This is a genomic window from Romboutsia sp. Marseille-P6047, assembly GCF_900604535.1.
Taxonomy (GTDB): domain Bacteria; phylum Bacillota; class Clostridia; order Peptostreptococcales; family Peptostreptococcaceae; genus Romboutsia_E.
Genome location: NZ_UWOT01000003.1, coordinates 173,015 through 288,357, shown reverse-complemented (window position 1 = coordinate 288,357; position 115,343 = coordinate 173,015). Strand labels below are relative to the sequence as shown.

The 115,343-nt window shown below is 28.0% G+C and carries 100 protein-coding genes, 1 other RNA gene, 2 pseudogenes and 3 riboswitches (2 of these 106 running past the window's edge); of the genes and pseudogenes, 4 read left to right on the top strand and 99 right to left on the bottom strand.

Annotated features, from left to right (window positions below):
• From EIH23_RS04985 to EIH23_RS04930, 11 genes and pseudogenes are all read right to left on the bottom strand, one after another.
• A protein-coding gene (locus tag EIH23_RS04985) for an ABC transporter permease (RefSeq protein WP_122639118.1) crosses the window boundary here: on the bottom strand, positions 1 to 75 show its 5' end (the start). It extends 690 nt beyond the left edge of the window; only the first 75 of its 765 coding nucleotides appear in the window; its start codon is at positions 73 to 75; its stop codon lies beyond the left edge, outside the window.
• Positions 68 to 694: a hypothetical protein gene (locus EIH23_RS04980; RefSeq protein ID WP_122639117.1), complete on the bottom strand. Its 627-nt coding sequence runs from the start codon at positions 692 to 694 to the stop codon at positions 68 to 70. The genes EIH23_RS04985 and EIH23_RS04980 overlap by 8 nt, the downstream gene beginning before the upstream one ends.
• Before the next feature lie 264 nt (positions 695 to 958).
• A complete protein-coding gene (locus EIH23_RS04975; protein WP_122639116.1) occupies positions 959 to 2,002 on the bottom strand; it encodes a PTS sugar transporter subunit IIC in 1,044 nt (347 codons plus the stop codon).
• 113 nt (positions 2,003 to 2,115) lie between these two features.
• Positions 2,116 to 2,229: a winged helix-turn-helix transcriptional regulator gene (locus tag EIH23_RS17080; protein ID WP_334294985.1), complete on the bottom strand. Its 114-nt coding sequence runs from the start codon at positions 2,227 to 2,229 to the stop codon at positions 2,116 to 2,118.
• Between the two features lie 47 nt (positions 2,230 to 2,276).
• A complete protein-coding gene (locus EIH23_RS04965; RefSeq protein ID WP_122639115.1) occupies positions 2,277 to 2,576 on the bottom strand; it encodes a hypothetical protein in 300 nt (99 codons plus the stop codon).
• A gap of 267 nt (positions 2,577 to 2,843) precedes the next feature.
• Positions 2,844 to 5,084, bottom strand: coding sequence for a BspA family leucine-rich repeat surface protein (locus EIH23_RS04960; RefSeq protein WP_122639114.1), 2,241 nt, complete (start codon positions 5,082 to 5,084; stop codon positions 2,844 to 2,846).
• 432 nt (positions 5,085 to 5,516) lie between these two features.
• Positions 5,517 to 6,374 (bottom strand): annotated as a pseudogene (locus tag EIH23_RS04950) (sensor histidine kinase).
• 245 nt (positions 6,375 to 6,619) lie between these two features.
• On the bottom strand, positions 6,620 to 6,862 hold the full coding sequence (locus tag EIH23_RS04945; protein ID WP_122639111.1) for a hypothetical protein: 243 nt from the start codon (positions 6,860 to 6,862) through the stop codon (positions 6,620 to 6,622).
• Between the two features lie 202 nt (positions 6,863 to 7,064).
• Positions 7,065 to 7,475: a hypothetical protein gene (locus EIH23_RS04940; RefSeq protein WP_122639110.1), complete on the bottom strand. Its 411-nt coding sequence runs from the start codon at positions 7,473 to 7,475 to the stop codon at positions 7,065 to 7,067.
• A 260-nt stretch (positions 7,476 to 7,735) separates the two neighbouring features.
• Positions 7,736 to 8,650 (bottom strand): gamma-glutamylcyclotransferase family protein, encoded by a 915-nt coding sequence (locus tag EIH23_RS04935; RefSeq protein ID WP_164488990.1) that lies wholly within the window; start codon positions 8,648 to 8,650, stop codon positions 7,736 to 7,738.
• Between the two features lie 195 nt (positions 8,651 to 8,845).
• A complete protein-coding gene (locus tag EIH23_RS04930; RefSeq protein WP_122639108.1) occupies positions 8,846 to 9,670 on the bottom strand; it encodes a MerR family transcriptional regulator in 825 nt (274 codons plus the stop codon).
• Between the two features lie 123 nt (positions 9,671 to 9,793).
• On the opposite strand from EIH23_RS04930, the gene EIH23_RS04925 reads away from it, so the two are divergent.
• Complete coding sequence (locus EIH23_RS04925; protein WP_122639107.1) at positions 9,794 to 10,423, top strand: GNAT family N-acetyltransferase; 630 nt, start codon at positions 9,794 to 9,796, stop codon at positions 10,421 to 10,423.
• A 55-nt stretch (positions 10,424 to 10,478) separates the two neighbouring features.
• Here the strand turns inward: EIH23_RS04925 and EIH23_RS04920 are convergent, their stop codons facing one another.
• The 25 genes from EIH23_RS04920 to EIH23_RS04805 all read right to left on the bottom strand — a co-directional run bounded on the left by EIH23_RS04920 (position 10,479) and on the right by EIH23_RS04805 (position 49,070).
• On the bottom strand, positions 10,479 to 10,757 hold the full coding sequence (locus EIH23_RS04920) for a DUF4300 family protein (RefSeq protein ID WP_279265823.1): 279 nt from the start codon (positions 10,755 to 10,757) through the stop codon (positions 10,479 to 10,481).
• Between the two features lie 68 nt (positions 10,758 to 10,825).
• Positions 10,826 to 11,005 (bottom strand): hypothetical protein, encoded by a 180-nt coding sequence (locus EIH23_RS04915; protein WP_122639105.1) that lies wholly within the window; start codon positions 11,003 to 11,005, stop codon positions 10,826 to 10,828.
• A gap of 231 nt (positions 11,006 to 11,236) precedes the next feature.
• Positions 11,237 to 11,482, bottom strand: coding sequence for a hypothetical protein (locus EIH23_RS04910; RefSeq protein WP_122639104.1), 246 nt, complete (start codon positions 11,480 to 11,482; stop codon positions 11,237 to 11,239).
• Between the two features lie 21 nt (positions 11,483 to 11,503).
• On the bottom strand, positions 11,504 to 12,772 hold the full coding sequence (locus EIH23_RS04905) for an NPCBM/NEW2 domain-containing protein (protein WP_243113328.1): 1,269 nt from the start codon (positions 12,770 to 12,772) through the stop codon (positions 11,504 to 11,506).
• Between the two features lie 59 nt (positions 12,773 to 12,831).
• Complete coding sequence (locus EIH23_RS04900; RefSeq protein WP_122639102.1) at positions 12,832 to 17,715, bottom strand: discoidin domain-containing protein; 4,884 nt, start codon at positions 17,713 to 17,715, stop codon at positions 12,832 to 12,834.
• Positions 17,716 to 17,845: 130 nt separating this feature from the next.
• A riboswitch (cyclic di-GMP riboswitch) is annotated at positions 17,846 to 17,930 on the bottom strand.
• A gap of 93 nt (positions 17,931 to 18,023) precedes the next feature.
• Positions 18,024 to 22,448 (bottom strand): NPCBM/NEW2 domain-containing protein, encoded by a 4,425-nt coding sequence (locus tag EIH23_RS04895; RefSeq protein ID WP_122639101.1) that lies wholly within the window; start codon positions 22,446 to 22,448, stop codon positions 18,024 to 18,026.
• 129 nt (positions 22,449 to 22,577) lie between these two features.
• Positions 22,578 to 22,663: riboswitch (cyclic di-GMP riboswitch) on the bottom strand.
• Positions 22,664 to 23,022: 359 nt separating this feature from the next.
• Positions 23,023 to 23,691 (bottom strand): VapE domain-containing protein, encoded by a 669-nt coding sequence (locus tag EIH23_RS04890; RefSeq protein WP_279265822.1) that lies wholly within the window; start codon positions 23,689 to 23,691, stop codon positions 23,023 to 23,025.
• 47 nt (positions 23,692 to 23,738) lie between these two features.
• The gene (locus EIH23_RS16230; protein WP_164488989.1) at positions 23,739 to 23,894 is read right to left on the bottom strand and encodes a hypothetical protein; all 156 of its coding nucleotides are present in this window, start codon (positions 23,892 to 23,894) and stop codon (positions 23,739 to 23,741) included.
• 358 nt (positions 23,895 to 24,252) lie between these two features.
• On the bottom strand, positions 24,253 to 24,474 hold the full coding sequence (locus tag EIH23_RS04885; protein WP_122639099.1) for a hypothetical protein: 222 nt from the start codon (positions 24,472 to 24,474) through the stop codon (positions 24,253 to 24,255).
• A gap of 20 nt (positions 24,475 to 24,494) precedes the next feature.
• Positions 24,495 to 24,695: a helix-turn-helix domain-containing protein gene (locus EIH23_RS04880; RefSeq protein ID WP_122639098.1), complete on the bottom strand. Its 201-nt coding sequence runs from the start codon at positions 24,693 to 24,695 to the stop codon at positions 24,495 to 24,497.
• 191 nt (positions 24,696 to 24,886) lie between these two features.
• Positions 24,887 to 25,900 carry a LacI family DNA-binding transcriptional regulator gene (locus EIH23_RS04875; protein WP_122639097.1) on the bottom strand — a complete coding sequence of 338 codons (1,014 nt, stop codon included), beginning with the start codon at positions 25,898 to 25,900 and terminating at the stop codon, positions 24,887 to 24,889.
• Positions 25,901 to 25,988: 88 nt separating this feature from the next.
• The gene (locus tag EIH23_RS04870) at positions 25,989 to 27,962 is read right to left on the bottom strand and encodes an alginate lyase family protein (protein ID WP_122639096.1); all 1,974 of its coding nucleotides are present in this window, start codon (positions 27,960 to 27,962) and stop codon (positions 25,989 to 25,991) included.
• 67 nt (positions 27,963 to 28,029) lie between these two features.
• Complete coding sequence (locus EIH23_RS04865) at positions 28,030 to 29,043, bottom strand: sugar kinase (protein WP_122639095.1); 1,014 nt, start codon at positions 29,041 to 29,043, stop codon at positions 28,030 to 28,032.
• Between the two features lie 21 nt (positions 29,044 to 29,064).
• Complete coding sequence (locus tag EIH23_RS04860; RefSeq protein ID WP_122639094.1) at positions 29,065 to 29,712, bottom strand: bifunctional 2-keto-4-hydroxyglutarate aldolase/2-keto-3-deoxy-6-phosphogluconate aldolase; 648 nt, start codon at positions 29,710 to 29,712, stop codon at positions 29,065 to 29,067.
• Positions 29,697 to 30,470 carry a 2-dehydro-3-deoxy-D-gluconate 5-dehydrogenase KduD gene (gene kduD / locus EIH23_RS04855; RefSeq protein WP_122639093.1) on the bottom strand — a complete coding sequence of 258 codons (774 nt, stop codon included), beginning with the start codon at positions 30,468 to 30,470 and terminating at the stop codon, positions 29,697 to 29,699. The genes EIH23_RS04860 and kduD overlap by 16 nt, the downstream gene beginning before the upstream one ends.
• A 22-nt stretch (positions 30,471 to 30,492) precedes the next feature.
• Positions 30,493 to 30,915, bottom strand: coding sequence for a PTS sugar transporter subunit IIA (locus EIH23_RS04850; protein ID WP_122639092.1), 423 nt, complete (start codon positions 30,913 to 30,915; stop codon positions 30,493 to 30,495).
• 92 nt (positions 30,916 to 31,007) lie between these two features.
• A complete protein-coding gene (locus tag EIH23_RS04845; protein ID WP_243113326.1) occupies positions 31,008 to 31,844 on the bottom strand; it encodes a PTS system mannose/fructose/sorbose family transporter subunit IID in 837 nt (278 codons plus the stop codon).
• Positions 31,834 to 32,622: a PTS mannose/fructose/sorbose/N-acetylgalactosamine transporter subunit IIC gene (locus EIH23_RS04840; RefSeq protein WP_122639091.1), complete on the bottom strand. Its 789-nt coding sequence runs from the start codon at positions 32,620 to 32,622 to the stop codon at positions 31,834 to 31,836. The genes EIH23_RS04845 and EIH23_RS04840 overlap by 11 nt, the downstream gene beginning before the upstream one ends.
• A gap of 26 nt (positions 32,623 to 32,648) precedes the next feature.
• Entirely contained in the window at positions 32,649 to 33,140 is a 492-nt protein-coding gene (locus EIH23_RS04835) for a PTS sugar transporter subunit IIB (protein WP_122639090.1), read from the bottom strand.
• A gap of 23 nt (positions 33,141 to 33,163) precedes the next feature.
• On the bottom strand, positions 33,164 to 34,387 hold the full coding sequence (locus tag EIH23_RS04830; protein WP_122639089.1) for a glycoside hydrolase family 88 protein: 1,224 nt from the start codon (positions 34,385 to 34,387) through the stop codon (positions 33,164 to 33,166).
• A gap of 18 nt (positions 34,388 to 34,405) precedes the next feature.
• Complete coding sequence (kduI, locus tag EIH23_RS04825) at positions 34,406 to 35,236, bottom strand: 5-dehydro-4-deoxy-D-glucuronate isomerase (protein ID WP_122639088.1); 831 nt, start codon at positions 35,234 to 35,236, stop codon at positions 34,406 to 34,408.
• 272 nt (positions 35,237 to 35,508) lie between these two features.
• Positions 35,509 to 39,327, bottom strand: coding sequence for a polysaccharide lyase family 8 super-sandwich domain-containing protein (locus tag EIH23_RS04820; protein WP_122639087.1), 3,819 nt, complete (start codon positions 39,325 to 39,327; stop codon positions 35,509 to 35,511).
• Between the two features lie 404 nt (positions 39,328 to 39,731).
• Positions 39,732 to 41,006 carry a conjugated bile salt MFS transporter gene (locus EIH23_RS04815; protein WP_122639086.1) on the bottom strand — a complete coding sequence of 425 codons (1,275 nt, stop codon included), beginning with the start codon at positions 41,004 to 41,006 and terminating at the stop codon, positions 39,732 to 39,734.
• Between the two features lie 144 nt (positions 41,007 to 41,150).
• On the bottom strand, positions 41,151 to 42,320 hold the full coding sequence (locus tag EIH23_RS04810) for a PucR family transcriptional regulator (RefSeq protein ID WP_122639085.1): 1,170 nt from the start codon (positions 42,318 to 42,320) through the stop codon (positions 41,151 to 41,153).
• Between the two features lie 351 nt (positions 42,321 to 42,671).
• The gene (locus EIH23_RS04805) at positions 42,672 to 49,070 is read right to left on the bottom strand and encodes an NPCBM/NEW2 domain-containing protein (protein ID WP_122639084.1); all 6,399 of its coding nucleotides are present in this window, start codon (positions 49,068 to 49,070) and stop codon (positions 42,672 to 42,674) included.
• 180 nt (positions 49,071 to 49,250) lie between these two features.
• Positions 49,251 to 49,335, bottom strand: a riboswitch (cyclic di-GMP riboswitch).
• Between the two features lie 135 nt (positions 49,336 to 49,470).
• Between EIH23_RS04805 and EIH23_RS04800 the strand changes: the two genes are divergently transcribed.
• The gene (locus tag EIH23_RS04800) at positions 49,471 to 49,869 is read left to right on the top strand and encodes a DUF2871 domain-containing protein (RefSeq protein ID WP_122639083.1); all 399 of its coding nucleotides are present in this window, start codon (positions 49,471 to 49,473) and stop codon (positions 49,867 to 49,869) included.
• A 527-nt stretch (positions 49,870 to 50,396) separates the two neighbouring features.
• Here the strand turns inward: EIH23_RS04800 and EIH23_RS04795 are convergent.
• From EIH23_RS04795 to EIH23_RS04525, 57 genes and pseudogenes are all read right to left on the bottom strand, one after another.
• Positions 50,397 to 51,101 carry a hypothetical protein gene (locus EIH23_RS04795; RefSeq protein ID WP_122639082.1) on the bottom strand — a complete coding sequence of 235 codons (705 nt, stop codon included), beginning with the start codon at positions 51,099 to 51,101 and terminating at the stop codon, positions 50,397 to 50,399.
• 126 nt (positions 51,102 to 51,227) lie between these two features.
• Positions 51,228 to 52,415 (bottom strand): [FeFe] hydrogenase H-cluster maturation GTPase HydF, encoded by a 1,188-nt coding sequence (hydF, locus tag EIH23_RS04790; protein ID WP_122639081.1) that lies wholly within the window; start codon positions 52,413 to 52,415, stop codon positions 51,228 to 51,230.
• Between the two features lie 18 nt (positions 52,416 to 52,433).
• Positions 52,434 to 53,810 (bottom strand): [FeFe] hydrogenase H-cluster radical SAM maturase HydG, encoded by a 1,377-nt coding sequence (gene hydG / locus EIH23_RS04785; protein ID WP_122639080.1) that lies wholly within the window; start codon positions 53,808 to 53,810, stop codon positions 52,434 to 52,436.
• A 51-nt stretch (positions 53,811 to 53,861) separates the two neighbouring features.
• Positions 53,862 to 54,908 carry a [FeFe] hydrogenase H-cluster radical SAM maturase HydE gene (hydE, locus tag EIH23_RS04780; protein ID WP_330566177.1) on the bottom strand — a complete coding sequence of 349 codons (1,047 nt, stop codon included), beginning with the start codon at positions 54,906 to 54,908 and terminating at the stop codon, positions 53,862 to 53,864.
• A 188-nt stretch (positions 54,909 to 55,096) separates the two neighbouring features.
• Positions 55,097 to 56,506 (bottom strand): [FeFe] hydrogenase, group A, encoded by a 1,410-nt coding sequence (locus EIH23_RS04775; RefSeq protein WP_122639079.1) that lies wholly within the window; start codon positions 56,504 to 56,506, stop codon positions 55,097 to 55,099.
• A 239-nt stretch (positions 56,507 to 56,745) separates the two neighbouring features.
• Positions 56,746 to 57,906, bottom strand: a complete 1,161-nt coding sequence (locus EIH23_RS04770; RefSeq protein ID WP_122639078.1) for an iron-containing alcohol dehydrogenase — start codon at positions 57,904 to 57,906, stop codon at positions 56,746 to 56,748.
• A gap of 41 nt (positions 57,907 to 57,947) precedes the next feature.
• Complete coding sequence (locus EIH23_RS04765; protein ID WP_122639077.1) at positions 57,948 to 58,373, bottom strand: GlcG/HbpS family heme-binding protein; 426 nt, start codon at positions 58,371 to 58,373, stop codon at positions 57,948 to 57,950.
• A gap of 3 nt (positions 58,374 to 58,376) precedes the next feature.
• Positions 58,377 to 58,739, bottom strand: coding sequence for a glycerol dehydratase reactivase beta/small subunit family protein (locus EIH23_RS04760; protein ID WP_122639076.1), 363 nt, complete (start codon positions 58,737 to 58,739; stop codon positions 58,377 to 58,379).
• Between the two features lie 10 nt (positions 58,740 to 58,749).
• Positions 58,750 to 60,567 (bottom strand): diol dehydratase reactivase subunit alpha, encoded by a 1,818-nt coding sequence (locus EIH23_RS04755; RefSeq protein ID WP_122639075.1) that lies wholly within the window; start codon positions 60,565 to 60,567, stop codon positions 58,750 to 58,752.
• An 18-nt stretch (positions 60,568 to 60,585) separates the two neighbouring features.
• A complete protein-coding gene (locus tag EIH23_RS04750; RefSeq protein WP_122639074.1) occupies positions 60,586 to 61,008 on the bottom strand; it encodes a diol dehydratase small subunit in 423 nt (140 codons plus the stop codon).
• A 20-nt stretch (positions 61,009 to 61,028) separates the two neighbouring features.
• On the bottom strand, positions 61,029 to 61,592 hold the full coding sequence (locus EIH23_RS04745) for a propanediol/glycerol family dehydratase medium subunit (protein WP_122639073.1): 564 nt from the start codon (positions 61,590 to 61,592) through the stop codon (positions 61,029 to 61,031).
• Positions 61,593 to 61,606: 14 nt separating this feature from the next.
• Positions 61,607 to 63,277, bottom strand: coding sequence for a propanediol/glycerol family dehydratase large subunit (locus EIH23_RS04740; RefSeq protein ID WP_164488988.1), 1,671 nt, complete (start codon positions 63,275 to 63,277; stop codon positions 61,607 to 61,609).
• Between the two features lie 170 nt (positions 63,278 to 63,447).
• Positions 63,448 to 64,443 (bottom strand): PocR ligand-binding domain-containing protein, encoded by a 996-nt coding sequence (locus EIH23_RS04735; RefSeq protein WP_122639072.1) that lies wholly within the window; start codon positions 64,441 to 64,443, stop codon positions 63,448 to 63,450.
• Between the two features lie 286 nt (positions 64,444 to 64,729).
• Positions 64,730 to 65,368 carry a fructose-6-phosphate aldolase gene (gene fsa / locus EIH23_RS04730; protein ID WP_122639071.1) on the bottom strand — a complete coding sequence of 213 codons (639 nt, stop codon included), beginning with the start codon at positions 65,366 to 65,368 and terminating at the stop codon, positions 64,730 to 64,732.
• 13 nt (positions 65,369 to 65,381) lie between these two features.
• Positions 65,382 to 66,320, bottom strand: a complete 939-nt coding sequence (locus EIH23_RS04725; RefSeq protein ID WP_122639070.1) for a transketolase family protein — start codon at positions 66,318 to 66,320, stop codon at positions 65,382 to 65,384.
• Between the two features lies 1 nt (position 66,321).
• The gene (locus EIH23_RS04720) at positions 66,322 to 67,149 is read right to left on the bottom strand and encodes a transketolase (RefSeq protein WP_122639069.1); all 828 of its coding nucleotides are present in this window, start codon (positions 67,147 to 67,149) and stop codon (positions 66,322 to 66,324) included.
• Positions 67,150 to 67,220: 71 nt separating this feature from the next.
• On the bottom strand, positions 67,221 to 68,501 hold the full coding sequence (locus EIH23_RS04715; RefSeq protein ID WP_122639068.1) for a NupC/NupG family nucleoside CNT transporter: 1,281 nt from the start codon (positions 68,499 to 68,501) through the stop codon (positions 67,221 to 67,223).
• Positions 68,502 to 68,553: 52 nt separating this feature from the next.
• Positions 68,554 to 69,375, bottom strand: coding sequence for a purine-nucleoside phosphorylase (locus EIH23_RS04710; RefSeq protein ID WP_122639067.1), 822 nt, complete (start codon positions 69,373 to 69,375; stop codon positions 68,554 to 68,556).
• 21 nt (positions 69,376 to 69,396) lie between these two features.
• Positions 69,397 to 70,596: a phosphopentomutase gene (locus tag EIH23_RS04705; RefSeq protein WP_122639066.1), complete on the bottom strand. Its 1,200-nt coding sequence runs from the start codon at positions 70,594 to 70,596 to the stop codon at positions 69,397 to 69,399.
• 1 nt (position 70,597) lies between these two features.
• Positions 70,598 to 71,263, bottom strand: coding sequence for a deoxyribose-phosphate aldolase (gene deoC / locus EIH23_RS04700; protein WP_122639065.1), 666 nt, complete (start codon positions 71,261 to 71,263; stop codon positions 70,598 to 70,600).
• Between the two features lie 82 nt (positions 71,264 to 71,345).
• Positions 71,346 to 72,650 (bottom strand): pyrimidine-nucleoside phosphorylase, encoded by a 1,305-nt coding sequence (locus EIH23_RS04695; protein WP_122639064.1) that lies wholly within the window; start codon positions 72,648 to 72,650, stop codon positions 71,346 to 71,348.
• A gap of 13 nt (positions 72,651 to 72,663) precedes the next feature.
• Complete coding sequence (locus EIH23_RS04690) at positions 72,664 to 73,749, bottom strand: BMP family lipoprotein (protein WP_164488987.1); 1,086 nt, start codon at positions 73,747 to 73,749, stop codon at positions 72,664 to 72,666.
• Between the two features lie 193 nt (positions 73,750 to 73,942).
• On the bottom strand, positions 73,943 to 74,698 hold the full coding sequence (locus tag EIH23_RS04685; protein WP_122639062.1) for a response regulator transcription factor: 756 nt from the start codon (positions 74,696 to 74,698) through the stop codon (positions 73,943 to 73,945).
• A gap of 12 nt (positions 74,699 to 74,710) precedes the next feature.
• Positions 74,711 to 76,447, bottom strand: a complete 1,737-nt coding sequence (locus tag EIH23_RS04680; RefSeq protein WP_122639061.1) for a sensor histidine kinase — start codon at positions 76,445 to 76,447, stop codon at positions 74,711 to 74,713.
• Positions 76,448 to 76,932: 485 nt separating this feature from the next.
• Entirely contained in the window at positions 76,933 to 77,088 is a 156-nt protein-coding gene (locus EIH23_RS16225) for a hypothetical protein (protein WP_164488986.1), read from the bottom strand.
• A gap of 156 nt (positions 77,089 to 77,244) precedes the next feature.
• Positions 77,245 to 77,907 carry an ABC transporter ATP-binding protein gene (locus EIH23_RS04675; RefSeq protein WP_122639060.1) on the bottom strand — a complete coding sequence of 221 codons (663 nt, stop codon included), beginning with the start codon at positions 77,905 to 77,907 and terminating at the stop codon, positions 77,245 to 77,247.
• A gap of 41 nt (positions 77,908 to 77,948) precedes the next feature.
• Entirely contained in the window at positions 77,949 to 80,498 is a 2,550-nt protein-coding gene (locus EIH23_RS04670) for an ABC transporter permease (protein ID WP_122639059.1), read from the bottom strand.
• A 230-nt stretch (positions 80,499 to 80,728) separates the two neighbouring features.
• Positions 80,729 to 81,324: pseudogene (locus tag EIH23_RS16515) on the bottom strand (ATP-binding protein).
• A gap of 98 nt (positions 81,325 to 81,422) precedes the next feature.
• The gene (locus tag EIH23_RS16510; RefSeq protein WP_243113324.1) at positions 81,423 to 81,746 is read right to left on the bottom strand and encodes a hypothetical protein; all 324 of its coding nucleotides are present in this window, start codon (positions 81,744 to 81,746) and stop codon (positions 81,423 to 81,425) included.
• Between the two features lie 354 nt (positions 81,747 to 82,100).
• On the bottom strand, positions 82,101 to 82,346 hold the full coding sequence (locus EIH23_RS16705) for a LytR/AlgR family response regulator transcription factor (RefSeq protein WP_279265820.1): 246 nt from the start codon (positions 82,344 to 82,346) through the stop codon (positions 82,101 to 82,103).
• Between the two features lie 71 nt (positions 82,347 to 82,417).
• Positions 82,418 to 82,813, bottom strand: a complete 396-nt coding sequence (locus EIH23_RS16700; RefSeq protein ID WP_122639057.1) for a response regulator — start codon at positions 82,811 to 82,813, stop codon at positions 82,418 to 82,420.
• 210 nt (positions 82,814 to 83,023) lie between these two features.
• A complete protein-coding gene (locus EIH23_RS04650) occupies positions 83,024 to 83,992 on the bottom strand; it encodes a carbohydrate kinase family protein (protein WP_122639056.1) in 969 nt (322 codons plus the stop codon).
• A gap of 10 nt (positions 83,993 to 84,002) precedes the next feature.
• Complete coding sequence (pfkB, locus tag EIH23_RS04645; protein WP_122639055.1) at positions 84,003 to 84,935, bottom strand: 1-phosphofructokinase; 933 nt, start codon at positions 84,933 to 84,935, stop codon at positions 84,003 to 84,005.
• A 53-nt stretch (positions 84,936 to 84,988) separates the two neighbouring features.
• Positions 84,989 to 86,422 (bottom strand): glycoside hydrolase family 32 protein, encoded by a 1,434-nt coding sequence (locus EIH23_RS04640; protein ID WP_122639054.1) that lies wholly within the window; start codon positions 86,420 to 86,422, stop codon positions 84,989 to 84,991.
• A gap of 62 nt (positions 86,423 to 86,484) precedes the next feature.
• A complete protein-coding gene (locus EIH23_RS04635) occupies positions 86,485 to 87,924 on the bottom strand; it encodes a PTS transporter subunit EIIC (RefSeq protein ID WP_122639053.1) in 1,440 nt (479 codons plus the stop codon).
• Between the two features lie 141 nt (positions 87,925 to 88,065).
• Complete coding sequence (locus EIH23_RS04630; protein WP_243113325.1) at positions 88,066 to 89,049, bottom strand: LacI family DNA-binding transcriptional regulator; 984 nt, start codon at positions 89,047 to 89,049, stop codon at positions 88,066 to 88,068.
• A 397-nt stretch (positions 89,050 to 89,446) separates the two neighbouring features.
• Positions 89,447 to 90,748 (bottom strand): ABC transporter substrate-binding protein, encoded by a 1,302-nt coding sequence (locus tag EIH23_RS04620; protein WP_122639051.1) that lies wholly within the window; start codon positions 90,746 to 90,748, stop codon positions 89,447 to 89,449.
• Positions 90,749 to 90,774: 26 nt separating this feature from the next.
• Complete coding sequence (locus tag EIH23_RS04615) at positions 90,775 to 91,659, bottom strand: carbohydrate ABC transporter permease (RefSeq protein ID WP_243113323.1); 885 nt, start codon at positions 91,657 to 91,659, stop codon at positions 90,775 to 90,777.
• Between the two features lie 20 nt (positions 91,660 to 91,679).
• Positions 91,680 to 92,546 carry a carbohydrate ABC transporter permease gene (locus tag EIH23_RS04610; protein ID WP_122639050.1) on the bottom strand — a complete coding sequence of 289 codons (867 nt, stop codon included), beginning with the start codon at positions 92,544 to 92,546 and terminating at the stop codon, positions 91,680 to 91,682.
• A complete protein-coding gene (locus EIH23_RS04605) occupies positions 92,530 to 93,597 on the bottom strand; it encodes an ABC transporter ATP-binding protein (RefSeq protein WP_122639049.1) in 1,068 nt (355 codons plus the stop codon). The genes EIH23_RS04610 and EIH23_RS04605 overlap by 17 nt, the downstream gene beginning before the upstream one ends.
• Positions 93,598 to 93,854: 257 nt before the next feature.
• Positions 93,855 to 94,673 carry a histidinol-phosphatase HisJ family protein gene (locus EIH23_RS04600; protein ID WP_122639048.1) on the bottom strand — a complete coding sequence of 273 codons (819 nt, stop codon included), beginning with the start codon at positions 94,671 to 94,673 and terminating at the stop codon, positions 93,855 to 93,857.
• Between the two features lie 8 nt (positions 94,674 to 94,681).
• A complete protein-coding gene (locus EIH23_RS04595) occupies positions 94,682 to 95,407 on the bottom strand; it encodes a glycerophosphodiester phosphodiesterase (RefSeq protein ID WP_122639047.1) in 726 nt (241 codons plus the stop codon).
• A gap of 1,251 nt (positions 95,408 to 96,658) precedes the next feature.
• Complete coding sequence (locus tag EIH23_RS04590; RefSeq protein WP_122639046.1) at positions 96,659 to 96,994, bottom strand: hypothetical protein; 336 nt, start codon at positions 96,992 to 96,994, stop codon at positions 96,659 to 96,661.
• The gene (locus EIH23_RS04585; protein ID WP_122639045.1) at positions 96,987 to 98,471 is read right to left on the bottom strand and encodes a hypothetical protein; all 1,485 of its coding nucleotides are present in this window, start codon (positions 98,469 to 98,471) and stop codon (positions 96,987 to 96,989) included. Before EIH23_RS04585 ends, EIH23_RS04590 begins: the two co-directional genes overlap by 8 nt.
• The gene (locus EIH23_RS04580; protein WP_122639044.1) at positions 98,465 to 98,992 is read right to left on the bottom strand and encodes an ImmA/IrrE family metallo-endopeptidase; all 528 of its coding nucleotides are present in this window, start codon (positions 98,990 to 98,992) and stop codon (positions 98,465 to 98,467) included. Before EIH23_RS04580 ends, EIH23_RS04585 begins: the two co-directional genes overlap by 7 nt.
• A 173-nt stretch (positions 98,993 to 99,165) precedes the next feature.
• Positions 99,166 to 99,813 carry a hypothetical protein gene (locus tag EIH23_RS04575; RefSeq protein WP_122639043.1) on the bottom strand — a complete coding sequence of 216 codons (648 nt, stop codon included), beginning with the start codon at positions 99,811 to 99,813 and terminating at the stop codon, positions 99,166 to 99,168.
• 819 nt (positions 99,814 to 100,632) lie between these two features.
• Complete coding sequence (locus EIH23_RS04570; RefSeq protein ID WP_122639042.1) at positions 100,633 to 101,637, bottom strand: sigma factor; 1,005 nt, start codon at positions 101,635 to 101,637, stop codon at positions 100,633 to 100,635.
• 122 nt (positions 101,638 to 101,759) lie between these two features.
• Positions 101,760 to 102,425 (bottom strand): Bax inhibitor-1/YccA family protein, encoded by a 666-nt coding sequence (locus EIH23_RS04565; protein ID WP_122639041.1) that lies wholly within the window; start codon positions 102,423 to 102,425, stop codon positions 101,760 to 101,762.
• A 129-nt stretch (positions 102,426 to 102,554) separates the two neighbouring features.
• Positions 102,555 to 103,196 carry a DUF3885 domain-containing protein gene (locus EIH23_RS04560; RefSeq protein ID WP_122639040.1) on the bottom strand — a complete coding sequence of 214 codons (642 nt, stop codon included), beginning with the start codon at positions 103,194 to 103,196 and terminating at the stop codon, positions 102,555 to 102,557.
• 248 nt (positions 103,197 to 103,444) lie between these two features.
• Positions 103,445 to 104,041, bottom strand: coding sequence for a hypothetical protein (locus EIH23_RS04555; RefSeq protein WP_122639039.1), 597 nt, complete (start codon positions 104,039 to 104,041; stop codon positions 103,445 to 103,447).
• 105 nt (positions 104,042 to 104,146) lie between these two features.
• Entirely contained in the window at positions 104,147 to 104,410 is a 264-nt protein-coding gene (locus EIH23_RS04550) for a hypothetical protein (protein ID WP_122639038.1), read from the bottom strand.
• Positions 104,411 to 104,424: 14 nt separating this feature from the next.
• Positions 104,425 to 104,592 (bottom strand): hypothetical protein, encoded by a 168-nt coding sequence (locus tag EIH23_RS16220; RefSeq protein ID WP_164488985.1) that lies wholly within the window; start codon positions 104,590 to 104,592, stop codon positions 104,425 to 104,427.
• 302 nt (positions 104,593 to 104,894) lie between these two features.
• Positions 104,895 to 105,167 (bottom strand): hypothetical protein, encoded by a 273-nt coding sequence (locus EIH23_RS04545; RefSeq protein WP_122639037.1) that lies wholly within the window; start codon positions 105,165 to 105,167, stop codon positions 104,895 to 104,897.
• Positions 105,168 to 105,217: 50 nt separating this feature from the next.
• A complete protein-coding gene (locus tag EIH23_RS04540; RefSeq protein ID WP_122639036.1) occupies positions 105,218 to 106,555 on the bottom strand; it encodes a replicative DNA helicase in 1,338 nt (445 codons plus the stop codon).
• 1 nt (position 106,556) lies between these two features.
• Positions 106,557 to 107,291, bottom strand: coding sequence for a conserved phage C-terminal domain-containing protein (locus EIH23_RS04535; RefSeq protein ID WP_243113322.1), 735 nt, complete (start codon positions 107,289 to 107,291; stop codon positions 106,557 to 106,559).
• 13 nt (positions 107,292 to 107,304) lie between these two features.
• On the bottom strand, positions 107,305 to 107,616 hold the full coding sequence (locus tag EIH23_RS04530; protein ID WP_122639035.1) for a helix-turn-helix domain-containing protein: 312 nt from the start codon (positions 107,614 to 107,616) through the stop codon (positions 107,305 to 107,307).
• Between the two features lie 13 nt (positions 107,617 to 107,629).
• Positions 107,630 to 107,827, bottom strand: a complete 198-nt coding sequence (locus EIH23_RS04525) for a helix-turn-helix domain-containing protein (RefSeq protein WP_122639034.1) — start codon at positions 107,825 to 107,827, stop codon at positions 107,630 to 107,632.
• Between the two features lie 173 nt (positions 107,828 to 108,000).
• Between EIH23_RS04525 and EIH23_RS04520 the strand changes: the two genes are divergently transcribed.
• Both EIH23_RS04520 and EIH23_RS04515 read left to right on the top strand, forming a co-directional pair.
• A complete protein-coding gene (locus EIH23_RS04520; RefSeq protein ID WP_122639033.1) occupies positions 108,001 to 108,876 on the top strand; it encodes a helix-turn-helix domain-containing protein in 876 nt (291 codons plus the stop codon).
• A 497-nt stretch (positions 108,877 to 109,373) separates the two neighbouring features.
• Entirely contained in the window at positions 109,374 to 110,558 is a 1,185-nt protein-coding gene (locus tag EIH23_RS04515; RefSeq protein ID WP_122639032.1) for a tyrosine-type recombinase/integrase, read from the top strand.
• 54 nt (positions 110,559 to 110,612) lie between these two features.
• Here EIH23_RS04515 and EIH23_RS04510 read toward each other — a convergent pair whose 3' ends face one another.
• The 6 genes from EIH23_RS04510 to rnr all read right to left on the bottom strand — a co-directional run.
• Positions 110,613 to 111,080, bottom strand: a complete 468-nt coding sequence (locus EIH23_RS04510; RefSeq protein ID WP_122639031.1) for a hypothetical protein — start codon at positions 111,078 to 111,080, stop codon at positions 110,613 to 110,615.
• Positions 111,081 to 111,099: 19 nt separating this feature from the next.
• A complete protein-coding gene (locus tag EIH23_RS04505) occupies positions 111,100 to 111,384 on the bottom strand; it encodes a hypothetical protein (protein WP_122639030.1) in 285 nt (94 codons plus the stop codon).
• Between the two features lie 2 nt (positions 111,385 to 111,386).
• The gene (locus EIH23_RS04500) at positions 111,387 to 112,532 is read right to left on the bottom strand and encodes a hypothetical protein (RefSeq protein WP_122639029.1); all 1,146 of its coding nucleotides are present in this window, start codon (positions 112,530 to 112,532) and stop codon (positions 111,387 to 111,389) included.
• 145 nt (positions 112,533 to 112,677) lie between these two features.
• Positions 112,678 to 113,030: a transfer-messenger RNA gene (gene ssrA / locus EIH23_RS04495) on the bottom strand.
• A 139-nt stretch (positions 113,031 to 113,169) separates the two neighbouring features.
• Positions 113,170 to 113,625 (bottom strand): SsrA-binding protein SmpB, encoded by a 456-nt coding sequence (gene smpB, locus EIH23_RS04490; protein ID WP_122639028.1) that lies wholly within the window; start codon positions 113,623 to 113,625, stop codon positions 113,170 to 113,172.
• A gap of 349 nt (positions 113,626 to 113,974) precedes the next feature.
• On the bottom strand, positions 113,975 to 115,343 hold the 3' portion of the coding sequence (rnr, locus tag EIH23_RS04485; protein WP_122639027.1) for a ribonuclease R. 773 nt of this gene lie beyond the right edge of the window; 1,369 of the gene's 2,142 nt are visible here — the last part of the coding sequence; the start codon falls outside the window, past its right edge; it ends in the stop codon at positions 113,975 to 113,977.

The following is a 115,343-nucleotide window of genomic DNA, read 5'->3' as shown; positions in this document are numbered from 1 at the left end:
CTTAGTAACTATAGCCCATATTGCAATTAGGATTATGGCAGAAATTGATGTTTTTTTAATTTTACTGCTATTCATTTATTAACACTCCATCTCCATTATTGCATCCATTTGTACAATAAAGCATTTCAACTAAGTCATCTTCCTTATGTAACTTATTTTTAAAGTAATCTTTTATATTTTCTTTTCCTGAAATACTTCCTACTTTTACTTCTAAGGACTTAAAGTAACCTGGAGGAATAGGACTTTTATCAAGTAGTTTTACTTTAATCATTTCATGTAAATTTAAATTCTTTATAAATTCTTTCCAACTTACGAATACTGTATCTTCTAAATTCTTTTTGTTTCCATATAAAGCTAAACTTTCACATGGCGTAGTAATTACTTTCTTCTTTCCTTTTAAGTCGCTTCTATTTGCGATTTCTATACCACAATGTATTAGAATTGGATCAATTTGAGGAATAAAAACATCACTCTCATTTATATATTCATCAATAGTATCTATAGCCAAAGGACATCTTTTATCTAGAAGTGTCTTTTCTGTTGATTTAAGAGCTTCATTATACTTTTCTTTTACAATCTTATGCCAATCATTTTCAACTTCTATCCTTAAGTAACCATTGTTAAGTAATAACTCATCTAGCTCTTCTTTTATATACATATTGTCTACAACTGGGTTTATAAAAATATATTTCATAGCTGCCTCCCTTCTCTCATCGTCTATATTTCTATTTATAGATACTGATTATAAGATTATCAATAGCTTATATACTATTGATAATCTTATAATTTGAATTTCAAAATATATTATATAGCATTTGATATAGATAATCAATATCATTTTTATATATAAATATGCCCTATATCGCTCTTATTATAATTTATACATAAAAGCAGATATAGAGCATATTTCCTATATAATTAAATAGTCTAAATATACGTTTTCATATAAAATATTATTCTAAGCTACATTTTCTTCTACAGCTTTATTTCCTCTTATTTCTGCAGCTGTAACTATTTTATAGTTCTTAAATATTTTATATCCTATGAATCCTGCTATTGCTGATAATACAGCACATACTACAGCAGCTATTACAACCTTTACTGGTGGATTGTAAGCAAATGATACCGCAAGACCTGCTATTGCAGTAGCTGTTCCTGGTGAATTATTTACTAATCCCATTAATGCAACTACAACTCCACATGCAGCTCCACCTATAAAGTTAGTAACATATATTGGTATTGGGTTTGCAGATATTATATCTGCTTGTGTTAAAGGTTCTATAGCAACTGCTATATTGTCTTCTCTTGAACCAAACTTCATTTTTGAGAAGAATACATAGTTCATGAAAGTAGATCCAAATACTGATAATGCACCTATTGCCATTGGCACACCACTTAATCCTATCATAGCTGTTAAAGCCATAGAAGAAAGAGGAGCTGTAGCAACAACTGTTATTAATCCACCTAATACAATTCCCATTATTATTGGTGATGAACTAGATGCAGATGTTAAAACTGAACCTATAGTTCCTAATGTACCATCAACTAAAGGACTTGTTACATCCCCTATTAAGTATGCTAATGGTGCTGCAACAACTATTATAACTATTAAGTCTAAACCTGCTGGTACCTTTTCTTCTAAGTACTTAACTACAAATGCTACTAAATAACCAGCTATAAATCCTGGAAGTATTTTGAAGTTTAAGCATGTTAAACCTATTAATACAGCATACACTGGTGAAACTCCCATTGATATCGGTACTAATATTCCCGCAGCAACTCCACCTAAAGAACCGTTGGCTGCACCTGTATTATAAAATAAATCTAAGTTTAATATGTCTCCAAAGAATGAGTAGTTAATAGCCTCAACTAGGAAACTTGCACAGGCAGCGTTTGCAAGACCACCCATTGCCTTCATACCTTTTGGTGCTTTATAACTAAATAAAGTAAATAAAGCTAATACTAGTAACAGTAATCCTGTTCCCGTTAAAATGTCTTTCATAAAAAATCCTCCTAAATAGTAAGTAATATTAATACTCCTCTATAATAACGACAAAAAAAGACATATAAGGTCCACTTTTTAAAATTTGTTTAATAAATTTTATATTTTTTATTTTAACTTTTTTTATCATTTATTATGATATTATTCCTAATTAATAAGTCTAATTGCTGAGTTAACATCTTTTTTGTACATCCATTTATAGCTCTTTGTAATTCTCCGAATCTAATTTTATTATTTTTAATTTCCCATATTATTATAGCTACCCATTTTTTACCTAATATATTTTATCTTTATTAAGATAGCAATGATAATATTTTTCGTCAGCTTCTATAACTAACAATTCATCATTTATAATTATTTCATTTATATTTCCATCTTCTACTTCACATACTGTATATTGATTTTCATTTCCAAAACTTAAATAAGCCTTATCTTCTTTTGGCTCATATCTAAATCTTACCTTAGAATCGCTTAGTTTTAATTCAGTATCTTCTAATTTATGTTTTATTATTATATCCGTATACTCATTCTTAGTAAGCACTTCTTTTATTTTATAAGTTAATTTATTATTCATATTATGTATACCTACCTTATTTTTAATTATGTATTTACTATAACAAGATTAAGTTAAAGCCTCAATTAGGTACTTTTTTGTAACTAGTTTATGAGTTATTAAATTTATATTATATGTAAATATTAATTTAATAACCTATTTGTGCCTAATATGAATTATTTATAAAGTAGAAAACTCATATCTAATTATAGATATGAGTTTTTATTTTGATAATACATCTAAATTTATAAAATTCTATTCATGATTTAAAATTTATATACAACTTTATTAATTTTTCTTCCTATTGTTTATAAATATACCTAATATAGATGTTAATCCTAATCCAATTCCCCCTAAGACACCTGCATCTCCTGTTTGTGGATTATCATTACTTACAGAATTTGATCCATTTAAACTGTTTCCACTCTCTGGTTTCTCAGTTGCATTATTATCATTATTACTTTCTTGGTATTTATCGTCAACTGGTACATCATCTGGTAATGTAACTGGTGTATCTGTAGTATCAACTGGTACATCATCTGGTAATGTAACTGGTATAGCTTCCCATTTAGCATAATAAGTTGTATTTAATTTATCTAAAATAGAAGCTTTATCTCTTGTTATTGTTTGTTCAACTTCCCAAGATACAAATTTGTACCCATATCTTGTAGGATTTTTTACTATTAGTAAACTATTTTCTATTTCTTTGTCTATATCAGCTTCATTGATACTTCCTAATACATTTGTATTAAAAAGTGAACAAGTTTTTTCACCATTTTCAAATACTCCACCATTCGCATTTAATGTTGGACCTACTGGTAAACAAGCATCTGCTGTATAATCGTATTCTCTTAATCTCCTATCTTTAGTAATAACTAATAACTCTTTTTCAAAATCAGATAAATTATGTTCAATAATATCATTACTATTACTAGCAACACTAATATGCTTTGCAAACATATGATTTGTTTTAACATTATTATTTAAATTAAAACTAGATAAATCTAAAATAGTAATATTATCTAAACTCGCAAACATAGCTGTCATGTCTGTTACTTTGGATGTGTCAAATTCATTTAAATATAAATTATTTACTCCACTATTACAAAACATAAATGACATATCTGTTACTGATAGTGTTTTAAATGTACTACCAAGTACTATCTCTTTTAAATATTCTGTATTACGGAACATTCCCTTCATATTTTTTACATTTGAAATATCAAAACTGCTTAAATCTACTTTCTTTAATAAACTGTCGCTAAACATATATGACATATTTTCGACATTTGAAGTATCAAAACTACTTAAATCTATATTTTCTAAAGAAGCGCAATCTTTGAACATATTATTCATAAGACTTACTGATTTTGTTGTAAACTCACCACCAAACTTTATATCTGTTAATTCACTACATCCTATAAATAAACCTGTCATATTAGTTACTTTTGATGTGTCTACTCCACTTAAATCTACACTTTTTAATGAAGTACAGTCCTTGAACATATTATACATATTAGTTACATTTGGTATCTGTAGTCCATTTAATTTTACACTTTCTAAATTATTTAATCCACTAAACATACTCGATATGCTTGTTACTTTAGATGAAATTTTTAATCCACTTAAATCTACACTTTTTAAAGTATTACATCCGCTGAATGTATTTGATATATTTCCTACACTTGAAAGATCTGCTCCACTTAAATCTACACTTTCTAAATTATTACATTCACTGAATGTGTTTGATATATTTTCTACACTTGAAAGATCTGCTCCGCTTAAGTCTATACTTTCTAAATTATTACATCCACTAAATATATTTGACATATTATTTACATTGGAAGTATCTAAGACTCCTAAGTTCACACTTTTTAATGAAGTACATCCACTAAACATCATTTCCATACTGGTTACATTATTTGTCTCTAGCCCACTTAGGTCTATACTTGTAAGCGCTATACAATCTTTAAATATACCTTTTAATGAAACAGGTGTTTGTACCTTCTCACCATTATCTGATTCTTCAAATGTTATACTAGTTATTATAGATTTTTTATTTGGATCTGAAAAACATTTTTCACCTCTTAACTTAACCTTTTTACCTCCAACTTCGGCTGGTATGACAATATCTTTATTTGTACCAATATATTGTTCTAAGAATACAATACTTGGGTCACTAGAATATATTTTGATTTCCCAATCTTTTTCTAATTCTTCCAAAGTTATTGATTTACTCATTTCTTTAGTAAATATTTGCTCTTGAATATCTTCATTTTCAACAGATATTTCCTCAGTGCCTAATTTATCTTTGCTAATCACTTCTTCTTTATCACTTATTTCCTCATTATCTTCTACTTCAATGACTTCTTCTATATATTCTTTAACTACTTCTTCATTGATATCTGAGTCTAATTCAATTGCGTAAGCTAAAGTAGATACATTAGATGTAACTAGAGTAATTGTTAATGCAGTAGCAGTTCCAACATTTTTTAATTGATGTGTTTTCTTACCATTTACGTTTCTCATATAAGTTTTCCTACAAAAATAATAAACTTCTATATTTTACATTTTTACTTTATACCAGCTATAATTTGTGTTTTATTTTCTATTGTTAAAATAGCTTAGTATTAAAATATTTTATTTTGTAAATCCTATCATATTCTTACTTTTTTTCCTTATATTGCATGTTAATGGTAATATTTTTGTTGTAATTAGTAAAATTTTGTATTAATTATAATTATTTGAATTAATTAAATTGTATTTTAATTTATTATAAATTTTATAATTCTATAATTTTTCAAATTTAAATTATAATCCTACTTTATACTTATCTTTTTAAATAAAATAAGGTAGGTTTAGCATTTTCTGCTATACCTACCTTAACTATGTATATATTTCTATTGATTTAATTACATATTCACTATAATAAATTTTACAACTATCTCTAAAATTATAACTTTAGTTTCTAAAATTTAATATATTAAATATATATATCAGAAAGGATTTATTAACTATTTCATGTGAATTATATTCTTTATATTCTCTATTATCTATATTAATAGGTAAATCCACTATAAATTTAGTACCTTCATTTAATTTAGTACCTTCATTTAATTTAGACTCTACACTTACCTTTCCATCATGTAAGTCTACAAATGATTTAACTATAGATAAACCTATTCCACTTCCTTCATTTTATCTAGTCATAGTATTATCCAGTCGAACAAATTTATCAAATATTTTCTGTGAATTACAATTTTCAATACCTATACCATTATCTTCTACTACAATCCTTAATATATCATTCATCTTTATCAAATTAACGCTTATAATACCTTCATTCTTTGAAAATTTAATTGCATTAGATAATAAATTAAGTAATACTCTTTCTATCTTATTACAATCAATATTCATCATAATTTCTTCATCTGTAGTATCAAATATAACTTCTAAATTTCTCGCTTTTATATATGGAAGTATTAATGTTACAACACTTTCTGAAAGTTCAACTATATTTACTTTATCTAGATTTAAAGTTATGTTTCCAGATTTACATTTATCTATATCGATTATGTTATTTACCAATCTTAATAGTCTATTACAATTATCATCTATAAGCTTTGCACTATCCTCTTTTAATATAAAGTTATCTTTATATTTATTAGATTTTGTAAGTTGCATTACAGATGTTATAACTGTAATTGGTGTTCTTAGCTCATGAGTTATATTGGATATAAAATATGATTTTAATCTATTAACCTCTTTAGATTCATTTATAACACTTAAGAGCTCTTTTTCATATTTTATTTTATACATAATGTAAAATATCAAAGTAATAATTATACTAATTAATCCAGTTGTGAATACCAAAATAGGGATACGTACGTCTTTATTTTTAAGTATATATTCATCGGATCATTTATAATTATTGAACCTTTAGGTAGTCCTTCTTTTTTATTTTAAACTCTTTCATTGTCTTATAATCAAATATATACTCATTTGCATTATCATTATATATATATATAATTCATTTGCATTTTTGCCTTCTAATATTGCTTTTGTTATTTCTCCAGCTTTTTACCTTGTTTATAATGATTAATGACTTTTCCCCCTATACTACCACTACCGATATTATATCCTAGAGTGCTATATATGGGTACATTGCTAGTATATCCTTTAATTAGTTTAGTTACTTCTTTATGTCCTATCAAATAATCATTTTCAAAATTATTTGGATAAATAGTTATAATTCCATCTTCACTATTTAAAGTAGATAATATTTCTTTAAATTCATCAATACTCATATCATTAGTTTCAATTGTATTAATACTTAATTCTATGTTTCTATAATATTCCTCATCTTCTAGAATAGTTGCCCTGTCTAAAACACTTAAATCCTCTGTTATAATATATATTTTTCACATCTTTATGAAGTTTAGTAATTAGTTCTATATTTGCACCTAAAGATTCAGATTCTCTTACACCAGATACTAAGTCATATTTAAGTTATTCTTCTATAAGCTTTATATTCTCTATTACTAAAAATACTATAGGTATACCTTTAAATATATCATCTCTGTATCTAACCGCAAATTCCAATGCTTCATCGTCTCCTACAATAATAGATTGAAATTTTTCATAATTGCTTATATTATACTTTAGTAAGTTATAAAAATCTCTTTCATTATTTTCATTTCCTACTATCTTAGAATCCATGTATTCAATCTTAAGATTTATATCTTTCCCTATGCTATCAGTAATTCCATTTACTTGGTCATTAAAACTAATAAAATTTGGATTATATGAACTAATAAATAATATATCATCTTTTTCTAATAAATAAGCTTTCTCTACATTAATAAATATTAAAAATAAGATAGTTATAAAAGTATAAATTCGATTTATATATGTATGCATATCTGTCTCCTTAATTCCCTATCAGTATGTACCCCAATTTATAGTTTTATCAATTTTTTTGATATATTATAGTATCTTATAAGTAAGATTTACATTTTCGTATGACATCTTTCAGCATTTATCGATTTTTGAAAAGTTTTATATCTATTTCCTTATACATAAATTACTTGATTTTATCTGATATCTATCCAACAAAATATTAGTATAATTTAATATATAAAAAGCTGTTATAAATATCATATCTGTAACAGCTTTTATTTTTATTTATTTTCTATATATTGTTTCCAGTCACCATCTTTAACCGGAACTAATTTATCATCTTTATTATAATCTGCTAATGGATTATATTCATAGTAATACGCTTTTATAACAGTTCCTTCTGCAATCTTTACATTTACAACTTTTCTGTTATATTCATTTTCACTTTCCTTACCTTCTTCATAAGCTTCTAACTCATCAAGTTCATCTAATACAGATTCAAAATCTTCAAATGTCATTAATTCTCCAACAACTTCTCCATCACCTGGAACTACTGCTGGATATCCTTTATTTTCTATATAGAATAAATCTCCACTTATTGTTCCTTTTATACTTTCTTTAACTTTACCATCTAAATAAGTTTTATAGTTGAACATATCACTTCTTAAACTTCCATATACAAATACTCTTTCAACTTTTATATTTTCCATATATGATTTCCAGTCACCATCTTCAACTTCTATTAATTTGTCATCTTTATTATAATCTGCTGATGGATTATACTCGTAATAATATGCTTTTTCTATGCTTCCATCTTCAAGTGTTACATCTATAACTTTTCTATTATATTCATTTTCATTTTCTTCACCTTCTACATATGCTTCTAGTTCATCTAACTCCTTTAATGTAGATTCAAAATCTTCAAATGACATTAACTCTCCTATTACTTCTCTATCACCTGGAACTACTGCTGGATATCCTTTATTATCTAAATGGAATAATTCCCCTTTAACTGTAGCTTTTTTGTTTTCTTTAACTTTGCCGTCTAAATAAACATCATAATTAAACATGTCACTTCTTAAGCTGCCATAAACAAATACCTTATCAATATTTTCAGTTTCATCTTTAGAAGTACTACATCCAGTTAAAGTTAGTATAAGTGCTGATAATAAAGTTCCTAATAAAATCTTTTTCATTATCATTCCTCCAAATTTATTTTTATCTGTATAAGTTCAGCTACCTTAAATATTTAGGATCTATATATATATTTTTGTTTTTCTAAATATTAAGTTAAATATAGCTTTACTATAATATATTTCATAAAATAACAAATTATACCTGATATGTCAATATTACTACCTGATATATAAGAAATGTATTTCTATCTCTTACTATAATCCCTCGTAATTTACTTCATAGTTGCCTAAAAAAATCTGAATTTGACTATTATAATTTTTAGTATTAAAAATATCATTATATAGATCAAACTCTATAATATCATCAATTCTTATATTATTTTCCTTTATATAATCTGATATTTTTTTTATACATTGTTCCTTATTTTCTGTATCATAAACCATTGTTAAGTATCTTCCTTTTGGCAATATTTTTATGCTTTCATCATTTTTTATGTCTTTATATTCTTCAATTATATTGAATACATATTTAGACTCTGGACTTATATTATCATTTATTTTATATATAATCCCTCTTTGCACAGATACATTTATATTTTTTTCTAAAATTAACTTATCTAAATCAGAATAATAAAGTAATTCATTCAAACTACCTACCTCCTTACAGGGTAGAACTATTATATAACGTGTTTCAAAATATTTAATTGCTATTTCATTTTTATATACTATTTCTTTAGATAGTTTTATACTTGTCTTTAGAGTATCTATATTTTCAATTACTTTGTTCATCTTATTTATATTTTCTTTAGCTTCATGTTTTTTTATTTCTAAAAATTCAAGTAATTCATCTGTATCACATCGTTGAAAAATTTCTTGAAGTTCTTTTATACTTATTCCCAATAATCTGCATCCTTTTATAATATCTATATATACAAATTGATCTATAGAATAATGTCTATATCCCGAATATTCATCAATGTACTTTGGAATTAAAATTCCCATTTTATGATAATATCTTAAAGCTTTTATTGTTATGCCTTTAATTTTAGAAACTTCTCCAATAGAAAATATTTTTTTCATTTTTATTATTTCCTCTTAAATTTTAAATTTTATTGACTCTACCCTAAGGGTAGATATTATTATCATCATTATACAATAATTGTTGTATAAATATAAATTAAATGAAAGGATCTTTTTACTGATATGAACAAAGTAATATACAGAGATTTATTAGAATCTGATTACGAGACTATCAAAGAATTAATTGGAGAAGCTTTTGGATTTTATGATTTTATTAAAGATGAAGCGTTATTAAATATTGTATTAAGTGGGTATCTTCAAGAATGTATTTTAGATACTTCTTTTTGTAAGGTCGCTCAAAAAAATGGTAAAGTAATTGGTTTTATTTTAGGTAGTGCTCTGAATGATAAGACCCGTGTAATTAATTCTGTTAATAATTTTAATTTTGACATTAGTTCTATTAAATCAATAATGAATAACAAAACAAATCATACTTTAATTAAAGAATTCTTAAAAATTCAAAATACATATAAGGAAGTTCTAAAAGACAAAGAATGTCAATTTCAAGGTTGTATTCAACTATTTATAGTATCAAAAGAATCTAGGGGACTTGGTATTGGTAAAGCTTTAGTTAAGTATTTGTCTGATTATATGAAAAGTATGAATGTAAAATCTTTCTACCTATTTACAGATAGTAGATGTAATTATGGATTTTATGACAGCCAAAACTTCAGTAGAATAAATGAAAAGGAAGTATCATTAGATTATCTGAATACTAAATTAAATGTATTTTTGTATGGATATGAATTTTAATAAAATCATTATATAAAAAATAACTACTAAGCTTATTGCTTAGTAGCTATTTAATCTAATTAATTAAATTATTATTCTCCATTATTATTGGCTTTGATGAACCATTTCCAGATGTATCATTATCAAGTCTATCCATTAAATATCCTTTTAATTCTAATCTATTTTTAAATTTAGAAACTTGGAATGGTAAAGTTGGTGCATATTTTTCAATAAATAATAATTCATTTTTTATTTGTAGTAAGATACCTGCATGCCCTACAAATACTTCACTATCTTCTGGTGAATGTAAAAATACATTTATCATTGATATATTTTCATTATCTAGAAATGATATTTTTCTTTTTTCCTATTCTTTATTTATAGCTTCTGAAAGCTTATTTACATCTTGCGTATTTTCTACTTTTATACCTGCATATAATTTAATAAATTTATCTCTATCTTTTTGGCTAAATTCACTAATGGGATTATTTTATCAATAGCTTTACTTAATAAAATTACTTCTTCAGTATTTCCATTTTCTGGATATAAATCTCCTAGTATCCTCTTCATAATCATTAAATCGCTGTCTTTTATTTTAATCATTACTATCTCTCCTTAATAAAATATTTATTTTTATAAATATTTTTGATCGTACTCCTCTTATCTTAATGATAATATATCTTTTTTATAAAATTATAAATACTTCGTAAACGACATACTTTTATAGGTAAATGACACAAAAACAAAAAAATTGTATCCAGATTAAATTTGAATACAATTTTTGTTTTCATATTTCATATATATATAGCATTTACTTGATATTGCAAAGGTTAATCATTTATTACTAAACATAAATAATACTTGTGATAAATAGTTATCATTAATATCTTCATATCCTAAATACACACTATATATAACAGAATCAAAGTCTGTAGTATCAAAAGATATTACGCCATTTTCATCTACACACTGTGATAAATCTAATGTAATATCTTCTAATGTTTGATTGTTTCTTATCGTCAAACTTATTGGTGATAACTTTTCACCTTTTCTATTTAAAACATCATAGTCTATTGTCACTCTATTATCCTTTTTATCTATTTATCCTAATGTTATTATTTGAGGATTAGCTCTTAAATCTGTTAATTTTTTAAGATCTTTAAGCGGTGATAAATCACTTATTTCATTATATTCTATATTTAATGATTCTAAATTTTTCGCATACTGTAGTCCATTTAAGCTTTCAGCTCCTTGAACATTTAAACTAGTAATTTTTTGCATATCACCAACTGTTATATTATCACTAGATAAATTAAGTACTTTCTTTATACTTGATTTAAGATATTTATCTTCTATACTTACTACTTCACTTAAATCTACGCTTGATTCAGCGTTCGCAAAATGCAGTTTAGCATCTGCCCAAGATGCATGGTCTGACCCTTGTCCATTACCTCCATCTGTCACTACTAGCTTTAACTCTTTAGCATCATTTATATCTACTTCAACATACTTTTGTGGTTCTCTTGAATTCATGACTCCACTATCGAATTTCTTCTCACCATCAACATAAACTTCAAAACTTACACAACCAACAGTTCCAAACATAGCCCTATCCACACCTACATATGATGTAAAGTATGCATAGTCTTTATCACTTAAATCATATATTATCGTTGAAGTTGAATGAGCACCTATACCTCTCTCATAAACTACTTCTTGATTATTTTCATCTGTAAGCTTTATTGTATTTCCACTTATAGATTTATCTTTATTAGGAGATTTATAGCTATTTTGAGTAGAATTCCACTCATAATCAGTTAAGTATTTATTATCATCCATATTAACTACTGCTATAGTTCTAGTCTTACTTACTTTATTACCATCACTATCAGTAACAGTGTATATTATAGGGTATTTACCTGGTTTATTAAAGTTTACTTTACCTCTTACCTCAATATTAGAAGTTATGTCTCCATCTTCTGTGTCAATTGCGCTATAACTTTCATTTAAGTCTACTACTTCTCCTAATTTAGTAGATATTGATTTTGGTATAGTTAACTGTGGTTTAGAGTTTGTAGTGTAAACTTTAGTATCTGCCCATGAAGTAAAGTCTCCAAGACCTCCATCTCCAGCATCATCTGCTACTAACTTAAGTTCTTTCACCCCAGTTATATCTAAACTTACAAATTCAGCTTTAGAATCTTTTCTTATTACATCAGAAGTATAAATTTCTTCACCATCTGCAAATATCCTAAATATTATACTTGTTCTATTATCATTATAGTTTTTATCTGTTCCTAAATAAGTTGTAAAGTAACTGTAATTCCCATCTAGATTATAAACTATTTCTGCATTTGTAGCAGCACCTATACCTTTATCAAATTCATTTATAGTACCATCTATATTAAGCTTTATTTTATTAGTTGAAGCTACGCACTATCTTTGTTTACACTTCTCCATCCAGATGTTGCTACTTCCCAATCCATATCAGATAAATATTTATTCTCACTATAAACTACAACTTTTCTCTCTTTTGATGTAGAGTTTCCGTCACTATCAGTAACAGTATAAGTTAAAGCGTATTCTCCAGCTTTACTTGTAGTAAATTCATTAGTATTAATCTTAACATTTGAAATTATATTTCCATCTTCTTGGTCATTAGCAACTACATTACTCATCAAATCAAATTCACTATTTAATTTAACAAAAGTATTTTCTTCAACATTTAAAGTCGGGAATTTTGCTATTATTATTTCTTTTGCTTTATTTAAATCATCTTCAAATAAGCTAAATGCTGGATGATTTTTAATATCTTCTCTTAAAACTTCTAATTTTTCTAAAGTATTGTATTCTTCATTTACTTCAGTTTTATTAGCATCTATAAATAAATCATTATTTATTTTATCAGATAAAACATCTTCTTTATAAAATGCTACTTCACCTATTGAAGCCCAATTTTGGTGAGCATTTATAAATTTAAACTTAACTCTTCTCACATCAAATTTAGATAATTTGAACTCTATAACATCATTTACACTTCCATCATATGCCCCTTTACCTGCTAGTATAAAGTCATCTCCCTCTGATTTGCTTGAAACATATATTTCAAAATTACGTGCAAATCCTTTACCACCTCTTCTAGAAGCATAGGTCATCTTGTCTATATCTACATTTTCACCTAAATCAAATATAACTTCATTTTCAAATGAGCTACTGTTCGGACTATTAGTTTCCCAGTGAGTATTAATATTTTCATCTATTGCGTAACCTATTACACTTGAGCCATAGTTACCTGCATTATTTTTTGCAGATACTATAGGTAATTTAAACTCTTTGTTGTATTCAGATAGATTATCAAAAGAACCATATTTAGTTTTATTAACTGTAAAGTTTTCATATATAGTTATAAATGCTTTTCTTTCAGTTACGTTATTATCACTATCTGTAACTCTATATAAAACTTCAAATCTACCCGTTTTTCCGTCTTCATAAGTGTTAGAAACTACCTCTATTTTAGAAGTTAAGTCTCCATCTTCTGTATCTTCTGCAGTTATAGCTTCCATTATATCTACATTTTCACCTAAAAGATAAGTCTTATCCTTAACATCTATATTCGGTTTTGTATTATTTGTAGTTAATTTAGGATTAGCTATTACAGCGTGATCAGATGTATTTCTATTTCCACCATCATGAACTTCTATAACTAATTCTTCTACACCTTTAACTGGGACATTTATACTTACCATATTATTAGCATGCTTTAAAACATTTGTAGTTGCTAGAGTTTTTCCATCTCCAATAACTTTAAACGTTATACTTGATTTATCTTGAGCAGATATGTTCATATCAACTCCAAGTAAAGCTTCAAAATTATCATAATCTTTACCTGATAAATCATAAGTTATCTTACCATTTGCATGTATTCCAAAACCTTTTTCAAATGTTTTAATATCTCCATTTATTCTACCTTTTATATCTTTATTTCTTCTTGGGCTACCATATTGAGTTTCAACAGCTTTCCATTCACTATCTGATAAGTAATCGTATTTACTTACTACTTCAACCTTTAGTACTTTTTCTGTAGTTATTCCTTCATCAGTTATTATGTACTTAACTTCATAAATACCTTGTTGATTAGTATCTACATTATGCTCAACCTTAACTTTAGATGTTATATTTTCTCCATTATGATTAAGTGCTTTAACATAATCCATTGGTTCAAATTCTTCTCTAAGTCCTATAGTGAATTCATCTTGTTGTATGCTTATGCTTGGTGTAAATGAGTTTACTTCAACCTTATCTCCAGTTGTTAAATTAAGTGCATAAGGAATTATTTCATACTTAATATTCTCTTCATGAGTTGCATTAGTATCTATGTAACTATTACTTGAGGTAAACCCTATTACTTCTCCATTTCTTAGGATTTCATAACCAAGTAAATCGTCTTTCATGTTTTCATTTATATTCATACTTAGTTTTATACCAGAATCTAATTTAGATAATGAAACTTCTAAATCAGTGTCACTAATTACAAATCCATTACCTGTATATTTCATTGCATTAGTGTTTAGATACCATATTTTCTCATTTGATTTAGGGAATCTTTTTAAATTATTTTTACATTCTTCTGATAAAGTAAATCCATACTTTTCAAAGTAGTGTGTTAAATTCATACCTATAACCTCTGATGAATAAGTTGCAAGTATATCTTTCTTTTCTTGATAATCCTTTGGATTAGGTCTTCTTTCTCTATACATAGCTTCTAATTCTTGCCAATAAGTATCTTTCTTTATTTGTAACTGCCAAAACATTCCTAGTTTTTGATCAAGATTAAAGTCTTCAAATCCTTTTGTAGATTCTTTCGGTGCTAGCATACTATATATATTGTTATAAGGAACTCTATCTCCCTTACCATTATTTATTGATGCATAGTTTGCCCACATATTATTAGTTACTTCTCCCCAAGTTCTAGGCTTTATATCCATTTGATGGCCAAACTCATGAATAGTTCCCCATATAATACTATTCATACTACTTTTATCTGGCCTTAGTATTATTTCTTGTATATGTCTTTGAATACCTACATGATCCCCTGCTGCATAAGCTGCTCCATAAGGTTGCATTAATCTTATTGTTCCTCTAATATTAGTAGAATCATTTGTAAGGTCACTTTCGTCATCTTTTAATCCTGCAAATGCAATGGCTTCTTCTAATTGACTATCCCAAGTAGCAATACTTTCTTCAATATCAATTCCTTCATTTACATATACTTGGTACGCTGCTTTTGCAGTTCCTGTAAGCATCAATCTTTTTGTATTAAACTCAAATATATCTACAGTTGTATCTGGATTTTCATCTAATTTTTTCTTATATTCTTTTAACTCTTTTAAAAATTCTTCTTGGTTATCACCAGTATTAAATAGTGGGAATTTTTCTCCTCCATCTATACGAACTACTGGTGCCTTTCCTTGTTGTTCTTCTGTATATTTATTTACTAAGTATACAGCTCCACCTTTAGCACTTTTTTGAGACCAACTATCACTATAAATTTCTGGTACTACTATTGTGTTCATACCTTTCTTTAATTGATAGTTTCTTCTCCAATTGCCATAGTGACCTTCCTGTTGTGAAAATACTATTGATGGTAGTGGTTTGCCATCTTCTGCTTCAACAAATATATTAAATACTTCTCCTGGTTTTGCTACTATCCCAGTTGATTGAAAGTCATTTCCAAAACTTGACATAAGTAAGTTATTTGTAGCTTTTAAGTGTGTATCACCATTTTGCATTACTGTAAAAGTACTATCTGAATAATCTTTATCACCTTGTAGAATTTCCTTAGCTAAGTCTATAGCATATATTAGTTGATCTTTTAAAGGATGATTATTAACTTCTTTTTCTAAATCATTTATTACATCTATATTGTTATATTCATCTTTTAACTTAACCATTGTACCATCTGTAAATATATTATTTATAATACTTGGTAATGAGTCTTCTTTATATAACCAAAATACAGAGCAGGCTGCTTGATTTAAATTTCCTTTTTTAAATACAAACTTTATTCTTTTAAATTCAGTTGGTTCAAAAGTTATTTCTTTTATATCATGGCTTGCTGCTTGCTCTCCTGTAGCTACTAATTTAAAGGTATCACCTTTAGTAGTGTTTGATGCATATATCTCAAATTCTTCTGCATAACCTTTTTGCCACGATGGAGTTCCACCATATATTAACCTATCTAAAACTGTAGCTTCTTTTAACTGTACTACTATTTCATTTTTAAAATCATCACTATTATTTTTTCTAGATGCCCAGTATGTTTTAGTATCATTATCAAAAGCTTTCATTAAAGCTTCACTGCTAGACCCATCATTACTGCTTATTTTTTCTATTTCTGAATTATCTACTTTAAATGCTTTGTTATAGATTTCCTCATATTTTCCATTAACTTTTTCAAATTTTTGAATTTGAGCATTTTGACTTTCTATATTATTTTCTTCTTTAAGTAATATCTTTGCATTTTCTATATCTTCTTTAAATTCATTATAAAGAACATGATTTTTTATTTCATTTTCTAAAGCTTCTATTTTTTCAATAGTATTAAACTCATCACTTACAACACTCATAGTGCTATCTGCAAATAATCTATTTATCTTATCAGCTAACTCATCTTCTTTATATAGCATAAATTCTGAAGCTGATGCCCAATTTTGATTAGCTTTTTTAAACTTAAACTTTATTCTTTTAAACTCTGCTTTATCAAACTTTATTTCAACTATATCTGAAGTAGATCCTGAATACTTTCCATGACTTACTACAGTAAAATCATCACCATCATCTGTAAGTGAAGAATATATTTCAAATTCTTGAGCAAATCCTTTTCCCTTAGCTGAATCTTGTCTTGCTCCATATACTATTCTGTTTAAACTTGTAATTTCATCTAGTGTAATTATTACCTCATTTTCAAAACTTGAACTATTAACCTTATTAGTCTCCCAGTGGGTACTGAAGTCTTCATCTATAGCTTTAGTTATTACTGATGATGGGTAATTTCCTCCGTTATTAGTTATTGAAATTATTTTTGAGTTATCTAATTTAAAAGATTTATTATATTCTTCTAAATAACTGCTATTAAGTAAATTAAATTTACTTACTTTAGCTTGATTTGATTGTATATCTTGATTATTTTTATCTGATATATTTGGGACTACGTTATTGTCCCTCAATTCATGTGCTAAAACACCTATAGTGCTTGCTGAAAAGTTTGTAATGATTGCTGCCATAGTTAACGCTGCTATTTTTCTTTTGTGCATATTTATCCTCCTGAATAATTCTCCCTCAGAAGTACATTATTTAGGCATAAAAAAAGTTACTCATAAAGAGTAACTTGAAATAGACCTAATAATTTCATACTAAGCTTAAAACAAAAAGTATAATGTACTCTTTGGCAACTGGCTGACATAGTTAAAAAACCTTAGTCCCTATAGCTTTGTGTCACTAAGTTTCCTTAGGTTTACCTATTAAATTTATTCAGTATTTTACCATTATTTTTTATATTATGTCAATTACTGTTATATTATTTACACTAAAATTATAAATAATTCAATTCATTTTATAACAACTATCTTTCCCTAGTATCAAGAACAAATGTAATCTGTGTTATATAATTATCGACTTTATCTTCGTATGTCATATAAACAGTATGTATCCCCGAATAAAAATCTGTTGTGTCAAATGATATTTTTCCATTTTCATCTACGCATTCTTCTACGTTTAAAGTTGTTAAGTCCCATGTTCTATTATCTTTTATGATTATAGACGTTAGAGTTAATTTTTCACCATTTCTGTTTAAAACGTCGTAGTCTACAGTGACTTTTTTATCTTTTGCCAAAACCCAATCCTCTGTTATTATTTGAGGGTGTGCCTTTAGGTTTGTCAAATTTTTAAGGTCTTTTAATGGTGATAAATCTTTTATTTTGTTATTTTCTATGTTTAGTGATTCTAGATTCACAGCGTATTGTAAACCTTCTAAACTTTGAACATTTTTAACTGTTAGTGAAACAAGCTCCCTCATATCACCTAATCTTACTTCACCTTGTAGACCAAGTTCTTGTTGTATACTTAATTTAAGATTTTTATCTTTTATTTGTATTATTTGACTTAAGTCTATTTCTACCGCAGAATTGATTGCTTTTCTTATCTCCTCTACTGCTGTATCTATTTTAGTTTGATTGTTAGAACTTAAAGTTTTTTCACCATTTTCTATAGCATTTTTTATATTTTTTGCAGATTCTTCAGTGTAATTCCCTAAATCCAAGGCCCTAGCTTCTTCTAAAACTTCTTCTAATTTGCTTAAATCAAATTCAGAAAAATTTCTAAATTTAGCATCTGCCCAGTCGGCATGATCCCAAGTGTCTCCGCTATCAGCTACATCTACTACTAGTTTGATTTCGCTAGAATTTCTAACATCAACAATTAAGTGCTGTTTTGGTGTATTTGATTTCATAATAGGTGTTTCTGCCTTTAAAACCCCATCTACGTACACCTTAAATATAACACTTGATGCTTGTTGACCTGCTACAAATTGATCAAGTCCAACCCAAGCATCGAATATATCGTAACCTGTTGAATCGTAAACTATTTCTGAGTAAGCGTGAGTTCCTATACCCTTTTTAAAAACTTCAACGTATCCATCTTCATTTAAAAGTTTTATAGGTTCTTGTCTTACTGATTTATCTTTTCCTATGTAACCTGAACCTATTGTTGCAGATTTCCAATTTAAATCAGATAAATAAGTTTCTTTATCTGTAACTACTACTGTTCTTGTAAATTGGGCTTTGTTTCCATCACTATCTTTTACAGAACAAGTTACGTTAAATATACCTGTATTTCCTTTAATATAATCTGATTCTACTTCTATTTTAGAAGTTAAATCACCATCTTCACCATCTGTAACACTTATTCCTTTAATTAAATCAATTTCTTCATTTATATTAAATGCTACACTCTCGTCACCTTTGAATTTTGGCTTACCATTGCTTGTTGTTAGTTTAGGATTAACTATTATACAGTGATCACTCGTATTTCCATTACCACCATCATGTACTTCTATTACTAATTCCTTCACTCCAGAAACTGGAATATTTATATAAGCTAAGTTATCATAGTAACTCATAATATTTGTTGTTGCTACAGTTTTTCCATCTGCTACAACTTTAAAAGTTACACTTGAATTATTATTTTCTCCTATAGCTGTGTCTACACCAATTAATGCTTCAAAGTTGTCATATTCCTTATCAGATAAATCATAAGTTATCTTTCCATTTGCATGTATTCCGATACCATTTTTAAATGTTGTTACCTCACCATGTACCATTCCTTGTATGTTACTGTTTCTTCTTGGAGTTCCCCACTCAGTATTTACAGATGTCCACTTAAAATCTGATAAGTAATCATAGTCACTTACTACTTCTACTTTTAAACTTTTCTCCACAGTTACTTCTTCATTGGTTAATGTGTATTTAACTTGATAAGCTCCGTTTTTATCAGTATTTACATTGCTTTCAACTTTTAATTTTGATGTTATGTCCTCACCTAAATAGGTAAAACCTTTAACATAATCTTTTGGGTTAAATTTCTCTCCTCTTTTTAAAGTTACTTTCTCTTGTTGAATACTTATGCTTGGCTTTAATGAATTTATTTGAACTTTGTTTCCTATTGTTAAATCTTTTGCATAAGGAACTACTTCATATTCGCTATTGTCATCTGTTGAATCTTTATCTATGTAAGTACTTCTTGTAGTAAATGCGATTACCTTTCCATTTCTTAGTATTTCATAACCAAGTAAATCATCTTTCGTATTTTCATTTATACTCATGCTTAGTTTTGTTCCAGAAGTTAATTTTAATAATGATACATCTAAACCTGTATCAATACCATCAAATCCACTTCCTTCATAATCCATAACAGTACTATTTAAGTACCATATTTTATCCTTTGACTCTGGTAGTTGTTTTAAACTTTCCTTACACTTATCAGATAACGTAAATCCATATTTTTCAAAGTAGTAAGTTAGGTTAATACCTAGAACTTCTGAAGAATAAGTTGCAAGTATGTCCTTCTTTTCTTGTTCATTTCTTGGTCTAGGTTTTCTTTCTCTATATAAAGTTTCTAACTCTGCCCAATAAGTATCTTTCTTTAATTGTAATTGCCAAAACATACCTAATTTTTGGAAATAGTCAAAATCATCAAATCCTTTTAATGAGTCTTCTGGGGCTAGGTATTTATATAAATCACTGTAAGAAACCCTATCTCCCATTCCATTTTTTATATGAGCACTATTTGCCCACATGTTATTTGTAACCTCAGGCCATTCCCTAGCACTAATATCCATTTGGTGACCAGCTTCATGTACTGTAGCCCATAAAACAGAATTTAAACTGTCTCTATCAGTTCTTAACATCGATTGTTCATAACCTCTCTGTATACCAATATGGTCAACATAAGCATATGCTAAACCATAAGGTTGCATCAATCTTATGGTTGTTCTAACATTTGTAGAGTCGTTAGTTGGATCTGTTTCATCATCTTTTAACCCAGAAAATTCAAATGCATCTTGAATTTGACTATTTAGATTATCCACACTTTCACCAATATCTACACCTTCTTCTACATATACCTTATATGCAGCTGATGCAGTTCCTGTGTATAGCAATCTGGTACTGTTAAATTCAAATACATCTACTGTATTTTCAGGATCTTTTTCTAATTTTTCATTATATTCTTTTAATTCTTTTATGAATGCTTCTTTGTCATCTCCTAAGTTATATAATGGGAAAGTTTCGCCACCTTCAATACGAACCACTGGAGCTTTTGCTTGTTGTTCTTTTGTGTACTTATTCACTAAGTATACTGCTCCACCTTTTACAGTTTTATTACTCCATGAATCACTATAAATTTCTGGTACTGTTATAACATTTTTACCTTGCTTTAATTGATACTGTCTTATCCAGTTTGAGTAGAAACCTTCATGTTGAGTAAATGCAATTGATGGTAATGGTGATCCTTCTTCTGATTCAACATATATTGTAAACTCTTCTCCTGGTTTTGCTATTATACCAGTTGATTGTAAGTCTGTACCGAAAGTAGACATTTGTAAATTATTTTTTGCTTTTGCATGTGTATTACCATATTGTGTAAGTGTAAAAATTCTATCTGAATAGTCTTTATCACCTTGTAAAACTTCTTTTGCTAAATCTATATCATGTATTAATTCATCTTTTAGAGGATGATTATTAACCTCTTTTTCTAAATTATTTATTACATCTATATTGTTATATTCATCTTTTAATTCAGACATTGTACCATCTGTAAACATGTTACTTATAACATCTGATAATGAGTCTTCTCTATAAAACATAAATTCCGAAGCAGATGCCCAGTCTTGGTTAGCTTTTTTGAATTTAAATTTTATTCTTTTAAATTTCTCCTCATTAAATTTTATTTCAACTATATCTGAAGTAGATCCTGAATACTTTCCATGACTTACTAAAGTGAAATCATCACCATCATCTGTAAGTGAAGAATATATTTCAAACTCTTGAGCAAAACCTTTCCCCTTAGCTGAATCCTGTCTTGCTCCATATACTATTCTATTTAAACTTGTAACTTCATCTAGTGTAAGTATTACCTCATTTTCAAAACTTGAACTATTAAAATTACCGGTCTCCCAGTGGGTACTAAAATCTCCATCTATAGCTTTAGATATTACTGATGATTCATAGTTTCCACCATTATTAGTTATTGAATTTATCTTAGAGTTGTCTAATTTAAAAAATTTATTATATTCTTCTAAATAACTACTATTAAGTAAGTTAAACTTACTTACTTTAGCTTGATTTGATTGTATATCTTGATTATTTTGATCTGATATATTTGGGACTAACTTATTATCCCCCAATTCATGTGCTAAAACACCTACAGTTCTTACTGAAAAGTTTGAAATGATTGCTGCCATAGTTAATGCTGCTATTTTTCTTTTGTGCATATTTCTCCTCCTGAATAATTTTCCCTCAGAAGTACATTACGTTAGAATAAAAAAGTTACTCAGAAAGAGTAACTTAAAATAGACCTAATAATTTCATACTAAGCTTAAAACAAAAAGTATAATGTACTCTTTGGCAACTGGCTGACATAGTTAAGAAAACCTTAGTCCCTATAGCTTTGTGTCCCTAAGTTTCCTTAGGTTTACCTATTAAATTCATTCAGTATTTTACCATTATTTTCTATACAATGTCAATTACTGTCGTATTATTTATGCTAAGATTATAAATGTATATATCCTAATTATTTTATCGTAAGCAATTTATTGAATTTTTGACATAAGACAGTTATACACTAGATTTTTTTAACTTAGTATTCTTTAATATTTTATACCTTTAATTTTTTTAATTTACAGTAGTGAGCTTGATGTACTTAACTACTAAATATCTTGATTTCACTAGCTTCTACAATAGAACACTTACTAAGTTTAAACTGTCCTTTTTAATTTTAAGGTCTTAATGTTCATAAAGTTTCTAACTCTATCCAATTTATAGAACACTAAAACATAAAATAGTACATTAAAAATTAATAGGTACCTTATACGGTGGTGTTACATATCCTCTTTTAGTTCCCCTTTTTGTATATTTTGCACCTTTACTTAACAAACAAGTTTTTATTCCTTTTGTAGAATTTACATTTAATATACTTGCTATTTCCATACTAGGTTTAAACTTCCAATGAGATTTATCAATCTCCCAATTAAATTCCCTATCTATAGAAATTTCAACCGAGTTATATATTTTAAATTCTTCGTTACTATTGTTGAGTAACTCTAGTTCCTCTGATTCTAAATAATGTTTAACTTTATTTTCTTCCTTAACATGCATTACCTCTCCCCATAGACTTTCTATATCTAAATTATCAATTATGTTAAAATCTATTTCTTTAACAGGAATTATCAAGTACCTTCTATTTCCTGTTTCATCCTTTAGAAAATCATCATTATTAACAGTTGCATAAAAAGAAGTTTTCCTTGGATAGATTACAGTTTTAATAGCATAAGGTCTTCTAAATTCATCATTTTGCTCTGTAGTAAATGCTTTAAGTTTTGATAAATCGCGTTTCAATGTTGCATCTAGCTCACCTAATTCAGATACCCAATATTTGATACATTGATAAACCTTATCTTTATCACTATGGTATAATTCCAGACCTGTTTTTGCATATATTGGTATAAGCTTTTTTATTAATCTGGTTTTCCAAGGCCTTGTCTGCCTTGCAGTATAAGTATTCCTTATATATTTAAATTTCCTTCATTAAAAGGTATCATAGCTGTATTTAACAACCATTTGGTGATAAGTATTTTCTTTAACTTAGGATTAAAATCTTCTGGTGTTATAATAGGATCACATAATTTTTGTATATATTTATAATTACCATCAAACTCCATATAACACTCTCTTAGATAATCTATTACAGGATTTTTAGGACTTGCTTCTCCTATACGATTTACAAATTTATCAATAGTAGCAAATGGTAGCTTAAATCCATATTTAATACATATCGAATGGATATCTACTAGTTGATTATCTAAATTAGTTAGTCTAGTCCTTCTATTTCTACATCTTTTGTAATGTCATTATAGGATGCTGTTATATTATTTGCTTTTAAAATTTCATTCACATTTTCCCTTATTTTTAGTGGTACGTTTTTTTCATCTATATATGGGTAGTTGATAAAGTAACTTTTATTTTCTTCTTCATCACTTTTACAAGTTAGTTCAAAATCTTTCTCTATGTCACATTCTTTTATGGCTTTGCTTGATTATTATAAAACTGAACTGCATTATTTTTATTTACTTTATGATTAGATTTTTTATTTAGATTTGGTAAATTTATTGGTATTCCTAATATTTCATATGCTTTTTTTAGAACTTGTCTAAATGGAATGCTTTCTACTTTTTGTATAAAGTTTATTATTGTTTCTAAGTTTTTTAGGTTGTTTATACTTTCAATATATTCGTTATACATGTTTCCCCCTGTGGTTATTTTTATAGTATAATTTCTGATATTTCTAGTTCTAATGCCTTAGCTATTTTATAGATAGTTTCTTGTCTTGGTGTTCCTTGGCTATTTATTATTCTTGATAATGTCGATGTTGAGATTTTTGATATTGATGCTAGTTTTGTTAATGAATATCCTTTTTGTAGCATTTTTGTTTGTATTAGTTTGGTGTTGATTTTATAATTCATTTTATTTCCTCCTGTTTTGTTTGATTTTGTTTTATGAGTATATAGTATCAAAGATTTTTTGCATATACTTATAATCTATGTTAGGAATTTATGTAATAAAAAATGCCTATCATGCTGAAGTAGCATTATAGGCATCTTAATAAGTTAATCTAATATTTTTCTATATTTATCTTGAATAAAAATACTGGGATTTAAGGTAAATCTGTTGACTCTTTCCAACTTATGCTACAGTCAAATATTACAGAATCTAAAACACTTTCTCTATTTTCTATCATATCTATAAGTAATTTTGTAGCATGTTTCCCTTCTTGATAAGTTGGCTGATCAATGGTTGTTACTGAAGGTGATGCATAAATTGTCCAATTCCAGTTATCAAATCCAATTATACCAACTTGATTTGGTACATCCCATCCTATATGTTTTGCAGCTCTAAATACTTTTTGTAGTACTTTACCATGTGCAGCAAATATTGCTACTTTTTTACTTATATTTATATACTTCATTAACTCTTTACTTAAATCTGTATAAGATAATTGACTTTCCACCTTAACTATATGGCTATTAACACCTATTGACTCTATAGCATCCACAAACCCGTTTTTTCTCTCTATTCTAGTAATAGCTGTATCTAAATCTTCAGATATAAATATAAACTCTTCATATCCTTTATTGTAAAGTTGATTTATAGCTTTAAAAGTAATATCATAATTATTAGTTTTTACGCACTTACCTTTAAAATTAGGACTGACACGATCTACACAAACTATTTTTTTCCCCATTCTCTCAATATATGTAACAAGTTTATCAAATTCAGCTGTAGGCTGTACTATAAATCCATCAACCCCCATATCTAGCATTCTTGCAACATATTTTTTTTCATTTATATATTCAAAATTACTATTTCCAACTATAATTTGATAACCTTCTTTTCGTGCTATATCATCTATTCCTTTTACTATATTATTACTAAATGGATTTGTTATATCTGCAATAATAACCCCTATTAAACGTGACTTTTTTGATTTTAGGCTCTGTGCCATTATGTTAGGACTATAATTGGTTTCTTCAATTACTTGCTCAATCCTTTTTCTGGTATCATCAGACATTTTCTCAAATCGCCCATTTAAATAGAAGGATACAGTTGTTTTTGATGTATTAGCTTTTAATGCTATATCTTTTATTGTTAATTTTTTCCGTTCACTCATCTATGTCTCCTCCTTTTAATTAGCTTCTTCTTACTATTATATCATATTTTATATATTGAGTAGAATAAAGGATAGGTATATAGTTTAATCAGTATTTTATTATTTCTTTTTTTATACCTTCATTATTCTTAGTTATAAGGACTACCTTACCATAAATATGGTATCCATCTACAATCAATAATTTCTTACCTTTAAATATTTCATTATGGCATATTGCAATTATATAAGTATTTTCTTTATTTATTATTTTTATAGCTTCAGCTTCATTATCCTCCAATATTCTACCGTTACAATTTTTAATAGGTATTTTTTCAATACTTATATTACTTTCTTTCTTTGAACTATTAATAACCGTAAGAATTGATGTGAATCCATCTCCTTTTAATGTAGTAATCAATTTATCCTGTAGCTCCATTTGATTATAGTGATATGATACTATTTTTTTCTCAATATATTTATCCAGTTTATTTATATGATGTAATGTTAATGCTCCATTATTTCCTTTACATATAGTTTTTTCATTTTTTAACTCTACATTTTTAGCAAACTGGAAAATTTGATTATATTTATGAGTACCTTCTCCATAAAATCTATCTACTAAAACCCATATGTCAGGTTTTATATATATTACTGATCTATTAGTAAAAATACCTTTACTTATATATCCTAAATGAGATCCTTCTAGGTAATCATATGAATCTTTACTTATAAATGGGTGCTTTATAGGTGTCGCTACTGAACTATATCCCCAAGATCCATTTATTTTTGTAAACTCATCATCATCAACAATAGTAGTGTTATGAGCTTTACAACTTTTTAAATATTCTCTTTCTTCATTTCCTTCTATGTAAGTATATCTACCTGGATCTATTAAGTAATCTTCTCCATTAGCAAATAAACTTATATGAAGTAAGTCTGCATGACCATGCCCACTACCTAAAGTTCCACAGTGAAAGTACATATAGTTATCATTTTCTGACCAACCAGATCTCATATAATAATTCCCACTATCTTCAAATCCATAAGATACATGTTCTGGACATTTAACATTTATATCTTTATATTTTTTTATAGAATCATATCCCAAACTCCAAATACTTTCAAAATCTATTTCTTCATATGCCCCAAATTTTAATATCCCATCTTCAAATAAATAAGCAGCTTTGCTTAACATATCTCTTAAGTCTGTATCATCACTATCACTTTGACATATTTGCCTGTGATTAGGCTTTTTCATATATAAATTTGCATATGCTAGCTTTTTAGTTTTTTCTAAAATAATATTTGGTATTTCTATATTGTTTCTTTTACATAGATTTATCGTATCTAAATAACAGTGAAGAACTTCATTTAAATACATAGGAGATTGTTCCCAATGCATTCCATCTTCCATAACTTGTAAATCTATTTGTTCTTCTAATCTTCTTAATGATTCCTGTACATATTTTTCACTAAGTTCTTTATCATTTAAAAATAATCCTATGACTAATAATCCATGACTTTCTAGAACTCCCCAGTTACTTAATTTCCTAGCATCACAATAATTATTATATAAATATTCTCCATGTTCCTTTAAAGATTCTACAAAAATTCTTGTTGTTTCTTCATTTATATACTCACTATTGGAAAAATATGAATATGCTTTAACCCAGTTTTCACCTCTTATGCCAGCTTCTATAGTTCTCCATGTGGTTTTTTCTGCTTCTCCTACTTGCCTAACATTTTTTATCCAATGTGTAAGCTGCCTTATAAAGGTTTTAGTGTATTTTTCATCTTTAGTTAATACATAAGCTTGGCCTAGTGTTATCCAATATCTATGTCTATTTAGCATGAATACCCATTCTTCATCATTATTTGGTGTTTTATCCCAAATAATATCTTTAGTGAAAGTGTATGGTACAAAGGTTCTTTCCATATCCCACTTCCATTCAAATTTAAATGTATTATTACTAACGTCATTAGCTATTCTTATGGTTTCTACAACTTCCTCTGAAAAGTTTTCTATACAATAATTACAAATATCTTCTACCTCTCTAGCATCTAAGTATAAGTTTATGTTCATATTGTCACTCCCATTAATTTTTTTACTTACATAAAAGAGTTGCTTACATGTTAAGCAACTCTTTTATCTATCGATTTACACTCCCTAGGTTTTTATTTTCTATTAAATCCAGTACATCTTTTTCAGTAGACATACTCACATCCCCAATTTGTGTTTGTTTTAGGACTGCTGTTGCAGTTGCAAATTCAATTATTTTTTCAGGAGTCTCATTTTTTATAAACCCTTTTATAACTCCTGCTGCAAAAGCATCTCCTCCACCAATTCTTGAGACCATACTAAATTCATAATTAGATGCCTTGTATATTTTCTTACCATCAAATAGTACTCCAGATAAAATATGATAATTATATGCGTTACCACTTCGTAAAGTAGTTACTACATTTTTAACATTTAATTCTTCAGTCATATATTTAAATTGTTCTATTAAACTATCATTATTTACTGTATCTGTTGCTGCATCAAATACCTTAAAATTACTAGTATCTTTATTTAACCATCCAAAGCATATATAACTATCTTTAACTATTGGTTTTATAGTTTTTACAAAATCTTCATAACTACGCCAAAGGCTACTTCTATAATTTAAATCTACGCTAATTTTTATATTTCTTTTTTTAGCTTCATCTATAATTTTAGTTAATGTATTATTCAGTTCTTTGCTAAGAGCAAGACTTATTCCTGATATATGAATAAGTTCCACTTCATCTAGTAATTCACCTATATTTATATCTTCATATCTTAATTCATTTATTGAAGAATGCTTTCTATCATATATAACTTTAGCTTTCCTTGCAGATATACCTTCTTCATAGTAATAAAGTCCTAGTCTATCACCTTTTGATATTATATATTTGCAATCAACATCATTACCTCTTAAAAACGTCTTCACTAATTTTCCTAAATCATTGTCTGGTAAACACGTCATCATAATTGTATCTAAACCTAGATTGCTAAGCCCAACTGCTACGTTTGCTTCTGCACCTCCAAAACAAAAATCAAAACTGCTTGCATTGCAAATTTTTAAATTTGATGTAGGTGTTAGCCTTAACAATATTTCCCCAATTGCCAAAACTTTTTTCATATATACCTCTTTTGTTCATTATTATCTACTTTTTATATCTTTTACTTTTTCTATATATTTTCTAGTTTCAACCTCTATAGCTTTAGAGTTTTCTAATTTCGTCAATGCACTTCCTATACTAACTACATTGCATCCATTTTCAAACCATTTGTCCATATTATCAAAACTTACCCCTCCAGATACCATTACTCTAATACCTCTTATAGGGGCTTTTATATCTTTGATTATTGAATACTTAAATGCTGAACCTGGAAATAGCTTTATCATATCAGCTCCATATTCTCTAGCTTCTACTATTTCTTTTATGGTAAAGCATCCTGGTATATAAGGAACTCCATATCTATTACAAAGTATTGCTGTTTCTCTATTAAAACTTGGACTTACAATAAACTTTGCTCCAGATAAAATTGCTATTCTTGCAGTTTGGGCATCAAGTACAGTCCCTGCACCTATAATTACATTATCCATTTTTTCTTTACTTAATATTGAAATAACATTATCTGCACCATCTATTGTAAATGTTACTTCTATTATATTGCATCCTCCATTTATAGCTGCTTTAGCAACTTCAATACCTTCTTCTTCTGTATCGCTTCTTAATACTAATACAAATGCTTCTTTTTCCATATTTAATAAAGTATTTATTTTATCCATTATCTTACTAACCATCCACCATCAACAGCTAATATATGTCCATTTATATAATCAGATGCTTTACTTGCAAGGAATACAACTGTTCCCATTAAATCGTCTACTTTACCCCATCTTTCACATGGTATTCTTGAAACTATTTCTTTATTTCTATTTTCATCTGCTCTAATTGGTGCTGTGTTTGCAGTTTCTATGTATCCAGGAGCTATAGCATTTATTTGAACATTGTGTACTGCTAATTCATTTGCAAAAGCTTTAGTTAATCCTGCAACTCCATGTTTACTAGCAGTATATGGTGGTACAAACTTTCCACCTTGGAAAGATAGCATTGAAGCTATATTTATTATTTTACCGCTCTTTTGCTCAACCATTAATTTTGCTACTTTTTGTGATAAATGGTAAACTGCATTTAAGTTTATATCCATAACAGCTTGCCAATCTGATTCCTTATATTCTAATAAGGGAGCTCTTCTTATTGTCCCGGCATTATTAACTAATATATCTATTTTCGAATATTCCTTTAAACATGTTGATATTACTTCTTCTCTACATTCTGACTTAGTTAAATCACCTTTTACAAAAACTATTTTTCTTCCTATTCCTTCAACTATTTCCTTCACTTCTTTTATATTATCATCAAATGTTGTTACTAATAAATCTGCACCTGCTTTTGCTAGAGCTTCTGCATAAGCCATTCCTAAACCAGTGTTTCCTCCAGTAACTATTGCCACTTTACCATCTAAATTAAAAAAATCTAAAGAAAATTTATTTTCCATTTTCTATCCCCTCCTCTTATTTTTATATCTCTTGTGTTACTAAATCTTTTCTAGATATTATTGAAGTCATCTCTTGAATATTGTTTACAGCTGTATTTATTATATTTTCAAGTTTATCTTCTGAATTTAATACTAACGTATTCATAACTACTTCAAGAATACATCCTACTGAAACTCCACCTATTACAAATTGGTTTTCTGACTCTTCATTTAACAATATTTCTCTTGATGCAATTTGAAATGGTGCTCCACCAGTCATATCTGCAAAAATAATTAAATCTTTATTGTTTGCTACATACTCTTGAACCATCATTGTGTACTCATTATGTGTTAATTCTTCATTTAAATTTATTGCCTCTATATTATTGCTTACACCAGTTAATAACTTTATTGATGATTTCATCCCTGTTGCGTATTCCCCATGTCCAACTATTAATATTTTCATATTCTCCACCTCATACTGTACTAAGTATAAAGACAATGATTTAAAAGTACTTAAATCATTGTCTTTATCTATTTATCTTTTAATTTATTAAACTATACAAGTATTCCTAATACTGACCCTAGTATACCTAATACTAATGTTAATCCTATTAACTTATATGTAGTCCATTTTTTCTTTTTTATTAAATAGAAAACAAAGATTGTAAAAAGACCTGGTAATAATGCTGGTGCTATCTTATCAAGCATTTCTTGTACAGATACTATCTTTTCTCCACCATCAGGCATAGATGCTACATATTGAATTCCTACATTTAACTTAACAAATGATACTGCTAATCCTGATATAACTGTAACACCTATCATACTAGCTATAGATGATATCTGAGCCATTTTTTCACTTAATGTATCTATTATGCTTGTTCCTAATTTATATCCATATAAACCTGTAGCTAATTTTATAGCTAATAATATTATGTTCATCCCTAAGAAGAATAATAGTGGTCCAGCTACTAGCCCATCTTGTGCTAAACTTGCTCCTATTGTTGCTAAAAGCGGTGCTAAACAAAATTGTGCTAATGAATCTCCAATCCCTGCTAATGGTCCCATCAATGCTAATTTAATAGATCTAGCATCTTCTGGCTTATTACCATTATCCAGCATTACTAAATGCATACTTGTTATAAATGGTAAGAAATGCATATTTGAATTAAAAAACTCAACATTTGAACTTAAAGCTTCTTGGAATCCTTCTTCATCATCTTTATATATCTTTTTTAATGCAGGGTATAATATATTTGCATATCCTAATCCTTGATAATTTCCATAGTTAAATCCATTTTGAAGGAAATATGCTCTTAATGAAGTTTTTATATAATCCTTCTTAGTTAAAGCTGTTTTAGAATCTGTTCTAGACATTGTATTAGATACCATCTTCAAACACTACCTCCCCATCATTATCGTTTGAATCATTATTGTTACCTTTTATGAAATATACCAATAAAGCTAATGCTGTTCCTACAAATGCAACCCCCATTACTGGTAATTGTAAATATCCTATACATATATATCCGATTAAAACAAATGGTAATAATTCTATCTTTGCCATAACAGATAGTATCATTGCAAATCCTATTGCTGGTAACATTACACCTGCAACACTAAATCCATTTATAAGCCATTGTGGTATATATGATATAGCAGTTTCTAATCCACTAGTACTCATAGCACCAACAAATCCTATAATAAATCCAACTAATACAAATACCCAAAATGTAGCATTAGCACCTATTTTAAATTTAGTGTAATTTCTTTCTTTTATACCATTAATTGCATATTGGCTAAGGCCTGCTGTGGCTGTATATGTAGCTGTAATCAAAAATTGAAATGCAACTGCAAATGGGAATGATAATGCTAATGCTGAGGCAGGATCTACTCCTTGACCTTTCATTGTAATTGCCATTAATGTCCCTATGATACCAGGGCCCATTGGATTAGGAGGAACAGTTCCTCCTGCACCAACACCGAATCCCATAAATGCTAATTCACCTATAGCTCCCATAGTTAAAGCAGTTGGTATATCACCAAGTATAATACCTACTCCTAGAGATAGAACTAAACAGCGTGCTGAATATATTCCTAATAACATCCCTGCTAAGCAGAATCCCGTCCATAGTCCGATAAGAATACCTTGAGTTAAAGTAATTTCCATTTATTTCACCCCTATTTAATTTTAAATTATAGATATTTAGTTATATCAACTTCAAGTGCGCCATGATTTCCTGAAGGAGTAGCTTTAGTATTAAATTTCATATTATGTTTTTTATATAATTCTCTTAAAGCAGCTTTATCATCTTCACCTAAGAATATAGAGCGTGTAACTGGTTCTTTACCTGGTGCATTATGTATATTTCCTATATTTATTTCATTTACTGGAACTCCACCATCTATAAGTTTTAATGCATCTTCTGGTGTCTTTACTACTAAGAATATTTTTTGTTTAGGTGATGCTTTATGTATTAATTCACAAGTTTTTTCTATTGAGAAAAATCTCATAGCTATTGATTTTGGCACAACTGTCTTCATTAATGTTTGTTGTATTGGATCATTACTTGCTTCATCATTAGCTACTATTACAGTATTAACTCCTAAAGCATTTAACCACATTTGCCCTTGACCATGTATTAATCTCTCATCAATTCTCATCATTTCAATATTTACATTACTCATTTTTACACTCCCCTTAATCTAATTTACCAATATAGTTCCCAATCTTTATAAAATCTTATTAACGCTTCTAGGTAGAAATAATCTCCCCATATATTTCCTTCATCTACACCTTTTCCTGAATGCCAAGAGTAAACACCGTGATATAAAATCGGTTTACCTCGTGCAACTTCTTCACTTGTATAATTTTTAATTAAAGATCTAAGTATATTATGCATTGCGTACTTGTATACCTCTTTATCTTCATCTACCTCTGGTAAATACTTATTCATCTCATGCATTCCGCAAACTGCTATAGCTGCTGCAGATGAGTCTTTTGAATGACCATCTCCATCCTTAAATATTAAATCCCAATAACATACATTATCTTCAGGCAATCTATTTAAGAAGTAATTAGTCATTCCCTTATAAAGATTAAAACAACTTTCATTCTTAGTATACTTATAATTTAAAGGTATTCCATATACTCCCCATGCTTGACCTCTAGCCCATGATGAATCATCATTATACCCTTGTCTAGTCACACCTTTTAGTGGCATTCCATTTTCATTATTCATATAGAAAGTGTGATATGCTGATGCATCGTCTCTTATTACATTGTTACAAGATGTTACAAAGTGAGTGTTAGCGATTTTCCTATATTTATTATCTCCTGTAGTTTCACTAGCCCAATATAAAAGTGGTATATTAAGCAAACAGTCAATTATAAATCTATAGTTGTCTTTATGACCTAATTCTCCCCAAGCTTGAATAAATCCACCAACCTCTTGATATCTAGATATCAATTTATCGGCTGCTTTTATTGCTGCTACTTTCGCATCCAATGAACCTGTTACCTTATATCCACTTATACAAGATAATGAATAAAGAAATCCTAAATCATGATGATCTATTTCAATGTTTTTTTCTACTCTGTTCTTAAATGATGCTACATTTTTCTCAGCTAATTCTTTATATTTATTATCATTTGTATATTCATAAGCTAGCCATAAAAGCCCTGTCCAGAAACCATCTGTCCACTCTATATTTTCTATTATCTCATATTTATTTTCTTTAGTAGCTGATGATGGAAATTTTTCTTTAAAATATTCCATATTAGCATCTATTTGACTTATTGCAGCTTCTATTGCCTTTTTAACTTCAGATTTAGTCAGAAGTTTACTCTCTAAAAATTCTAAAGACTTATTGATGTTCTCAACTTCAATTTTCTTTATTTCTTTTGATTTACATAAACTTGCCTCAACTATCATATTTTCCCCCTATTTTATTTATCTTAATGTATCCATAGATATATGGTCCATATCATCAAAAGTTTGATTTTCCCCACACATTCCCCATATAAATGTATAGTTGCTTGTTCCTACTCCTGAATGTATTGACCAGCTTGGAGAAATTATAGCTTGTTCATTTTTAACTATTAAGTGTCTTGTCTCTGTAGGTTCTCCCATTAAGTGGATTACTCTTGTATCCTCTTCCATATCGAAGTAAAAATAAACTTCCATTCTTCTTTCATGAGTATGACATGGCATCGTATTCCATGCACTTCCTGGTTCTAATATAGTAAGTCCCATTAATAATTGACAACTTTCGCAAACATTTGGATGTACATATTGATATATTGTTCTTTTATTTAATGTTGAATTATCCCCTAGTTTAACTGGATTTGCTTTTTCTATTTCTATTTTAACTGTTTTATATTCTTTATGTGCAGGTACTGAATTTATATAAAACTTCGCTGGATTTTCTTTATTTGATGATTTAAATATAATATCCTTGTTTCCTTTTCCTATATATAAACCATCTTTATTATTTAGTTTAAATTCTTCCCCATCTATTAAAACTATACCTTCTCCTCCAACATTTATAACGCCCATTTCTCTTCTTTCTAAGAAGTAGTCAACACCCATAGACTTGCCTGCTTCTAATTTTAAACTTTCACTAACTGGTTTTATTCCTCCAAATATTATTCTATCTACATGGCTATAAGTAAGCTCCATTTTATCATCAATAAAAATTTCTTCTACCATGTAATGTTCTCTTAATTGGTTTGTATCATATTTTTTTGAATCATTTGGATGATTTGCATATCGATTATTCATAATTTCCCCCTTATTATACATTTCTAATTTATAAAACCGTTTTACTAAACCGTTTTACCTATTTGTTTAATTTAATTGTAAAACGTTATCCTAATATTGTCAATAATTTTTTAACAATTTTTATAATATATTTTAATATCAATTAAAATCTAGAGTAACTTCAATGTTCTACCTGTTATTATTTAAGTAAAAAAATACCCTATAGTCCAAATATTTTAACAAAAATCTACTCTATAAGATATTTTTTAGTATTAATATGACTTTAATATTTATTATAATTCTACATCTTCGCTTATATCAGATTTATTCCCATACTTATCTACAGCTCGTACATTAAATATATGCTTTTGATTTGATATTTTTAACTTTATTTTTTCATTCTTTACTTTGTCAACTAATTCCCCATCTAAGTAAACTTCATAATATTTTGCATCTTTTTTATCATTAGGATTATCCCAAGCTAAACTCACACTTTTTGAAGATTTCTTTGTAATACGTACATTTTCAGGCGCATTTAATGAATTAGTTTCTTTTATGCTAAATTCTGCATTTATTGTAGATCCATTTGCACCATTAACATTAACTTCTAATATAAGCTTATCTGATAAATCTATTACTTCTATCCTATCATCTTTGCTTATTAAATCTCCTACTTTTTTATGCAGTTCAATTCTTATTTTTCCTTCATTTTTCATAGTAGGATCTGATACTCCAATCTTAATCACACCGCTATCTTCTCTTACTATAACTGATGACTGTTTATCTGAGTATATAAAATCTACACTTTGATTATCATCCCAGAAATTAGCTGCTGTAATATTTAATTCTTTCTCTTTTACTGCATGGACACTTTCAGTATTAGATAATATCTCTATATTTGGCTTTTCATTATATTCTTTTACTTCATCTAATGATTTATTTGGTAATAAAACATAAGAATACTTTTCATTATTTGGATTTACACCATGATTAATCCACATAGTTAAATAATTATTTTTGACTATTTTATCAGATTCAGTCCCATTTATATCTTTCCAATTTCCAGTTCGATTTTCTCTTAATATATTTATGTTAGCTTTGTTAGGGAAGTAATATCCTATATCAGTGTTTTCTTTTTCTCCTTTTATATGTGCCCAACTTGCACCTTCTTTTTTCTCTAAATTCCCTAGTTCTTTTATTGATATATCTCCATCTACTGTAAATGTTTCTGTTCCTTCATTTGATAATACTCTGTTCTCAATTATAGTTTCAATAGTTCTATCTTTTGTACTATCTATATCTGAGCCTAATGCAACAATCTCATCATCAAACATAAACCAAGATTTTTTAGCTGTTAAATCCATTTTATAAGCTTCATTTTTTTCTTTTTCAGTATTCTTATCTAAATACATACCAGATACTCCATACTTACCTTCAATAACACTTCCACCTACCCAACTCTGGTTACTACTTACTTTGCTACCATTTGCTCCATCATAAAGTTTAAGCGTATCTACAGTTGTACCCGGTAATCGATTTGAATTTACTGTAGCCCAAAATCCCCTAGAATACTGTGTTGTATCACCATTATATAAATAAGTCATACCATCCGATGTATGATATCCCTTTAGATTTTCTTGATTCATGGCTTCATACATATATGTTCTGTCTGAATATGCACTTATTCCAAAGGAATACTCTGAATTTCTATGTACAACTCTATCCATCATTGCAAAATTATAATGTCCTTGTAATGGCCCGCTAGATTCTACGCTATCATCATTTAAAATATCTATAAGCATTGCTCTATATTCTAAATCCTTAGTATTATTTACTATATTTGTATCTTTATTAGACTCAACCCAATATTTTACTACACCCTTTAATCTACTTGACTCCTTACTTGTTGCGGATGGTATAAAATACTTCACTATACTTTTTACAACTTTATCTCCATTTTGTATATCCTGCCAATTTGATCTAGAGATTGATCTACCATTAACCATATCCATTATTACCCCTTTATACATTAACGGTTCAAAAGAGTCTTTTATTACATCATAAAGCATATTAACATTTTCCTGTGGAATAGACCACTCAGTTTTATCTAATAAGTAATTTAACTTACCTACCCCTTCTAAGAAAATCGCTCCATAAGTTCCTGTGTATGGTATAGCATCATGTTGTATTAATGACCCATCTTTATATATACCATTTGTTTTAGAATTAGTTACATATTTAAGTTCTGGTAATAAATCATTACTAGATTCTTTTACCTTATTATCATTCTTAATTAGTAATCCTGTATATAATACTACTTGACACATATCTACTCTATTTGCTCCTGAGCTTATTGTAGGTGTGGGACTATTCATATCCCTTGCATTAGGAGCATAATAAGATATCTTTTCAGCATAATTTTTAAATTGTTCTTCTGTAAGATAATCTTTTAATATTATTAATGTATCTGTAAGTTTTTGTGGTGCACCGATTTGCCAATCCCACCAATTTCCAAATGGAACTTTATCTCCGCTTGCATTATATTTATTTTCTATTAACCAATCTAAGCCATACACTATATCTTTTAGTAAATCACTATTTCCTTTTAATTCGGATCCTTCTAGTAAATATGCTTTTGACATTTCTCTCAATCTTTCAAAACTTTTTGTAATATGATTTGAGTTTGTAGATGCATTTGAAGTATTTCCACTTAAATCATCCCATATATATTTTTTAGACGTATCTTTATACATTTTATTCCAATATGCTTTAGCAGCATCAACTATATCATTAATAACATCTTGGTCTACTTTATTATTTTCTGGAGATATTAAATCATTTGGTATATGTGAATCATATATTTTATTTAAAACTACATCATATTTATCTTCTTCATTTTCTTTTACATTTAATTCAAATGATCCTAATTCTCCTCCTGATGAATTTATAGCTTTAACCGTTGTAGTACCTATACCTATGCCCCTAACTATACCATTTTCTATAGTAGCTATATTCTCATTTTCTACTACCAATGAATATTCTTCATTTGAATATTGTGGATATGTTTTTGCTTTAACTACATAATGTTTATTATTTTCTATTTCTATTTTATCACTTTCAAACTCTATTTTTTCTATTTCAATAGTTCCTTTAACTTCTATTTTACATTCTGCTTTAAATTGTGGATATTTTTCTATTGTAGCTGTTATTTTTGCACTTCCTGCTTTATTAGCCTTTATCAGTCCATTTTCATCTACCTTTGCAACACTTTGATCGCTACTTGTCCACACAACATTTTGTTTATTTGCTTGTAGTGGCTCTATAGTATAATCTAATTTTTTACTATTTCCTGGAGTTATTTCTATACTACTTTCATTTAAACTTATACTAGTAGGCTCTTTTTCTAGTTCTTCTAAGGTAAAATCATCTAAATATACATTTCCAGATACAACATTTTTTAATCCTTCATCAATTTGAACTACAATTCTTAATCTTTCTGCCTTTTCATTAGCTGTAATAGTTCCACTTAAGTTAGTCCACTCATTTGCATCACTTATTGTGTCTATATTATTACGTTCTAGTACGTTATTTTTACTATCTAATTGTTCTACTTTTATTAAAATAGGTGCCATATTACTTTCAGATACTAAGTTTTCTGTTTTTATCCATGTACTTAATTTATAATCTCTCCCACTTTCTATCTTAGGAGATGAACCAGTTACAGTTTTAAAAAAACCAATCGAATTATTTAGTACCAATTTAACTGCATTTTTACCATCTTTAACATCATTTACAATTTCACCCTTTGGTGCATTACCATTGCCATATGATGAAACCTCCCAATATTTAGGTTTAACCTTATCTTTCCATAGTGATATATCATTTCCTGTTCCTATTTTATCCTCAAAACTTCCATTAAAATCTATTAAATTGTTATTTAGTATTGATGCATAGTCTTTACTTATAACTGAAGTATTCTCTAGACTTACTACTTTATTTGCTATTAATTGATTTGCATGCGATATGACTGGTGATAATACTGTAAAGCTATTTGCTACTAATATAGTAGCTAAACTTTTATATAATCCCCTATCTGACCTTTTTTTATTCATTCGTATGTCCCCCTCTTTTTCAAAATACTTTCATTGAATATAGAATTTTTATAATTTTACAGCTTAATAATTAATTTTATAAACACTGATATATAATATAAAATACCATTTAAGTAGGTTTTATTTTAACTATTAAACCGTTTTACTTATCATTCATCTAAATTGTAAAACGTTATCCTAATATTGTCAATAATTTTTATATTCCTAAAACTTCCTTAAATTCATCTATATACTGTATATATAAGGCTTATATGTATACTGATTCATAAACTATATAAAATTTACAATAGCTATACTATTTAATTTAATAGAATGATATATTAAAAATACTAAATAATATATAAAAAAACTGCCTCAAATAAAATATGAGACAGTTTTTTATATACTATTTAATATTTATATAATTACATATTAGCTTCTATTTGTGCATTTTGATCTTTTACTTTCTTTATTGAAGTAAGTAATAAAGCATATCCAACAAATATACATGCAAGCATTAATATCCATGCAGTATTAAATCCAAAATTATCAACTACCATACCAAATAATGTAGATCCAAATGCAAATCCAAGTGCAAATAATAAACTTATAGTTCCTAGAATTACACTAGACTCTTTTTTACCAAATACATCTGTGGCCATAAATGCTGGAGCAGACATGTATGAATAAACATTAAGTCCATATGCTATTGAAAAGAAAAATGCTAACCCATGTATTTTGGCTGAAACTAATAATGCAATTACAGCAACAGATTCAAGTATCATAGATATGGTCATTGTTTTTAATGTACCTATTTTATCAAATAAAGCTCCACCTACAACATTTCCTATTAAACAGAATAAAGCAAATACTGAACCTAAAGTACCAACCAGTGTTGCACTTAATCCTAATTCTCCTGTAAAATATGTTGCATATTGTGTACTTAATGCTGATATAGAAATTGCTATTATTGCATATCCAACAGAGAATAACCAGAAATATTTATTTTGTCTAGCTGCTTTAGCTCCAAGACCTTCAAACCCTTTAGTTTCATTTTCTTCTATAACATTATTATCTACAACTTCTACCTCACCTACTTTAGGTAATCTTATAAATAAAAGTACTATTGGTAAACTACATGCTAATGCTACTATACCAAAGAAGATATAACTATAAGTTGCCCCTTTTGATGATAACATTTGAGAAGTTATTTGTTGTAAAAATACATTACCTATAGATCCACCAGAAAATGCTATCCCTAAAGCTTTACCTCTACCTTCTTTAGGGAACCAATTATTTATTACATATGGAACCCCAAGACCTGAGAATAATACACATCCAACTTGTTGTATAGCTGAGAATGCATAAAATTGAGCTAGATTATTAGAAAAACCAAATCCTATAAATCCAACTGCTGATAATGTCGATCCTACTAAAAATAGAATTTTTATATTTACTTTTCCAAATAGTTTCCCTAAAAATGGAGAAAATGCTGCTGAAGCTATAGCTCCAAAAGTAAATATAAGTGAAAACCCAGCTAAAGAGAATCCAAATTGCTTAATTACATAAGGTATAAATAATGGTTGAATATTTTGTGCTATACCAAATGGAATAGCTTGCATAAACATACATATGAATACCATGAAAAATTTCTTTTTATTACTTATATTTTTATTATTTATAAGTGCTTGACTGCTCATGAAGAACCTCCTTGTATATTTTTTTAACATCATTTATAATGCCACTATTTAAGATTGTCTTCAATGTTACTTTACACAGTAAAGTTTATGCACTTAAACAATTGTAATTTTTTTTCAATTTAATATAAGTTTAATATTTTATAACTATAATAAGTATCGTATCATTAAAGATAAATATATTTTACTTTTATCACCTATATCATCTAAATTTAAATCTAAAATTTCTTCTATTTTATTTATTTTATAATTTACAGTATTTCTATGTAAATATAAGCTTTTAGCTGTTTCATTTATCTTACAATTATTTTCAAAATAACTTATTAACAATTCTACATAGTCAGTATTATTGACTTTATCATATACTTCTAAATCTCCTATCGTTTCATCATGAAATTCTTTTATTATGTCTTTATTATCCATACCTAATAAAAGTCTATAAATTGCAACTTCACTATATCGTATATGTACATTATTATTTCTAATTAACCTATTTATTTTAGCTACATTCTTAGCTTCTTCATATCCTCTATATAAATTTTTTAAATTATTCGTATGCTTTCCTATTCCAACATAAAACTTTAACATTTTATAATCTTTATCCATCAATACATACAGTTTTTTTAATATCTTATCTACTTCTAAATCAGTCTTATTGTAAAATACTATAATTACAGATTTCCCAACATTAACAGTAAAATAGTTATTTTTTATATAGCTTAATTTATCTTCTATATATGACTTTACTCTTTCTGCATGATTGGGAATATTCTTTATAGTATCATCATTAGCTTCTAACTCTATTATTGATACAATATAATCCCAGTCACATTTAAATCCAACTTTTTCTAAAGTTTGTATATATAACTCCTCATGAGTTGGTAGAAATATAGCATCTTTAATTGCATTTGAAATTTCTGCATAAGTCCTTTCTGATTCTAGTATTGTTATAGTCAAATCCCTCATAACGTCAGGAATTCTTATATTCCAAGGCATAACAAATAAAGGATAGTTATTTTCATTACAATAATCAATAACTTCTTTACTTATTTCCTTAATATATTTACCTGTATTTACAACTATTCCACTAGCATTTTGATTTTTTGTTATTTTTATTATATTTAATAATGTTGTATCATTATTTATACTTACTCCTGTCGTAAATACAATCTCTTCTCCCTGAAGAAAACTTGCTATTTCCTCACTTTCGACTATATGTGTCCATCTTACCTTATTATTTAGGCCCCTTTCCCCTGCTATTAACTTCACGTCATGTTTTTTAATATCTTTATATAAATATTCTATTGAAATTGACATAACCTAGCTCCTTTATGATAGTTCAAATTGTGTATTAGTAATCACAAATCATTATACAGCTTTTTTTTTAAATGTGTATGTCTTTATCTAAAATTCAAGTATATCCAAGGAATATATTATTTTTGTAATTAAGTATTTTTAACTACCTCTTTGTATGATACAGTTTATTTACGCTTATTATATGCATTTGATGAATTAAATTATCATCAGTTGTACTAGTAATTAAAATAAAAATACTACCTACTTAAAATTAGCCTTATTATTTTAACTACATATTTATAAAATAAGTATACGTAAATATAAAAAGAGAGGATGCCTCATTTCTTAAAGCACTCTCTCTTATATAAAAATTTATTTAATTGTAGCTATATTCATTAATATACCACTTATTTCATCATCTTCATATGAAACATGAACTCCATATATTCCTCTTTCTAAACTAGAAACATCTAAGCTAATTTCTGCAGCATTATTGACAGCTTCTTCTTTTAACACATTACCATTACGGTCTACTAATACAACTTTTGTAGCTACATTCTTTCCTGCTCTGTTGTAAGCTTCTGTATTAACTGTAACACTTCCATCAACTACACTTAATTCACCAACTGACACAAATTGATTTTTAAAATTAGCTTTTTCTAAATTCTTTAACTTTGCTAATGGTCTAAGATCTTTAATCTCATTATACTCTGATTCTATACTTACTAAATTATTAGCATATTGTAAACCTTCTAAGTTAGTAACACCACTTAAACTTAATTCCGTCAAGCTTCTCATATCACCAACAGTAAATCCTTCAGACTTACCTAAAGCATTAGATAAAGATTTAGCTAAATACTTATCTGGTATATTTACAACCTCATCTAAGTTTATTTCTGTTAATTCTTTAATAGATTCTTTTAGTTCTGATGATACATTATCTACATCCTCTTGACTTGCACTATTATCTTCTAAAACTCGCTCTGCTTTAACTAAAACTATTTGCATTGCATTAAAAGATTCTTCTAAATAATTATCTTCATTTAAATTTTTAGCATCATTTACTAAATTAGTTAATTCAGTTTTATCTACTCTTGATGTATTTACAAAGTGTAATTTAGCGTCACCAAAAGTTGCATGGTCTGAACCATTTCCATTACCGCCATCTTTAACTACTAACTTTAATTCTTTAGCATCTGCTAAATTTACTTCTATATATTTTTGCTTATCTTTAGCTCTAATTATGCCACTATCATAAGCTAACTTACCATCAACATATATTTCAAACTGTACTTGACCTACGGAATTATACATTGCTCTATCTACACCTATATAAGTACTAAATATGTCTGCATTTTTATCAGTTAAGTCATATATAACTGTACTTGTTGAATGCATTCCTAGACCTTTCTCATACTCAACTGCTTCGTTATTTTCACCTGTAAGTGTTAACTTTCTACCACTTATAGCTACATCTTTTTTAGCTTGTGTATAGTTATTAGATTGACTTTTCCAATTATAATCACTTAGATAAGTGAAATCATCCATATTAACTACTTTTATATTTCTAGTAGCTACTGTAATATTTCCATCTGAATCTTCTACTGTATATGTTATAGGATATATACCTACTCTATTCGTGTTAACTTTATCTTGTCCACTTATCTTAACGTTTTTAGTTAAGTTTCCGTCTTCTTTATCCGTGGCTTCAATATTGCCTATTACATTCTCTAAAGTATCTCCTACTTTTATTGATTGAGATTCATCTATATTTATCACTGGTTTAGAGTTATTTCCTATTAACTTAGGTTCAACTATTATGCCATGATCATTAGCATCACTATCGCCTGCTATACTCACTTCTATTCTAAGTTCCTTAACATCTGCTATATTTAATTTAATATGCTCTAAATCATCAGTATATCTCTTTATGTCCGTTTTTGCTAAAACTTTTCCATCACCTATTATCTTAAAGTCTAAAGTTGTTCTACTGTCTGCTTTACTAGAGTCTGTGCCCAGTTTAATATCTAAAGTATCATAATTATGTTCACCTAAGTTATATACTACATAACCATTTGCATGAAGTCCTATACCTTTTTGGAATTTTTTAGATATTCCATTTACTCTACCATATATATCCTTATTGAATTTAGGAGATCCCCAACCAACCTTAACATCTTCGTGTTTTAAATCAGTTAAGTAAGTAAAATCACTTACTACTGTTACTGTAGTAGTGTCAGTTAAAGTAGCACCATCTTGAGTTATTTTATAAGTTACTTCATATTCACCTTTTCTAGACGTATCCACATTATGCTCTACCGTTATATTATTAAGTTTGTTACCTTCGTAATCAAAGGCTTCTACATAATCTAGAGCATTAAAATCTTTATTAAGTTCTATAACTATATCCTTTTGAACATCTAACTTAGGTTGATGTGATTTAACAGTTACACCTTCTGCAACATTTAAGTCATTACTAAAAGCAACAACTTCATAATTATGATTAGTTCCTATATTAGCTTCTTTATCTACATAAGTTTCTGTATTAGTAAATCCTATTAATTTTCCATCTCTATATATTTCATACCCTAAAAGACTTTTATTATTTTCTTTATCTAGCTCCATAGTTAAAGTTATATTTTCTTTATTTATTTTTGTATGTAATTTTAAGTCAAAGTCTTCATTAAATGTTTCACCATCTTTTAAGTATTTGTTATCATTCATATACCATATTTTTCCATCTGGCTTTGGATATTGCTTCATATGTTCTTCTGTTTCTTTAGTTACACTAAAACCATGTCTAGCGAAATGTTCAGTTAAATCCATTTGCATTACATTAGATGCAGCAACTGCCCAAGCTTGATGTTTATTATCCCAGTTGCCTCCACCTAATGAAGGATTCTCTCTAAACTCCTGTTGTAATCTAGGCCAGAATGTTTCATCATATAACTGTAATTGCCATAATGGAGCTATATGCTGTAAATTAGTATAATCATTTTCTGGATACCAAATATTCTCTGAATAATCTGCCTTGGTTACTTTAGGGAATATGTTATTTTTGTATTGATTTTGTTGTGTAAATCTACTTACCTTCCCTTCTAATACTTCAAAGTGTAACGGTAGCATATTGTTAGTAACTTCTACTACACTCATTTTTGCAGTATCCATGTTATGTCCTAATTCGTGCATTAATCCCCAACCAGTGTTATATCCTAAAACTGCTCCTTGTTCATTTTGGTTGTAACCTGTTATACCATTTCCTGCATTCATAAATCCACCGTTATCTAACCACTTTAACATAGATACATATCTATAATTATAGTCAGAGTTTACTTCATTAGAACCATCAAATCCCCAGAATTTCATTGATTCCGCTAATATTTCATCTACTTTATTTGCAGTATAACTAGGAAGTAAATTATTCTTTTTATACCAATCTAGGGCATATGTAGCTCTAGTATTTACTAAGTTCTTTTTACTAAATACTTCAAATACATCTGGCAATGTAGGATCTTCTTTTAACTTATCAGTATATTTTTCTAGTTCTTTCATTATAACTTCATCATCATCTTGTCCTAATACAAAAGCAGGATATTCGAAAGCACCTTCTATTTTTATCTTAGGATTCCTTATTTGTTGATCTTTTGTATAAGGATTAACAGTGTATAATACACCGGCTTTGGCTACATTTGGTCTTAACTCATTAGAATCAAGTTCCGGTATTGTTATAACATTCTTACCAGGAGATAAGTTTAAATTAACATTACCATTATGTTGAGAATCCATTTGCTTAAACACTAATCTTGGAGTAGGTGTTCCTGGTTCTGAATCTACATAAACAGTTATTTGTTGACCTGATTTAACAGCTAAACCTGTTGGTTGCCAGTCTTGGAAATTCCACATTTGTCTTTTTTGAGATTCTTTTATAGAGTCCCCTCTAGATTCTAATTCGTACACATATTCTTTAGCTTGTTCAGGATTTTTAACTATCTCTTTAGCTCTTTTTATATATTCCATCAATTCTTCTTTTAATGAATGTGTACTAACTTCTCTCTCTAAACTTTCTATTTCTTCTATTGTGTCATAGTCATCAACTAATTCATTCATTAAATCATTTATAAACATGTTATAAACTTTATCTGCTATGGAATCTTCTTTTAAGAAAATTAATTCATTTAAAGTAGCCCAGTTTTGATCTCCTTTAGTTACTTTTATTCTTAATCTTTGGAATTTAGTAGGCTCAAATTTTGCTTCAACTAAACCAGTAGTTTTATCTGATTTTGCAGTAGATACTAATTTAAAGTTATCTCCTTTAGTTGTAGTAGAAGCATAAATTTCAAATTCCTCTAAAAAACCTTTTCTGTCAGATTTTCTCGCACCATAAACTAATTTATCTATAGTTATTGGATTTATAAACTCTACAGTAACTTCATTTTTCCAATCTTCTTTATTAGACGTATTAGTTTCCCAATATGTATCTAAATCACCATCTATTGCATTATCTATTTTCATAGTAGACCATTGTCCACCGTTGTTAGATATTTTCTTTATGTTTTCTCTCTTTATAGCGTACTGTTCCATATACTCTTTGTTGTTATAATGGTTGAACTTTTTAGTTTTACTTACAGTTGCTTCAATTTCACCTTGTTCAACTAAGGCTTTAGCATTTTCTATATCTTCTCTAAAGTCTTCGTAGAATGGATGTACTTTAACTTCATCTTCTAATCTATTTAAAGCTTCTATATTAGCAAATTCTTCACTTACTTTGCTCATAGTTTCATCTATAAATAAGTTATCCATTTTATCTATAATTGGATCTTGTTTGTATAAACCGAACTCATAAGCTAGTGCAAAATTTTCATAAGCTTTAGTATATAAAAATTTAACTCTTCTAGCTTCTGTTGGATTAAACTTTATAGAAACTGAATCATTTGTTCTACTTGATCTACCACTTGTAACCTTCTCGAAAGTTTCACCTTCTAAAGTTTTAGATACATATATGTCAAATTCTTCTGCAAATCCTCTAGCTCTAGGTGAAGTGTAAATTATCTTATCTATAGTTTCTAGTTGGTCTAATGTCATTGTAACTTCATTAATGTGGTTTTCATTATTTGTTTTACTTGAATGCCAAGAAGTTTCAATATTACCATCTATTGCTCTTGCTATTACTTCATTAGAATAGTGACCTCCGTTAGTAGTTATATTTACTATACGACTATTATCTATTTTATAAGCTTTGTCATACTCTGCTAACTCTGGTGAACCAAAGGCTTTAAATTTTGATACTCTTGCATCTACATATGTAACCTTCTTATTTTCAAGTATTAATCTAGCATCATTTATACCTTCTTTATATAAATTATATAAAGGATGTTGTTCTAATTCCTTAGCAAAATTTCCTAGTTTATCTATAGAATTAAACTCACTACTAATTTCATTTTTCTTGTCATTTGTAAATAATGTAGAGTACTTTTCACTTAATTCATCTTTCTTGTATAATCTAATTTCTGAAGCAAAGGCTCTACCAGTGTTACATTGATTAAATACTAATTTAACCCTTTTAGCTTTAGTAGGAGCAAACTTAAATTCAACCATATCACTTGTTACCTTAGCTTCTCCAGTTGCTATTGTCTGGAATGTTTCTCCTTTAGATGTTTCTGAAACTTGTATTTCAAATTTTGTAGGGAACCCCTTATTATTTGAACTTCTTGCTTTATAAGCTAATCTATCTATAATTTGCGCTTCATCTAAAGTTAGTGTTATTTCATTTGTAAAATCCATGCTATTGCTTTTGTTAGTTTCCCAATGTGTATTAGGATCTCCATCAAACATATATTCATATTTAGTTCCTGGATATATTCCCCCATTAGCTTCTACTTTTGTTATTTTACTTGTTGGTATCATAAATTTTTCATTATAATCATCTTGATATTCTGTACCATATGCAGTTAATTTAGATACTTTAGCTAAAGTACTTTCTAATTTTTCACCTTCTAATATGGTTATAGCATTATATATATCTTCCTTGAAGTTTGTATAGAATGGATGATTTTTAGCTTCTTTCTCTAAAGATTTAAGAGATTCTAAATTAGTAAACTCTGGATTAACTTCATTCATATCGTCATTTGTAAAAATGTTTTCCATTTTATCTAAAATTTTATCTTCTTTATAAAACCAAAACTCAGAAGCACTTGCCCAACCATCATGAGCATCAGAGAATATAAATTTAACTTTCTTAGCTTCTACTGTATCAAATTTAAATTCAACCATGTCTCCGGTTACCCTATTACTTGCAACTTCACCTACTAACGTATATTCTGATTCATCAGAATCTGTAACTAATATTTGTGCAACCTTCGGATATCCCTTAGGTCTTGCTCCATCTTGTCTAGTAGCATAAGCTAATCGGTTTATTTTTTCAATGTTTTCAAATTCAAATTCTACCTCATTTTTAAAGTCAGCTTTATTTTCTCTTCCTGTTTCCCAGTGAGTTTCTAGTTTACCATCTATAGCATTAGTTATAATACTTTGATTGTACTTACCCCCATTGTTCGTTATAGATTTTATATTTACCTTGTAAGAATCATTATATCTAGCGAAGTTTTCATAATTCTTTATTTTGAAAGTCTCCACCGTCATATTTTTGTTTACTTCTTTTTCTATACTTGTTGCCTTGTTTCTTACAATCTCATCTGCAAAAACATTAATTGTAGGCGTAGTATTTGTAGCTATTATAGATATAGCTAATATTGATGCTAATTTCTTTTTCATTTCTCCCTCCTGATTAATCGCCCTCAGAAGTACATTAAATTTACATATTTTAAATTGTAATAAAAAAAGTTGCTCAAAAAGAGCAACTTAATACAGACTTATTATAATTTAATATTTTTCATGCAAACACATGCTGTAATATTAACTATTAAATCTTAAAACAAAAAGTATAATGTACTCTTTGGCAACTGGCTGACATAGTTTAAAAACCTTAGTCCCTATAGCTTTGCGTCCCTACGTTTCCATAAGTTTGCCTATTAAATTTAAAAAGAATTTTATCATATCAGACATTTTATGTCAATTCTTTCCTTTTTTATTTTTTATATCTATAAATATATGATTAGTTTAAGTTAAAATTTTTTAGGTATAAATATTATTATTCAATATTTGGAGGTATGACATGCAAAAATATTTTAAAATATCAACATTTTATTTAATATTAGGATTAGCTTTAGGAGTATTTTATAGAGAATATACAAAAATAAATAACTTCACCGGAATAACTACCCTAAGCACGACACATACTCATGTTTTAATGCTTGGATTTATATTCTTTATAATTGTATTGTTATTAGAAAAAAACTTTAATATATCAAGTATAAAAAGTTTTAAATCATGGCTTATAACATATAATATCGGTTTTATTTATTTTATTGCTACATTAGTATTTCGAGGTATATTACAAGTTAACAATAGTGATTTTGCTATGTTTAATCATATTTCAGGACTTGGTCATACTATTTTAGGTGTATCTTTATGTTGGTTTTCTGTAATAGTTAATAAGGCTCTTAAACATTAATGTATAAGCATTTAAAATTTAATATGAAAATAAAGTTATGCATCCTCATCTCAATTACTAGTAATTAAAATTATTTTTACAACTTACTAATTTAAATAATCACCATTTATTAGATAGATAATTGTTTACAAATAAAAAAAGACTGTACCGATACAGTCTTTTTTGGAGGTTTAAATTTATATGTCAAATCTTAAATGTCGTTTTATTAAGTCATTTCCTATTGAATTTAATCGAACTTTGTCATTTCTCGCTGAATACTTATACAATTTAACATATTAATTTCACATTGTATATATTAAAATCATATTTTTATATAAAAATATATTTTTACTTGTTTTATTCATCTTATTTATATTTTCTTCTGATTCATATCTTTTTTATTTTCACTCATATTTATCCACATTTCATTAGTTTCCTATGCAACCTTTCATAGATAATTTTAAAGTCTCAGTTGTAAGTATAACTTTTATATCAATAGTAGAAACTAATTACGATAATAACATCCACAATTAAATATGTAATTAAAATTAATAACTATATATCTCATATTCTGTTTTTTTAATTTCTTTTATATATATTTTTCTTTCTAATTCTAATAATTTTTTTATATTACTTCCTATATTTGACTTAACATCTTTATTTAAATATCTGTCTAAAAATAATATATTATTAATACCGTCATTTTCGCAAACATTTTCCATACAATTATAATTATTGAAATACTTTACATATAAATCTTCGCCTACAGCATTATCAATAGACCTTATAGTACCAAATTTTTGTAAATTATCTAAAGCCTTATATCTTATATAAGCAGTTTCAAAATCTATGCTTATTAAAGAATTTATAAAGTACTTATTAATCCTATTTAGTAAATCAATCTCAACAACTAAAAGGTTTAACTGGTTATTGGGACATAAGTTAAATTTATATATTTCTTTTTCTGAATCTAAGTTATAATTTTCTCTAATTCCTACTAATCTTAGAATCTTCTCACTATAAACACTTCCCATTCCTTTACACCCACAATTATTATCAAACCAATATTCATTAGAAGCCTCATCAAACAAAATCAAATTATAATAATTTTTATTATTATCTATTACATCATAATAGTCATGTTCTTCATTACTAAAAGCCTTAAAAGCTGTTATCTTTTTCATTTTACTTAATATAGTCTTTGCATACTCATAAGATTTGTAATATCCATTCTTTCCCGACTTATATATCAATATCCCCACCCCTAATTATATATTAGTTTCTATAATACTTATTATTATCCTCTAAAAAAAAAGAAGCTACTCTCTATTTTTAAGTAGCTCCTTTTAGTTAAGACTTTATATTTTAATAATTTTAAATTATTTAAATATCTCCACCGATCTATCTAATATTCCTGTAAAATATGCTATTACCATTCCGTAATTAGTTATAGGCACATTTCGTTCTTTGCATTTACTTATTTTATTTAGTACACTTTTTCTATTTACCATACATGCACCACAATGAATTACTAAATCATAATCTTCAATGTCTTCTTTAAAATCATATCCAATCGTATAATCAATATTTAAGTCTCCACCTACTATCTTTCTTAACATATTAGGTATCTTTACTCTACCTATATCTTCATGTGACACATTGTGTGTGCAACTTTCACAGATTAATATCTTATCATTTGGTTTTAAAGTATCAAGTTTCTTTGTTCCTTCTAAAAACTCATTAAAATCACCCTTTTGTCTAGCAAATAATATTGAAAAACTTGTAAGCTTTATATTTTTAGGTATTATACTATCAACTTCCTTAAATACTTGAGAATCAGTTATAACTAAATCTATATCTTTTAATTCACTTAATGCTTCTTCAAGTTCAGTATCTCTTACAATATAAGTCTTTATACCATGGTCTAAACAATCCCTTATAACTTGTACCTGTGGGAGAATTATCCTTCCCTTTGGTGCTTCACTATCGATTGGAACTACTAGAACTACCTTCGAACCATATTCTAATAAGTCACCAACAATAGTTTTTTCTTCTTCTCCATCTTGTAAGTGCTTTATTATTTTACTTTTTAGATTATCAATTCCACATTTATCCTTAGCTGAAACAAGAATATATTCATTAAAGTTTTTAACTAAGTTATCTATTTCTTCTTTGCTTATAGTATCTATTTTATTTATAACTATAGAATGATCTACATTGTATCTAGCTGCTTCTCTTTTCCAAGTTTTATAAGTATCTAGGTCAGGATTTGCTGCATCAAATATATATAAAGCAAAATCTAGTCTTTTTAAAAACTCATAACTTTTTTTAACTCTTATAGCTCCAAGTTCAGTTTTATCTTCAAGACCTGCTGTATCAATAAATAAAACAGGACCATATGGTATAAGTTCCATAGCCTTTTGTACAGGATCAGTAGTAGTTCCCTCTACACTGGATACAAGAGATATATCTTGTCCTAAAATATTATTCATAAGAGATGATTTTCCACTATTTGTATTTCCATATATTCCAATATGTTTTCTATTTGAATTTGGAGTAATATTCATACTTACCTCCTATAACTCCTATAAATAGAAGTCTCTTTCACCATTTTTCATTTTTTCTAAACTTACTTTAGTCAAATTCTTAATATCTTCTCTTTGTATATTTTCTACCTCAGTATCTATAAGTTTTTGAGCTTTATCATATAGTTCTTTATCTCCATAGTCTAAAGTAAACTCAAGAAGGGTCATGATTGCATTAGGCTCACAAACATATTTTATATTCCCTGATTTCGCAAGAGACATAAATCTATCTCCAGTCCTTCCTTTTCTATAACATGCGGTACAGTAACTTGGTATATATCCATCATCTAATAATTCCTTTAATATTTCTATTGGACTTCTTTCATCGTTAGTTTTAAATTGTTTTACTTCTTCTCCATTTTCTCTTTGCTTATATCCACCAACACCTGTAGATGATCCTGCAGATATTTGACTTACTCCATACTTAAGTAATTCTCTTCTCATCTCTGGTGTTTCTCTTGTTGAAAGTATAAGACCTGTAAACGGAACTGCAATTCTTAGTATTGCTACTACTTTTTTAAACATTTTATCATCCAATAAATATGGGTAGTTTTCAAGTGTAACTCCCTTAGCAGGTTGTAGTCTTGGCACTGATATAGTATGGAATCCTACTCCATACTTTTCTTCTAAGTGAGCATTGTGCATCATAAGTCCTAATACTTCAAATCTAGGATCAGCTAGTCCAAACAGTACACCCGCTCCAACATCATCTATTCCAGCTTCCATAGCTCTATCAAAGGCAGTTAAATGATATTCATAATTTCCTTTTAGAGATTTGGGATGCATCTTATTATAAGAATCTTCATGATATGTTTCTTGGAATAGTATATATGTACCAATTCCTTTTTCATTCAGTTTTTTATAGTTTTCAATAGTAGTAGCCGCTATATTTACATTAACTCTTCTTATTTCTCCATTTGAATTTTGAGTTTTATATATTGTATCTAAACATTCTAAAGCATAATCTATAGGTGTATTTACTGGATCTTCACCAAGTTCTAATGCTAATCTTTTATGCCCCATTTGCTCTAGAATTCTAACTTCTTCTGCAACTTCTTCCATAGTTAACTTTCTTCTTGTAAACTTATTATCTCTTCTATAACCACAGTATACACAGTTATTTACGCAATAATCGCTCACATAAAGTGGCGCAAATACCACTATTCTTTTTCCATATATATCTCTTTTTATTTCTCCAGCTAATTTATATATTTCCTTTAAATCATTTTCATCTTCAGCTTGAAGTAATATAGCTATATCTTTATATGATAATCCATTTCTTTTTTTAGCTTTTTCTAAAACTTCTTTAATTTCTTTATTACTTGGACTTTTTGTTTCTTCTAATATTTTGTATATAAAATTATTATCTATGAACATTACTCTTCTCCTTTTATATTAAAATTAACTTCATTTATCAAAGCTACAAAACTATACAAAATCTGGATTATCCCCTCTTGAAACAACAAGTTCAAATCCCGCTTCCTTTAGTTTTTCTTCTATACTATTTCTATACTCCGCATCTTCATCTAATATAAATGCTTTGTTATTATATAAAGAATACTTTTTTCTAACGCTCATTGGGGATAAATTTGGCATTATAACATTTGCTCCAGCTCTTAAACCTTCATTTCTTCCATTACTATCAATACTTGCAAGTGCTGTAGTTGCAGGTAAAAGCACCTTTGGTAGTAATAATCTTGTTATTGCAAGTAATATTACAGTCTTTTCTGTAGTACCTGCACTACAATCTCTAAGAGGTGTATCTTTATGAGGAATAAATGGACCTATACCACACATAGCGGGCTCTAATTCTTTTACAAATCTTAAGTCATTTACTAAATCTTCATTAGTTTGATTAGGTAATCCTACCATAAATCCTGCACCTGCTTGGAATCCTATTTCCTTTAAATCTCTTAAACATCTTCTTCTTTCTTCAAATAATTCATTATTATGAATAGATTCATATAAGCTCTTAGTTGCACTTTCATGTCTAAGTAAAAATCTATCTGCTCCAGCTTCATATAACTTTTTATAAGAATCATAACTTCTTTCCCCAATAGATAAAGTTAGTGCACTAGTTGGAAGTTCTTTTTTAATAACTTTTATAATTTCTATCATTTTTTCATCAGTGTAAAAAGCATCTTCTCCACCTTGTAAAACTATAGTCTTATATCCCAGCTTATCTCCTCTTTTTGCACACTCTATTATATCCTCAGTATCTAATCTATATCTTTCAGCATTTTTATTACTTCTTCTAAGCCCACAGTATAAACAGTCTTTTTTACAATAGCTACTAATTTCTATTAGACCTCTAATAAATACTGTATTTTTAAAATATTTATATCTTGTTTTGTAAGCTTTATCTATAAGAAATTTCTTACTATCATCATCTATATTATCTAATAAATACAGTAATTCTTCTCTTGATGCATCATTAGTATCATATAACTTTTGTATTATAGCTTTAATATCCACTTTGTCACCTCTATTTAATAATAATATTTTCTTTACTTAAGTGTATATCTCATAACTTTTTGTAATTTATAATATTTAGAATTCATAAAATTTTTAATATTTTTTTTTTTTATAATTTAATATAAATAAGCTGTCCTAAAAATATATGTATTTAAGACAGCCTACTAAAAAATCTTAGCCTTTACAAATTATATAATTTCATCTGTTGAAGGTATCTCTTCATAATTATCAAGGCCTAGCATATGTTGTTTTGATTCATATGATGTATGTAAAAGCTCATGTGCTAGGTGTGATAATGGCTCTTGATAAAATTCATTGTATACTGCTATTATATCTGGATTTTGATAACTACACTTTATATTTAACTCTTCATCTTTTTCGTATAATCCATCTATACGGCTAAGTCTTATTTTATCATTTATCACTTTTGTAGTTTTAGGTTGACCACCGCCACCTATACAACCACCTTTACAGGCCATTACCTCAACAAAATCATAATCAACGTCTTTATTTTTTATCTTTTCAATTAATTTTCTTGCATGAGCAGTTCCTTGTACTACAGCTAATTTTAAGTTAACATCCTTTATAGTTATCGATGCTTCTTTTACTCCATCTAGCCCCCTTACTGGCTCAAAGCTTAAAAGTTCCCCAGTAGGATCTTCACCTGTTATTGAATGATATGCAGTTCTAACAGCAGCTTCTGTAACACCACCACTATTACCAAATATAACTCCAGCACCACTACCTAAACCTAACATACTATCAAACTTAGATCCTTCTAGATTTTCAAAGTCAATTCCTTCTTCTTTAATCCATTTAGCTAGTTCTTTAGTAGTTATTATAATATCGTTGTCTCTTAGACCTTCTATATTGTTAAATTTAGCTGAGTCATTCATCTCTGGTCTATCTATTTCAAACTTTTTAGCTGTACATGGCGTAATTGTAACATTTACAATTTTACTTGGATTAATGTTTGCTTTTTTAGCAAAATATGTTTTTATAGTTGCTCCCTGCATAGAAATTGGGCTCTTAGCAGTAGATAAGTTGTCTAATAACTCAGGATAGAAAGTTTCTACAAATGTAACCCATCCTGGACAGCAACTTGTGAATTGTGGTATATTTTCATTTTTTTCAACTATTCTTTTTACAAGCTCGTTTGCTTCTTCCATAATAGTCATGTCAGCTCCAAATGTAACATCAAATACATAGTCTCCACCTAGTTCTCTAAGGGCTTGAACCATCTTGTCTTCAACATAACTTCCAGCTTCCATCTTAAATTCTTCACCTAATGCAACACGAACTGCTGGTGCTGTGTTAAATATTACTATCTTATCTTTATCTTCTACTGCCTCTTTAACTCTATGTATATCTTCAACTTGAGTTATAGCTCCAACTGGACAAGCTTGAGCACATTGTGCACAGTTTATACATATTGCTATATCATTAGTTTTCTCTAAATCAAAGAAATTGGCAACACCTATTTCTCTTTCACATACGCGCTTACATAGACCACATTTTATACACTTATCGTAGTCTATTTTTATAGCTTTGTTGTCAGACTCTATAGGTACAACTTTTTCTGTAAATAAATGTTTCATCTTTTAGTACTCCTTATAAATTATATTATAAAATTTTTACAATATAGTCATACCAAAATGAAAGTTTTTCAAACATATTGTCATAAATTATACTTTTGAAATACAAAAACGTATTTTATCTTCACTTAATTTTTCCAAATAAAAATGAACTCCATAGGAGTTCATTTTTTACTTTGCTTCTATAATCTTTATATTTGTAATTTTACATAAAATTCCCCTGTCATTTCTTAATGAGTATATTAATATGCTGCTTTAAAGATATTTATTATATCTTCTTCATTACCTTTTCTTGGATTACTGAAAGCATTTCCATCCTTAAGTGCCATTTCAGCCATATATTCAAAATCTTCTTCTTTTATACCCATTTCTTTTAATGATGTTGGTATACCTATATCATTAGATAATCTAAACATTGCATCTATAGCCTTTTCTGCTGCCTCATGAACTGATAATCCATCTATATTTTCGCCCATAAACTCAGCTATATCAGCAAATTTTTGTGGGTTAGATATTACATTGTATTTACAAACATGAGGTAATAACATTGCATTCGCAACACCATGTGGCATATCGTATAATCCACCTAATTGGTGAGCCATAGCATGAACATAACCTAAGTTACCATTATTAAATGCCATACCAGCTAATAATGAAGCATATGCCATATTTGTTCTAGCTTCTATATTATCTCCCATAGCAACAGCTTGTCTTAAATTGTTAGCTATTAATTTTATAGATTGTATTGCAGATGCATCTGTTACAGGGTTTGCATCTTTAGAAACGTAAGCTTCTACTGCATGAGTTAATGCATCCATTCCTGTAGCTGCAGTAAGTCCTGCCGGTTTTCCAACCATTAGCTCTGGGTCATTAAAAGATACTAATGGTAAGTTTCTCCAACTAACTATAACATATTTAACTTTTGTTTTTGTATTAGTTATAACACAGTGTCTAGTTACTTCACTTGCAGTTCCTGCTGTCGTGTTTACTGCTATTATTGGTGGTAATGCATTTGTTAGAGTTTCTATACCTGCGTAGTCATATAAATCTCCTTTGTGAGTTGCAGCTATACCTATCCCCTTACCACAATCATGCGGAGAACCTCCACCTACTGTAATTATCATATCGCATTTTTCTTCTTTGAATATTTTTAAACCATCAGCTACATTAGTATCTTTTGGATTTGGTTCTGTTCCATCATATATAGCTACTTCAATTCCTGCTTCTGTTAAATATTTTATTGTTTGTTCAACAGCTCCACCTTCTTGGTTTCTTAAGAATTTATCTGTAACTATTAAAACCTTCTTTCCACCTAACATCTTAGCCCTTTCACCAATAACTTTTAAACATCCTGGCCCCATAAAGTTTACACTAGGTACTAAATAATCATACATTCTACTCATTTTATACTCCTCCAAATTGTTATATTATTGTTTTATATTTTTTATTTATAAAAAGCATCAACAGCAGCTTGGGCTATTAACATATCTTCATTTACTGTTCCTCCACTTACGCCTATCGCACCAACAACTACACCATCTACTACTACTGGTAAACCTCCACCAAATGGAACGATTCTTGCGTTATTTGTAAGTTGAAGTCCATATAAAGATGCTCCTGGTTGAATAGCATCTGTTATCTCATGTGAACCTTGCCTCAAACAAGCTGATGTAAATGCTTTGTTTATTGCTATATCTATACTTGTCACGAATGCATCTTCCATTCTATGCATTAGCATAAGATTTGCACCTTTATCAACGGCTGCAATTACTACAGGAACATTTATTTCTAATGCTTTTTCTTCAGCAGCTTTAGCCATTACTTTAACTACATCTAAACTTAATTCTTTAAATTCATTTAGTTTTTTCATTTTTTATCCCCCTAAATTTTTTAGTTCTATACCCTTCACCAATCTAGCACCATTAGAACCTAAACATCTTAACTCATCATAATCATCATTAATATCTATAGTTATTAATGGACTATTCTCATCTAATTTACTAGTCGTTAAAGTTATTTTTTCACTACTTATTCCTATGCCTATTCCTAATTTAGACTTTAAAGATGCCTCATGACTTAGACATTCAGATATTTCAATTTCACTATTTTCCACTTTATATGGAATGCATTCTTCTTCTATTCCCCATAAAATTTCCTTAAAATTTTCTAGTCCTATATCGTTACAATGAATTACATAAATACTTGGTGTATCTAAATCATAACTTTTTATAATCATAGTAAACTCCTTATTTAGAAGCTAATATAAGTCCTGTTGCTACTGCATTTCTAGGTCCTTCTGTACCTCTTATGTTCCCTTTACCAGCAACAATTCCATAATGAGATAGCGAATCTGTTATAAATTGTGGAATTTCAAAATCTAAAGATGATCCACCAACTAAAACAACAAACTCTATATCCCTTATGTTACCTGTAGGGGAAACTATACTTAAGGCTCTTAAACAGTTAGTAACAAATACTTTTTCTTTTGCTTGTCTTCTTACACTCTTTATTTTTTCTACTGAGTTTTGTCCATCTATAGGTATTAATTCACCATTTTTTATAATTACAACTTTTGCAAATATAGATGGGTCTAGGGGCTTTTCAAAAAATTCTACAGTGCCATCTTCATATCTTATGTTAAACAATGATTCTACCTTAGCAATAGAATATTTTTTTATATCTTCTGCAAGATAAAAATCTTCAATTCCAAGCTCAGATTTTATAAGCATAGTCACCATATTTCCTGCACCAGCTAGGTGTATAGATTTAACTTCACCTTGCTTATTTATTATAGACGCATCTGTAGATCCTGCTCCCATATCAAGTATTGCAAGTGGAGCACTGGTTCCTGGAGTTGTTAATGCTCCTTTTATTGCAACATCAGCTTCTACTCCTCCAACTTCTACTTTTATACCTAATATGTTTTCTAATTCTTCCGCTATCATTTGCATTTGAAGCTTATCTGCTTTGACCATTACAGCTATTCCAACAGCATTTTCCATAGAAAATTCTTTTGCTAATCCACCCTTTACTTTTTGTGGAGTAAAAGTGTCAACTGCTAATAAGTCCTGAATTTTTATGTCTGATATTTTTTGATTAGTAAGTCCACTCATTACTTGCCTTACCCTTTCAATCATTCCACCTACATTAGTCCCCGATTCGCCCTTTATATCTGTAATCGGTAGGCTTAAGTTTATGGCATTCATTATCTTATTTGCACCTTGCTCTACGTCAACAACTTCTTTTCTTCTTTCGCCTTCTATAGTCATTTTTCCAGCAGGTATTTTTTTCTCTTTTACATCACCATTAGGAGTTTTTATAACTACTGCTGATCTATTTCCTATTAAAGCTCTAGATATTGGTACTATAATCTTAGTTTCTTCTGGAGTTAAATTAAATACAGTTGCTATACCATAAGGATTTGAAAGTGTATCTATAACATTTCCAGGTGCTGAAACTTCTACTGCACATAGCATATTTAAAGGGACCTTATCCAATAAAGTTACCTCATCAACTATAGGTATACTTTTATTAAGTCTATTATTTATTAACACAGCATCATCGTTTTGAACTATTGCACCAGTTATATTAATTCCATTTTCAACTGCATGATTTATTCTAAGAGATGCTTCTAAAAAGTTCATTTCTTTTAAAATTAAAGGAATATAACTTTCCTCTAAATCATCACCATTTAGCAAATCTAAGTCTTTTATATTTATTGTTTTTCCAATTCCAAGACCTTGTCCACCAGGTGTAGATGGATTATGGCCTATCATAGTTGATTCAGTTATTATAGTTTCCGTTATAGTCTCCATAGCAACATCACCTATAACTGGTGCTGCTTCATTTATTCTTACTAAATCTAAATCACTCATTTGTAAATTAGCACTTATAAGTGCTCTTTTTAAGGATGCAATAACTCCATCTATATTATCTTTAGTACCTTTTATACCACTTGTTGGAGCTATACCACTTGAAATAAACTCTGTTTTATTATCATATACTTTTGCAAGTGCTACTTCTGTAGTAGCATTTCCAATATCTACACCTGCTATTATTTTCATATCAGTTACATCCTTTTATTACTCTACTCTTAATTTTTTTCTCTCTTCGTAAACTCGAGATGCTTCTCTTACAAATTCTGCATTTACTTTAGCATCATATTCATTTTCAAGTTCATCTGCTATAGCTAATAATTCTTCTTTCGTAGATCTATATGGTCTTAATGCATTATACATTTCAAGCACTCTTGTATCTGGAACATTTATAAGTTCACCTGCTCTTCTAAAGTTTCTTGCTACCGCGTGTCTATTCATTTGTTCCGCTATTTGTGCCTGCATTTCTAATGTTTCTTTAGATATTCTTATATCTTCCGGCTTTATTTCACCTTGAATGACACTTTCTAATGTTATTTCATTTAATCTTCTTCCTGTAGGTGTATTTATAATATCTGGTACCTTGGTAGCTAAAGGGTATTCTTTAGAAGTCATTTTAATTGTTTGCATAATCTATCTCCTTTCTCTAATTAAAACTTAAATTCTATTTGTACTGGCTTACTATTCTCTACTATATGTTTGGTTTCTTTTATATGAAGTAACGCAGCTATTGCCATAAATTTAGGTCTAGCCATTTGATCATTTCTAGTAGGTACTGGATTTGGAGATTCTCCTTTAGCGTACTTAGCTGCATTTTTACCTATTAATCTGAAAGTTTCTAAATCTAAAAGTGGAGCTTGTGGAAATAATTCTATATTATTTAACGGTAGTAAATCTTTTTGATGTATTATAGTTGTACCTTTTGATTGTATTCCTATCCCTATTCCCGAACCACTATATTTTGCTGCATCATTTCCTATAAATGAAACATCCGAAGTTCTTAATACTCTAACTACACGTGCATGTAATCCTTCTTCTTCTATCCCTGCTATAATTTCTCTTAAAACCTCTTCATGTGGTACATTTACTATAGTTTTTGTTTGATGCTTTAAAAATGAAGGTCCTATACCTATAACAACCTCATCTGATCTTGTTCCAACGTTAGCATCTCCAATTTCTTCTATTTGAAGATCTGGCATTTCAAACTTATCCATATATATCCACCCCCTTAATCTATATCTTCTGGTTTTATTATGTTTGGTATATTTTTTATTTCATTCCATCTTTCTTCACTTATCCTATATCCAGTTCCAGGACCTTGGTAATCATTTATATCATTAACAGCACTTATTACATCAAATTTTTCATCTAATATTGCTGATGTTTGCAAGTAATCCCCTGTAACCCTTTGTTTAAGCATATTTAATATATTTGTCGCAACATCATCAAATCCATGTTTACTTAATGCTTTTACTATATCTAGCCCTGTTATTCTATTTTTTAACATCTCTTCTGCTGCTTTTAAATCTTCAACTATATTTCTTTCTGGCATATCTTTACTTCCGTGTGCATAAGTTGCGGCTTCTACTTCTTCATCTGTTATAGTTGGAAATTCAAGTTCTTTGAATACTGCTTGTATTGCTCTTGCTGCCTTATTTCTTATTGCTATTGTTTCATCTTCATTTACTGGTCTAAGACCACCATCTACCATTAAGTCTCTTTGAAGTATATTGTAATCATCAAAATCTTCTGCATCAAAGTTTGAACCTGCAAACATGTTATCATAGTTTGGAACTGCGCTATATCCTGAAAATATAAAGTCTGTTCCTGGTAACATCTGCATTAAAGTTCTAGCTGTTCTTCTTATATCTGAGTGTGAGAATGTTTGGTCATTTCCTGATGCACACTCTATATCAAGCATTGAACATATTAAGTTTTCTGCAAGTACTGCTCTTATTCCTGATGGTACTGCCCCTGTCATTCCAATACAACTAACAGCACCATTTTGAAGCCCTTGAACTCCTGCACCTTTAGTTATATATATACATCTTGCTTCTAAGTAAAGCATTGATTTACCCTCTGCATATCCCATTAGTGCTTCAGAACCTGTCCCCGAAGTATACCTCATTTTTAACCCTCTTGATGCATAAGCTGATGCTAGAAATGTTTTTGACCATGGAGTATCATCACCATCTGTGAATACTGATTCTGTACCATAAACAGAAACGGTCTCCGCATAACTAGTTAATCCTCTCATACCTAAGTCAAGTTCTGTTGCTTCCTCTACGGAACATTGAGTTAATACTCCTCCACGTCCAACCTGAGAACCTATAAGTATTGCTATTGCATTAAATGGTGCATATCTTGTTATTGCTACTGTTGTTTCTTGTTCTGAAAATCCTCTTATTCCTGCTTCTGCAGCATCAGCAGCTATTTGAACTGGATTGTCTTTTACATTTGTTACGTGACATTGATTTGATGGAGTCTTTCTTGCACGCATTTTTTGCATTGCCATCATCATCTCAACAACATTCATATGTGATACAACTTCAACTATTTTAGCCGGAGTTATAGATGTACTTATTTCAACTATTTCTTCTCTTCCAACATTTATATCTACTAATTTTCTAGCTATTTCTAAAGAGCCTAAACTCATGTATTCTTCCGCTTTTTCTAAGTTTATAGAATAATCAGCTATAAACTTATCTATCATATCAAAATCTTCTCTTTTTTTATTATCTAACTCAATAACCTTACCATCTTCTATCTTTATAGAAGGTTTAGGATCATTAGGGCTATCCATTGCTACTAATCCTTCATCTGACCATTCACCAATAAGTCCATCTTGATTTACAGGACGTTTAGCTAATGCTTCAAATCTTTTTGATTTCAATTTCATATTTCCCCCTTAAGTTATGTATTTCTTCGTTTGTTATAAGTTTAACTTTTTTTGAAATCAAATACATCCTAGTGTTTTGTCTTTTTATTTAAAATTTTAGTCTTTAACTTACTTATCAAATAGGACTTTTTTGCATAGGACAATTTTTGTATAAAAAAATAGTCCTATTATTAAATAGAACTACCCATTTTATATAAATCTCTGTATTTTTTTGGTGTTATACCTTCTAGCTTTTTAAACAGTCTTATAAAATACCCACAATCTTCAAATCCTAAGTCTATAGCAATATTATTTATCGGATTATCTGTATTTTTTAATAATTGTTTAGCTTTTGCAATCTTTTTATCATTTAAATATGTTATAAAATTCAGTCCTGTCTCCTTTTTAAATAATTTACTAAAGTAGCATTGACTTAAATTACAAACAAATGCCATCTTATCTAAAGTTATATTCTCATGTATGTTTTCATCTATATATTCAATTGCCTTTATTATTGGTGAATCGTCATCATTTTCGTTAGTTTTTAAATTAACATTTATATTTTCTTCACTACCTATATATACATCGTCTATTGTACTTTCATTATTTTTTTGAAAAGTTACTTTTCTAATAGATTCATTCGATAATCTATTGTTTACAGCGGCTTGAACTATATAATTACTAGTGTGGAACATCATTTGCGCTATTGCCTTTACTTTTTCAAATTTAACAGTTGGAAGGTTTTTGTACTCTTCTTCTAACTCTTTAATTGTTTTGTCATCTAGATGTCTAAAATCCGTATTTCTTCTTACAACTTCTTCTAGATCTAAACTCTCGTCATCTTCAACTAAAATTTGCCCACCCATAATAGCTCCTAAATACTGGTCTCCTACTATTATTGGAACTGCAAAGTCTACTATTCCTTTATGGCACTTATATATATATGCCTCTTTTGTTCTTGCTGACTCTATACCTCCTCTAGAATCGCACTTTTCACAAAGTACTGAGTATTCTTTTATTTCTCTCATTCTAGAGCAAAATTTAGTACAATTACTATGACTAGTTATTGGTCTTCCTGTATAATCAACCATTATTATAGCTGTATCAGTAGCTTTAGCTATATCATCTTGTATCTTTTGAAATGATTCTATATTTATGACTTCTTCTAACGATATTGTCTTTTTCAATTCTCCCCATCCCTTTTTTACATTTTATGACATGTTATAATTTCATTATATTGCTGCCTATATATTTTTTCAATACTATAAACACTATTAATTTATTTGACTCATTATAGAAAAATTTGTGATCAAAAAAGGTATTGATTGAAAAATCAATACCTTTTTTGTGTATTTCAGTATTAAATGGGAATCTCATGAATAATCTCCATCATTTTAAATTTAATTATTCTTTAATTACTTAAATATTATATAAAGTTAATTTATAACTATCATAATATTTAGGTAAATCAAATTATCTCTTGCTATAATCAGCTAAAAACTTTTCTATACCTATATCAGTGAGAGGATGCTTAACCATTTGCTTTAATACCCCAAATGGTATAGTTACTATATCACTTCCTGCTAAAGCACATTCAGATATATGTATAGGATTCCTTATACTTGCTGCAATTATTTCTGTTTTCATACTATGAGTTTTAAATATATTAGCTATTTCAGTTATTAACTCACTACCTTTAATTCCTATATCATCAACTCTTCCTACAAATGGACTTACATATGTAGCTCCAGCTTTTGCAGCTAATAAAGCTTGCTGAGATGAGAATATTAATGTCACATTTGTCTTTATATCCCTTTCAGTTAATAACTTAACTGCCTTCAACCCTTCTATACACATAGGTATCTTTATAACTATATTCTTATGTAATCTTACTAAATCCATAGCTTCCTTAATCATTTTATCAGCTTCTAAACTTATTACTTCTGCACTTATTGGTCCATCAACTATAGTACAAATTTCATTTATTACTTCTTGTAAATCTCTTCCTTCTTTTGCTATAAGTGACGGATTAGTTGTAACTCCATCTATTATGCCCCAGCTATTAGCTTCTATTATCTCACTTACATTTGCTGTATCTATAAATATTTTCATATAAATTCTCCCATTATAATTTATTTTTATTTAGGTTTTCTTTTATCATATTAATTATATTTTCTGTTGTTAAGCCATGCTTCTCTAGTAACTGTTCTGGAGTGCCTGATTCTCCAAATACATCATTTATTCCTAACTTAATAACTTTAGTTGGTGATGTTTCAGAAGTAACTCCAGCTACTATTTGTCCTAATCCACCCACTACTGAATGTTCCTCACAAGTTAATATAAAACCGGTCTCCTTAGCTGCTTTTTCTATTATTTCTCTATCTATCGGTTTTATAGTAGGCATATGTATTAATCTTATATCTATTCCTTCATTTTTAAGTTCTTCACAAGCTTTTTTTGCCATGTCTGTCATAAGTCCAGTAGAAATTATTGTACAATCATTACCTTCCTTTAAACATACACCTTTTCCATATTCAAATTTATAATCATCTCTAAATATATCTACGCTATTAAGTCTTCCTAATCTTATATATACGGGTCCTACATGTTTAGCTGCATACTTTATTATTTCATTTGTTTCTTTAGCATCAGCAGGAACTAATATACTCATATTAGGTAAGGAGTTCATTATTGCTATATCTTCTATAGATTGATGAGATCCCCCATCTTCTCCTACAGTTATTCCTGCATGAGTTGCAGCTATTTTTACATTAGCCTTTGGATAACATATTGAGTTTCTGATTATTTCAAATGCTCTACCTGTTGCAAATACTGCAAAAGTACTAGTAAAAGGTATCTTGCCATACCCAGCTAAACCTGAACTTATTCCCAAAAGATTTTGCTCTGCTATACCTACATTTATAAATCTTTCTGGATATGCTTTTGCAAATTCTAATGTTTTAGTAGATTTTGAAAGGTCTGCATCTAATACTACTATCTGATCATTATTTCTTCCTAATTCAACTAATGCTTTTCCATATGCTTCACGTGTTGATAATCCCATATTATAAACACTCCTTTCTCACATCTTCTAATTCATTTATAGCTATATCTCTTTGCTCAGTATTTGGAGCACTTCCATGCCAACCTATACTATTCTCCATGAAAGATACACCTTTACCTTTTGTCGTTCTTGCAACTATAACACTTGGTCTATCATGTATTTTTTTAGCCATATCAAAAGCTTGTTCTATTTGGTTAAAATCATGTCCATCTATTACTATTACATTCCACCCAAAGCTTTCAAACTTTTTATCCAAAGGCTTAATATTCATTACATCTTCATTTTTGCCATCTATCTGTAGTGTGTTATAATCAATAATTGCGACTAAATTATCTAGTTTGTAATGAGAAGCACTCATTACAGCTTCCCACACTATTCCTTCTTGTAATTCACCATCTCCAAGTAAGGTATATACTCTAGAGTTTCCATCATCAATCTTTATTCCTAATGCCAATCCTACTGCATTTGATATACCTTGTCCTAAAGATCCTGTAGATACATCTATTTCATCTATCTTTTTACTATCCGGATGTCCTTGTAGTCTAGATCCTATTTTTCTTAATGTCATAAGTTCTTCTTTTGGTATAAATCCTCTTTCACTTAAAGTAGCATATAGTACTGGAGCTGCATGCCCTTTAGACAATACAAAATAGTCTTTTTCTTTCATATTTAGATTATTTTCATTTATATTCATTTCTTTAAAATATAAATACGTAAGTATTTCAACTGATGATAATGATCCACCTGGATGGCCTGACTTTGACTCTGTTATCATTTCAACTATATTCTGTCTTATATTTATAGCATGATTTTCTAATTGTTTATACATGATATTCCCCCGACTAAATTCATAATTTATCAATTTAAAAAGTATTGTCATATATGACAATACTTTTTAAATTATATAGCTACTATTAAACCTACTATCAAAGCACTTAATAAGCTTACACAGAATCCACCTAGCATACCTTTTAATGCTAATCTAGATAATATTTCTCTTTTTTCTGGACAAAATACAGATATACCAGATATACATATACCCATACTAGATATATTCGCAAATCCTGTAAGAGATATAGACATCATTAATCCTGATCTATAATCTAATGTGCTTAATATTTGACCTAATTGACCAAAAGCAACGAATTCATTTAATACTAACTTACTTCCAAGTAATTGACTCGCAGTTAATATATTTTCTTTTGGTACACCCATTAATAATCCTATAGGAGCAAATATAATAGATAATATTTGCTCTAATGATACTCCAAATACTCCTAACAATCCATTAACTAATGCAACTAATGATATTATTGCTATAAGTGATGCACCTATACCAAGAGCCATGTTAAGCCCATCATTAGCACCTTGAGATATAGCAGATATTAGGTTTGTATTATCACCTTTATTGTCTATACTCACTTCATCAGATGCTAACTTTGTCATAGCAAGTGTAGCTTCTTGTGAAGCTGCATTTCCGTCTGAATGTACAACTATTTCTTCTATATTTGATGTTTCTATTACTTTTTCAGGAAGTATAAGCTTAGATACTATAATACTTCCTAACGGAACTAGTGCTCCTCCTATTAAAAGATATTCCATAGGTATACCCATTCCTGCATAACCCATAAGTACTGTAGCTGACATACTACCCATACCGGATATTAAAACTAACATTATTTCACTTTCAGTCATACTTCTTAAATACTTACTTACAAGTATTGGTGATTCAGTTTGACCTAAAAACATATTTGCAACAGCAACAAAACTTTCTACTTTACTAGTTCCAAGTATTTTTCCTATTACCCCACCGATTCCTTTGACTACAAACCCTATGATACCTAGATAGTATAGTGCCGCCACAAGTGCTGATATAAATATAATGTTACCTAGAACTTGTATTCCAAATATAAATCCCGTTGGCATTGCTGAATCTGACAATCCTCCAAATATGAAGCTTAAACCTTCTCTTCCATAACTCAATATGTTAGTTACTACATCTGATACTCTTTCTAATACCATTCTCCCTAATGGAAATTTTACTAGTAAAAATGAAAGAATAAATTGAAGAACAAGAGCTTTTATGATCATCTTTTTATTAATTTCTTTTTTATTAGCTGAAAATAAATATAATACTCCTAGCAAAACAAATATTCCTAAGGCGTTTAATAATTTTAACATGCTATCTCCTTCTATTTATGACACATATACGTGATCATTTTTTCAATCAAAATTATATTTCACTAACTATTTTCTTAACTAAATTCAAGAACTGTAGCTTAACTTTTTGTGTAGTCTCTATAACTTCTTCATGATTTAAAGGTTGGTCTAATATACCTGCTGCCATATTGGTTATACAAGATATACCTACAACTTTAAGATCACTGTGAGAAGCAACTATTACTTCTGGTACTGTAGACATTCCTACTGCATCAGCCCCCAAAACTCTAGCCATTCTTACCTCTGCTGGTGTTTCATATGTAGGACCAGTGAAGAATGCATATACGCCTTCTTTTATGTTTATTTCTAGTTCTTTCGCACATTTTCTAGCAACTTCTATATATTCTGGAGTATAAGCTTTAGACATATCTGGAAATCTAACTCCTAATCTATTGTCATTTGATCCTATTAATGGATTATATCCACCAAAATTTATATGATCCTTTATTATCATTAAATCCCCTGGTATAAATTCTTTATTGACTCCACCTGCTGCATTAGTCACAAATACAATCTCAACACCTAATGCTTTCATTACTCTTATCGGAAAAGTAGTATCTTGCATTATGTATCCTTCATAGTAGTGAAATCTTCCTTGCATCGCTACAACATCTTTTCCTTGTAATTGTCCTATAACTAATTGACCCTTGTGACCTTCTACTGTTGATACTGGGAAATTTGGTATTTCATCATAACTTATTATTATTGGATTTTCTATTTCATCCGCTAATACTCCTAAACCAGAACCTAGTATTAATCCTATTCGTGGTACTATTTTAATTTTCGATTTTATATATGTAGTACTTTCAACTATTTTGTTATATAAGTTCTTCATACTATTCACTCCTATAATTTATTATTTAATAACATCCATGAATGATTTTCCGATTTCAAAATTGTAAGTTTGATTTTCTTCACTAAAATTATCTAATATAGTAACTCCTATATCTGCCATAGTCTTAAGCTTAGGTATTTCTTTAGGATCTTTTAAAGATTTATTATAAACTATAACTGGTACATATTCTCTTGTATGATCCGTTCCCTTAAACGTCGGGTCATTACCGTGATCTGCTGTTATTATTAAAAGATCATCCTCTTTAAGATTTTTGATAAGAATTCCTAATTGATAATCAAAGACCTCTAATGATTTCTTATAACCCTCTACATCTCTTCTGTGTCCATATAAAGCATCAAAATCTACTAAGTTTAAGAATATTAATCCGTTGTATAAATTTTCTTTTGCAATAGATATAACTTCATTCATTCCAGCTTCATTACTTTTACTTTTTATACTTTTAGTTATCCCTTGGTAAGAGTAAATATCTCCTATCTTGCCTATGCCTATAACATCTAAGCTTTTCTCACAAAGAGCATCTAACACTGTTTTTGTTGGTGGTTTTAAAGCATAATCTTTTCTATTTGAAGTACGTTTAAAGTTTTCTTTTTTAGTTCCTACAAATGGTCTTGCTATTATTCTACCAACTTTATATTCTTCTTGTAATGTAACTTCTCTTGCTATTTCACATACTTTATATAATTCTTCTAACGGTATAACTTCTTCATTTGCTGCTATTTGCAGAACACTATCTGCTGATGTGTATAATATTAAACTTTTAGTTTTTATATGTTCTTCACCAAGATTTTGAATTATTTCAGTTCCTGATGCTGATATATTTCCAATAAATTTATGACCGCTTTTTTCTTCAAGTTCATCTATAAGCTCTTTTGGGAATCCTGTTTCAGTAAATACTTTAAAAGGTTCATTTATGCATATACCAGCCATTTCCCAATGACCAGTTATTGTATCCTTTCCTTTTGATAATTCTCCACACTTTGTACTATATGCTATTTGATCCTTTACTTTTTCCACACCTTTGATACATGCTATATTTCCTAGACCCATTTTTTGAAGGTTAGGAAGTTTAATTCCTCCTACCTTATTTGCTAGATTACAAAGAGTATTAGCCCCTACATCACCATATTCTTTTGCATCTTCTAGTTCACCTATTCCAACAGAGTCTAATACTATTAAAAATACTCTATTAAACTTTTTCATATTAATACCCTGTTACTTCTTCATTGTTTATAATTTTTATTATTGAACTAGTACCAAGTCTTACTGAACCTTTATTTATAAAGTCTTTAGCTGTATCAATATCTTTTATTCCACCTGCTGCTTTTATTAAAACGTCTTTTCCTATATTCTCTTTAAATAACACTATATCCTCAGCTGTTGCCCCACCTGTACTAAATCCAGTAGATGTCTTTATAAAATCAGCCTTAGCATCTGTCACACATTTACACATCTGAATTTTTTCCTCTTCTGTTAAAAGACAGGTTTCTATTATAACTTTTAATATATTTTTACCACAAACTTCTTTTATAGCTTTTATTTCTTCAGTTATTTCATCAAACTTACCTTCTTTTAGCATACCTAAGTTTATTACCATATCAATTTCATCTGCACCATTTGCTATTGCATCTTTAGTTTCAAATACCTTTACAGACATTGTGTTATAACCATTAGGAAATCCTATTACTGTACAAACTTGCATCTTATCACCAACAAACTCTTTAGCTCTCTTTACAAATGATGGTGGTATACAAACAGAAGCTACCTCATACTTTATTGCTTCTTCACATATTACCTTTATATCTTCCCAAGTAGATGTTTGTTTTAATAAGGTGTGATCTACTGTTTTTAAAATTACTTTTTTATCCATTGCTCTTTTCTCCTTATTACAATGATTAATAAATGATTTCAACTTTTCTTATATTTAAAATTCAGGTATTATTTTTAATATACTATCTTATTATTTTGTGTATTATCTTAGTCTTTTCTGGTTTTTCACTCTGTATATTGTATGCACTTAGCAATTCTTCTTCAGCCTTTTCAAACTTAGCTTTATCACTTGAATATAATATAGCTAATACATCTCCTACTTTTACATAATCACCCATTTTCTTTTTAAGTCTTATCCCTGCTCCATAATCTAATTCATCATCTTTTGTATGTCTTCCAGCCCCTGTAAGTAATGAAGAAACTCCAACTTTTTCTGCATTTAAGTCATATACATATCCTTCTTTAGTAGCTTTGACTTCATGAGTTAATGGCGCTATTTCAAATAATTCTGGATTATCTATAACTTTAGGATCTCCTCCTTGAAGAACTGTTAATTCTCTTAATTTCGCTAATGCACTTCCATCTTTTAAGATATCTTCTAATTTAGCTCTACCTTTTTCAACATCTGGTTCTATATTTCCTAACATAAGCATTTGAGCTCCTAATTGTAAGCATAACTCTCTTAAATCATCTGGACCCTCACCCTTTAATATTTCTATTACTTCTTGTAGCTCAAGAGCATTTCCTATTGCATATCCTAGTGGTTCTCCATTTAAAGTAATTGCTGCGGATGTATTTCTACCTACACTATTACCTATTTCAACCATAGCTATTGCTAATTTCTCTGCATCTTCAGCTGTTTTCATAAATGCGCCTTCTCCATATTTAACATCTAGTACTATTGCATCTGAACCTGAGGCTATCTTCTTACTCATTATACTTGCAGCTATTAAAGGTATACTGTCTACTGTTGCAGTAACATCCCTTAGTGCATATATTTTTTTGTCTGCTGGAACTAAATTTTGGGTTTGACCTGCTATAACTAGCCCTGCATTTCTAACCATATCTATAAATTTATCTTCTTTTACTGATATATTAAATCCTGGTATAGATTCTAATTTATCTAATGTTCCACCAGTGTGCCCAAGTCCTCTACCAGATAATTTGGCAACCTTTCCTCCAGCTGCAGCAACCATTGGTACTAATATAAGAGAAGTCTTATCTCCTACTCCACCTGTACTATGTTTATCTAATTTTACTCCATCTATCATACTAAGATCTACAACATCACCTGAGTTAACCATTGCCATAGTAAGATTAACTGTTTCTTCTTTTGTAAAACCATTCAGGTATATCGCCATTAATAATGCAGATGCTTGATAATCAGGAATTTCTCCGCTAGTATACGCATCTATAAAGAAATCAATTTCATCCTTAGATAATTCCTTATTATCTCTTTTTTTAGATATTATATCGTATAGTCTCATAACTTTCTCCCTTTTATATATTTATTTTTTTATATTGATTGGACTGAGTCCATATTTCTAGCTCTTCATAGGTTGAAGGTATATACAATTCTCCTTCTACTATGTCATTTTTTATTTCTTCTACAACTTGTATTGTTTTTTCTGGTATCTCTACATTAGACCCTGCTATTTCATAGCCTATAACATTTTCTTTGATTCCAAAACTATGCATACCAGGTGACCAAGTACTTTTTACAACTGATTCAATCTCGTTATATATTATGTCATCCGCATGCCTTATAGCTGTCGCTACTATATAATCTGGTTCAAAAAGATTTTGATTTCCATCAATTCCAAATGCATATTTATCAACTTCTTTTGCAGCTGCAAATACTCCAAATCCAGATTCTCCTGCTATATGTTGGATATATTTAGCTCCTTTTCTATACATAGAAAGAGCCATTTCCTTTGCCTTAGCAGGATTTGAAAAATCATCAACTACTCCTACTATAACTTTTGCATCTGGATTTATATATCTAATTCCTGCTTCAAATCCTATAGCCCCTTCTCTTAGATGTTTCATATCCATTCCAAGGATAATTCCACTAACTTCTTCATCTTGAAGTTTATCTTCTTTCATGAGCAGTCCAGCTATAACACCATTAAGAAATGTTTGTTCTGTCCAAAATGTATTTATTGAACTTACATTTGAGAGATTTAATCTAGAATCTACTAATGTAAATTTTTGATTTAGGAACTCTTTTGAAACTTTTTTTACAGCTTCTTCTTGTTCAAAACCAATAGATATTATTAAGTCGTATTTTTTACTACTCGCATATTCTCTAGCTATAGTTTCATAATCTTCTTCAGATTTAGATTCATAGTAATCAAATTCTATGTTTAATTTATCTTGAGCTCTTAAGATACCCTCAAAACATAAATCATTAAAAGATTTATCTCCTAGACCATGCTTATTAAATACTACACCTATTTGGGTTACATTTTCATTGGATAGATCTCCAAACTTACTTTCGCTATTCTCTGATGGATAAATTATTATTATAAATAGAACTAATAATACTGAAATAGCTACTATTATATTTTCTTTAGATTTGATCACTATTGCCTCCTATGATAATACATAGTAAAGCAGATAACTAAGTATCTCTTTCTTTACTAGTATTTTATTATAAATAACGTTTTCTTGCTATGAATTATATTGATAAGCCATAACATTATATTGATAAATTTATGGCTTATCATTAATTAGATTTGTAAAATATTGATTTTAATTGAACAATATTGACATTTTCTTAATATCTATCATCTTCTGGAGATACTCCTTTATACTTCTTATATGTTTTTGAAAAGTAACTAGAATTGACATAACCTACTTCATTAGATATTTGACATATTTTCATATTTGTATTTTTTAATAATTCCTCAGCTTTTTTCATTCTGAATAAAGTGAGATATGTGCTAAAGTTTTCTCCTACTTCTTCTTTAAATAACCTTGAAAAATATTCAGGAGATAAATATACATGCTTTGATATTTCTCCTAATGATATAGATTCTTTATAATTAAGCTCTATATATTCCATAGATTTTGCTATAGCTTTTGAATATTTATTTTCATCTAGTTCATAGTTATTTTTTACCTCAGTACCTGTAGTATTTAAGCTATTATTGCTATCTTTTATATTCTCATAAATTCCTGTAAGAACATCTTTTAGTTCTTTAGGTCTTATATCTGACTTTATAAGATATTCATGTACACCACAACTTATAGCCTGCTTTGCATATGAGAATTCTGCATAGTTTGTAAGTAATATTATATAAGTGTCTGGCATTACTTTTTTTACTTCTTTTGTAAGCTCTATTCCACCCATTATAGGCATTTTTATATCACTTATAATAACCTGTGGGTTAAATTTGACTGCTAATTCATATGCTTCTTTTCCATTTGATGCAGATGCTAAAACCTTAAATTCTTCTGAAATATTGTCTACAGTATAAGCTATCCAGTCCCTTATAGGTGCTTCATCCTCTACTACTAATATATTTAACAACTTGCACTCCCCCTAACTAGGTAAAATAAATATGACCTTCGTTCCTTCAGATTCTATACTTTCTATTTTTAATCCATATTCTTCTCCGTAATTTAACTGTATTCTTTCATGAACATTTATTACTCCCACTCTATTCATACTTTCTTCTTTTTTTAATACAGCCTTTACTTGATTTTGAGTCATTCCTATTCCATTATCTTCTATTACTATTCTTACTCCATCATCTCTTCTATAGCCAGTTATACTAATAATTCCTTTATTGTGCTCCTTTTCCATACTATACAAAATAGCATTTTCCAAAATTGGCTGTAAAATAAAAGATGGAACCTTAAATTCATTTATACTTGGATCTATGTCGTAACTAACATCAAAGCAATTAGGATGTCTCATTTTTTGTAGCTCTACATAGTTTTCAATATTATTGATTTCTTCTTCTAAAGAAATCATTTCGCTAGCTTTTGGTAATATACTTCTTAATAATTTAGTAAATCTATAAAGCATTTCCTCTGCTTCTTCTGTTTTATTCATAGATATTAAAAATCTAATTCCACTTAAAGTGTTATATAAAAAGTGAGGATTTATCTGTGCCTGTAAAAAACTTAATTCTGCTACTCTTTTTTGTTCTTCTTGTTGCTTTATTTCTGATATAGAGTAATCTAACCATTTAACCATACTATTAAAATATTCCTCTAGTTGTCCTATCTCATCATCTTTGTCTACTTTTACTTGAACTTTTAAGTTTCCTTGCATTACCTCATCCATCTTATTTTTAATATTATATATTGGTTTAGTAATAAGTACAGATAACTTATAGGCTATTAATAAAGCTACTAAACTTACTAGTATTAATATTACTAAAAGCCTTTGAGCTATTTCAATGGATAGCTTAGTCAAAATATTTGATGGAATTTCTTGTATTATACTCCATCCATATCGGTTAATTTCAGAAACTATTTCTATATTACTTGAGTTGTTATTTTTATGTTCTATGCTACCTGTAACTTCTTTATAATTTATACCTATATCTCTTTTATCTTTGCTTGATATTATTTTTCCTTGTGAATCTATAATATAAATATTAGACCCTGACTTTAATGCTTCAGCATATCTATCGTACAACATAGTTTCACTTATATCTATTATTAATACACCTAGAGTTTTTTCTGTTATTAAGTCCTTTATTAATCGCCCCATTTTGAAGATGTTTTTATATGGACCTATTCCATTTTCATCTTTATATGTATTAATAAGTACAGTGTTACCATCAGCCTGTATTATTTTATTGTACCAGTCTTCATTTTTTATTTTATCTATATCATATTTAGTTTTAGAATAGGTACTATAAGTTAATCCATTCTCACCAATTACGTATAATTCTGGCTTCATATTGAACTCACCATATTCCCAAACCTCATCATTCAACAATCCCTCTACATATGAATCCATTTTGTTCTTTAAGTATTTATCTTTAGGAAGTTGTTCTTTAGGTACATCTAATATATCTATTAGTTCACTATCCACTACTATATTATTTCCTATTGTTTCTACATTGGACAATAGTATTGATATGTTATTAGAAATTTCACTTAAAACTTGATTTCTCATCTCGTACATTTCTTTTTTAGTCATTTGATTTGTATCACTTATAATCCATGTTACTATTAAACCAACTATTAGTAGCGTAAATGTAAACATTAATAAGAATAATTTAAATGTAATACTTTTATTTAGTATATGAATCTTCCCCATCTCCTTTGTTACTTCTTGCAAATCTGATAATTAATTTTATACCAATGAAATTGTTTTATCAATATTGATATGTTATTTGAATATTAAACGAATATTTAAAAAGTAACATAAAAAATAGCAGATTCATTAAATATAATTTTATCTAATGCATCTGCTATTTTATATTATTAATACCATAATTTTGTAAACGTTTTTCTTAAATATATAATTATCAGAATACTTTAAATACAGATTTTCTTCTATAAGATAATTTATAGATTGTATAGCATCAAATACATGAATTCTATCTAAAGTTTTCTGATTCAAATGACACATTAGTTTGTTGATTATATTATACATGATTTATAGATTATAATTCTAGTTATTGTGTAATAAAATATACTATTTATTATAATAGTAAAAATTAAAAGATATTGATTTTACAATCAATACCTTTTTAACTATAATAGTTGATATGATTAATAAAAATTATAACCACAATTTACTTAATCTATTAATTCTTCTTTTATTTCATTTAAATAACCTTGTCTTACAATTAAAAGTATATAAATAAAACTATAAAGAAGCTTCTCATTATTAAAATGCTGATGATTATTATAATAATTATCTTTTATAACATATATCTCATAATAAGCTGACATAATAAACTTGTCTACTTGTGCGACTACATTTAAAACATTATTATTAATTACTAATATATCACTTTTTTATCCTCTAATAAAGTTAAATATATTGTTTCTTTATTAAATAAGAATCATATGAATAATACTCACTATTAAATATTTATGCAATGTATTCTATATAACTTTACCATCACTAATATTTATAGTATTATCTGCGCTACTAGCTATTTCATCATTATGAGTTATCATAACCAATGTTTGTTTATATTCTTCTATACAAAACTTTAATAAATTCATAACTTCATTAGTTGTTTTACTATCTAAGTTTCCAGTAGGCTCATCTGCAAATATTATTGAAGGTTTATTTGCAAGCGCACGAGCTATAGCCACTCTTTGTTGTTGGCCTCCTGATAATTCATTTGGAAACTTTTTAATTTGAGATTTTATGCCTAATTTCTCTATTGAATCATCAATATACTTTTTGTCTACTTTACCACCACTAAGCGATATTGGAAACACTATATTGTCGTAAACATTTATAACTGATATCAAATTATAACTTTGAAATATAAATCCAAATTCTTCACTTCTCAATTTTGACAACTTATCATCATTTAAAGTGTATAAATCTAAATCATCTATGAAAACTTTTCCTGATGTCGGTTTATCAAGACCAGCCATACAATGAAGTAATGTACTTTTTCCTGAACCACTCTTTCCAATTATAGCTGTAAATTTATTTGGTTGTATTTCTAAACTTATTCCATCAATAGCTCTTACTTCACTCTCTCCCCTACCATATACCTTTTTTAAATTTATAACTCTTAAATTTTTCATAATATTATCTCCTTGTATATCATCTAATTTATAAAACTTAATTAATCATTCTCTTTTATTCCTTCAATAATATTCATTTCTTTAAAATCTTTATTAGCTGTCATTGCTGCTAATAAACACATAGTAATGGATATAAGTAAAAATATTATTGATTCTTTAACTGGGAATGTAAATTCCATAAAGTTTTCTATACCATAGTTTATATAAGCATCATTATTCAAATTTACAAATTTAATTAGGTTTATTATAGCTGGTATTAAAGCAATCATAAAACTAAATATTGAATAGGCTAATGCTTCATAAATAATCATTTTTCTCATATTTTTAATACTAAGACCTAAGGCTCTAAGTGTTGATATTTCTTTTCTTCTAACAAGCAAATTAGTTCTTATTGTACAGAAAATATTAATTTCAGCTATTATTAAGACTAATACTATAAGTGATATCTTAGATTTTATATATTCTTGGCTTGACTCACTAGCCCACTCTACATATCCTACTCTACTTTTAAAAGTAGATAAATGAATTCTATCTGAAATTTCTTCTAACTTTTCATTTACAACTTCATCATACGGGTCTTCTAAATTTATACCTAGCTTTGTATATTTTTGTTCTCCTATTAATGATTCTGAATGATTCTTTGAAGTTACAATTTCAAAGTTATTCCCAAATTGACCATCTCCCATAGACATCCAGTCTGGTGTTAGTGTTGAGCATACTCTTACTTTACTTTCTTTATATACAGTTTTATTGTCTTCTTTGGCTGGAACTTTTATTGTTAAAATATCTCCTACCTCTATATCTTTAAATACCTTTTTCAAAGTATAATCCTTTTCTCTTTCATAAAAATAATTGTATACTGCTACATTGGGATAACCATCAGTTTCTTTTCCTAAATCGTCTAGATTTCCGTACTCTACAAATTTTTTTAAATCTTTATTTATATAATTATTTCCATATATTTTTAAGTCCATTTTATGCTCTGTATTTTCTATTCCGTTATACTTTGCAAACTCTTCATTTATTTCATCCTTTTTGAAATCAAAGAATCCACTAACTACATTTATTGTATTTACACTTTTTACCCCATCTACAGACTTTATTTTATCTACATCAGTATCTGTGTATTTTAAGCTTTCTAAATATGAGACAGCTCCATTAAACTGCATAACTACATCATATCTATTTTGCATGTCCTCAATTTTAGCACCTACTTCATCTTGCATGCTTGAGAAATTAGTTATAAATATATATCCTCCAAGTGCAATTGATATTAATGATATAATTGACCTAGATTTATTTCTTCCAATATTTTTAAGTCCCATAAATCCATAAAATCCAAATATTTTGTTTAAAACTTTATTTAATTTATATCCCTTACTATAACTTTTAACTTTTTCATTGTTACTCATTGCTTCTATAGGTGATATATTCCCAATCTTACACATTGCTATGATACAAGGAATAGATACTGAGAATATTCCTACTAATATAGGTTTTACAATATTTCTATTACTTATATATAGTTTTGGAGCAATCGAGGCTTCTTTATATATCTCAACATTATATGTATTAACTCCTACATATGAATATAAAGTTCCTAGTATTAACGCTAAAATTATGCCTATAACCATAATAATGAAAGCTCGATATATTAATATTAATCTAACCTTCTTTTCGCTTGAGCCTATTAACCTTAAAAGTCCTATTTCTTTCATAGTTTGATTTAGCGCTATGTTAAACATATTAAATATAAAAATTACTGCTGCAATTATAATTAATACTTCTAATTGAATTGATTCTTTTGATTTAGCACTTTCTATTTCAATATCTGCTAGTTTCTGTACAAGTGGTACATTTGGTAAGAAACTTGTTCTTCCTAAGTCATTTCTATCACTAATTTTTTTAACATTTCTATCAAGATTTTTTATCCCAGTTTTTAAATCTAATATACTGTTATATGTAACTAATTCTGTTGGAATTATATTATCCAATTCTGAATTACCATAAGTAAAACCTTCATATGTCCAAACAACGTCATAGTAACCTTCTGGTTTTTCTATAATTCCCACAAGTTTAAATTCTTGATCTTGTGTATAAATTTGATTATTACCTTCAGAATCTTTGTAATCCTTTTTTACTATAAGGTTTAAAGTAGAATTTAGCTTATAAGGTTCTCCCATTGATTCTAAAGCCCTTTTTTCTAGAACTATCTCATTATTATTTTTAGGAAGCCTACCAGTTAATTTATTCGCTTTACCTTTGATATAATCTTCATTTGCTGACCTTAGTAATATATAATTTCCTTTATCATTTACAACACTTCCTAAATTTTGAACTGTTGTAATTTTTGATACATCTTTATCCTTTTTTAATTTTTCTACACCTTCATTATTTAAATCACTAAATTCTACATGATGTCCGCCATAAAGCTTGTCTATTGCTTCTAAATCATTTTTGTTATTTGACTCTTTTATAACATTTGTTCCAAATATAAGTACTACACCTAATACAACTCCAAGTATTAAAAATGACGTTCTAAGTTTATTTCTCCTTAAATATGCTAGTGACATTTTTAAGTAAATTCCCATACAAGCCTCCCATTTTACTATAAATTATTTATCCAATTAATCTTTTAAGTAGATTTACAGATATTTTACACGCTTTGATTATTCATTCTTGTTAAATACTTTTCATCTAATATTCCTCCATTTATTGTTTAGATCTTTCTATCACAAACTAAGAAAGGGACCTTATCTTTTGCTATTAAAAGATAACATCCCTTATATTCAGTATCAATATATATGCCCCAACTGGTAGGTTAAAAGCCCCCACTGTCAGTATTTTGATTAAGCGGTATGTATATAGTTATTGTAAATTTATTTTTTTCGTCTTCAAATAATAATTCTCCATCATACTTTTGTATAGATGATTTAATACTCTGAATTCCTATTCCATGTATGAACTTGTCTTTTTTTCTGTCAATAGAATATTCTTATTAAACTTCAAACTATTAACTTTGCTATTTTCACATTTTAGTACAAAGTAACATTTTGAAATAGTTCCTTTTATTCTAATATATCTATTAATATTTTCATCATGTATTTTATCACAAGCTTCTATCGCATTATCTAAAATATTAGCAAATATACTAGATACATCTATTGGTTTTATAAAATTAACCTTTGAAAAATTGATATCGCAAATAAATTTAATTCCCTTTTTTATACATATATCACTTTTTTCATTTATTATAATATCTAGTATAATATTGCCTGTATTGTAGATTGATTTAAATTCTTTGATCTCATTTTTCAAACTATTTACATATTCATTAATTTCTCTATTATTATTTTTAAGATTTTCTATACAATATATATGATTATTTATATCATGATAAAGCTTCTTAACCTTCATATGTGATTTCTGAACACTTAAATAATGAGAATACTGCATATCTAATTTGTTTTTTATTATTTCATTTTGAGATTGTATTCTATTCTCTCTAATTATTTTTATAAACAACACAATAATAAAAGACTACTTGCTAATATTAACTTTGGTGTTACAATATACCCAACTACATATAGTTCTGAATATCCACCAAATCGCTCTATTTTCTTGTTTATATAAATTATAACTATAGTAAGTAAATTTACCATTAAAGCAATCGATAAATATATATAATTTATCTTATTATCTTCATATAATTGTAATTTATTATTTAAAAGCCTAAATGTCAAATAAGCTATCATATAGATAGATATTATTATTATGTATGTATATATCTCAACTTTAGCATAATCATAATTAGAAATCAATAAAGCTTCTTTTGACAAAATCACATTACCTGTAACTATAAAAATAAACTTCTAGATATAATATCCCTTATCAAAGAGTGATATACATCAAATAAAAAAAATGAAACTATATATTTAATAATTCCTAGTGTATAAAAATAATTATAATATGCTCCCCAAATAATAAAAGTTAAGATATAAATAATATTATATTCATAAAATTTACCTACACTAAATAATATTATTATTTTACTATAATATAGTTTAATAATAATAAAATAAAAAAAGAAATCTTTTTAGACCTATCTGTATCTTTATTATAAGTTAATATACTTTCTAGTATAATCATTGGTATAAATATTGATAATATTAGTAACATGTCATTTATAGGATTTAGCATATTCTATCACCAATAAATTTCAAGAATTTTTCCTTTATATCTTTATGTCTGTATCTACTAATAGGTACTTCTTCACCACTATCTAGTATTGCAACATTTGACTTTATATTCTCTACATGATTTAAGTTAATTATAAAACTCTTATGACATCTTACAAATTCTTCTACATTTAAATCTTTTTCTATTTTTTCTAAACTATATCTAGCATTAAAATCTTTATTTATTGTATGTATTAGCATATCCTTTTTTTGAACTTCTATATAAGTTATTTCATTAGAATAAATCTTATATGTGTTAGATTTATTCTTTATTAAAATATACTGATTTTTGTTTTTTCAATTTCTCTGATACATGTTAATATATGTTTTTTTAATTCTTCTAATTCTATGGGTTTTAATAGATATCTATACGCTCTTACTTCGTATCCTTCTTGAACATAATCTATCAATGAAGTTATAAATATGATTTCCATGTTATCATCTATTTCTCTTATTTTTCTTGCAGTATCCATACCATTTATTTGTCCCATTTGTATATCGAGAAGTAATATATCTATATGATTTAATTCACTTTCTAGTAGTTCTTCTCCAGAGCTATATTTTTTTATTTCATATTCTTTATTTGTATGTTTTAATATATTATTAAGATTACTTTCTAATAATATTTGTGTTTCTTTTTCATCTTCACAAATTGCTATCCTAACCATAACCCCTCCTTGAAACACTTTTATTGTATTTTTGTAATTTTTATGTGAATTCTTATACTTTAAGTAAATACTTTTTTGATAGTTTTATCAATAGTATTTATATTTAAAATATAAAAATACCTATATCCAAAAGGATATAGGTATTCGTGGATTTTAATGGTGAAGATGAATCATAGGAGTAATACCCTAGATTCATACTTATATACTAATTTATTGATTCATATACTTTATTATCTCATCTAATGTAGCATATGATCCAATCGCACCTTTTTTAGTTGTACTGTAGGCGGCATAACAATTTGAAAATACTAAGTATTCTTTTAACATTTCAGCACTAATACTATCAAATCTTTCCATATTTATATCATCTTGTAATAGTTTAAATAAAAATGAACCAATAAATGAATCCCCTGCTCCTGTTGTATCAACTACATCCACAACATTCCCAGGTATTTTAACAATTTTATCCTTAGTATATGCCTCAGCTCCACCTTTTCCTTTTGTAAATAAAACTAGCTTCACATTACCTTTAAACAATACTTCTTTAGCCTCATCCATAGTATCATACCCCGTTATAAATTCTAATTCTTCATCAGATATTTTAACTATATGAGCTAAATGTAAAAACTCTATTATTGCATCTCTACATGACTCTTCGCTATCCCATAGAGGTAACCTTACATTTGGATCAAAGCTTATTATACTTTTATTTTCTAGTGCAAATTCTATAGCTTTTTTATGTGCATACTTCATTGGACACTCTATTAAATCTACTGAACAAAAATGTAAGCTATGACAATCTTTAAACCATTCCTTTTTTACTTCGTTTTCTTCTAGTAACATATCTGCACTTGGATTTCTATAGAATGAAAAATCACGATTTCCATCTTCTTTTAAAGAAACAAAAGCTAATCCTGTATTAGCTTTATCTGTTCTTAATACATAATCTGTATTTACATTAGCCTCTTTTAAAACCTCTATTATATGATCTCCAAAAGCATCCCTACCTAGCTTTGATATGAAATTTGATTTTCCACCAAGTTTTGATACTACAGCACTAACATTAGCAGGCGCTCCTCCCGCTACTCTTTCAAAACCTATTACATCCTTTAGTTCACAACTTTTTTGATTAGGTATAAAATCAATTAAAGCTTCTCCTATACTTATTACTTTTTTCATATTTGCCACCTTACATATTTATTTTACAAATTTCTTTAATTTCAATTTCATTTTTCAAAATATCTATTAATTTTTTTCCACTTATTCCACTTGAAAATGCTGTAGCACTTCCACAAGATGCTCCTAGTTTTAATGCTTCTTTATAATCTTTAGTCCTTAAATATCCACTAATGAAACCTGCAACCATAGAATCTCCTGATCCAACTGTATTTACAACGTTACCCTTAGGCGCATTACTTAAGTATATTTCTCCTTTTTCATCAACTAATAATGCTCCATCTTTTCCCATAGATATTATTACATTTTCAGCTCCCATATCTTTAAGCTTTGTTGCATAAAAAATAGTCTTATCTATAGAGCCTATTTTAGTTTTAAATATTTCCTCTAATTCATGGATATTTGGTTTTATAAGAAATGGATTATATTTCAATGTATTAAGTAAAAGATTGCTAGTTGCATCTACTATAACTTTTACATCCTTTTTAGCCACCATACTAACTATATCTTCATACAATGTATTACTTAGTGATTGTGGTATACTTCCACATAAAACTAATATATCTTCATCTTTTAATTTTTCAATTTTTTTATATAATAATCGTAACTCATCCTCACTTATACGAGGTCCTTTACCATTAATTTCTGTTTCATCTTCATCCTTTATTTTTAAGTTAATTCTACTCAAGCCTTCTTGTAATTTTATAAATTCCGTATTTACGCCTCTAGAAACCAAAGTATTTTCTATATATTCTCCTGTAAATCCACCTAAAAATCCTAGTGCTGTATTTTCTTCTTTCAGTTCGTTAAGCATAAGTGAAACATTTATACCTTTTCCACCTGGATATAGTTCTTCATTATTAGCTCTGTTTACTTCCCCTATTTTCAATTTATATGTTTCTACTACGTAGTCTATAGATGGATTAAGAGTTACTGTGTATATCATATTTATATCTTTCCTTTTCTTATAGTTAAAAGGCTAGATAAACTAGCCTTTTTTTATTTATTGTAGTAATTTATGCTTCCTTTATTTGCATGTGTGAATTGTATATTATGTTCTTCATTGTTTAGATTAAAGCATCTAAATACAAATGACTTCATTCCTTCATTGATAAATACCTCTACAAAGCTGTTATCTACATAAATATCAACTTTATATTCTTCTTTATTTAAGCCTTCTGCACATCTTTTCAATCCATTATTTATGTCTACTTTTAATTTTAGATTACTTCTATCTACTTGAATTACATTTTTATCAAAATCAAAGTTTAACTCCCAATAATCATTTTCATAACCAAATCTAACCCATTTATTTTCATCTTCTTTACGCATATTAAATTTAATATGATAGGAATTAGATTTTGTTTTTATTATATTGCTGTCAAATTCATTCTTATCATTAAATAGATCATTTAATTCCTCTGATACAAAATTACACAATCTATTTTCGACTAATCTAAGAGTATGAGGCATAGTTAAACCATGCTTCCACATTTCTTTATCAGTTGGAAGATCTTGTTCTCCACATCCAAACCACGATACCATCATAGGCTTATTATCTTTTCCATAAAATGCTTGCGATGCATAAAAATCAAATCCATTATCTACTTCATCCATATACTCTAGGTCAAATTTCATATTTTCTATATCTAATTTTCCTACTAAATATACTGTTGAAAATTGATTTTGATACTTTAATTCTTCTTTTTCAAGACCCATAGGCGAAAGTATTATTACATCTTTTCCTTCAACTTCTATAAAACTTGGGCATTCTAACATATATCCTGTATCTATTGGAAGATTTATTTCTCCCATATAGTTCCATATTAATAAATCTTCACTTGTATATAGTAATAATGCACCTTTTTCTTTTTTGCTTTTTGCCCCTAATAGCATATAGTACTTTTCACCTTTTCTAAAAACAAAAGGATCTCTAATATCTCCAGTCATATTATCTGGTGCTCCATCTATAATTGGATTATTTATATACTTTTCTATATTTCCACCTTTGTCCATAATCGCTACAGCTTGTTTTGGTATTCTATCATTTTCAGTTTTATAATTTGCTGTGTAAAATAAATATAATAATCCACCTTTTTCTATAGAGTTTCCAGAATAACATCCATTTTTTTCATACTCCATATCTGGTGTCAATGCTATATCTTTCTCTTCCCAAGTTAATAAATCTTTTGATGTTAAGTATCCCCAATGTTTCATACCATGTGTAGGTTCAAATGGGAACCACTGATAAAAGAAATTGTACTCTCCATTAAAATATGCCAATCCATTTGGGTCATTCATTAATCCACTTTTAGGATAAATGTGATACTTTGGTAAGTATTCACTTTTACTAACAAACTCACTTAGTTCTTTTAAATAAGGTTTATGTTTATCTTCTACATATGTGTATTTTTCTACTTTTTTAAATTTCATAATGTCTCCTAAGTTTCTATTTTTTTATTATATTTATAAAACTATTTTATCGTTTGCATCATTTATGCAACACTTACTTTTGACTTTTCTATACCTTGTACTCCTTTAACTTTATGATATATAACTAAGAATACTATAGGAGCAATAAATGCTATTAAGTTTCCTACTAGATAATGTAACATTACTGGTGGATTTACTATTGTTATACCCGGTATTCCTGTTAATCCAAAACCTAGTGCTTTTACATCTAGTAATTTCATATATATTCCACCTAAACCTGCTCCTAATGCTGCACATACAAATGGAACTATAGAATTTTTTAAGTTTACTGCAAATATTGCAGGTTCTGAAACTCCCACTAATGTAGGTACAAAACTAGATACTGATACTTCTCTTAATTTTGATTTTTTTCTTGCTAATAAGAACATTCCTATACAAGCTCCACCTTGAGCTATAATTGATACTGACCATAACGGTTGTATATAATTAAATCCTGTTTGTGCAATTAATTGAGCTTCTATACTTCCTATTGCATGATGTGTTCCTGTTATAACTAATGGTTGAAGAAGTGCTGCAAATGCAAAAGCACCTATAATTCCCGTTTTCATATATAATATCTCACACACATATCCAATAGCTGATGCCATAGCATCTCCTAATGGTCCAAATACTATGAATAAAGCTAAAGATGATACTATTATAGTTAATGTAGGTACAAGTACGAATGAAAGTACTTGCGGAACATGTTTTGTGATAAATTTCTCAAATGTAGCTAAAAATAAAGATGTCAGTATAGCTGGGAATATTCCCCCTTGGAATGCTACTGCCGGTACATTTACTCCTAATAAGTTCCAGTATTCTACATTAGTAGCTGTACCTTGTAAATATTCAAATCTATTTCCTAAGTCAGGATGAACTAATATTAATCCTATTATTATACCTAGTGCTGGATTTCCACCAAATCTTTTAGTTGCTGAGTAAGCTATAAGTACTGGTAAGAAATTCAACCCTGTAGCTATAATATTTAAAAATGATGCAGTATCATTTGCCCATTTATATGTATCAGCTAATGTACCTTCTAATCCAAATAGACCTTCAGTAAGAAATAAAGATCTTAAACCTAAAATCATTGCACATCCAACTATTGCTGGTATTAAACCTACAAAAATATCTGAAAAAGCTTTAAACAGTTTTTTAATTTTATTTTGATCTTTATTAGCTTCATTTTTCACATCAGCTAAAGATGATTCTTTTATTCCTAATATCTCCATCAAAGCTGCATGTACAAGATCTACAGTTTTTGTTCCAAATATAACTTGTAATTGACCACTATTAAAAAATACACCTTTAACCCCTTCAATATTTTCGAGTATTTCTTTATCATACTTTGTTGTATCTTTTAATACTAATCTTAATCTTGTTACGCAGTGTGCTGCACTTGCTATGTTTTCTTTTCCTCCAACATTTTTAATCACTTCTTTAGCAATGTTTTTATAATTCATTTTTTCTCCCCTCTTTTTTGGAACGTTCCAATTTTATATTTTTATTGTAATATAAATTCCCAATCATTTCAAGAAAACATTTGCCATTTTTTTAAATTTTTCTAAAAAAAAATCACAGTTCTGAAAAACTATGATTTTAGATTATTGTTCATTTATTCTTTTTGTAGTTTCAATTTCTAAAAAACTTACTGGTAATATTTTATTATTTATAGTTTCACTTTTATTTACTACTAATTGAAGTAAGTTAACTGCTTCTATTGCAAGCCCTTCAATATTTTGTTTCATAGTAGAAATTTTTAGATGTTCATTAGAATAACTTTTAGCTCCATCAAATCCTATTATCTGAACATCATCTGGTATTCTTATTTCCATTTCTTCAAGAGCTTCAATAACATACTGTGCATATCTATCTGTAGCACAAAAAATACCATCAAATTTATTATTGTTGCTATATGATTCTTTTATAAACTTGTTTACTTCTTTTCTAAATTCACTAGATTTGCAATGGCAATTAAAAATACTATAATTTAAATTTAATTCCTTACATGTAGTTTCAAAACCAAACTTTCTATCCATTAAAGCTTTATTATTTTCTACTTCTCTTGTAATGTGTAATAAATTTTTACATTTTCTTTTATATAATTCATTTACAGCAAGTTTACTTCCATTTATATTATCACTAGTTACATAAGGTATTGATTCATTATAATACCTTTCTATTGCAACATATGGTAAATTTTCAGTCAAATGCGGTAAGATATTACTATAAGATACAGATATAATGCCATACACTTTGTTTTGTTTTGCCATTTCAATATACTCTATTTCTGATAAGTAATTGTCTTGAGAATTACATAATAACATCTTTTTACCTATTTTTTTCAATTCTATTTGCAAGTAATATGTAAGTTCAGAGAAAAATGGATTCCATACTGTAGGTACTATGAATACTACATTACTAGCTGTATTTGTTTTCAATTCTCTTGCAGCTATATTTGGTATATACCCCAGTTCTTTTATAGCTTCTTCTATTTTTATTCTTAAAGATTCTTTTATTTTTACATTATTTATATAATTTGATACTGTACCTCTTGATACACCGGCTCTTTTAGCTACATCATTCATATTCGCCACAATATCACCTCATTATTATTTTTTATATTCATTATATCATGTAATCATAGAAATTTCTCTATTTGAAACTTTTGTTTATTGTTATAAATAAACTTGGGTCGAACTATTCAACTTTTGCACATGGACTACAATCAGTAGATGCCAATGACGTAAATTTTACTACAGCTTATATTAATAAAATATTTGTAAAAGGCAAAATAAAAAACTACTAAACTATAAGGTTTAGTAGTTCCTTATCCTCATTTTCGAGGGTTTGAATGGTGGAAACGAATCGCAGTAATCACACCCACGATTATGCATATTAATCTCTTTTCAATTTACTATATATTTATATATAATTATGATAACATCACCTTTTGTATATTTTAAATTAAGAGGATAAGATGTACTATTTATTGTTTTTGTCTACTACTTGTTGCATTATTGCAGTTGCTTTTTCAACTGTTTCTTTAACATCAACATTTAAATCCATTAAAGCTTTTTTCATTTCGTTCATTAACTTTTCAGTAGCTTCAACGTATCCTACTACACCTGGTCTTTGAGATGCATATTCTAATTGCTTAGCAGCAGTTGAATATTGAGGCTTTTCTTTATATAAATTTTGTATTGTTTCACTATTTAATGCAGTGTTAGTTATTGGCATATATCCTGTATCTATAGAGAATTGAACTGCATTTTCTTCATCAGTCATAAACTCTATGAACTCAGCAGCAGCTTCTTTTTCTTCTTGAGATGAACCTTCCATCATAACAACATTTGCTCCACCAGTTGGAACTCCATATTGAGAATCCCCTGGTAAGAACGCTGTATTTACTGTAAATTTACCTTCAGCTTGCTCCATAAGTCCTGCTAAACTTGCTGTAGATTGGAATGTCATACCTGCTTTTCCATTAACGAATGCATCCTTTGCAGCATCCCATGCATCATACCCTTCCCCTGGAGGTAATTGCATTATTCCTTCTTTCATCATATCTTGCCATAATCCTAAAGCATTAAAACCTATTTCATTATTGAAAGCAACTTTGTTGTTTTCATCTATCATTTCTCCACCTTGTTGGTATATTAATGATTCAAAGAACCATATATCTATTGGTACTGCAAGACCTACTACTCCGTCCGCTTCGTCTGTTAACTTTTCAGCATACATTTTTAATTCATCCCAGTTTTTTGAACCTTCTGGATCAAGTCCTGCAGCTTCACACATTTCTTTATTTACATATAGTAATGGAGTGCTTCTGTTTAAAGGTACTGCTACAGTCTTTCCATCATATTCCGATTCTCTCATAAGCCCTGGTAAAAAATCATCTATCTTTTCTTTGCTTACATATTGTTCTAAATCTGCTAATGCTCCAACAGATGCAAATTGAGCAACTTGAGTTACTTCAAGCATTGTTAAGTCTGGTTGATTACCAGCAGCTATTGCAGCTTGTAATTTAGTTCCATTCTCCCAATAATCTCCTTGAGATACCATTTTTATTTCTACATCTTCACTTTGTGCATTAAACTTATCTACATAACTCTTTACGATTTCTTCATTTGTACCAGTTAAAGCATTCCAAAATTCTACTTGAACCTTTCCATCACTTACTGAGTCCACTGCTGTATCTTGTCCTTTAGTTGAGCATCCTGTTAATGTTCCTACTATTAATGTAAGAGCCAATGTTCCCGATATCGTTCTTTTTAATTTCATTTTTAAATCTCCCCTATAATAAAATATTATTTTATTCCTGAATATGCAAACGCCTTTTTAATTTGACCATTTAAGAATGTATATATTATTAGTATTGGTGCTGTAAGCATTACATTCCCTGCCATTACTATATTCCAATTTGTTATACCTTCAATTTCCTTAAGCATAGTAACACCTATAGGAAGTGTTCTAACCAAATCAGTATTACTCATAACTAATGGCCAGAAATAATTGTTCCAATGATATATAAAACTAAATAACCCAAATGTAATCATAGCTGGTTTAGCTATAGGCAGCATAATCTTCCACATTATTTTGAAATCTGAAGCATTATCTAATTTCGCTGCTTCAATTATTTCATCCGATACTTGCATGAAGTTTTGTCTTAGTAAAAATATTCCAAATGATGATGTCATGAAAGGAAGTATTAATGGTACATATGAATTTATTAATCCAAGTTTACTCATCATAATATACACAGGTAAAAAAGTTATTTGTGGTGGAACCATTAGCCCGACTAACACTATTCCAAATAATATTTTTTCTCCCTTAAATTTAATTTTTGAGAAAGCATAAGCAGCTGGAACCATAATTATAAACTGCATAATTAGTATTGCTGAAGTAATAAATATACTATTTCCTAAATATCTAAAGAATGGCCCTGAATTCCATGCCTTTAAATAGTTTTCAAAGATAAATTCATTAGGTATTATTGTTGGTGGTATTTGTATTGCTTCAGCTGTAGTTTTTAATGATGTTGATATCATCCAAATAAAAGGAAATACAAATATCATTATCATTAAACCCAATACCACATACTCCAAACATTTTAACGGTACTTTAAGAATCGATAGTTTTTCTTTTAAATTTATTTTTTCTTTATAAGCGCTAGATTGTTGTAATTGTTCCAAGATCTTTCCTCCTACTAATTTTATTGGTAATGAACCTTATTAGATAATAGTTTAAAGTGTGCAAAAGTCAAAATACCTACTAATACTATTAAGAACACACTTGCAGCCGATGCTATCCCTATATCGTAATATCTAAACCCTGCTTCATAAATGTAGTAAACTAACATATTTGTAGAGTTTATTGGTCCTCCCTTTGTCATAACATTTATTAAGTCAAACACTTGGAATGACGCTGTTGTCGTTGTTATTAATAGGAAAAATATTGTTGGTGATAGTAGAGGTAATGTAACTTTAAAGAAGGTCTTTATTGGTCCACTATTATCTAAGTTTGCAGCTTCATAAATATACTTCGGTATACCTTGAAGACCTGCTACAAACACTAAAGTATTGTATCCTACTGTTTTCCATATTCCAACTAGTATTATTGAGAATAAAGCTGTTTTATCACTAGATAACCATGTAGATGGTTCAAGACCTATCTTCTCTAGTACAAAGTTTAAAAATCCATAATCAGGATTCATAAGCCACATAAATAGTACACCTATTGATACAAGAGAAACTATATGAGGTGTAAATATTATAGTCTGTGTAAGCTTGTGCATAAAACTTTGTTTGTTTAACCATACTGCAAATACTAGTGCTAATGAAATAGAAATAGTAACCATTGCTACTGTATAGATTGCTGTATTTTTCAAAGTTATTATAAAGTCTCCATCTTTTAAAAGATCCTTATAGTTATCTAACCCTGCAAATGTAAAAGTTGGACTCATCAAACTTCCCGATTGAAAACTTAAGTATATTGTGTACAATATTGGATATATTACAAATACAAGTATTCCTATTAAAGCAGGCATTATATATAGATAAGATTTATATTGCTTTTTCATTTAAACTCTCCTTATCATTTATTAATTCAAATAACCCCTGTATTTGTTTTTCATTTTCGATTCTATTTCCATTTGTATCAAAATAATATAAATCCGATTTATTTACGAATAACTGTACTTTTTCATCAAAGTTTAAAGTATCAGTTTCAGTTTTTATCATTATATCTTTACCTTGTACGTTTACACAATAAAGCACTTCTGACCCTAAAATTTCCTTTGTAAGTATTGTTCCGTTTAAAACTATTCCATCAAAATTATCATCTGCTTCTAACTTAATTTTTTCTGGCCTAAATCCATATTTTTCGTGGCATACATTCATATCTAGTATATTCATAGCTGGACTTCCTATAAATTGAGCAACAAATATATTTTTAGGATTTTGATAAATTTCTTTTGGTGCATCTATTTGTATTATCTCACCCTTATTCATTATTACTATCTTATCTGCCATAGACATTGCTTCGACTTGATCATGAGTAACATATACAAATGTTGACTTTAACTTGTTATGAAGTTGGATAAGCTCACTTCTCATTTGATTTCTTAGTTTTGCATCTAAGTTTGATAAAGGCTCGTCCATTAAAAATACCTTAGGTGTTTTTACCATAGCCCTTGCTAAAGCTACTCTTTGTCTTTGACCTCCTGATAAGTCAGATGGTTTTCTTTCTAAATATTCATCTAATCCTACTACTGAAGAAACTTCTGCTATGAGCTTCTCTCTCTCTTCTTTTTTTACTTTATTATTTTTTAATCCAAATTCTATATTTTCCTTTACACTCATGTGAGGATATAAAGCATAATTTTGGAAAACCATTGATATCCCCCTTTGTCCTGCATCTACCTTAGTTACATCCCTATCACCTATAAATAGATTTCCATCTGTAATATCTTCTAGACCTGCTATCATTCTTAAAGTTGTAGATTTCCCGCATCCTGATGGACCTACTAATACTGTAAATGAACCATCTTCTATTTCTAAATTTAAGTTTTCTATTACAGTATTTTTTTTGCTATAACTTTTCTTAATATTTTCTAAAATTATCTTTGCCATATTAACTCCCATTTCATTCTAATATTTTATTTCCCTTAACTTGTCCTTTTGTTTCATTTACTCAACTTAATTATATTTTATAGTGTATTTGTTAACTGATTATTAAGTAGTAGTTAATACATAGTTAACTTAATTAAGTGTTTATTAAATTTATTAAATTTAATTTAACCAAAAAATAGTAATTTTTATATAAGTAAGACAATATAATTTTCTCAATAGGAAAAAAGCTATACCAAATAAATTTGATACAGCCTTATCTAAGCAATATTACTTTTATCTTTTTCTTCTATTTTAATAAATTTAGGTTTTCTATTTTTGAATATACATACATGTTCAAATCCACAACTTACTAAAATTTCACAAGCTTTATCAAAATCAGCACATAAATCCTTAGCCCTGTGGGAATCTGAACCTAAAGTAATGATAGTTCCCCCTAGCTCCTTATATCTTTTTATAAATTTAATATTTGGATGAGTGCTATCTAATCCATATCTATAGCCTGAGGTATTAAGCTCTATCCCACTACCATTATTTATTATATTAATTAATATCTCATCTATTATTGGCTTATACTCTTCAAAACATATCTCATTATTTTCATAAGTCCCATATCTTATGATGTAATCAAGATGACCATATATATTAAATTCTTTAAATTTTTTAGTACAGTCTCTCATATACTCAAAGTATCTATCATAAGCTTCTTTTTTGCTTTTTCCCTCAAAGTAGCTCCTATCATGTATTTTTTTACCGTCTATACAATGAGTAGAACAAATTACAAAGTCAAAAGGATAAGATTTTACTATTTTTTCAAGACCTTCGTGTCTATCACTTTCATATCCAACTTCTATACCCAGCAATAACTCTATCTCACCTTTATACTTTTCTTTATAATGATTAAATACAGGTATATAGTCATTGTAGTCTATCCATTCTCCTGTAATATGATTTTCTATATGATCTGTTATAGTTAAATAGTTTAACCCCTTTTTTATAGCTATTTTTATTACAGTTTCCATAGAATCCTTTGCATCACTTGAAAAACTAGTGTGCACATGGTTGTCTAATATTTTCATATCCCCTCCTATAAGTTGCTTATAATTTCTTTTACTTGATCTGGATTATCTGATATTAGTATATCTATTCCCATATCTATTAGTTCTTTGTAATCCATGTTATGACTTCCTAACCATACATTAACCAATATACCTTGATTTTGTAGAGCTTCTACCTTTTCTTTTGTTAAGCTATATCCTGAAGGATGGAAGCACTCAACATTATATTTTTTGATATACATTGGTGCATCTAACATAGTACAATCTACAAGAAAACCACATACAATACTTTCATCAATTTTTTTCATTCTAATTATACTTTCATGATTGAAAGATGAAATAATAACTTTATCTTTTAAACCATATTCCACTATTAATCCATACACTTTTTGTTCTATATCTTTATAATCAAGAATGCTATTTTTTAATTCTATATTTGAAATAATGTTAGTGTCTTTAACCATTTCAAAGTAGTCTTTTAAAAGAGGTAGTTTTTGTTTTTCAACTTTCCCCATATAACGTCCTGAAAAATCATATTTTATTAGTTCATCATAAGTATAATCACATACATATCCAGTTCCGTCAGAAGTACGGTCTATAGTTTCATCATGTATAATTACAACTTGTCCGTCTTTTGTTAACTGAACATCAAATTCAATGCCATCACTACCTATTTCTATCGCTTTTTGTAATGCTAAAAGAGTATTTTCTGGATACTTACCACTAAATCCACGATGTGCAAAATTCTTTATCATAACTTAATTACCTCTACTAAATTTATTTTTTTAATAGACTATGTTGAACAAATAGTTTAACATAGCCTATTTAACATACTAGCATATTTTTTTTTAGTTTATATACTTTTAACTTAGTTATAATAGAGTTAACATTTTTTTAATAAATATATAATTCTTTCATACAAAAAAATCATACTAAATTTAGTATGACTTTTCGTGGATTTTAATGGTGGAGACGAGGGGAGTCTATAATTATAATTTTAATATTTTTCTACATTCAATCAAACTTAGTTATATCAATACTTTTGCTAATACAATATGCTAATGTAAAATTTGCACTTTCTATTATTTTTCATATTAGTTGTGTTAATATTGTGTTATTTTGTGTTATATCTTTTATATGCCATTTTAAGCATTACAAGGTATAAATACATTACTAATATAATGCGAGTGCCTTATAATCCAATTTATGCTTTACAACTTTTTATACGTTAAATATTAAAATCTATCTTGGTATCATTCTCATTCTATTATATTAAGAAGTTTATTTTTTATCTTATAACACACATGTATACTATATTATTTCCACTCTTATTTTCTAACAAATATAAACTTTATAATTATTAACTAGCTAAATGATACTAAGTAAAATTTATATAATATTGAAACATCAAGTCTCTGATCTGAATATTTATGTAAATATCATTCTTATTCATCGTTTTGCATATTCTTATTAATATATAAAAAGGATACATTATAAATCAAAATAGATGCACTCTTTAGCAATCGGCCAACATAATAATAAACAATTATTACATTTACATCATAATATTTTCAATATCTCTATAAAAGTTGCTCTATTTATTATTTTGTAAATTAGATTGAATCTCATTATATCTAATCGATTCCTTATTTAACCTTTTTATTTTCTTTAAATTTAATTGTAATTGTGTTCTGATATTTATAGTTCTGATAGTTGTAATAAAAAAGGACTCTATATCAAGAATCCTTATTATATGTAAAACAATTTATTTAATTTAGTATATATAGCTTGTTATATAAATCATTAATATAAGTATAATTGATAAAATTATACCAGGTAAACAGCAATATAAGCTATATTTAAAATAATTATATTTATTAGATGCTATATTTGAATTTATAAAAATCTCCTCAGCTAAATGCTTTTCTTTTAAGTTTAACTCTTCTTTGGATACAATTGTATTGTAATAATCCTCATATATATTTATTAAATATTCTTCATAATCCCTAGCTTTGATTATATCTGCAAAATATAAGATTCTTATTAAGATAATTTATATTAGCATTATATTTAGGCTTTATATTACTTATCTTAGGAACAAAAGATAGTAGTAATATAATTATACTTATAAGTATATCAATCATTGATACTATATAAAATATCTTGATTAGTATATTACTATCATCAGGTAAATTTAATTGGGTTAATCCAATTATGACTGTTGTTAGAAATACTAATAATGCTCCATTCTTTAACTCCGCAAAGTTAAGCCAATTGTTTACATTCTCAAATATATACTTTAAGTCATCCAAAACGTCCTGTTCAAAATTTCTTTTAGGCATACTCGAATATATTTTCCCTCATTTCTTTTATTTTCTTAGAGGCTATGTTAATAGTATTTTTAAAATCTAATACACATTCTTCATCTCTAAAAGTTTCTATTTCTTCTACATTAATCCACTTTACTTCTTCATGTTTATCATTTATACGTACTACGGATTCATCATTCTTACATTCTGCTATGAATATTACACCTTTATGTATATCTGAACCTTTTTCAATTTCATATACTGCTATAGGTATAGGTTGCTTTTCATTTCTATCTTCGTAACATATTAGATCAATATCTATATTAAAATCTTTTTTATACTCATTTTTTATAGTATCTATAATACTATCTTTATAATTAGCTTTTGCACATCCAAACTCCCATATTGATGGATTTTGTTTTTTCTTACTAGATCTCTTTGCAACTAATATTTGTATTGATCCATCAGATTTATTTACTTTATAACAAATAGCTACACAATGCATTTCTAAAGGTATTATATTAGTAAAGTCTTTATGATATTCCGATGTAGCCTCTATAGTAGAATATATTTTTTCTATCTTGTTTTTTAGATTTCTATCTTCTAAAATCTTATCTAATGCACCATTTATATCTTCATAAATATACTGATTTATATTACTACTATTACCTTTTTTTCTATTATTAAAATATTCCCTAGATAGCTCATCTTCTTCTAGCTCATCAAATTTAAAACTTTCTTCAAATGATATATTTTTAAACTTTTCTCTATCATGAAACCATATAATTGGATATAATTTTTCATGCCAGATACCTTTAAGTCTTCTAAATGTTATTAGATTCAGCTTTGATAAGTAATCTGTTCTCATTTTCAAAATATATGCAAGCTCAAAGCTTAAAACTAACCTTCTATCTCTTGTTTCTTTTGAAATTCTAAATCCAGCATCTATATCTTTACCTAAAAATTCAAAAAAACCTGGATTTTTTATTGATTCAAAATTATTATAATGCAAATAAGCATTTTCAACGTTAGACCCCTTTGCATTAATATCATTTGCAACAATGGCTAACCAAGAAGACCCTTTTATAGATAATATATTTTGCATTTTCATTATTTCTATATCTATTTCAGACTTACAATTTTTAAATATTTCTCCACTAGATAAATACTCTTTTGTTTTGCAAAGTATCTCAAATATTGAGTCAATATTTTTATATATCTGTTCAATATCTCTTATTTGTACAATATATACGGCTTCATCTCCTAGTATCCTCCATAATTCACAATTAGGCATTCTTTCCGTAACTAAACTATCTACGTATTTAAATATATTATTTATTACTATAGTCCAACTTGAATAGTTAACAGTTTTATATAAAGATGAATTAACTATATCATACGAAAAAAATAAAATAACATTGCTACTCTTACTTTCTTCTTCAGTATTTTCTCGTATCTCTTTCAAAGATTTTATAAGACTACTATCCAAATTAAGTTTTTTATCTACCATGCTAAATACCCTAACCATTTTCCTCTATTAGCTGCAGCCTGTATAGATACACCAAAGTATCTAGCAATTTCAGCTGTATTAACGGATACTCCGTCCGTATATTTCTCCATTATTTTCTTATATTCATCCCTTGGCATTAATAATGCTGCTGCGAATTCATTAGCTTGAAGCTCTTCTTCTGAACTACCATTTCTATAGTAATCTCTACCTCGTTGCTCCTCCCATAAATCATCATCTATTTGGTAACCCATATGCAAAAATAAATGTCCTAATTCATGTGCTATTGTGAATTTTTTTCTTTCTAGATACTGATTTTCCGGAATAAAAATCTCAAACTCATAATCTGTATTTTGAGTAGTTATACGACCATCATAGAACCCACTTTTAAGATTATTTTCTGTCACTTTACCTCCAATAGATTCCACAAAACTTTCTAAATCATCAATAGGTGCGGTAATTTTATAAGATTCTATAATCTCATCAGCCAATTTATTTATTATATTTCTAGTACGATAATCCATTATACCACTCCCTTCCTTATTAACAAGATTATACCATCCTATCGTTGGTCTAACAATAAAAACCTCTTTTTAAATTATTGTCTTATAACTTACATTTAATTATAATATGTTAAATATTATAATTATGGTTACTATTTATATTCTAATAATTACTCTATATATTCTATTAATACTTATACTTCATGAAACCATATAGCATCAGGTATATCTATTAACTTAAGCTTCTTTAGTACATTACTATTCAATAATCCATTTATATACTTAGTACTATATGAGCACTTTTGTAATATAACAGTATCTCTCATAGCTGATAAAGCTGTTAATTGCTTTAATATTAACTCAAACTTTTCATACCTCATATATTTAGGTTTGCATGATCCATAATATCTACTATCAAAAGGTATATGTCTTTTCTTTGAGGTTTCGCTTAAATCAAGCTCCGATATTAAATTAAAAAACTTATATTCAATAAGAGCTACCCCTCCTCCATCATATAAATTACATCTTTCAGAATATATATTTTTACCTAAACAGCTTCTACATTTAAATACTTCTTTATTATCATAGCAATAAATTTTAGTCCTTCGCTCACCACATTCTGGGCAAACAAAGAATTTCTTTTCTCCAAAACCTGTCTTTTGCTTAGATATAAATATATCTTGTATTTTATAGTTACACCAACCTCCATGAGCATAACTTTTTATACGACCAAATAATGTTATCTTATCATCCTCTATGTTTACATATTTCTTTTCTTTACCAAACTTTATTGAATATTTTCCTGATAAACCTTTTATATTCTTTATATCAATGACATTCATATACATCCTCCAGAATAACCTAAATACTAAGCAAATTTATACTTTTTATTATACTACATTGATTTAGAAGCTTAAACCCTAGTAAAATACAGTATTGTAGCTTATTTTATAAGTGCACCCTTTTGGAGCGTGCCATTTGGAGTACTCCATAAAAAGTATGCAACGTTCCTATTACTACTACATTACTACTACGTTGATATTACAATACTTAAAGCTTGATAAATAGCCATTTGACCGCGTTTTTTATTTGAGTTGTTTGTTTTGGAAATTGAAATTTGAGTTGGTTTCGTAATTTTTATTTGTCGTTTTGGAAGTTCGCAACTATATGTGTTCATTGTGATAAAGAAATCAGCAGTCTGCAAATTTGCAGATTGGGGAAGTGCGCAACTATATTCGTTCATTATGTTAGCAATTATATAGTCTTTTATCTGCAATTTAAACGCTCATTTTCTCACATATTTCAACCTTAACATTACTAAACACAAACTTAGCATACCTTATACTAATCTAATCGTTGTAATACATCTATGACTCGCTTACCTTACCGTAACCTTACCGTAATAAATGCAATCTCTGATACCTCAATAAAACATTAGATATTAAATAAATATTAACGATTCCAAAAATGGAAACGAAATAAAAAAGAAACTAAGCCATTTATTTAGCCTAGTTTCTTTTTTAACTCTATGTATGGGTATAATTACCTTATTTATTATTCAAAACCTCTCTGTAACCCATAGAAGATATTTTTATAGTCCTAAAATCATATCTAAGGTAACTTGATTACTATTAAAAATATTATTACTATTATCTACTACTCTATCTATCGAAAATAATACTTTTATCAAATTCATTATTTAAATCTTCTTTATAATTGTCATTAAAACTTATCCATAAATCATATACTAAATCTTTATTTTTAGAAATAGTATTTTTTATTCTATCTTCCACAAAATAAATATCACTAAAGCTATATTTATCCTTTAGATAAGCTCTATTACCTTCTGCAATAGTTTTATATATAAATAGATCTTTAGCTTCTACAATATCATCTAAACTTAATATAAATCCTTGTATAACCTTATTCCTCTTATATGTATCTAGTCCATCAAATATAGTTTGTATAGTATCTATAACATCAAGCTCATGTCTGTATTTATTTCTTAATTCTTTGCTTATTTCATGAATATAAATTGATTTTGCAGGATCTTTATATAAATTAATTATGTTATTCTCCGCCTCTTGCTCTTTTAACTCCATATACTTAGAACGTATTAATTTACTCTTAAACTTTAATTCTCTAAATGCTTTATTTTGTATATGCTTTGCCTTTGAGTATTCTATTCCTTTTGAAGCTGATACCTCAGTTAATGTCTTATCAGTAAATAAGGTTTCATAAGCAATATAATGTTCTATTCCATTTAATATCATATTTACTTCTTTTTTATAGGCTTCTATTGTTATTTTATCTATAGTTTCATCTGATACATTTATATTTATATCTTCTATCGTATCAGCTATTGTTATATCCTCATCCAGTCCACCTATAGGTGTATCTATTGATATTGAATTAGCTAAAGATTGTCTTTTTATTCTCTTTAAATTTTGAAATTCTCTTAATATAGCTCTCTTTATACATGAATATATCCAAGTATCTTTTTTACAATCCCTTGTATCGTCATATGTATTAAACCCTCTTATAAAACCCATAGACCCTATTTGAACTAAATCCTCTATCTCTAATTTATATATATTATTTTTAAATTTATTAGCAATCTTATATACCATAGGTTCATATCTTATATAATCTTCATTAGTTATCATAATAAACACCCCTTTGTTATATTTATACTATAATTATTATAACATTATATGTATAAAAATAGAGATAGCTTAACCAATCATTTTAAAATTGGGTTTAGCCACCTCTATAAAAATATTATATATTAATCATCTAAAATTGATGCTATATTCAATAAATCTAGTAATATATTAATAAAGTCTAAGTAAAGGTTTAAAACATGTAGAGAGAGATCATTCTTTTCTCTTATTTCACCATTTTCTATCTCATGCTTTATTAAACTTATATCATAAAGAACATAGCCAGAAAATATTACTACACCCACTATGCTTATTAATAAACTAAGCATTGCTCCCCCTATAAATATATTAATTATCAATGCTATTAGTATACCTATAAGTCCAGCGAATAATATACTTCCTAGTCCCAGATAATGTCCAGCTTCTTTTCTACTTGATAATTTAGCTAATACTGCAAATAACGCTATTGATGCAACCAATATGGATGTAAATACACCTGTCCCTAAATCCTCTAAATAATATTGTAATAATGGATATGTAAGAATACCATCAATAAAAGTAAATGCATAAACAAAATTCATAGAAAAGCTTCTAGGAATTATATTTTTTCTTGATAATAAAGACATTATTAAAAGTCCTATCATTAAAAAAGTAAATATCATATTTGCATAATATGCAAAACTAACCGGTATAAATATCTGTCCAAACATAAAACCTATGAACATAAATAATACAGATGTAGCTAGACATTTAAAAATTGCTGACATAGGATTTTCTATGCTTCTATTCATATTTACTCCTCCTCCCTTATTAATTCTATTTTATATGTATACTATCATCTTATTCAAGTTACATTCAGTTAACAAAATACTAAGCATACAAATAATTCTTTAACTATTATTAAGTATAGCTATATTATTTTAATAATAGTTTTCTTGATCATCATTTATATCTATATATTTAGCTCTTATTTTCAATCTATCTTCATTATTTAGAAACACTAAATCTATATATTCATCAGTACACATTCTATATACATAATGCTTATTAATATTTATTATAAAATAATCTGCTAACCCTTTAAATCTATATCCTAGATCTTCTTTAGTTATTTGCTCAATTAATAATCCATATTTTATATCTTTGACTTTACATTTTACATAATAATGATCTATTTTCTTAAGATTATCATCCGTATCTTCACAAGATATATATTCTGAGTAAACATTAACTTTTTTTAATTCTGCTTTATGTCTTAAGTACTGTTTTAGTCTTATATTCTCAACACTACTATAGTATAAATCACAACACTTACTTTCCTCATACCTATTGATACAGTCTAGCCATGTATAAACATTAATTACAAAAATTATATCATCATTATCGTTGAATAAATCTTTAAATACACTAACAGCTCTATCATATACAACTTTTATATAATCATTATCTGATGTACTTATATCCCTTCCAAGCTCTAAGCATAAATATTGTTCATTGCTAGACCAAAAGTTGGGATATAATTTCAAACTTTTAAATTCATTTTCTATATATTTCTTAAGCATTAATACTTCCTTTTCTATTTAAATTAATCTATATACTCCAAATTATACCAAATATTTCAATATATTCATATGACCTCATACAATCTCAAATCCATCTATATATAAAAACAAGGTGTCATCATACTAACACCTTGTTCAATATTATTTAATTATTTTCAAATGTAGCTCATGCTTTATATATCGCATAAATCCTATTACATTATAAAAAAATTTCATATCCTTTACTCATATATATTACCCTCTCCTATCTATAATATCTTTTCTTTTAAATTATTAATAGAAGCCATTTTATCAGTACACCCACCTTTATCTGGATGATATTTATGACTTAATAATTTAAATGCTTCTTTAAGTAGTGACTTTTCTTGACTGTCAATGTCTAAACTATTTCCACTACCAAAATTTGCACTTGATAATTGACCATTCAAGTAACCCTCTTGATACTTAGCTGATATCTCTTTATAATACAAATCTCTATATTGTTCTTTAAATTCATTATACTTTTCTTCTCTCTGCGCCTTTTCTTCTGCCCACTTTAAATCTATCTTTCTACATAGCTGCTCATACTTAGGATAATATTCCTTTTTTAGCTTTAACAATTTGCATTCTAAATCATTATATAATTCAACCGTATAAATCTTTAATATCCTTCTTGTTAGTATCTTTTTTAATGATTTTGGAAGTTCATTAAAATTAGGATTGTAATCCTCAAAATCATCATATAGGCTATGATATCCATATGTACAAATCTTCTTATCATTTGACACTACCTTCCCATTTTCTCTATATCTTTCACATATATAAATACTATATGTTTCTTTTCCCTTTCTTATTTTGCAAAACATATCTCAACCTCCATATAGTGTAAATTTACATTTTAACTAAACATTATTTCTACACTACTAATTTATTAATTAAAAGCCCTAGTATAAAACTAGGACTTTAGAACATTACATTAACTCTATATAGAAATTACTTATATCCATATTTAAAAGCCAACCATCAACAACCTTAAAAATTTGCTTTCCGCAGCTTGTATTTTTATTTATTAAAACTTTAAACTTAGCTCTTTTAGCTCTATCTAATTGCTTTTTAAAAATAGAAACTAATTTATCAATGTTATCACATTTACTTAATATTTTCTGCTCTCCTCTAGAACCATTCTTAAAGGTATATCTTATAACATAAACATAGTAATTTTTATATCTACACATTTTTATTCATCCCCTTATTTATACATATTTATTTTATCTTGTATTCCTTTTCTTAATGTTTCAGCTACCTCTTGAGCTATTTTGAAGTTCTCACATTGAATTTCATGATAGTAAAAATTCTCTTTGTGATGTATCTCAACTGTTACCGTTGGTTCTTCTATCCCTATTGCTATTGTTATCATTAGTCCTAAATCTCCCTAAGTATGTGTGTGTTTTATCTTAATTTATTTAATTTTATAGCTATTTCTAAAGTTTCTTTACTCTTGAAATCTTTCTTAGCTCTTATCAATATCTCTTTTATTACTTTAAATTTATTATAATTCATATACATTTACTCCTTTACTAAGAGCAACTACACGTGGTACAATTCTATTTGTGGATAGAGTGGTTACCGTGTGTAACTGCTTTTTTTATATTCATAATGTAGATTTATACTAAAATAAGTCTAAAAAGCTTTATAAGTACTAAATTTTAGATATTTTTACTATTCTAAAGGTCTAATTAATAGATTAATATTTTGGTTATATATTCTATATATATCTGAGTTTATTTTTTCATACTTTAAAAATCTATTTATCTTAATCTCAATTTCTAATCCTGAAACTCCTTTAAATTCTAAAAATCCACCTTCTACAATAAAAGCTCCAACTAGTAAATCTTTATTTTTGGATATAGATCTTTTAACCCTTATATGCTCTATAATTTCTAATGCTCCAACTTTTCTATTTATTTCTGTAATTAATTTTTGAATACTCATTTATCAATCTCCATATGTTCATATATAAAAATTTATATCGTTCTAAAATTTTATACTATTGGATAATAGTTTAAATCTGAGCCTTTAAACCAATAATAATTACTTCCTGTTGTACCATTTCTATTTTTATCAACTATAATTTCTAAGAATTTATTCCCCTTAATCCCTTGAGCTTCAATAGTTGCTTTCATATCATCAAAGCTTCCTCTTTCATTAAATATAGTCCTTTTATAAGCCTCATTAAGCTCTTTCTCTTCTGTTACCCTGTGAAGGTATATAACTATATTACTGTCATGATATATAGCTCTTGATTCTCTTGTATAACTTTCTCCTCTAGGTCTAAAATTTCCATTTCCCTTTTCTGCTAATTGTGTTAGTTGAATTACTGGTACTCCGAAGTCTAAAGTTATATTTTTTAACTCTCTAGAAAGTTCTGCTACTTGTCTTTCTCTTGTATCTTTAATTGAGCTTGGAGTTAATAATTGAACATAATCAACTATAACTAAATCCGGCTTATTGACTCTTATAGCTCTTTTTATCCCCTGTATAGTAGATATTTGATCGTCTATAATTATGTTTTTAGTATAATAATTGCTCATAGTATTTGTTAACTTTACCCAATCACTCTCTGTAAAACTTCTATTTTCATAATCTAATTTAGATATTCCTGTCTCTGACAAGATTATACGTTCAGCTACTTGCTCTTTACTCATTTCACGACTTATTATCATAACTTTTTTGCCTTTTTTATAAGCTTCTATTGATATCTTTAAGGCTATAGCACTCTTACCAACTCCACTACCAGCGCCGATAGCTATTAACTCTTTTTTCCCAATTCCATTAGTATGTTTATCAATAATAGCTATATTAGTTTTAATTTTTTCTTGTGGTTTGTCATTTAACTTGTCAAAAATATTGCTCATTATGTAATCAAGAGTGTTATTATATTCCTTAACTTCATCAATAATATTTGTTGACTTCTCAAATATCTCTAAAGATGAATCGATATCCTTACCACCTCGTATATTTTCTATAAACTTATATGAAGCTATTATCATTCTTCTTTTGTCGCTAAATCCTTTTACAATATCTATGTAATGCCCTATACTAGAAGTATTAGGAACTATGGTTGATAAGCTCGTTATATAACTAATTCCTCCTACATCTTCTAGCTTGCCTATAGATTTTAATTGCTCCACTATAGTAACTAAATCTATAGGCTTATTTTTTTTATTTAACAGCATAATAGAATTGAATAAGTCCTTATGAGCTTCATAGTAAAAATCATCACCATTTAAATTTTTTATATAGTCTATGGTTCTACTATCTAATATCATGCACCCTAGTACACTTTGCTCTGCTTCTTGACTGTATAAATGCTCTGGCATATTATCCTTCTCCTATCTTCATTTCTATAACTTTTCCCATTGGTTTATCATATAACTGTTGATCTTTTGGTTTCTGATTTAAATATCCTTCAAACTTAGTCCCAAAAAGTGTTTCTGGTCTTAAATAAATCTCCATATTAGTTCCTAACCATTCTTTAGTTTTAATTTCTATTACCTTATAAAAATCATCCTCTATAAAACCTTCTTTTAATCTAGCATCTATACAAGCTACTGTTTTCTTAGTTGTAGGTTTATAACTTTTACAAGTTAATTCATTAAGTCGTGTGATAACTCGACTATATATATTTATTTCTTTTTCTTTTTCTTTGATAGTATATGGCTTTAATTTGGATTTAACTTGGATATCACTTGCATTATCCTCATTACAATCATTGGAATTACTAGGTTTTAATTTGGATTTAACTTGGATTTGATTTTGTTTTAACTTTGATGTTTTTTCTTGAAATTTTACAATTTCATATATAGGTGCTTTGCCTTTAGATTTCTTTCTAAAAACTCTCAAACAACCTAACTCTATTAATTTTTTAACCTCTCTGTAAGCTATGTCATAACTTAATTCTATAGATTTAATTTCTAATATAATTTGATCTATAGTCATATCTACAAGCATATTTTCAAAATTACACTTTTTGTATAGAGCATTATATATTAGTAATTGCCTTTCACTTAAACCTAAAGGTGAAACCATATATCCTTTATTTAAAATCTTACTCAATCACCTCACCCACTTACAAGCAACTACCTGCATTAGCTCTAAACCAGTCATCTAGTTTATCTTTTATTATGTAATATCTACACCCTATTTTAATGCTTGGGAATCCTTTATTTGTTGACCTACAAAGTTCTCTAAACTTAGCTTCTCCTATAGGATATTCCTTTGCTGCTTCTTTAGCTGTCATAAGTTCTGCTTTATTCCTCTTATATGTCATTACTTCTCTATAGCCTCGCTCCCTATCTCTTTCTTCCTCTTGTTGGCTTACTAAAATATTTAAAGTACTTTGTAGCGTTTTTAATATTTCTAGGTTATTTGTATTACTCATAAATTAATCACCCCTACTCTTCTATAAGTTCGCTTACTGTTATGTCTAGAGCATTTGCTATTTTTTCTATAGATTCAAATTTTAATTGCTTTATATCTTGTTTTCCAACTTCAAGCCTATTAATTGTGCTTGGAGACATTCCTAATTTTTTAGCCAAATCTTTTTGCCTCAAACCTTTTTTTATTCTCGCTATTTTTAGAGTTAGACTCATATTTACCACCTTCTAAAAGCATAATTTAATTATGTCTTGTTTATATATTAGCATAACTAAATTACGTTAGTCAATATATTAACTACAAAAAAGCATAACAATATTACACCTTGTATGTTATAATTAAATTAGGCAATAGTTATATAATAGAATTTATTTTATGGAGGTTATAAATGAACATAGGTGAGAACATAAAGAAATATAGAAAAGAAAAATGCCTAACTCAAACGGAGCTAGCTAAAAAAGTAAATAAATCAAAATCTACAATACAAAAATATGAAGCTAATGATGCTATGCCTCCAATAGATGTATTAGGAGATATAGCTACAACATTACAAATACCAATAGATTTTTTAATAGGTTCTGAATTAATACCAATGCAAGATGAAAGTGGTTTTTCTGGATTCATAGATAGCCAATTTGGATATTTTGATCCAAATTATGAAGGTTATATGGAGTTTTTAGAAAGAAATCTAAGTTTATCAAATAATTATAAAAAAGATAATATTTTTGTATCACCTTCATATCCTTCATTTACATCAGAACTAATTACTTGCATAGGTAAATCTTATTCTAAAAATAATACTCCATTATCTATTGATGGTTTAAAAGAATTTTTAGAAGAACAAACTAATATCCACAATATTTGGCTCATCAATGCTGAAAAGGAATTACCTTTACCAGAATTAATAAAGCTCTTAGATTTTTATAGATATTATAATTTTAATGACTTTTACGCTTTTATTAATGGTAGCTCATTTGGCTTTTCCGATTTAGACATTGATATAAAAAATATAATACAAGATTTTAAATATGCTGCAAATAAAAGTATTAAAATCCCTGGAGGATTTACATCTAAACCTGAAACAATAAACATAGGTTTGGCCTATAAATCATTAGTTAACTTAATATTTTATATAGGAAAAGAAAATAATCTCTCTAATATGAATGATAAATCATATAGAAAATTACTTATGAAAACTTGTGATTTATTAGAGTTTGAGTTATTCAAATTAGAAAAAGAAATCGACCAAGAAAATAACGAATAAAACTGAAAATAATGTCAAAATCCAAAATTGGATTCTGAGTAAATTAACACTCTATTGTAGTGACAAATTTTGCTAAGTATAAATATAAAACTTCCACTATGATAACTGCTCAATTTTGAGAACGTAATTTTTCGTTTTCAAAAATTTTACTTTACTATAATTAACCGAGATTTTTCCCTTGTCATCTATTACATTGTAGTGACAAGTTTTACTCACTATAAATATAAAACTACACTATGATAACCGCTCAACTTTGAGCTCAGCGAAATATTTCGTTAACCTAATAAATTTTACCTCGTCATCTATTAACATTGTAGTGACAAATAATACTAAGTATTTATCTAAAAATATAACTGCACAATAAACTTAAGCTTTTCATACCAAAGTTAGATATAAATACTTTTGCTTATCTTGTAGTTACTGAAAATATATACCTAGTAACTACATAAAATTCTTAGTTACTTAGGAATATTTAAAATATAAAGGGGTGATAGCTCATGGCCAATAAAAGAGCTAATGGCGAAGGCTCTATAAGTAAATATATAGTTAATGGAGTAAATAAAGGATGGAGAGCTTCTATATCAGTTGGCTCAGATGAAAACGGAAAATATATTAGAAAACAATTCTATGGTAAAACTCAAAAGGAAGTTAAGGAAAAATTAGAGGAATTTAAAAAGCAAATAAGCCTAGGAGCTTTGCCATCTGATGATAAATTAACTCTTGAGCATTGGTACTATACTTGGTTATTTGATTATAGAATAAAAGACTTAAAGCCTAAATCATTTGAAAAATATGAGGGAATATATAGAAACTATATTAAAGGCTCTACTATAGGTAAAATTAAGTTAAAGGACTTAAGAGCTACACACTTACAAAAGCATTATAATGAGCTTATAGATATATATAATAAGCCTGTATCAACTGTTAAAAGCTTAAATACTAGACTTAAACCTTGCCTTGCAGAAGCTGAGAAACAAGGATATATACAAAAGAACTATTGTAAAATGGTTACTTTACCTAAAGATAATACAACTAAAGAAATCAAAGTATTAAGTTCGGACCAACAAAAGTTATTTATTGAAGCTATTAAAGGACATAATCTTGAAGTATTATTCTTAGTTGCACTTAGTACGGGTTTAAGACTTGGTGAAATATTAGGTTTAAAATGGAGTGATGTAGATTTTAATACTGGTACTCTAACTGTTAATAGAACATTACAAAGAGTTACTCATATAGATAGAAACGGTAATAGAGAGTCTAAAGTTATTGAACAATTACCTAAAACTAAAAATTCTATAAGGACTATTCCTATACCTAAAAATATATTAATCAAACTCAAGGATCATAGACTAGAGCAAAATAAAAATAGACTAAAACTTGGTGATTTATATTCTAATAATGATTATGTATTTTGTGATAAGTTAGGTTATCCTATAGATGATAAAAGACCTGCTAGGAATTTAAAGAGTATCTTAACTAAACTCGATATTGAGCCTATTAAGTTCCATGGATTAAGACATACTTATGCTACTAGATTATTTGAAGCTAATGTTCCGCCTAAAACGGTTCAAGTGTTAATGGGCCATTATGATATAAGTATTACGTTAGATATATATACACATGTTATGGAGGATACTAAATTAGAGGCTGTTGAAAAACTTAATAATATATTTAACCTTTAAACCATAAAAAGATCTATTAACAATAGACCTTTTTATGGTTTGCATTTTTATTATCTAAAATTTAGAATAGTGATCTTTAAGTATTTTGTATAGTTCATTTATTAACCTTACAATTTCTGTTCTATGTTTTATAAATGTATGAGATCTTAATCTATCATCGGCTGCTGTAACTAACTCTTCATCTAATTTAGTACACACTTCTAACAATTTATTATAAAAATCTTCGTCAAAATATTTATAAAATACAGCTTTAGTTAAAATGCTGTTTATAATTTCATTTACTTCATCACAAATAACAGAGCCGTTTTCTGATGTCGCTTCTAGTTTTGTAAGTGACTCTGGTAACTTTACAATAATAAAGTCAAAAAATATTTTTTCAAAAAAATCTTTGTTTAAAGTTATCTCCGTAGATTTTTTAGTTAAGAAAAATCCTTTTTTTCCTAAGACAACACTTATAACTATTGTAGCCAATGCAAGAACTATAGTAATTAAATCGTTCCAATTAGTTGTAAAAAATTCCATTTTCTCTCCTTAGCTTACTTTAATAGTTTACTGATTTGCTAAATTTATCAACTACCTTTTTATTTCCTTCAATTTTAAAGTATTTATAAAAATCTGTTCTTCTTATCTCCTCAAATATTTCATATGTAAATCCTTGTACAAATGATATAGCAATATCTTCAATTGCATCCGGTATAATAATTACATTGACCTTCGTAAGATCAACGAATTCTTTTACTTGTTTCTCATATGTATCTATACCTAATTTATTTCCAGCTAATCTACTTACACTATTTCTAAATGATAGTTCGATTCTGTTTTCCATAATTAAATCTCCTTTATTAATAATAAATTCTGTATTGTTCCCGGTATATATATAGTAGATCTGCTAATTATATTTGGATCAGGACGTGATTTAAAATAATCTTGCTCTTTATTAAATCCTATGAATTTATCTTCTGACATATTCAAGTATTCATTTCTAAAAAATATAATATTTTCTCCACTCATTGTATATGAGTATTCATCTTTCGCTTTCCCTATGATATTTTGTATTAACTTAGTAAGACCAGTACCGTTATTGCCTGACTTTAAACGCCTACTAGTTACATGGTTTTGGAATGCAGTTATCATGAAAAAGTGATCTTCATTATATATATCATCAAAATATCTTTTGTGAGTTTCGTAAGCATCATATACCTTACTATATAATTTGTCATCTGAGTTATATTTATTTTCTTTAATATTAACCTTAATTTCATCATACAAATTATTCTCAGAAAAATTTATAACTGATATATTTACTAGAATATAGTTCTTTTCTATATCATTATCTATTTCTTTAATTGTATTGCTAAAATTTATATCTAATAAGCACTCTCCTTTAGTATGAGAACTTACATTACAAACTAACTCTGAAGAAACCTCTGCTATATCATCTATCCACTCGTCATCATCACAGCATACTTTTAATGAACTAGCTACATCAGTAGCTATTATAGATTCAATCATAATGTCATCTAACTCTTCTCTACTTAATAGTTTTCTATATGTATTCTCATTGACTACTAACTTTCTATACTCATCTATAAAAACCCTTCTATTTAAATTACCTTTCGTTAAAATTCCGGTTCTATATAATGCCGTATTAGTAAAACCTAAGCTTTGTATACTTTCACCTAATGAACCCTCCATCTCAATACCTATTTCAAAATTAGTTCTTTTAAACATGTCATATAATAGAGCATCTAGTATTAAATATGTAATCTTGTCCGCAAATTTAACTTTACCAAATATAAGGTTAATTTTATATTTCATATATTTAAACTTAAGCAAATGCTTAAATCTAGCTGCTATATAATATAATGTTTGACTATCGATAATTTCATCTTTTATATTTATTGTTATATATTTTTTCCTTCTATTAACTTTTACTTCTTCTATATTATCATAAATCAATTTTATATTATGCATTATGTTTCCCTTGTACCTTCTCCCTAATTTTAATTAAAATACTTTGTAGTTGTGTTACTATTGTGTTTTATTATACTAAAAAAGGAATTGCTAATTTTATATAATTAAGCAATTCCAATCTATATAGCTTCTAATAAGCAATTATTGGTGGAGACGAGGGGAGTCGAACCCCTGTCCGCAAGTCTTTTCCTCATTGCATCTACGTGCGTAGCCGACTTTACTTATCGTCTCGCCTCTCACATCGCCAAGCGGCAGGCTATGTGATTGGCCAGTCTCGATTACTCCGCTTTTGGTCGAGACATCCCAAAAGTAGTTCCCTGCATAAATGACGACCAGGCCTAGCCGGCAGGAGGGCTTAGGCGGGTCGAGCAGTCAATTAAGCTGCTAAAGCGTAATTATCGTTTGCGTTTATTTTAAGTTCCCCAGTTTTTACGTGACCCAGAGTAACACGGCACGCAGCCCCAAGTTCCAAACCCACGTCGAAACCTTTACGCCCCCGTGGTAGTTTAAAGTCCTTAAGACTGTCTTTCTTTCGCAAACTTCACCATTTCTATATTCAGTTTTTATTTGTTAATTAAGAATGTATATATAATATAATATTTTTGAAAACAAAAATCAATGTTAACTAATGGATTTTTTAGTATCTTCCAGCCATTTCTCTTTCTATACGTCTTTGAGCATCTTTTTTAGCTAAGTCTTGACGCTTATCATATAGCTTTTTACCTTTTGCTAAAGCTAATTCTAGCTTAACCTTACCACGTACTAAGTACATACTAAGTGGTATAAGAGAATAACCTTTTATAGTAGTTGCCCCTATAAGTTTTCTTATTTCACTCTTATGAAGTAATAACTTTCTAACTCTAAGAGGATCAACATTAAATCTATTTCCTTGCTCGTAAGGACTTATATGAACTTGTTTTAAAAATACTTCACTATTATCAACAGATCCAAAACCATCAGTTAAGTTAATCTTACCTTGTCTAATTGATTTAACCTCTGTTCCTTTAAGCTCTATACCGCATTCATAAGTTTCTTCTATAAAATACTCATGTCTTGCTTTTTTATTTGTAGCTAACACCTTTTTACCTGACAACAAGTTCACCTTCTTCACAAAAAAATTTCATTAATATAAATTACATATTATAAGTAAAAATATACCATATTTATAGCTTATAGTCAACATAACTAACTATATTCTAAGCTTATTATTAAAATAACTCAACATAAATATACGCACCAATAATAAAAAATTTAATCTTAACCAAACCAATAAATATAAACAAAAAAATCTTTTAATCCTAACTCTCAAGCTTAAAATACGTTGACCAATAAAGTAGCTAAAGCGAAGGGATTGGTGTTTATGGAAGTTTTCCTTCCATTCGCAAAGCGCCCTTTACTTTGCATGGAAGAAAACTCCATAACACCTACCCCGAAGCTACCAACTACTCTTGGTCATCTATTTTACCTAATAACGCAAAATCTATTTCTCTAAAGTCTACGTTAACTTTATCAACTCTAATTCTAACAGGATCACCTATCTTATAAGTTTTCTTAGTTCTTTCACCTATAATAGTATAAGTCATCTCATCGTAAATATAATAATCATCAGCCATATTAGCAAGTCTAATTAAACCTTCAACAGTATTTTCTAGCTCAACAAACATACCAAAGTTAGTTACACTAGAAACAATACCATCAAATTCTTGACCTACCTTATCAGCCATGTAACAAGCTTTGTAGTAATCATGTACATCTCTTTCAGCAAGCTCTGCTGCTCTTTCTCTTTCAGAAGATTGAGTAGATGCATAATCAACAATTCCGCTTAATTGTTCTTGTCTTTTTTGAGTTAATTTATTATTTAATTGTTCTTTTATAATTCTGTGTATTTGTAAGTCTGGATATCTTCTTATTGGAGAAGTAAAGTGACAATAATACTTAGCTGCTAAACCAAAGTGACCTATACAGTTTGGCTCATATCTAGCTTGTTTTAAAGAACGTAGTAATATTGTACTTATTGCTTCTTCTTCTCTAGTTCCTTTTATTTTTTCAACTATTGCTTGTAATGCTTTTGGATGAACTTCTTCTAAATCACCTTTTATATTGTATCCAAAAGTAGCAACAAATTTACTTAGTGATTCCATTTTTTCTGCTGATGGAGTTTCATGTATTCTATAAACGAAAGGTACACCTAACCAGAAATAATGTTCAGCTACAGTTTCATTACTTATAAGCATAAACTCTTCTATTATCTTGTTGGATATTCTTCTTTCATAATGTTTTATATCTACAACTTCTCCATCTTTATTTAAAATTATCTTAGCTTCAGGGAAGTCAAAGTCTATTGCTCCTCTTTCTTCTCTTCTCTTCATAAGAATTCTAGCTAGCTCTTCAGCCATTTTAAATTCTTCAACCATATGAGAGAAAGTTTTCTTTAATAATTCATCGTCTTTTTCTAGTATGTCAGATACTTCTGTATAAGTCATTCTAGCTTTAGAATTTATTACAGTTTCATGTATATCATGTTTTACTACATCACCTTTATGGTCTATTTCCATAAATACTGATAAAGTAAGTTTGTCTTCAAATGGATTTAGTGAACACATTCCATTAGAAAGAGTTTTAGGTAACATTGGTATTACCTTATCAACTAAGTAAACTGAAGTTGCTCTTTTTAAAGCTTCTTTATCTAATTTACTTTTTTCTCTTACATAATGAGTAACGTCTGCTATATGAACTCCTAGTTTAAAGTTTCCATTAGGTAATTTTTCTATAGATACAGCATCATCTAAATCTTTAGCATCTTCACCGTCT

Bases quoted from the DNA above. Each gene is read 5' to 3' on its own strand.
- EIH23_RS04980 (WP_122639117.1), bottom strand. From the start codon at position 694: ATGAAATATATTTTTATAAACCCAGTTGTAGACAATATGTATATAAAA.
- EIH23_RS04975 (WP_122639116.1), bottom strand. From the start codon at position 2,002: ATGAAAGACATTTTAACGGGAACAGGATTACTGTTACTAGTATTAGCT.
- EIH23_RS04965 (WP_122639115.1), bottom strand. From the start codon at position 2,576: ATGAATAATAAATTAACTTATAAAATAAAAGAAGTGCTTACTAAGAAT.
- EIH23_RS04960 (WP_122639114.1), bottom strand. From the start codon at position 5,084: ATGAGAAACGTAAATGGTAAGAAAACACATCAATTAAAAAATGTTGGA.
- EIH23_RS04945 (WP_122639111.1), bottom strand. From the start codon at position 6,862: ATGAGTATTGATGAATTTAAAGAAATATTATCTACTTTAAATAGTGAA.
- EIH23_RS04940 (WP_122639110.1), bottom strand. From the start codon at position 7,475: ATGCATACATATATAAATCGAATTTATACTTTTATAACTATCTTATTT.
- EIH23_RS04935 (WP_164488990.1), bottom strand. From the start codon at position 8,650: ATGAAAAAGATTTTATTAGGAACTTTATTATCAGCACTTATACTAACT.
- EIH23_RS04930 (WP_122639108.1), bottom strand. From the start codon at position 9,670: ATGAAAAAAATATTTTCTATTGGAGAAGTTTCTAAAATTAAAGGCATA.
- EIH23_RS04925 (WP_122639107.1), top strand. From the start codon at position 9,794: ATGAACAAAGTAATATACAGAGATTTATTAGAATCTGATTACGAGACT.
- EIH23_RS04915 (WP_122639105.1), bottom strand. From the start codon at position 11,005: ATGATTAAAATAAAAGACAGCGATTTAATGATTATGAAGAGGATACTA.
- EIH23_RS04900 (WP_122639102.1), bottom strand. From the start codon at position 17,715: ATGCACAAAAGAAAAATAGCAGCGTTAACTATGGCAGCAATCATTACA.
- EIH23_RS04895 (WP_122639101.1), bottom strand. From the start codon at position 22,448: ATGCACAAAAGAAAAATAGCAGCATTAACTATGGCAGCAATCATTTCA.
- EIH23_RS16230 (WP_164488989.1), bottom strand. From the start codon at position 23,894: ATGGAGTTTGATGGTAATTATAAATATATACAAAAATTATGTGATCCT.
- EIH23_RS04885 (WP_122639099.1), bottom strand. From the start codon at position 24,474: ATGTATAACGAATATATTGAAAGTATAAACAACCTAAAAAACTTAGAA.
- EIH23_RS04880 (WP_122639098.1), bottom strand. From the start codon at position 24,695: ATGAATTATAAAATCAACACCAAACTAATACAAACAAAAATGCTACAA.
- EIH23_RS04875 (WP_122639097.1), bottom strand. From the start codon at position 25,900: ATGAGTGAACGGAAAAAATTAACAATAAAAGATATAGCATTAAAAGCT.
- EIH23_RS04870 (WP_122639096.1), bottom strand. From the start codon at position 27,962: ATGAACATAAACTTATACTTAGATGCTAGAGAGGTAGAAGATATTTGT.
- EIH23_RS04865 (WP_122639095.1), bottom strand. From the start codon at position 29,043: ATGAAAAAAGTTTTGGCAATTGGGGAAATATTGTTAAGGCTAACACCT.
- EIH23_RS04860 (WP_122639094.1), bottom strand. From the start codon at position 29,712: ATGGTTAGTAAGATAATGGATAAAATAAATACTTTATTAAATATGGAA.
- kduD (WP_122639093.1), bottom strand. From the start codon at position 30,470: ATGGAAAATAAATTTTCTTTAGATTTTTTTAATTTAGATGGTAAAGTG.
- EIH23_RS04850 (WP_122639092.1), bottom strand. From the start codon at position 30,915: ATGAAAATATTAATAGTTGGACATGGGGAATACGCAACAGGGATGAAA.
- EIH23_RS04845 (WP_243113326.1), bottom strand. From the start codon at position 31,844: ATGGTATCTAATACAATGTCTAGAACAGATTCTAAAACAGCTTTAACT.
- EIH23_RS04840 (WP_122639091.1), bottom strand. From the start codon at position 32,622: ATGGAAATTACTTTAACTCAAGGTATTCTTATCGGACTATGGACGGGA.
- EIH23_RS04835 (WP_122639090.1), bottom strand. From the start codon at position 33,140: ATGAGTAATGTAAATATTGAAATGATGAGAATTGATGAGAGATTAATA.
- EIH23_RS04830 (WP_122639089.1), bottom strand. From the start codon at position 34,387: ATGATAGTTGAGGCAAGTTTATGTAAATCAAAAGAAATAAAGAAAATT.
- kduI (WP_122639088.1), bottom strand. From the start codon at position 35,236: ATGAATAATCGATATGCAAATCATCCAAATGATTCAAAAAAATATGAT.
- EIH23_RS04820 (WP_122639087.1), bottom strand. From the start codon at position 39,327: ATGAATAAAAAAAGGTCAGATAGGGGATTATATAAAAGTTTAGCTACT.
- EIH23_RS04815 (WP_122639086.1), bottom strand. From the start codon at position 41,006: ATGAGCAGTCAAGCACTTATAAATAATAAAAATATAAGTAATAAAAAG.
- EIH23_RS04810 (WP_122639085.1), bottom strand. From the start codon at position 42,320: ATGTCAATTTCAATAGAATATTTATATAAAGATATTAAAAAACATGAC.
- EIH23_RS04805 (WP_122639084.1), bottom strand. From the start codon at position 49,070: ATGAAAAAGAAATTAGCATCAATATTAGCTATATCTATAATAGCTACA.
- EIH23_RS04800 (WP_122639083.1), top strand. From the start codon at position 49,471: ATGCAAAAATATTTTAAAATATCAACATTTTATTTAATATTAGGATTA.
- hydF (WP_122639081.1), bottom strand. From the start codon at position 52,415: ATGAATATTACTCCAAATTCAAATAGAAAACATATTGGAATATATGGA.
- hydG (WP_122639080.1), bottom strand. From the start codon at position 53,810: ATGTTCATAGATAATAATTTTATATACAAAATATTAGAAGAAACAAAA.
- EIH23_RS04775 (WP_122639079.1), bottom strand. From the start codon at position 56,506: ATGAAACATTTATTTACAGAAAAAGTTGTACCTATAGAGTCTGACAAC.
- EIH23_RS04770 (WP_122639078.1), bottom strand. From the start codon at position 57,906: ATGAGTAGAATGTATGATTATTTAGTACCTAGTGTAAACTTTATGGGG.
- EIH23_RS04765 (WP_122639077.1), bottom strand. From the start codon at position 58,373: ATGAAAAAACTAAATGAATTTAAAGAATTAAGTTTAGATGTAGTTAAA.
- EIH23_RS04760 (WP_122639076.1), bottom strand. From the start codon at position 58,739: ATGATTATAAAAAGTTATGATTTAGATACACCAAGTATTTATGTAATT.
- EIH23_RS04755 (WP_122639075.1), bottom strand. From the start codon at position 60,567: ATGAAAATAATAGCAGGTGTAGATATTGGAAATGCTACTACAGAAGTA.
- EIH23_RS04750 (WP_122639074.1), bottom strand. From the start codon at position 61,008: ATGCAAACAATTAAAATGACTTCTAAAGAATACCCTTTAGCTACCAAG.
- EIH23_RS04745 (WP_122639073.1), bottom strand. From the start codon at position 61,592: ATGGATAAGTTTGAAATGCCAGATCTTCAAATAGAAGAAATTGGAGAT.
- EIH23_RS04740 (WP_164488988.1), bottom strand. From the start codon at position 63,277: ATGAAATTGAAATCAAAAAGATTTGAAGCATTAGCTAAACGTCCTGTA.
- fsa (WP_122639071.1), bottom strand. From the start codon at position 65,368: ATGAAAATATTTATAGATACAGCAAATGTAAGTGAGATAATAGAAGCT.
- EIH23_RS04725 (WP_122639070.1), bottom strand. From the start codon at position 66,320: ATGGGATTATCAACACGTGAAGCATATGGAAAAGCATTAGTTGAATTA.
- EIH23_RS04720 (WP_122639069.1), bottom strand. From the start codon at position 67,149: ATGTATAAACAATTAGAAAATCATGCTATAAATATAAGACAGAATATA.
- EIH23_RS04715 (WP_122639068.1), bottom strand. From the start codon at position 68,501: ATGTTAAAATTATTAAACGCCTTAGGAATATTTGTTTTGCTAGGAGTA.
- EIH23_RS04710 (WP_122639067.1), bottom strand. From the start codon at position 69,375: ATGAAGAACTTATATAACAAAATAGTTGAAAGTACTACATATATAAAA.
- EIH23_RS04705 (WP_122639066.1), bottom strand. From the start codon at position 70,596: ATGAAAAAGTTTAATAGAGTATTTTTAATAGTATTAGACTCTGTTGGA.
- deoC (WP_122639065.1), bottom strand. From the start codon at position 71,263: ATGGATAAAAAAGTAATTTTAAAAACAGTAGATCACACCTTATTAAAA.
- EIH23_RS04695 (WP_122639064.1), bottom strand. From the start codon at position 72,650: ATGAGACTATACGATATAATATCTAAAAAAAGAGATAATAAGGAATTA.
- EIH23_RS04680 (WP_122639061.1), bottom strand. From the start codon at position 76,447: ATGGGGAAGATTCATATACTAAATAAAAGTATTACATTTAAATTATTC.
- EIH23_RS16225 (WP_164488986.1), bottom strand. From the start codon at position 77,088: ATGTCAGCTTATTATGAGATATATGTTATAAAAGATAATTATTATAAT.
- EIH23_RS04675 (WP_122639060.1), bottom strand. From the start codon at position 77,907: ATGAAAAATTTAAGAGTTATAAATTTAAAAAAGGTATATGGTAGGGGA.
- EIH23_RS04670 (WP_122639059.1), bottom strand. From the start codon at position 80,498: ATGGGAATTTACTTAAAAATGTCACTAGCATATTTAAGGAGAAATAAA.
- EIH23_RS16705 (WP_279265820.1), bottom strand. From the start codon at position 82,346: ATGCTAATACATACAATAAATAAAGATTTTAATGCTAGATATAGTTTA.
- EIH23_RS16700 (WP_122639057.1), bottom strand. From the start codon at position 82,813: ATGGTTAGGATAGCAATTTGTGAAGATGAAAAAGAAACACAAATATTA.
- EIH23_RS04650 (WP_122639056.1), bottom strand. From the start codon at position 83,992: ATGAAAAAAGTAATAAGTATAGGAGAAGCTTTAATTGATTTTATACCT.
- pfkB (WP_122639055.1), bottom strand. From the start codon at position 84,935: ATGATATACACAGTAACTCTTAATCCATCTATAGACTACGTAGTAGAA.
- EIH23_RS04640 (WP_122639054.1), bottom strand. From the start codon at position 86,422: ATGAAATTTAAAAAAGTAGAAAAATACACATATGTAGAAGATAAACAT.
- EIH23_RS04635 (WP_122639053.1), bottom strand. From the start codon at position 87,924: ATGAATTATAAAAACATTGCTAAAGAAGTGATTAAAAATGTTGGAGGA.
- EIH23_RS04630 (WP_243113325.1), bottom strand. From the start codon at position 89,049: ATGAATGATGTAGCTAAAAGAGCCGGTGTATCAAGAGGTACAGTATCA.
- EIH23_RS04620 (WP_122639051.1), bottom strand. From the start codon at position 90,748: ATGAAATTAAAAAGAACGATATCGGGAACATTGGCTCTTACATTAATA.
- EIH23_RS04610 (WP_122639050.1), bottom strand. From the start codon at position 92,546: ATGAAAAAGCAATATAAATCTTATCTATATATAATGCCTGCTTTAATA.
- EIH23_RS04605 (WP_122639049.1), bottom strand. From the start codon at position 93,597: ATGGCAAAGATAATTTTAGAAAATATTAAGAAAAGTTATAGCAAAAAA.
- EIH23_RS04600 (WP_122639048.1), bottom strand. From the start codon at position 94,673: ATGAAAATATTAGACAACCATGTGCACACTAGTTTTTCAAGTGATGCA.
- EIH23_RS04595 (WP_122639047.1), bottom strand. From the start codon at position 95,407: ATGATAAAGAATTTTGCACATCGTGGATTTAGTGGTAAGTATCCAGAA.
- EIH23_RS04590 (WP_122639046.1), bottom strand. From the start codon at position 96,994: ATGCCTAAAAGAAATTTTGAACAGGACGTTTTGGATGACTTAAAGTAT.
- EIH23_RS04585 (WP_122639045.1), bottom strand. From the start codon at position 98,471: ATGGTAGATAAAAAACTTAATTTGGATAGTAGTCTTATAAAATCTTTG.
- EIH23_RS04580 (WP_122639044.1), bottom strand. From the start codon at position 98,992: ATGGATTATCGTACTAGAAATATAATAAATAAATTGGCTGATGAGATT.
- EIH23_RS04575 (WP_122639043.1), bottom strand. From the start codon at position 99,813: ATGAATGTCATTGATATAAAGAATATAAAAGGTTTATCAGGAAAATAT.
- EIH23_RS04570 (WP_122639042.1), bottom strand. From the start codon at position 101,637: ATGATAACTAATGAAGATTATATAAGATATGAACCTATGGTATATAAG.
- EIH23_RS04565 (WP_122639041.1), bottom strand. From the start codon at position 102,425: ATGAATAGAAGCATAGAAAATCCTATGTCAGCAATTTTTAAATGTCTA.
- EIH23_RS04560 (WP_122639040.1), bottom strand. From the start codon at position 103,196: ATGCTTAAGAAATATATAGAAAATGAATTTAAAAGTTTGAAATTATAT.
- EIH23_RS04555 (WP_122639039.1), bottom strand. From the start codon at position 104,041: ATGTTTTGCAAAATAAGAAAGGGAAAAGAAACATATAGTATTTATATA.
- EIH23_RS04550 (WP_122639038.1), bottom strand. From the start codon at position 104,410: ATGTGTAGATATAAAAATTACTATGTTTATGTTATAAGATATACCTTT.
- EIH23_RS16220 (WP_164488985.1), bottom strand. From the start codon at position 104,592: ATGATAACAATAGCAATAGGGATAGAAGAACCAACGGTAACAGTTGAG.
- EIH23_RS04545 (WP_122639037.1), bottom strand. From the start codon at position 105,167: ATGAGTATTCAAAAATTAATTACAGAAATAAATAGAAAAGTTGGAGCA.
- EIH23_RS04540 (WP_122639036.1), bottom strand. From the start codon at position 106,555: ATGCCAGAGCATTTATACAGTCAAGAAGCAGAGCAAAGTGTACTAGGG.
- EIH23_RS04530 (WP_122639035.1), bottom strand. From the start codon at position 107,616: ATGAGTAATACAAATAACCTAGAAATATTAAAAACGCTACAAAGTACT.
- EIH23_RS04525 (WP_122639034.1), bottom strand. From the start codon at position 107,827: ATGAGTCTAACTCTAAAAATAGCGAGAATAAAAAAAGGTTTGAGGCAA.
- EIH23_RS04520 (WP_122639033.1), top strand. From the start codon at position 108,001: ATGAACATAGGTGAGAACATAAAGAAATATAGAAAAGAAAAATGCCTA.
- EIH23_RS04515 (WP_122639032.1), top strand. From the start codon at position 109,374: ATGGCCAATAAAAGAGCTAATGGCGAAGGCTCTATAAGTAAATATATA.
- EIH23_RS04510 (WP_122639031.1), bottom strand. From the start codon at position 111,080: ATGGAATTTTTTACAACTAATTGGAACGATTTAATTACTATAGTTCTT.
- EIH23_RS04505 (WP_122639030.1), bottom strand. From the start codon at position 111,384: ATGGAAAACAGAATCGAACTATCATTTAGAAATAGTGTAAGTAGATTA.
- EIH23_RS04500 (WP_122639029.1), bottom strand. From the start codon at position 112,532: ATGCATAATATAAAATTGATTTATGATAATATAGAAGAAGTAAAAGTT.